Below are 115343 nucleotides of genomic sequence, written 5' to 3' on the forward strand. Positions count from 1 at the left end.
CGCCTACCGCCGCGCCGACCTCGCCCTGCCCGAGGGCAGCGGCTTCCTGGTGCCGCCCGTCGACGGTCGCACCATCAAGGCATCCACCTTCGCCTCGCAGAAGTGGGGCTGGATCGCCGACGAGGACCCGGACGTCGTCGTGCTGCGCACCTCGGTCGGGCGGTACGGCGAGACGGAGGTGCTGGGACGCGCGGACGGCGACCTCGTCGACCTCTCCCGGCACGACCTGCGCGCGGCCACCGGCCTGACCGCCACCCCCGTCGCCACCCGTGTCACCCGCTGGACCGACGGCCTGCCCCAGTACCCCGTCGGCCACCACGCGCGCGTGGCCCGCGTCCGCGAGCACGTCGCCGCGCTCCCCGGCCTGGCGGTCTGCGGCGCCCCGTACGACGGGGTGGGCATCCCCGCCTGCATCGCGAGCGCGTACGCGGCCGTCGACCAGCTGGGCGGTGACCTGACGGCGGTGCGCGAGCTCACCGCCCACCCGGTGCAGAGCCTGCACGGCGGAGCGGGAGAATAAGGACCATGAGTGACGACGCCCCCACCACCGCCGCCGAGCGGATCCCGAACAAGGGCAAGCTGGCCAAGGACCTCAACGAGGTCATCCGCTACACCCTGTGGTCGGTCTTCAAGCTGAAGGACGTACTGCCCGAGGACCGCACGGGCTACGCCGACGAGGTCCAGGAGCTGTTCGACCAGCTCGCGGCCAAGGACGTGACCGTGCGCGGCACCTACGACCTCTCCGGTCTGCGCGCCGACGCCGACCTGATGATCTGGTGGCACGCCGAGGACAGCGACCAGCTCCAGGAGGCGTACAACCTCTTCCGCCGCACGAAGCTCGGCCGCGCCCTCACGCCGGTCTGGTCGAACATGGCGCTGCACCGCCCCGCCGAGTTCAACCGCTCGCACATCCCGGCGTTCCTCGCCGACGAGACGCCGCGCAACTACGTCAGCGTGTACCCGTTCGTGCGCTCGTACGACTGGTACCTGCTGCCCGACGAGGACCGCCGCCGGATGCTCGCGGACCACGGCAAGATGGCCCGCGGCTACCCGGACGTGCGCGCCAACACGGTCGCCTCGTTCTCGCTCGGCGACTACGAGTGGATCCTGGCCTTCGAGGCCGACGAGCTGCACCGCATCGTCGACCTCATGCGCCACCTGCGGGCGTCCGAGGCCCGGATGCACGTCCGCGAGGAGGTCCCGTTCTACACGGGCCGCCGCAAGGACGTCGCGGAACTGGTCGCGGGCCTCGCCTGACGACGCTCAGCGCCGGCCGGCCATGCCCTTCAGGGAGTCCCGCAGCTTCTTCTGCTGGGCCCGGCCGGCCGGCTTCGGCTCCGGGTGCCCCGCGCAGGACGCCCGCCGCTCCGGGAGCCGGCCGTCCAGCAGATAGGCCTCCAGATAGCCGTTGACGCACTTGTTGGGGCCGCCGCCGATGCCGTGGGTGCCCGCGTCCCGCTCGGTCACCAGCACCGAGTCGGCCAGCCGCCGGTTCATCTCCAGCGCGCCCGCGTAGGGCGTGGCCGCGTCCCGCTCCGCCTGCAGGATCAGCGTCGGCGCCAGCTCGCCGGGACCGGTCCGCACGTCCAGGGCCTTCTGCCGGGGCGCCGGCCAGTAGGCGCACGGCAGGTTCATGAAGGCGTTGTCCCAGGTCTCGAACGGCGCCACCCGGGCCAGCCGGGTGTTGTCCCGGTCCCAGGTCCTGAAGTCGGTCGGCCAGGCCGCGTCGTTGCACTCGACGGCCGTGTAGACGGCGTTGCCGTTCTCCGCGGCCGCGGCCGACGCGGGCGTCGGCGCCGCCAGCCTGACCAGCGGCCTGGCGTCCCCCTTCAGGAACTTCGAGAGCGCCTCCGCCCGGCTCGGCCAGTAGTCGTCGTAGTACCCGGCCGACAGGAACGCGCTCTGCAACTGCGCCGGCCCGACCTTCCCGCCGGCCGCCTTCTTGGCCAGCCGCTTGCTCGCCCGGTCGTAGCTCGCCTGCACCTTCGCGGCCGTCTTCCCCAGCCCGTATGCGCCGTCGTGCCGCGCGATCCACGCCCGGAAGTCCGCCCAGCGGCTCTCGAACGCGGCCGACTGCTCCAGGTTGGCGCGGTACCAGATCTGCGCCGGGTCGGGGTTCACCGCCGAGTCCAGCACCATCCGCCGTACGTGCGAGGGGAACAGGGTGGCGTACAGCGCGCCGAAGTAGGTGCCGTAGGAGGCACCCATGAAGGTCAGCCGGTTCTCGCCGAGCCCGGCGCGCAGCACGTCCAGGTCCCGGGCGTTGTTGAGCGAGGTGAAGTACCTCAGCTTGTTCCCGGAGCGCTTGAGGCAGCTGCGCGCGTACGCCTTCGCCTCCGCGACCCGCGCCTTCTTGTACGCGGCCGAGGGGTGCGTCGGCGACGGGGCGGGCGCCTTGAAGAAGCGCTTGGGGTCCACGCAGGACAGCGGCGCCGAACGGTCCACCCCGCGCGGGGCGTAGCCGACCAGGTCGTAGGCGGCGGCGAGGCGCTTCCACTCGGGGAGCACGCCGACCATCGGGAAGTCCATGCCGGAGGCGCCGGGACCGCCCGGGTTGTAGACCAGGGCGCCCTGCCGGGGCACCTTGCGCTTGCTGTTGTGCGGGTCCTTGTGGGTGGCCCGCACCCGGCTGACGGTCAGTCTGATCTGCTTGCCGTCCGGATGCGCGTAGTCCAGCGGGACGCTCAGTGTGCCGCACTGGAAGGAACTCGGGTAGTCCAGCGCGGCGGCGCACGTGCCGAAGTCGATGCCCTCCTCGCGCGCCCGTGCGGCGGCCACTGCGGTACCGCGCAGTTCGGCCGTCGCGTCCGGGACGCGGGGGGCGCTCCCGGCCGGGGCGGCGGCAAGGGTGGTGAGGATCAGGGACCCGGCTGCCGAGTACAGGGCGGGGGCTCTCATGGCGTATCCCTTCGGTGCGGTCGCTGCGTGGCGCGGCAGCAACGGCACCGCAGCGACTGCACGGCAGCAGTAAAAGGGATATTTCGACCGGTTGCCGGCGAAGGCAAGCACCGGCGGCCGGTGTCGGCGCCAATGCCCCTGTACGCCCCCGCTCACTCCCGCGGGAGCTGGTCCCGGTGTGCGAAGGCCGCACGCAGCTCCGGTTCACCGATCGCGCGGATGCCGCGGACGGCGACGGAGGCGAGGAACGAGTGGTCGTCGGCCGCCCGGTTCGTCCGGCGGTGCAGTCCGCCCAGCAGCCGCTGGCCGGCCGGGGAGGCCCAGCGTGCGTAGGGGTGCACCTCGAACCGGGCGATGCCCAGGCAGCTCAGCGTCAGCGTGAGGGGCAGCGCGAACCACACGGCGACCAGGTCGCGGGGCATCTCGGTCGGGGCGGGCAACAGCAGGGCGGCCACCGCCAGGCCGGTCACGGCGACCGCGGCGGCCCGGACCTGACGCACGCCCGACGCGACCGTCGTACGTGCCGCCGCGTCCGGCACCGCGAGCCCGGCCCGCACCAGCCCCTCGCCGAGGCTCCGCACGGCGTCCGCGCCGGCCGCGGCCGACCGCACCGGCGCTATCCGCGACTGCCCCTCGGGCCCGATGGCACCTATCACCGAGCGCTCCATCTCGTCCCGCCCGCGCGGGTCCACGACGGTCGCCCAGCCGGTGTGGGCGAGCAGCAGCCGCTGCTGGCGGGCCATGGACACCAGCGTCAGATCGGCGACCCGCGCGGGCCCGCCGGACAGGAACGCGGCCTCGTACAGCGTCAGGTCGTGGCCTCGGCCCGGGTCCGTGCCGGTGGCCGCGGTGCGTACGGCGGCCAGGCACAGCCGCGTGCAGGCCGTGCCGGCGACGGCCCACGCCAGCAGCAGGAGAAGGACCCAGAACATGACGCGTTTCTATGCCAGGGGCTTGGGAAACGCCATGCCCTTTTCACATTCCGGACCGAGCGTTGTCGGTATGTGACGTTCCACTTTCGTGCAGGTCAGGGGCTGTCGGGCGGCGGGGGACTGGAGGCGGCGGGCGGCAGCGGGTAGGCCGAGGCCGTCTGCGGGCCCGGCACCGGGGACGGTGTGACCGGGATCGCGTCGCCCGGCGCGAAGACCGGCGGTGAGACGGCGGGGGAAGGAGTGGCCGCCAACTGCTGCGCCAGCGCGCCGAAGTCGACGTACCCGGTGGCCTCCAGCATCTTGATGTGGTCCAGGACGGTGGTGTTGGCGTCGTCGGCGAGACCGCGGACCAGGATGTTCTGGGTGTCGGCCCGGACCTGGGCGACGACCGGGAAGACCCGGCCGTGGGCCAGCCGCAGGATGTTCGCGAACTGCCGGTCGAAGTCCTGCCCCTGTGCCCCGGCCAGCGTGGCGAGCCACTGCCGCTGCTGGTCGTTGGGCTGGTTGGGGATCGGTATGCCGAGCACGCCGGCCACGCTGCGCACATGGGCGTCCAGGGTGGTGTGTCCGTCGATGAGGTGCTGCCCGGCGGCCCGGACGGCCTGGGTGGTGCCCTTCTGCTCCGCCATCTCCCCGGCCGGCAGCTCCCAGAGCCCGGCGAGCCGCACCTTGACGACGAGGTCCCGGTCCAGGGCGGACAGCGGGCCGTAGCGGGTCGACACGGTCTGGGCGCTCAGCACGTTCACCGAGCCGGTCGGGTCCGAGCGGTCGGCGTACGACCAGACCGGGAAGACCAGGGCGGCGAGGGTCGCCGCGAGACAGGTGATGATCAACCCGGTGCCGGTGAATAGGCCTCGGCCTCGGACGGGGGGTCGGGGACGCGCGCGCATGATGCCTCCTGCACCGCACGGCTGGGGCTTCGCTGTGCGGGTTTGGCATATTACCGAGGGGGTGGAGCGCGGTCCGGGTCGAGGGGGTGGTGATGGTTTGGGGCCGGATGTCGGGTGCGGCCCGTGGCCGGCCGGTCCCGCCCCCCGCGGCGGCAGCCGCATGTCCCCCGCATCCCCGCGCCCTGGCGATGCGCCGTGTTCACCCCCGCCGCAGCAGTGCCCTTCGCCGGGGCGTGGCGCCCGCCCGGTCCCGCCACCACTTCTCCAGGCGGCGGCGCGAGGCCCAGCCTTCCGTCCGCCCCTCGCGCAGCAACCGCTCCGCGAAGTCCAGCGCGTCCCGCCGGTAGCCGCCGGTCATCGGCCGGACCTGCGCATACGCCAGGAACGCCGGCCGGTAGGCGTCCCCCAGGATCTCCGGCAGCTCCGGCGCCACCTTCGCCACCACGTCCGCCCGCTTGGACGCCAGCGCCCGCGCCTGCACTCCCATCCGCACCCGGTCGAACCCCTCCGGTACCGGGGTCCCCGCGACCAGTGAGGACAGCACAGCCGTCTGACCCAGCCCGACGCGTTGCCGGGCGGCGTCGGTCAGCTCGGGCGCGGCCACGGGCGGCGGGGGAGCGAACCGGCGGCCGGTCTGCGCGCCCCCCGCCGCGACCGCCCCGCGGATCGCCGCCAGCTCCCGCTCCAGCGCGGCCGGTCCGGGGAAGTTCTCGTCCCGCTCCAGCAGCACTCCGGGCGGGGCGACCCGGGAGGCGAGGTCGGTCAGCACGTCCAGGACCTCCGGGGGCACCGGGTGGGCGTGGCTGTCGTGCCAGACACCGTCCCGCTCGAAGCCGCCCGCGACATGGACGTAGGCGATGGCCTCGACGGGGAGTTCGGCGAGCGCCTTGGCCGGGTCCTCACCCCGGTTGACGCGGTTGGTGTGCAGGTTCGCCACATCGATCAGCAGCCGTACCCCGGTGCGGTCGACGAGGTCGTACAGGAACTGCCCCTCGGTCATCTCCTCGCCCGGCCAGCAGATGAGCGCGGCGATGTTCTCGACGGCGAGCGGCACGGGCAGCGCGTCCTGGGCGATCCGGACGTTCTCGCAGAGGACGTCGAGCGCGTCCCGGGTGCGGGGGACCGGGAGAAGGTGTCCCGCCTCCAGCAGCGGTGAGGCCGTCAGCGGCCCGCCCGCGCGGACGAACGCGATGTGCTCGCTGACGAGGGGGGACCCCAGCGCCTCCGCCCGCTCGGCGAGCGCCGTGAGCCGGTGCTCGTCGGGGCGGTCCGCGCCGCCGAGGCCGAGGGAGACACCGTGCGGTACGACCGTCACCCCGCGCTCGCGCAGCCGCCGCAGCGACTCGGGGAGGTGATCGGGGCAGGTGTTCTCGGCGACGACCTCGACCCAGTCGACACCGGGCATGCGCTCCACGGCGTCCGCGATCTCCGGCCGCCAGCCGATGCCCGTTCCCAGCCGCTCCAGGACCATGGTCCTCCCCCTCCTCCGATTGACGGGGGTATGGCCCCGGAGCGCGTCCGCGAACCTCGTTGCCTGCCGCTTCAGAGCAACATTTGAGGTTCGGGTCCGCGCTCCGGGGAGCTGAGCCGGCTATCCGCCGAGCACACCCAGCGAGTCCACCGGGTCCGGGCGTGCCGTGTTCACCGTGCCCGGCGCGCCGGGCGAGGGCCTGGACGTGACCCGCACGTCACCGCCGGCCCGCGCGGCCGGAGCGGAGGGCACCACCACCCCCGGCGCCGGCACCGCCGGGCCGGTCGGACTGGCCGTGGTGGAGTCGGCGACCTCGTTGGCGATCGCGTCGAAGTCGACCTTCCCGGTCTTCTCCAGGATCGTGATGTGGTCCAGCACGGTCTGGTTGGCGTCCGAGGCCAACTGCCGCACCAGGCTGTTGCGGGTGGTGTTCCGTACCGTGCCGATCGCCGGGAAGATCTTGCCGTGTGCGGCGCGCAGCAGGTTCACGAACTTGTACTCGTACTCCGCGCCGGTCGCCGTCGACATCTCCTGGAGCCAGCCCTGCTGCTGTTCGTTGGGCACGTCGGGCAGTTCGACGCCCAGCTGCCCGGCGACGATCCGGACCCGCCGGTCCAGATCGGTGTGGCCGACGATCAGATGGTCCCCGGCCTCCTTGATCTCGGCGCTCGGCGCCCGCTCGATGGCCTGCTGCCCGGCCGGCAGCTCCCAGAGCCCGGCCAGCCGGACCCGCACGATCAGGTCGCGGTCCGAGGCGGTCAGCGGCCCCCACTGGGTGGCCACGGTCCCCGCCGCCAGGTTCGCCTGCCCGGTGCCGGAGCGGTCGGCGTAGGACCACACGGGGTAGGCGAGGGCGCCGAGCGTGGCGGCGAGGACCGCCATGATCATGGCCGTACCGTTGAAACGCCGCAAGGGAGTCCTCCCCGTGTCGCTGGTTCAGTGACCGGACGTACGGGCGGGACGGCGGCGATGTTCAAACAAACGGCAAAGTTCGTCAGGGTAGTCAAAAAAGCCCAGGTCAGCGAAGGGCCGGATGGTCCGCGACGACGGTGCAGCTGCCCGGGGCGATTTCGGTGAACCCGGCATCCCGAACCAACGGCAGTCCGCTGCCGGTCAGTTCACGCCATGCGGCGGGATCGGCGCCGCGCACGGCGAGCGGGAACCCGGCCTCGCGCCAGGCCTCGCGCTCCTCCTCCGGCAGCGCCCACCAGGCCAGTTGGGCCCCGTGCCCGGCCTGAGCCATCGCCTTGCCGGCGGACATCTCCAACTCGGGGTTCAGCCACAGCACGGCCTGCGCCCGGTCGGCTTCGGCGGGCGGCTCGGGGTCGTCCAGCTCCGTCCCGGACACCTGCAACTTCGCCAGCTCCCTGGGCCAGCCGTCCAGGGGAACCGGCGGGAACACCCGCACCTCGGCGGACTTCCCCGCGAGGGTGATCCCGGGCAGCTCCCCGGCCCGCCGCCACTCGGCCCCCCGGGCCCGCCGCACGACCTTGCGGATCCGGGCGTCCTGCCAGTCCCGGATCGCCTGCGCCCATTCGCCGTCCCCGAGCGCCCGCGGGTCACTGAGCATGGTCAGCACGGCCCGGGCGGCGGTCTCCAGGGCGTCGGTGCGGGCGGGCGGAGCCGCTTTCTCGATCCGCACGACGAGCGGCAGCACGAATTGAGGCGCCTCGTCCCGCCTGGTGGGCTCCGGCCGGAAGGGACTGTCGCTGGGGCGCGTGGGAACTTCACTCACACCGGCCAACCTACAAGGGTGCGGGGCGCAGCCGATGCGCGGCCCCGGCGCGCGGGCCCGACCGCCTCGCGCGCCGGCGGACCGCGCACGGCCGGAACCCGCCACCGGGTCCCGCTGTCACCGCTGCCCCTGGCCGCGGCGGCCCTGCTCGCCGCGGCGGCCTTCACCGTGGCGTGCGTCCTCAACGGCCGCCGCTCACCCGGAGCAGGCGCTCCGCCGGGCCTCCTGCCACTCGCGGGCCGGGCACATCGTGATGCCCTCGTACGACTCCGGGTACTCGGCCGGCTCCCGGCACAGCACGCTCCCCCACTCTCGGCTGCGTTCGAGCGGGGGACCCCGTCGCGTACGGCGGACCGTCCGCCGTCGGCGGCTTCGCGGCCCCGGTGATCGTGCAGTAGCCCTCGTCGCTCATCCCTCGGGGGCAGGACGGTCAGCGGTGACCGGGGGTCTCGCCGATCAGCTCGGACACCTTCACGAAGCGGAAGCCCCGGTTGCGCAGTTCCGGTACGACGTGGCGGACCACCTCCTCGGTGGTCGGGGCGGCGCTGCGTGTGCAGTGCATGACGACCACGGACCCGGGCTTGACCCCGTCCAGCACCTGCTGGGTCACGGCGTCGGCGTCGGTCGCGAACGCGTCGCCGCTCACCACGTCCCACTGCACCGCGGTGACCCCGAGCGAGCCGACCGCGCGCAGCGCCTGCTGGTCGTAACAGCCGCCGGGGAAACGGAAGTACGGCATCGGATGCGGTACGCCCGCCCTCAGCAGGGCCGCGTAGGCGCGCTCCACGTCCGACTTCATGTTCGCGGCGGCGACGGTCGGCAGGCCGTAGCAGTCGCCGGTGAACGCGTAGTGGCTGTAGGAGTGGTTGGCGACCTCGAACTGCGGGTCGTGGCCCAGCGAGCGGGCCTGGTCCGGGTACTCGTCGGCCCAGCGGCCGGTCATGAAGACCGTGGCCGGCACCTTCAGCCGGCGCAGGGTCGCGATCAGGGCGGGATTGTCGAAGTGCTCGCCGGAGGCCGCGCGGGGTCCCTGGTCGGCGGTCATGTCGGCGTCGAAGGTCAGGGCGACGGTCTTGCCCAGGGTGCGCGGGCCGTTGGAGAAGACGCGCGCCGGACCGCCCGGGCGCGCGGGGAGCGTGGGTGGCTTGGCGGCCGGAGCGGGCCTGGCGGGGGCCGGGTGGCCGGTGTGGCCGGTGTGGGGAGCCTGGGCGGTGCCGCAGGCGGCGAGCGCGGCGCCCAGGGCGACGCTGGCGACGGTCATACCGGTAAGACGGCGTACTGATCGGATCACCCTATGAACGTAGGTCGGATTGTCCGTTTTTTTGGGGTGGCGCGACGCCGGGACCGCCGCGGTCACCCGGGCGGCGGCGGGCACGGCCGGGGCTGGCCTTCCACCGTGCCTGCCCCGTGCCCCGGAGCAGGTCACGCGGAGCGGGGCCGCTGCCGTCCGTCCACTTCGGGTGCTTCCTCGGCTCGGGCACGCCGTTCGCCGGGGTCGGGTTGCCCGGGTGCGGAGAGGCCGGGAGGGCCGAGCCCGGCGCCGCCGTTCGGCGTGGGCTGCTGGGCCCGCTCCAGGAAGCGCAGCAGCTCCACGGGGAAGGGCAGGACCAGGGTGGAGTTCTTCTCGGCCGCCACCGCCACGATCGTCTGCAGCAGGCGCAGTTGCAGGGCCGCCGGGGTGCTCGCCATCTGCTGGGCCGCCTCGGCCAGCTTCTTCGAGGCCTGGAACTCGGCGTCGGCGTTGATGATCCGGGCCCTGCGCTCCCGGTCGGCCTCGGCCTGGCGGGCCATCGACCGTTTCATCGTGTCCGGCAGCGACACGTCCTTGATCTCGACCCGGTCGACCTGCACGCCCCAGCCCACGGCCGGGCTGTCGATCATCAGCTCCAGGCCCTGGTTGAGCTGCTCGCGGTTGGAGAGCAGGTCGTCGAGGTCGCTCTTGCCGATGATCGACCGCAGCGAGGTCTGGGCCATCTGTGAGACGGCGAACTTGTAGTCCTCGACCTTGACCAGCGCACTCACCGCGTCGACCACCCGGAAGTAGACGACCGCGTCCACGCGCACCGTGACGTTGTCGCGGGTGATGCCCTCCTGCGCGGGGACCGGCAGGGTGACGATCTGCATGTTGACCTTGTACAGCCGGTCCGCGAACGGGATCACCAGATTGAATCCGGGCTGTCGTACGGCACCGGTGACCCGGCCGAGCCGGAACAGGACACCCCGTTCGTACTGCTTGACGACCCGCGCCCCGGCGGCCAGGTACAGCGCGCCCACACACAGCGCCGCCACCACCGAGACCAGCAGCTCCTGAACCATCACGACCTCCAACCAGAGAGGTCCGCTATGTCTGACACTGCAACGATATGCCCGGTGAGTGGTCCGGAGCCACGCCCGCCGGGAGCGGGTCCGGGCCGGGATGCCGAGGGGCGTCGGCGTCCCGGCCCGGGAGCGGCCGCCGGTTCAGACGGCCGTGACCCTCACCGGTTCGGTGCCGGCGTCGCTGTGCCGCTCGGCCCAGCCCTCCAGCGCGGTCCGGCAGGCGTGGTCGAGGTGGTGCAGCCCCGACAGGTCCACCCGGATCGGGCGGTCGTGGGGCAGCGCCTCCAGGCTGTCGAGGATCTTGGGCAGCCGCAGGAACGTCGCGTTGCCGGACAGACTGGCGTCGATCGGGCCGGCGCCCTTGTCGACCACCTCCAGCTTGATGTGCGAGGCCTCCCAGGCGGTCTTGACGATGGACAGGGCCAGCCCGACGAGCACGCCCTCGAACATGCTGACCGCCACGATCGACACCGCGGTGACGACCAGGACCAGTGCCTCGCCCCGGTGCTCGCGCCAGAGCACGGTCAGCGCGCGCACGGGGATCAGCCTGGCACCCGAGTAGACCAGGACCCCGGCCAGCGCCGGGACCGGTATGTATGCGAGGGCTCCTGGCAGCAGTGCGGCGAACAGCAGCAGCCAGAGGCCGTGCAGCACCCGGGACGCCTTGGTCCGGGCGCCCGCCTGCACGTTGGCCGCGCTGCGCACGATCACCGCGGTCATCGGCAGCGCGCCGAGCATCCCGCAGAGCGCGTTGCCCACGCCCTGCGCGATCAGCTCCTGGTTGTACTGGGTGCGCGGACCCTTGTGCAGCCGGTCCACGGCCGCCGCGCTGAACAGCGACTCGGCGGACGCGATCAGCGTGAACGCGACGATCGTGCCGATCACCCCGAGACCCGCCAGTTCGCCGAAGGCGCTCAGCGGCGGCGGCTGCACGGAGTCCAGCAGCCCGTGCACCTCGACGGTGGCGACCGGGAGGGTCAGCAGGAACGCGGCCAGGGTGGCGAGCCCGACGGCGGCCAGGGGGCCCGGAACCGTCCGCGCCTTCGCGGGGAGGTACGTCCACAGCACGAGGACCGCGACGGTGCCCGCACCGAGGGCGAGTGAGGCCAGTGCCCCGCCGTCCCCCAGAGCGTCCGTGAACGCCCCGGGCAGTCCGGCTATCTTGCCGGGTCCCGACTCCGGGGCCTTGGCGGCGAGCGCCGGGTACAGCTGACCGGCGATCAGGACCAGGCCGATTCCGGCCAGCATGCCCTCGACCACGGAGACCGAGATGGCCCGGAACCAGCGGCCGAGCCGCAGCACACCCATGGCGATCTGGAGCACGCCGGTGACCAGCACGATCACCCCGAGCAACGGCAGCCCGAACTCCCGCACCGCCTCGAAGACGAGCACGGTCAGACCGGCGGCCGGCCCCGACACCTGAAGGCTGCTGCCCCGCAGCATGCCGGTGACGAGACCGCCCACGATGCCGGTGACCAGGCCGAGTTCGGCCGGTACACCGGAGGCCACGGCCACGCCCACGCAGAGCGGGAGCGCGACCAGGAAGACGACGAAAGAGGCGGTGAAGTCCTGTTTTAAGTGGGAGAACTTGGTCATCGTGACGCTCACAGGGTTTCGAACGCGTCGGTCTCGGCGCGGTGTTCGCGCACGGCACCGGTGTGGACCTCGTAGTACCAGCCGCGCAGGGTCAGTTCGTCCCGCGCCAGCTTCCTGTCGATGAACGGATAGGAGCGCAGCCGCAGCAGCTGGGCGAGCACGTGGTTCTGCACGCCCTCGGCGACGGCCGGATCCTCGACCGCCCCGGTCGGGCGCGGCTCGGCACGGGCCAGCCAGTCCCGTACGGCGGGTACGGCGGTCAGGTCGTCGCCGCGCACCAGCGCGCCGACGGCGCCGCAGTGCGAGTGTCCGCAGACGACGACGTCGCGGACGCCGAGCACCTCCACGGCGTATTCGATGGTGGCCGCCTCGCTGGTGGGGTGGACCGAGGCGTACGGGGGGACGATGTTGCCCGCAGTGCGCAGCTCGAAGAGCTCGCCCGGGCGGGCGCCGGTGATCAGGGCCGGAACGACCCTGGAGTCGGAGCAGGTGATGAAGAGCACCTGCGGGGACTGGCCTGCGGCGAGCTTGGCGAACTCCTCAGGGCGCTGTCCGAACGTACGGGCGTTGTCGATGAGGGGCTGCATGATCTGTGGACTCCTCCTGGCGCGCCGGAGCGGCGCGTCGGGCTTGCACGACGGTTGTGGGGGGGGCGAGCGGGCGGAGCCCGTCGCTCAGCAGCGGAAGACCTGAAGCGCGGCCGGCGCGTGGGCTCTGGACGCTCTGGGCGTGCGCTGGTGCGCGGTCGCGGGGGCCGGCGGAGCCGGTATCGCCTCGGTGTGCCGGGCGGTGGACGGACGGTCGTCGGCCCAGCCGGCGGTCGCGCTGCGATGGCGGTCGGCGGTCTGCGGCGGGCTGGGGGGTGCCCCGCAGCGGCCGCGGTCGAGGAGGGCGTGCGAGTCGTCGCGCACGAACGCCGCCGAGGGCTTCGGACCGGGTTGGGCCTTGGCCTCGACATGACGGAGTGTGTGCGCGGTTGCGAATGTTGCCGCGGGCGCGAAGAGCTGGACGGCGAGCAGAGCGGCGGCCAGGAGCGAGAATGCGGTCCGGGCCGTCGTACCACGGAACATGTGCCCCCCTCGCAGCAGTTCGCGCCTCTTGTGCGCACCAAACACAGGTCAATGGTTGGTCAAGAAACACGTTAGCCCTGCAGAGCCGTTTGCAGGGTCAACTGGGTGCTGCGAACTGAAGAGAGCGTGAAAAATGCCGGTCGGGTGGCTCGATCGAGCTCTTGACCCGCGATCTTGATCGAATAGCGGGGTCTACTCGGCGGCGACGAGCCCCTTGGCGTCCCGGGCCAGGGCGGTGAGCCGGGATATCGCGCGGAAGTACTTCTTCCGGTAGCCGCCGTTCAGCATCTCCTCGCTGAACAGCCTGTCGAAGGGCAGCCCGGCGGCCAGGACCGGGATCTCCCGGTCGTAGAGCCGGTCCGCGAGGACCACCAGCCGCAGTGCGGTCGACTGGTCCGGCATCGGCCGCACGTCGGTGAGGCAGACCGCCGCCACGCCGTCGGTCAGCGCGCCGTACCGGCTCGGGTGCACCTTCGCCAGGTGGTCCAGGAGCTGCGGGAAGTCGTCGAGCGAGGCGTCCGGGGTGGCGTAGGCCGCCTTGGCCACCTGTTCTTCGGAGAACGGCGCCGGCGCCTCGGGCAGACCGCGGTGGCGGTAGTCCTCGCCGTCGATGCGCAGGGCCCGGAAGCGGGCCGACAGGCCCTGGATCTCGCGCAGGAAGTCGGCCGCCGCGAACCGGCCCTCGCCGAGCTTGCCCGGCAGCGTGTTGGAGGTGGCGGCGAGCGCGACCCCCGCGTCGACCAGGCGGCCCAGCAGCGTCGACACCAGGACCGTGTCGCCGGGGTCGTCCAGCTCGAACTCGTCGATGCACAGCAGACGGTGGCCGGAGAGGGTCTGCACGGTCTGCTGGAAGCCGAGCGCGCCGACCAGGTTCGTCAGCTCCACGAAGGTGCCGAACGCCTTCAGCGCGGGCTCGGCCGGGGTGGCGTGCCAGAGCGAGGCGAGCAGGTGGGTCTTGCCGACGCCGTACCCGCCGTCGAGGTAGACCCCGCGGGGCCCGGCCGGAGCCTTCGGTGCCCTGGCCTTCCCGAGGCCGAAGAAACCCCGCTTGCCGCCGGCCGCCGCGTGCGCTCCGCCGAGACCGGCCGCGAACCCTTCGAGGACGCGTACGGCCGCGGTCTGGCTCGGCTGGTTCGGGTCCGGGATGTACGTGGCGAAGCGGACCGAGTCGAAGCGGGGCGGCGGCACCATCTCGGCGACCAGCCGGTCCGCGGGGACGTGCGGGGAGCGGGCGCACAGCGACAGCGGGGCCGCGTCGGCTATGGGGCTGACCTCGGAGGCGGCGGGAGAAGACGACACGGTCATCCATGGTAGTTGCCGTGCCACACTGCACGACATGCGACGCCTGTTCCCTGTGACCGAAGAGACAGCGGCCCCGGTGTCCGGCGGTCCGGCCGGGGGGGAGTGGAGTCTGGCCGAGCTGGCGCGCGCCTACGGCTATCCCGAGGGGCCTGGGGTGTGGCTGCGGGGCAACATGGTGTCCACGCTCGACGGCGCGGCCCAGCACGACGGACGGTCGCAGCCCATCTCCAGCGCCGCCGACATGCGGATCTTCGGCACCCTGCGGGCCCTCGCCGATGTCGTGGTCGTGGGTGCGGAAACGGTACGTCAGGAGGGGTACCGGCCGGCCCGCGCGCGGGCGGAGTTCGCCGGGGCCCGGGTGGCGGCGGGGCAGGGCCCGGCTCCCGCGGTCGCCGTCGTCACCGCGAGCCTGGACCTCGACTTCACGCTCCCGCTGTTCACCTCGCCGCTGGTGCCCACCCTGATCCTCACCGGTGCGGCGGCCGCACCCGACCGCGTCGCCGCGGCCGAGCAGGCCGGCGCCCGGGTGGTGGTCGCCGGTGACGGCGTCGGCGTCGACCCCGCCCGCGCCGTGAGCGCCCTCGCCGGCCTCGGCCTCACCCGGTTGCTCACCGAGGGCGGACCCCGGCTGCTCGGGCAGTTCATCGCCTCCGACGTCCTGGACGAGCTGTGCCTGACGATGTCCCCGATGCTCACGGCGGGAGGGGCGCAGCGCATTTCCGGGGGCCCCGGTGTCACCGTCCCCAGGCGTTTCGAACTAGTGTCCCTGCTGGAGGAGGCCGGATTCCTGTTCAGCCGCTACCGGCGGTCCTGAATTCGGCGGAGTCCACCGTTCCGCTTAGCTTCCGGCGGGCACACTGAATCCGGCAGTACCCGTGCGATCACGGGGCAGGATGGTTTCCGCAGGGCTGGCTAGGCCCCAGGGAGGACAGAGGGTCCAAGCGGCCCTCTCAGGAGAAGAGGCGCCTCGTGTTCACAAGCGTTCTGATGATCGAGAAGGCCCTGACGTCCGCCGACGTGGAATTCGTCACCACCTTGCACGGGGACGAGCAGGTCACCTTCCACGTACTGCTGCAGCCGCGCGGCGACCAGGCGGACCGCCTGCTGCGGGCCATCGACGACATCGCACTCGGCGAACTGGACGAAGCCGCACGCGAGCGGGAGACGCCGGAGGGCGACGCGGCGAAGGGTCCGGCCGAACAGGCGCTGGACGTGTCCCTGGCGGCCCTGCGGGCGGCGGGGAGCACGGCGCACGGGCGGATGGTCGAGGACCACCCGCTGGACGCGCTCAGATCGGTGGTGGAAGAGGTCGGCGCGGACGAGGTGATCGTGCTGACCGATCCGCACTACGTGGAGGAGTTCTTCCACCGGGACTGGGCGTCCCGGGCGCGGCACAAGGTGGGCGTGCCGGTGCTGAAACTGTTCTCGCACAGCAAGGCGTAAGGGGACGCGCGGGCGCCGTGGAGACGGGTTCGCGGCCGCGCCCGCGCCGTGGCCGACCGGCCGGTTCCCCGTGCCCCCCCGCGGGGTGCCCCTGCTCATGTCCCCTGCACGGCACCCGGTGCTGGTGCGCATAGGCTGGAGACCGCTTTCGCACGTCGACATCTCTGGGAGAAACACATGGCACCCGGCCTTCCTTCCGCCATGGAGCGACCGCACTTCATCGGGATCGGCGGCGCCGGGATGTCCGGGATCGCCAAGATCCTCGCCCAGCGGGGCGCCGAGGTGGCCGGGAGCGACGCCAAGGAGTCGGCCACCGCCGAGGCGCTGCGGGCGCTCGGCGTCACCGTGCACATCGGACACGCGGCCGGGCACCTGGCCGACGACGCCAGCTGTGTCGTCGTCTCGTCGGCGATCCGCGCGGACAACCCCGAGCTGGCGCGCGCGGCCGAGCTGGGCATCCCCGTGGTGCACCGCTCCGACGCCCTCGCCGCCCTGATGGACGGCGCGCGGCCGATCGCCGTCGCGGGCACCCACGGCAAGACCACGACCACCTCGATGCTGGCCGTCTCGCTGACCGAGCTGGGCCGCGAACCGTCGTACGCCATCGGCGGCGACCTGGGCGCCCCCGGTTCCAACGCCCTGCACGGCGAGGGCGAGATCTTCGTCGCCGAGGCGGACGAATCGGACCGCAGCTTCCACAAGTACGCGCCCGAGGTCGCCATCGTCCTCAACGTGGAGCTCGACCACCACGCCAATTACGCCTCCATGGACGAGATCTACGAGTCCTTCGAGACCTTCGCCGGCCGGATCGTGCCCGGTGGCACGCTGGTGATCAACGCGGACCAGGAGGGCGCGCGCGAGCTGACCCGGCGGCTGGGCGGGAAGGTCCGGACGGTGACCTACGGCGCCGCCGCCGACGCCGACGTGCGGGTGCTGTCCGTCGTACCGCAGGGTCTGAAGAGCGAGGTCACCATCGAGATGGAGGGGACCGGGCTGACCTTCACGGTCTCGGTGCCCGGCCGGCACTACGCGCACAACGCCGTCGCCGCGCTCGCCGCGGGCGTGGCCCTCGGGGTCCCCGCCGCCGAGCTGGCGCCCGCTCTCGCCGCGTACACGGGCGTCAAGCGCCGCCTCCAGCTCAAGGGGGAGGCGGCCGGCGTCCAGGTGATCGACTCCTACGCCCACCACCCCACCGAGATGACCGCCGACCTGGAGGCCATGCGCGCCGCCGCCGGCGACGCCCGGATCCTGGTCGTCTTCCAGCCGCACCTGTTCTCCCGCACCCAGGAGCTGGGCAAGGAGATGGGCGAGGCGCTGGCCCTCGCGGACGCCTCGGTGGTCCTGGACATCTACCCGGCGCGCGAGGACCCGGTACCCGGTGTCACCAGCGAGCTGATCATCGAGGCGGCACGGGCCGCGGGCGCCGACGTCACCGCCGTCCACGACAAGGCCGAGGTCCCCTCCGTGCTCGCGGGAATGACGAAGCCCGGTGATCTGGTTCTCACCATGGGCGCGGGCGATGTGACCGACCTGGGCCCGAAGATCCTTGAACGCCTGGCGAAGTAAGGGGCTGAGAGTCATGTCGTACGACGTCGACAAGCCGGACGAGCAGTGGCGGGCGGAGCTGACCCCGGCCGAGTACGCCGTGCTGCGTCAGGCGGCGACCGAGCCGGCCTTCGTCGGTGAGTACACCGACACCAAGACCAAGGGTGTCTACTCCTGTCGTGCCTGCGGTGCGGAGCTGTTCACCTCCACCACGAAGTTCGAGTCCCACTGCGGGTGGCCGAGCTTCTACGATGCACGCAACTCGGATGCGGTGGAACTGGTGTCCGACCGTTCACACGGGATGGTGCGGACCGAGGTGCGGTGTGCGCGGTGTGGGTCGCATTTGGGCCACGTGTTTGAGGGGGAGGGGTATGCGACCCCGACCGACCAGCGGTACTGCATCAACAGCATTTCGCTGCGGCTGACGCCAGACGAGGACTGACAGTCCTTCATCGGCGGCGTACCTCAGGGGGCGAGAGGGATCGGGTCTATGGCACGTCCTCAAAGGGGCCAGAACCCGGCGTATAGCCTGACTCACCTGCCGCAAGCTGCGGTTTTACGTTGGAAAGGGCCTCTGATCTGCTACGGAGGCCCTTTCCGGTCTTTCGCGGGCTTACCCCGTTAGGCGGCGGAAAGTTGCTCGAGGCCTGTAGAACTCCACGTATCCCCCCGCCGTCGCCTTCCCCGCCCCAGCTGTTCAGCAGAGCGCAGACTTCCGGCTTTCAGAAGGCTGGTGCAGGAGTGGTGGCTACACGGCCCCCGACCTGTACCGCCAGACGGCATGTTCCAGTCCGCCTTGGTCGTGCCCGATAAGTGCGGCGGCTTCCTCGTACGCGGCTCGCAGCTCCTCGTAGCAGAGGTGCGGCACGCCGGCATCCGCGGCGAAGGTGCGTGATGTACGTCGACGGCGACCTGCGAACGGCCGACGAGATTGCTGATGTAGTCGACGCTCTTTGGTCCCACCCCTTTCACAGTGCGTAGAGCGGCGCGATTGGCCTGGTGGTCGAGCCATGCGTGGAGATCGTCGCGGGTGTCGACCTCCTTGGCAGCCAGCAGGTCAGTGATGGCGTGGGCTGTCGCGATCTTCTGGGAGTGGTTGAAGTTCATGGCGACGGCGAGGTCTTTTGTGGCGAGTCGTCTCTGGAAGCCGCGGAGTGTGACCGGCTGTTCACGGTGGTGCAGCCGGCGGGCGGCGGCGCGGACGCCGGGGTCGGCGTCGGTGAGGAGCGCGCGGCGCTCGTCGGCGTCGAGGTCCGGTCAGGCCGCGGGGTAGGCGGACCGTCGGACCTGAGACTCGGGGTCGGTGAGGAGGGCGCGGGCCACGGTGACTGGCAGGCCCGTCAGTGCGGCGGCCTCGGCACGGACACGCGGGACGGGATCGGCGGCGAGAGGTTCGTAAGCGGCGGTGGTGAACGTTGCGCCGTAGTCGACGGTGACGCTGACCAGGGCCCAGCGGCGGCGGTCGTTCTCCTCGGAGAGGACGAGGCGGCTCCACTGGCCGGGCGTCAGCTGGTTGGTACCGGTGTCGACCAGGGCGCTGCGCACCTTCCAGTCCGGGTGGAGGAGTAGTTGGTCGATCAGGTCGGCGAGCAGGTCGTGGCCGTAGTATCTCCCGGTGCGTACCACGAGGTCGAGCCGGAGGTCGTCGGGCAGAGAGGCGTTGGTCAGGAGCCCGATCGCCCACCGCTCCCGTGTCTGCTGTGGAATCCGGAGCCTGAACAGCCCGTCCCAGGCCGCTTCCCGCTCCTCCTCGCTCTCCTCCCGCGCCAGTCTCAGGGCCCGTTGTTCCTGGTACGCAGGGACGTCGTCGACCACGATCAGCCGGATCTCGTATTCCTCGGTGGTGACGCCGATCAGCGTCTTCCCGTCCGGGGAGAGCGTCATGAACTCTGGGCAGCGGGGCTGATTCCGCAGGACCTCGGCGAGCCGCCAATCCTTCCCGAGCCGGACCCGGAAACAGCCGCCGTGCCCCAGCGTGACCAGGAAGCCGCCGTCCTCGCCGAACAGCCCGTGCGCGGTGGCCAGCCGGAACCACTCCGCGTCGGTGTCGGCGAACGGATCGGTGGCGTCCAGTTGTACGACAGCGGTCGGTCCACCTGGTGGCCTGATTGGCAACGGGCGGAACAGCTCCGTCGCACAGCCCGACTCGTCCGTCGGTACGGCCCCACCTTGGCGAATGTCCCAGGTGGGGCGGTTTGGCGTTGGGCAGGTTCGATCCCCGGCGGTGCGTGGGTTGGCGCCGGGGCGGCTTTGCTGGCGAGTCGGATCTTGGCGGGTATGCAAGCGGTGCTGCCTGTCCGCCGAGGTGCGGGGCCGTGTTACCGGCCGGGGGCGCAGCGCAGGCGCAGGCCGTGGCCCACGATGCGGAAGTAGTCCCTGCCTCTGGGCGAGACCGGATTGGGTAGTTCGAACAAACGGCGGGACGTGGGGTCCAGGGCTGAGGTCACGAGGAGGATGCGGTAGCGCGTGGTGGAGGCGTGCGCGGTCGCCGCGCGGTGCTCCGAGGCCCCCAGCTCGAACTCGTACTCGCCATCGTCCGGTGATCCCGTCCAGGCGCCGGACAGGGCCTTCACCTCGTAGAACAGCGAGGTCTTGCGCCAGGAGACCTCGAAGTCGTAGCCATGGGCGTCCGAGGCGGCTGCCCTTTCGCCGGGGCTGCCGAGAAGAGCGGCATAGCCCGAACGCCAGTGAACGACCTGGTGTCTGCGGTTCAGCCAGGCGCGCGCCACGACCTCGCCCACCAGGCCGATCGCCTCCCGCTGGTCGTCCGTGGGGCGGGGGACACGCGGGAGACCGAGGCCGGCAGCGGTGGAGCGGGCGCTGTGAAATCGAGCGACCGACGTCATGGGCGTGAGCCGTGTCGTCGCGGGTTGATTCAGCAGGGCTTCGTCGATGCTGCTGTGCGCCAGCTCGGCGATCCGGGCCAACTGGTCGCGGCCGACGGGGATTTCGGTGTTGCCGATGGCAATCGTGGGTGTGGACAGGGTGGCCCCACCGGATCGCCGGCGCGTCGAGGCGGCCAGATCCGCCGGGGACAGACCGAGCCGGGCCGCGTCGGCGGTCAGGGGCATGGCCGGGGGCCAGCCCAGGCTTCGGGAGATGGCCCGCAGCAACTGAACATCGGTGAGGAGGAGCAGGTCGGCCAAGCCGGAGCGGTCAAGGCTGTCCTTGGCGTGCATGAGAGGTGCCTGCAGCCAGGCTGCAGGCACCGGCACCTCGTGGACGCGACACCACGCCTTCACCAGCGGGACGAGGCCGGGGACGAGAGCGTCGAGCCCGGCGGCGTTGGCCGCTCGGAGTTCCCCCACCGGCTTGAGGGCAGGACGGTGCGGGCCGTCCTCGCCCAGCTCGTCCGAAACGCCTTCCTCGCATCCTTGAGCGCGCAGCCACGCGCGGACATGCTCGCGCATGATCGTCGTCGTCGGCACCCTGAACAGGGGCAACCACGACGGGTCGGGGGCCAGTCCTTCGAAGTGACGTGCCCGGGCGTACCCGGACACGTCCTGGCCGTTCGCGGCCAGGGGGGTGTAGTGCTCCCTCAGCCGGTCCAGGATGGTGCCGGCATGGGCGCGCACGAAGTCGTCGAAAGCCCGCTCGTGCAGATCGGGATGGGCCAGGGGGCGGTAGGGCGGGCCGATCGCTTTGAGCGCGGCGTTGAAGGCACGGAAGTCGAGGCCGAGAGCGTCTCGCAGGTCGGCGAGGGAGCGGTGCTCGTGGATGAGGTCCAGCAGTTCGCGGGCGGGGATCCGCGATGTGGCCCGATACCGGTCGATCACATCGAGCAGCGCCTCCTCGGAGCGGCAGCGGCGCAGGTCGTCATCCACGGCGGCAGCCCGGTCGGGGCCCTCCGCGCAGACCAGGACAGGTCGCAACCGACGTACGAGTGTGGTGAGTTCGCCAGTGAGCCCGCGGCGTACCTCCGCGACCTTCTCCTCAGTCGTGTCGAGCGCGAACGCGAGCGTGCGGTCGTCCACGTCCGTGACGTCGTCCGGTGGTGTGCCGCCGAGCTGCTGCTGCACCTTCATCAGAGCCAGTTCGAGCGCGTCCTGCAGGGAGGGGTTGCCGAGAAGCTGGGCCACAGCCGGCGCGCATGCCTGGAGTTCGCTGCGACCGTCGTCACCGGTCCACACCACGACAGTGGGGTGCTCCGGATGCGGCAGGGCCAGGGCGCGTGCTGTTGGCGGGGGCGCCGCAGGGTGGCCGGCGACCAGGATCTCGACCTCCTCGGTTGACGCGACGCGGATGAGGTGGAGCAGGTCCAAGAGGCTGCGGACCCGTTGTTCGCTGCGCCGTGTGAACGCTCCCGACTTCAGTTCCAGCACGAGTGCGACGAGGGTGACCAGCCACTCCCTGTCGTCCGTGAGCAGCGGTCGGCCGCTGGTCGGGGTGATCAACTCGCCGTCTGCGGCGCGGACGTGGAATTCCGTCGTGGAAAGCCTGCGAACGGGGACCCCGCGTCGCTCCAGTAGCCGCGCGATGTCCTTGCCGTGCTCGGGAGCGGCGACGAGAACGGGATGCCCGGCCAGCTCGACCAGGGATTCCTTCAGCGGGGCGACCTCGTCGATGATGTAGACGGCGCGTGCGCCCGAGTCCGCGGGCTCCCCACTCTCCTCGTCGATGTCCGCGTCCGACACCGCGTCCGACACCGCGTGCGCGCGCAGCGCGCTCCCCTGTACCACGGCCAGACGCACGGTCTCCTCGTCGTCCCAGGGCCATGTCCCGGAGGCAGCCGCGTGTTGCCACGCCTGCCGGTAGTGCCTCTTGAATCGGGCGGCGAAACGGCCCGGCACATGGCCGTCGGCCAGGAGTACTCCGAGGTACTGCACCGCCGCAGCCGAGTCGCCGGGCTCGTCCCACAGACGCAGTCCCAGCCTGCGCAGCCGTTCCAGTGTGCGTTTCTCACCGAGCAGACGCCGGACCGGGAGGGGAAGTTGTGGGACGAAGGGCGGAAGCTCGGCGTCGCCGCTGTACCAGGCCCGGCTGGGCGCGACGAAGGAGAGGTGGCCCTCCGCGCTGTCCTCGACCGGCAGCCAGGGCATGTGGCGGAGGAAGGAGGCCACCGGGGTGGGCCAGGTGTGCGGGTCCTGGTAGCTGCTGTGCCGGGCGCTCGGGCGGCGAACGCCTACCGTGAGCGCGCTCTCGGGCCATGTCCGCAGCCCGTGCAGGATCATGTCGGCGAACAGACGGCGGCTCGCGTCGTTGAGCTCCTCCACCGCCTCCAGACCCGGCAGGTGGGACACTCCCCGATCGAAGGCGTAGGGCGTATAGGGGTGGTTGCCTGACGACCATCCCTGCCGTACGTCCCCGTCCCAGGCCTTGGCGACGGCGCCGGAGAGCGGAAAGCGGCGGGCGAGGCGCCACGGCTGCAGTTCCCTGCCTTCGTACGACGGGAACGTGACTTCTGCAAGGGGCAACCCGTCGCGCACGCCGATGTTCAGCAGGAACTCGCGCCACGTCTTGGGAACCGTCACTCGCACGGGCCAGCCGTCGGGGGCGGCTGTCAGACGTTGGCGCAGCGCGGCCAGTTCGGGGACGGCGCTGCCGCCCGCGTCCAGGAAACGCGTGAGCAGTTGGGCGCCCTCGGTGCCCCACTGCGGAGACATCAGGCAGTCGGCCGCCTTGGCCCAACCGCCGTCCCGCACGGGCACCCGGAAACCGATGGCGGCGAGTCGTCCGCGCTGAGCCTGGCCGAGGTGCGGGTACTGACGGTAGGCGAAGACCAGGGCATCTCGGCAGAGCGCGGCGGAAGGCCGGTGGGCGAGCAGGTCACGCAGCGCGTCCAGGATACGCTCGATCTGGTACGGGCGGATCAGGCGATTGCCTTCGAGGAAACCCTGGCCCGACGGACGCCAGGCGATGCCGGGATGCGTGAAGACGACGCGTCGTCGCAGGGCTCGCAGGTCGCTCGGGACGCGGGCAGCCGCGTCCGCGCCGGATCCTTCCGGCGCGAAGAAGACGCTCTCCTCCTTCCTTCCCGAGTCGGGCTCGCCGCCCAAGGTCCTCCGTAGTTCACCGTTGTGGTCGAGGACGATCTTGCGGTTACGCAGCTCGGTGCCGCCTTCCGTCCGGAAGGCCTGAGCCAGGTCGTCGTAGAGGTCGGCCCATTCCAGGCCCACGCGAGCCGCTGTCCCACGGTGCAGATTCGAGGCCAGGTGCTCGGCCCATACGGCCTTGGTGCGCGCCGTCGCCCGCATGAGCTGTCCGTCGAGCAGCTTGGTATGCAGGGCGTCGATCCTCTTCTGGCGTACGGCTCCCACACCTGGGTCCACGATCCGGGCGCCGGTGGCGGCCAGCGCCGTTGCCGTCATGACCTTCCACGGGACGCCGTCGTCGGGCCAGGCGAAGGACTCCCGCAGGGAACCCCACCCGTCCTCGTCGGTGCCGGCGAGGGGAACCACCGTTTCGTCGGCCAACGCGCCGTTCGCGGCGGCGTTGATCCGGTCGAGCCGTGTCCAGGACACTGCATCGGGCACCAGGCGTACAGCGAGGATCCGGGGAGCGTGGGCGCGCAGGTGCCGCGCGGTGTCGAGACAGAGGGCGGCCAGCTCGTCGAAGAGGAAGTCGTTGAGTGCCACCGAGTCATTGAGGTGCAACCGGGCCATCTTCGCGAAGAACGGCGCGTGTGCGTGACCGGGAAAGCGCGAAGGGGTCTCGGTCCCCATGGGCAGGAACGTGTACATCAAGCCGTCATCGAGGTCGCGGTCGAGGCGTAGCGCGATACCCACCCATGTGTCGCCCTGCCAGTTTCGCCACTTCTTGTGGATCTCGTCGCCCGAGATGCTCCGCTCGATGGCCGTGTGCAGCGTGTCGGCGGCGACGCTCCTGCGTGCCAGCAGATAACGGCCGGCCTCGTTCAGATCCACCTCGGTGATCCATCCGCCGTCGGCCACCGCGGTGGCCCAGGACGGCTGCCGCTCGGATCGGGTCAGCACATGACGCTCCGTGTCTGCCTCACCGTCCCGCTGCGTCTCCACGGTCAGGGCGGTGATCCGGTCGAGGAAGAGCAGCAGCGGAGCCTGCGCACGTACCAACCCCACGACTTGGTCGAGCGCCGCGGCGACGGCGTTTTCCGTGTGGAGGGGAAGGCGGACCACCGTCGAGAATCCCTGCGCGGCGAACTCGTCGAGGGCCGGGTCCGTGACGTTGGCGGGCACGGGCAGCGCCAGCGGCGACACCTTGTCGATCACCCATGAGGCAGCCTCGGCGTCTTTCACCAGGGCGTGCACGTCTTTCGGGGTCGCGAAGCGGAAGCAGAAACCGTCGAAGCCGACCGAGCCCTCATCGGACTTGGAGTAGATCTCAGGCCAGTCGGTCAACTGGAGCACGCTGCGAAAACCGAGCCCCTTGTTGCCGATGCCCTCGCCAGGCCCTTTACCGGACAGCCCGAATTCGATGATCTGTCGGAAGTTGTCCTCGGTGAACCCGGTGCCGTCGTTCGCCACGTAGAGCACTCCTCGGTGCTCTACGTCTCCCTCGGGGCCGGGCGTGCCCAGATCGAGCAGGACGCCGATGCGCCCTTGGCCGTCCGGGCCGATGGCATCGTGCCCGTTCTGGATCAGCTCCACCAGGGCGCGCCCCGCGTATTCCTGGGCCATTTCCTCGCTGAGCTCCTTGAGGCTCTCGGAGAATCGCCAGTCGCTGCCCGCCCGTTGGGCCAGCTCGATGCGACGCTGGGTGAGTGCGGTGATGGTGTTGTCGTTGGCGGGCAACGCTTTCCCTTTCGGCCCAGGCCAGCACTGATGACCAGCGCCTGCTTGATGGCTGATTCCTTCTGCGGAGCATCGGTCGCGGATCGGTGAGAGGCGACGGAATCCGGCCAAGCCGCCTCTACTGGGATCCCGCAGGCCAGGGTCGTGCGTGTGCCTGCTCGCACACCGCATCTCGTACGACCAACGCATGCGTGTTGGACCGGGCCGACCGAAAGTTGTTCGACTGCCTCTGCGATTGTCAGCCCCACGTGATACGGGCGTTGCGGTGCCGGCCTACTGCTGCCGCGCGTGCTGGGGGCGCAGCGGCAGCCCACCAGGCGGGCCGATCAGCGGCAGCCTCGCCCCGGTATTCAATGATCGGCATGGTGGGAGCCTACGCTGGCATGTGGTGCCAGTAGTTGGCGAACCTGGGCCTTCAGGCGACGCCCGGCGAAAGTCGATGTGCCGCGTTCGAAGGCGAGACGCCTGGTGGAGCGGGGCTCCCACTCTGTCAGCGATGAGCCCTTGGCCGCAGGTTCGAGTCCCAGGCAGGAGCCGCAATCAAGGGCTGGTCGTGACGCACCCCCTGTGACTTGCAGAGATTCGCTCGTTGTGACTATGTCGATGCATCTGCCGAAAACGCGAGTTGAATGACATGGTGATTACGGCCCCTGCAATTCTCGCACTGCGCAGGTTCGAACCCCCGGCGGGGGACACAGAACATGGGAACGGGGGGGAGCCGGTGGTCGGGAGTGGGCAGCTGGTGATCGAGACGGTTGTCCGGTTGGAGCGGTAGGCGGTCGCGGCTTCACCATAGGTTTTTGGCCGGGGCGGGAGCTGTGGTCAAGGGCGGGGCTGTTGCCCAAGACGTGGCCTTCCGCGCTGGGGCGTTGCTCCGTCTTGCGCGCAAGCAGCCCAGCCCCGTTGCAGACCGGCAGAGGGTCTGCGTCGGAGGTCGGCGAGGAGCCCGACGCGTGCGTTGCGTGGCCGGGATACGCGCCCGTGGCAGCTCAGGTCGCTGCGGCCAGGCTCTGCCCGCCTTGCTGCATCCAGGCGATGACGTCGCATACGCGCAGGACACCGATGTCCTCTCCGATACCCGCCTCGTCGCGAAGATGGACCAGTTGGTCGTAGAAGGCGCCGTTGTCCGCCCGTAGGGCCGCTGCCAGCGAGGCCCAGAAGAAGCGATCGGTCTTCGGCCGCTTGAAGAGTTGCTTGACGCGCCTGTCGTAGACCGGGATCAGGTGGGGGCGCTTGCGGGCCAGGAGCTTGCCCGCGACGACCGGACCGCTGCCGTCGGGCTTGTTCGTTCAGCGTTGAAGATCAAGAGGGACGGCCCGTGGTCAACCCGGGTCCGTGGGGGCGTGGCGTGGTTCTGCCACCCCGTTGGGGGCCGCAAGCCGATGGCGGGGCAGTGGCTATGGTGCGCTGTCATGGACGCTGCTGATCTTGACTACAGGGCCCGGATGTTGTCCGGCTGCATTCCTCCACCACTGGTCTCCAGGCTTCTTGAGCTGGGGCACGGCAAGGAGGTGAAGTTCCAGGCGGGCCGCGGGGAATGGTTCTGTGCGCGGGAGTGGGCGCGGCTGCTCGGTGACCAGGGACGACAGGCGCAGGCGTTGGATGTGCTCGCTCCATACGTTGCCACGGGCTGGTGGCCGGCTGCCCGGACCCAGGCGGAGCTGTTGGAGAGCTGGGGCCGTGCGGCGGAGGCGATCACGCTGAGCCGGCCGTACGCGGCGTTCGGAGGGAACCCGCTGGAGTTCCTTGCGCGCCTGCTGGCCCGGCAGGAAGGCGGCGACGAAGCGGTCACCTTGCTGAGTGCCGGAATCGAGGACTGGGTCCTTGCCACCGCCCTGGTCGACATCACCGAGGGAATGGGCCGCGACGAGGACATCGCCGCGCTGCTGGCCGCCAGGATCCCCGCCGGGCACCGGTGCGACAGCCCGTGGTGCTGCAGCGGCGTCGACCCGGACACGGCCATCGGCCTGCTCGCCAGGGTCCGTGAACGCCAGGGCCGCATCGACGAAGCGATCACCCTGCTGCACCCGGAACATCACCTCCGTCAACAACCACGACCAGCTGGCCGATCTGTTGGCGCGGCACGAGCGGCTCGAGGAACTCCGAGCGTACGCGGCGTCCGACGACCACGGGGACGCCTCACAACGCCTCGCCGAGGTGCTGGAGGAGCACGGTGACATAGAAGGCGCGATCGCCGTGTACCGCCAGACGGACGACTCGCCAGTCCACCACCATCACAGCGCGGTGCAACTGGCTCAGCTTCTGACCCGGCACGGTCGCCGTGACGAGGCGATCGAGGTGATGCGCACGCTCGCGGAATCACCTGGCGGCACGCAGGACTGGATCACCGACACGCTGTGCACCCTGTACGCCGACCACGGCCGCGCCGAGGAGGGCCTGGCCTACCTTGACGCCCTCAAGGCGCGCCATGACGGCGAGGGGGAATGGGAGTTCTTCAGGCCGCGGCCTCACCTCATGGCCGCCTGCGGCCGGCTCGACGAAGCGATCGAACAGGCACAGGCACACCCCCAGGGTGACACCTGGTATGCGGCCTGGACGATTTCCGACCTGCTCGCCGGAGTCGGTCGGACCGAAGAGGCCGTCACCGTACTCGAGCCGTATACCCCAGCCAACAGCCAGGAGCTGGCCCGTCACCTCATCGACCTCGGTCGCGTTGAGGACGCCATATCCCTTCTCCAGCGGCAGTAGGGAACGCTGCCGGGAGACACCTTCGTCACCGCAGAGAGGCGACGGCAGCACAACCGCAGGGAACTCTGCGCGAGACACCCACCCAACCGCTATCGGGAAGAGACACCCCCAGGTTCCGATAGACGGGCTGGACCTATCGCTGGCCGCAGGTTCGAGTCCTGGGCGGGAGCCGCAATCAAGGGCTGGTCGTGACGTACCCGCTGTGAGCTGCGGAGATTCGCTCGTGGTGACCATGTCGGCGCATCTACCGAAGACGCGGGTCGGGTGATGTCCTTTGGCGAGCGCTCTTGAGTCCCCAGTGTGTTCAGGGAGATGGCCGCTCAGCTTGCGGCCGCGAGCCGAGCGGCACATCGGCATGTGGCGCTCTATCGGTCGACGGACGACCAGATGCCGTGGGCGCGCGTTGCTTCTTCCGCAAGTAGAGCGAGCTTGGGGAACTCGTCGTCGACCATGTCCCAGTCGCAGATCGAACAGCCGTCAATGAGGGCCGTCCAGGCCAGGACGAAATGCCCCAAACATTGACGGATGTGTTCCTGATACGTGACGACATGGCGGCCTTGACGCTGCATGCGTTTGGCTTCGATCTCGGCTTGGCCTGCGGGCATGCGTCGTACGAAGGGGGACGGGATTGGATTCGGTCCGTGATCTGGATTGAGGACTCCGGCGCCGCGATTGTGCAGTTCCACGGTCTGGAAGATCAGACTCTCGAAGTCGCGTTTGTGGGCACCTGAGGCCGCCTCCGAGAACTCCCTCACGATCCAGTCCCACTCGTGGGCGCGATCCCGCACGCCATGCCACGGTGTCAACTCCGCGTGCAGCCACCTTACTTTGTCTCCAGTCCGCCGGAGGTGCGCGACATGGGCCTGCCAGTCCGCGACCAGGGACTCTGTGCTTTCACGCTCGTCTTCGTCCTCGTACTCGTGATCAGCTGTCATGATCGATCCTCACCTCGTTCGTCTACTTCGGAACTTACTGGGGGGACGGAGGGGATTGGGACGACAACGAGCGCAGTGAGCGGACCGAGTTCACGACGTGCCACGATGGTGCTCCCCGCTAGGGATGTCGTCCTTGAGGTCCAATGAGGCCAGCTCAGTAGGGTCGCCAGCTCCTTCAATCGGCGGATCCTCCCGCGAGCTGGATGCGGTCGAGTAGCTCGCGGGAGCGCACTGCGGCGGGGTGTTCTGGAGGGAACTCGCGCACAAGGCTTCGCAACAAGTCGGCCGCCTCGCCTGCGCGATGCAACGCCAACAAAAGGTCGGCGATCTTCTGCCGAAGCGCGACCGCCTCGGCGTCCGGGGCGTCTCGCAGCAGGGAGCGATACTCCTCCAGTGCCTGCTCATGCTCGCCGAGTGCTGCCAGGCACAGCGCGATGTGCTGGCGGTATTCACGGAGGTCTCTACCGTCTTTCGCCTCAGCTGCCAAATGCCGGAACGCGTCGAGAGCGCGGCGGAAATCCTCTCCTGCGAGCAGGACGCCCGCGTGGATGCGCCGGGTCTCTGACAAGCGCGGGTCGAGTTGGTCGGCTTGGTCGAGCAACTCCTCCAGTACATGAGCGGCCTGCGTGAAGCGCCCCTCCTCGAACAGTCGCACCGCTTCCTCCTCTCCCTCCTGGAGGAGCGTGTCCGACAGAACGGCGGGCGTTGCGGGGCGCGCCGGTCCAGGGCCGGTGCGTATGGCTGGGCGGCTTTTGGGAGCGAGGGGAGCGCGATAGGGGAGGGTCGGATCCGCCAGGCCGGCCGGGCCTGCCGGTGCGGTACTGGTGCCGGGTGACGGCAGGTGGGGGACGAGTCGGTCATGGACGGCATGCGCATCAGCGGGGCGGTCGTCGGGATTCTTCTCTAGGAGGTCCAGGACGAGCCGCTCCAGCTCAACGGGGATGTCTGCCCGCAGGGAACGCAGCGGTTCGGGGTTGTCGTGGACGTGCCGCAGCGCGGCATCGCCGGTTCCGCGCAACGCTTTGCGCCCGGCGAGCATCTCGTGTAGGACGCAGCCGAGAGCGTAGAGGTCGCTGCGAGGGCTGACGCCGACACCAAGGAACTGCTCGGGAGCCATGTAGTCGCGGGTGCCGACTGGGCGGCCGGTTTCGGTCAGCTGGGCCGTGTCAGTCCCGAAGGCAGAGGCCACACCGAAGTCGAGGACCTTCACAGCCCCGTTGCCGTCGATCATGATGTTGCTCGGCTTCAGATCCCGATGAACGACGGGTACGGCATGCGCGTATGACAGCACGGAGCAGATCTGCGCGGCTACGGCGACCGCCCATTCGACGGGCAGTGGGCCCTGCTGGGCGAGGATGTCCCGTAAGTCCATGCCCCGGATCAGCTGCATTACTACGTACAATTCGGCCGCCTCGTCGGGCGAGTCAGCGGCTTGGTTGATGGCCGCGTCGTAGATCGCGGGCACCCCTGGGTGCTCGATCCGCGCCGTCACACGGGCCTCCCGCCGGAACCGTCCGACCAGCACAGCGAGCTCGGCGGGTGTGCGAGCCTTCTCGACGCGGATCTGCTTAATGGCCACGGGCCGGTCGAGGACGATGTCATATCCCTCCCAGACCAGGCCCATGCCGCCGGGCATCGGCAGCGCGTTCAACTCGTACCGGTCGGCGATGCGTCTGGTCCGACCCGTGGTCATGTGGTGGCGTCCTCCCGACGTCATGGGGCACCCATCTTTCAATGAGAGTACGTCAGGTTCATGCAGAAGTTGGTTGCTGCTCAAGGTGAGTGAATGTGTCGGGCTACGCTGGCCCGGCGCACAATCGGGGTGGCAACGAGGAGCCGGGGGGAAGCGTGAGCGGTACGGGGCGGGGACCGTCGAGGACGACGAGTCAGGAGCTGCACCAGATAGAGGAGGGACTCAAGCGGGGCTATCAGGGACTCATCGACGAGACCGGACTTGAACAGATGTCGGGCCGCGACCGAGAGCGCGCATGGTTGTCACGGGCAGTGGCAGCGACGGCGCTACGCCGTAAGACCGGCCTGGACCACGAGACGTGTGCGAAGGCTGTCATCGATGGGTACGACGACGGCGGGCTCGACGCAGTCGCGGTCACCGATGGAGCCCAGGTGTGGCTCGTCCAGGCGAAGTGGAACGACCGGGGGAACGCAGGCTTCAATCAGTCTGCGGCCCTCGCGCTGGTCGACGGGCTCAGCTTGCTGGAGCAGCGCAAGTTCGACGTGTTCAACGACAAGCTGCAGCCTTTCACCGCGCAACTGGACTCCGCGCTGGCGGATGCCCGCCTGAAGATCCACCTAGTGATCGCACTCGTTGGGGACGACCCGCTCAGCAAGCACGCTACGGACGTTTTAGACCGCACTGTCGAGGACCATCACGGGCACGGCCCCATGCTCGACTACGAGCTCCTGGGCGCGGGTGAGCTGTTGGAGCAGCTCAAGGACGACCGCTCGCCCGCCCCGGTGGACGTCATCGTGCGGATGCAGAAGTGGATCAAGCGCGATACGCCGTTCACCGCTTTCCAGGGCACCGTTGCGGCTGGTGAAGTGGCCGGATGGTATGACGCATACGGTCACCGTCTATTTTCGCAGAACATCCGAAACTCTCTCGGCTTGACCCCGATCAACTCGGGCATCCAGAAGACACTGGCCGAAGAGCCCGATAACTTCTGGTATTTCAATAACGGCATCACGGTGCTGTGCGACAGCATCGAAGAGCGCTGGATCGGCCGACGTCGCCCCGATGAGCCGGTGGACCTGATCTTGGGCAACGTCAGCGTCGTGAATGGCGCCCAGACCGTTACCTCGATACACGAGGCACGGAGCTTGACACCGGACACCGTCGAAGATGCAGATGTCAGCGTCCGGGTGATCGCACTGGGCGACCTCGGTGATGAGCGGGCCACCTACGCGAAACGCATCACACAGACCACCAACACCCAGAACGACGTATCGCTACGGGACTTCATCGCCTTGGACGACACCCAGGCACGCATCCGTGAGGACTTCGACCTGTCCCTTGGTAAGCAGTACGTGTACAAGCGTGGCGAGGCTGATCCAGCGCCAGAAGCAGGCTGCTCGGTGGCAGATGCAGCTGTTGCGCTGGCCTGTGCACACCGCACGCCGGAACTGGCGGTTCGCGCCAAGAGGTCGACGGACCTGCTCTGGGAGAGCGGTCGGCTCGGGAACTACGCGCGGTTGTTCGGTGAGGAGCCGAGCGCCTTGCGTATCTGGCGCTGCGTCCTGGTTCACCGTGAGGTCGGCGAGGCGCTGGAACGGCTGCACGAGCAAGTGCGTGGCCGGGCGGCCGACACGACGCTCCGCGGCGACTTGCTCGTCAGCCATCTGGTCTTCCAACTCCTTGCCCCCGATCTGGAGGACGTCGACGACCCGAAGTTCGACCTCGCGCCCCTCCTCGCTCGCGTCCCGGACCTGGTCAGACCAGTCGTGGACTGGCTCATCCACCAGATCGACACGGTCTACGGACCGCAGTCCTTCCTCACCAGCACCTTCACCAACGAGGACCGCTGCAAGGAACTCGTCGGCCTTGTCCTGCCAATGGTGCGGGCGGGGCAGCCCGTTTCGGAGGTCCCCGAGACCTACCAACCGTCCACCCCGCAGCCGCGCCGCCCACGCCGACCGAACGCGGTACCGACCCTGGTGACCGCCCGGCTCCTGGCAGAGGGCACTCCGGTCCAGTACGTACCACTGAACAGTACGGAGGAGAAAGAGGTACGGGACTGGCTGACCGCCGACCCTCGCAGGGAGCAGGCGAGTTGGACGAACGACCGTTCCAAGCCGCTGGTGTGGGCCTACGACGGCACCTCCTACTCGGCGAGCGGCCTTGTCAACAGGATCTGGGAGCTAGCCGGCTGGGAACAGTCCCCCACTGCTGTGCAAGGGCCGGCACGCTGGGTCGTCGGTGGTAAGAAGTCCCTGTACGACATGGCCATGGAGTGGCTGGCCACCGAGGAAGAGACGGAGGGATGATCGGAAGGTACACGCGGAGGGGGCGTTCGGTGGGCATCTGCTGGCGGTCGCCCCTTCGTCGTACCCACGCAATGGGCTCAGCGGGTGTCGGGGAGGTTGTGGCGGCGCCGGATCAGACGGTATGCGGCCGTGCGGGCCTCCTGGAGGAGCTGCCCCTGGAACTCTGCGTCGGAGAAATAGCGTTCGGTGAACTTGGTGTCCGCCTCGGCCCGTTCGATCATGATGTCACGGAATCTCTTGTTGAAGGGATGCTCGAAGTCGCCCTCGTTCCGGGCGGCAAGGGCGGCATCCTCCAGGTCCGGATCTTCTGCGGCAGCGACGACGCGCTCTTCGTACATCACGCGGTCGGCCTCGCTCAGCCCGAGGCCGTGGCGGACGTTGAACTCCTCGATGAGCTCTGAGAGGAGGACCTTGTCCGGGTCTCGGTGGCTGCCCGTGCCTTCGGCACCGTACGGGCCGAGGTCTTCGACGTCCGCATCAGTGAGGCTGATGTCGTAGTCACCTACCTTCGTGACCCGCATGTGAGTGAGGTCCATCTCCCCTACGTCGAGGGAGGGGTCGTACGGCGGCGGTGGCAAGATGTTGGCGAGATGCTTGCCATAGAGGTAGAGGCGTTCGAGGCCGATGTCGACACGTGGCATGAGCTGGGACAGGAAGCCGTACTGGCGTAGGAAGGCGCGCAGGTCAGCGCGGAACTCCTCGGCGTCGTCACGGGTCTTTTCCTGGTGCTCGACAAAGCGGGCGTAGGCGGCGTCGGTGTGGCGATAGAGCGCCGCGTGGGCCTTCTCCCAGCGGCGGGCGCCCGGCTCACCGACGGTGGCGGACCCGTCGGCCGCTTGTGCCGTGGCCAGGGCCCGGACGAAGGCGTCCATCTCGTCCTCGTACAGCAACTGGTGGGCCATCACCTTGCGCTGGGAACCGTAGAGGAGGTTGACATCGGCGGGCTCGGTGCGAGCCTCCTTGAAGTAAGGGGCGTACTCCTTCTTGATGTCCTCGGGGTCGTTGACGAAGTCCAGGACGAACAGATCCTCCTGGCTCTTACGCGAGTGGGTACGGTTGAGGCGGGAAAGGGTCTGGACGGCGGCGACGTCGGTCAGCGGCTTTTCGATATACATGTGGGTGAGGAGGGGCTGGTCGAAGCCGGTCTGGTACTTCTCCGCGACAACCAGGATGCGGTACTCGGTGCGTAGCGGCGCGCCGCCCGGCTTTCCGGTGCGCAGGGCGGCGTAGCGGTCGTCGGCGCGGGTGTAGGCGAAGGCGTCGGGGAGTTCTTTCTCGGAGACGCCATTGAGCTCGGCTTCGGTGACTTTGACCTTAGTGACGACCCCGTCCATCTCCTTCTCCACCTCCAGCTCACCGGAGAAGGCGACGAGCACGCCGAGGTCCGCGCAATCCAGGTCCTTGGCGGCCTGCACCAGATGCTTGTACATCTTGTAGGCGGCTGGCCGGGACCGGGTGACGACCATCGCCTTGGCCCGCCCGCCGAGCCTGCGGCGCCCGTGCACTGCGAAGTGTTCGACGATGATCTCAGCGTGCTGGGCGAGGGTGGTTGGGTTGAGATAGACGAACTTGGCGAGCTCGCCCTTGGCTTTGTGCTCGTCCACCTCGATCTGCTCGGCACCGTCCTTGGCGACCCGCCAATGGGTCGTATAGCGGGTGTAGTTGCGAAGGGGATCGAGGATGAAGCCCTCCTCGATGGCCTGCTTCATGGAATAGATGTGGAACCCGCGCTTGAGCTTGGTGTCGGGATCGGTGACGCCGAAGAGGTTGAGGGTCTTCTTCTTGGGCGTCGCGGTAAAGGCGAAGTACGACAGCATCGGGTGCATCTGGCGTGCGGCAGCCGAGGAGGTCAGGAACTCCTCCTCGTCCTTGCCGGCCTTCTCCTCTGCTCCGAGTCCGCGCAGTACCTTGCGCATCTTTGGCACAGAGCTGCCGGTCTGGCCGGAGTGAGCCTCGTCCACGATGATTGCGATCCGCTTGTCCTTGAGGCCGGTGACGCCTTCAAGGATGTAGGGGAAGGTCTGCGCCGTGACGATTATGATCTTCGTGCCGGTGTCACCAAGGGCTTGGGCGACCTGCTGAGACTTGGCGCCTTCGGTTCCCTTGACTGGGCGGACCACGCCCGGCGTGTGGTCGAACTGGTAGATGGTGTCCTGAAGCTGGTCGTCCAGGACGGTCCGGTCCGTGACGACCACGATCTTGTGGAAGAGAGGCTTGTCGGCCTCGACACGCCCTTCAGCGACGGCTTTCGGATCGAGCGCGCCTGGCTCGGCGGAGCCGTGCAGCACGGACAGGTGGTGGGCGAGCCAGCCGATGGTGTTGGATTTGCCTGAACCGGCGGAGTGCTCGACGAGATAGTTCTGGCCCGAGCCGTGGTAGGCGGCGTGGGTGGTGAGGCGGCGGACGGCGTCCCACTGGTGGTAACGGGGGAAGATCAGGGTCCGGTCGTGCACGGACACACGACGCGGCCGGCCGCTCTTCGCGGCGCCCTTCTTGTTCCTCGGGTCCTCGACGTGCAAGAACCGCTTGATGATTGCCATCCAGTTGTCCGGCTGCCAGACCTCCTCCCAGAGGTAGGCGGTGCGGTAAGCCGGTCCCTTCTCACGGTCGGGAAGGGGCGGGTTGCCTGCGCCTCCAGGATTGCCGGGCCCCTTCGACCCCTGGTTGAAGGGGAGGAAGAGCGTCTTCTCGCCCTGGAGACGTGTGGTGAGGAAGACGAGCATCTCATCGACCGCGAAGTGCACGAGGGCCCGCTTCGCGAAGATCAGGTCCTTCGGATTGCGGGTGGTGCGGTACTGGCGCTTCGCGTCCTCGACGTTCTGGGGGTTTTGGGACGCCGAGCTCTTGATCTCGGCCGTCGCGAGGGGAAGCCCGTTCAGGAATAGCACCAGGTCGAGTTCACGGGTGTGGTCGGGTGAATAGCGTAGGCGTGGGGTCACCGTCAGGCGGTTGCACCGGTAGTTGTGGAACGCGTTATCGGCGATGGCGTGCGCTGGCAGGAAGTAGGCAAGCTCAATGTGCAGGCCGCGGTCCTTGACGCCATTGCGCAGCACGTCGAGCGTGCCGCGTGCGTCGATCTCGCGGGCGAGCAGCTTGCCGAACTCACGCATGACGACGTCGGTGGCCTCGGGGCTCTCTGTCTCGCCGGTGAACTCTTTGAGCCGCTCCAGGATGGCGGGCTGCGTGGCGTCGAGGAAGGTCCGCAATTGGGCCGTGTCGAGACCGAGCTTGGCGTTGTAGGCGCTCTGCCCTCGCTCGCCCTCGTGCCAGCCGGAGGCGGTGAGGGCCCCGACGATGGTCCGCTCAAAGGCGTACTCGGAGTCGGGGCGTCGTTGTGCGAAGGTGGCGGGGGCGTTGGTGAGGGTCACGGGGCCTCCACTCCTCGGGCGGTGGTGACGTCGAGCTGACCAGTTACCGCTGCGGTGATGACGGCCTGGCGGCGTTCGGCGAGCACATCGAGTTGGCGTTGGAGAAGCGCCTTAGCCTCACGGTCAGTCTGCGCTGCCGCGTCGAGCATCTCAACGAGCTTTCGCTGAATGGCTGGGTCAGGGAACGGAAAGCGCTGCGGGCGGAGTTGCTCACGGGTGAGGTGGGTCATGGTGCTCGCATTGCCTTGCACAGCGAACACGCGGAGCCGCTCGGCCACCAGCAGGCAGTAATACAGCCAGCGTGGAAGATCAGTCCCACGAGGGCGGATGCGGTGCAGCGCCTTCTGGTAGAACATCTCGGGAACCTGTCCGTACCAGATGGCAGCTCGGCCCGGCCAGCTACCACCTTCACACACGAGCACGTCACCCGTGAGCAGGCGATAGCGCCGCCTCTCGTGCGGGGGGAAATTCATATGCGCCAATTCCTCAACGTCCACGTGATCCCATTGCACGTTGGCGACGCGGAGATAAGGGCGCAGATGTTGCCCCATTGCTCGGTCCTCATTGAGCATCTTCCCGAGTTCGACCTCGAAGTGATGCGACACGGCGGCGACTCGCCATGAGGCGGGGACCGTTCCGAGCCAAGGCAGTTTACTGTCCTTGCGGGGGCCGTCCATGGACTGTCCGCGCACGGCGGCATATGCACGTGAAACGGCTGCTTCATCGACCGTGTACATCTGCTGCCTGCGGAGCTCGTGGATCTGGTCCAGATGTGCCACCTCGGTGTCGAGAAAGTCGGCGATGCGTCGCTGTTCGCCCAAGGGCGGCAGTTTTATCGGGAGCGCACGAACCCGTTCAGCGCTGAGGTGGTAGATGTTCGCGCCCGTGGCGATGGATGCGAAGATGCCCGCGCCGAATGCGGATCGAGCCCACCACATCAGGAACCGCCCATCCGTGCCTGACCGAGGTCGGAGGCGTAGAAGAGTGTTTTGGAAGCAGACGGTCGCGTCCAGTTCACCGTTCCACACCGCAGAGGCACCTACGGAATCAAGGCTGCCGCTTCCCTCTGTCACGAGAACGTCTCCTGCACGCAGCTTGAATATACGCTGCTCGCCCGGAGTGAAGTTCATTGACTGGACATCGCTCAGGTCCAGTGCGCCGTCCTTCACATTTGCCGCGCGCAGATAGGGGACCATGTGCTTGCCGGAGGCATGCTGAGGCGCGCGTTGGCGGCCCAGTGCAACCTCGGCCACGGCTCGGAGCGTGGTTGCTTTCGAGCTCACGATGCGGCAACCTCCCTCAAAAGCCCCTGAATCCGCTCCTCCAGCCCCTTCAACTCCGCGTCGATCTCAGCCAGCGGGCGCGGCGGCTCGTACACATAGAAGTAGCGGGTGAACGGGATTTCATAGCCGATCTTCGTCTTCTCGTGGTCGATCCACGCGTCGGGCACGTGCGGGAGCACCTCGTCCTTGAGGTACTGATCTACGTCCTGGTCCAGCGGCACGTTCTCGTAGTCGCGCAGTTCCGGGTCCGGTTCCGACTCACCCTTCTTCATCTGGACCTCGCCCTCCGGGTCGCGCACGCCAATGACCTCGCGTAGCGCCTTCTGGAAGGAGGTGTTGCGGCTCCACGGAATGCTGGCCTCGGCGAGGGCCGCGTTGACCGCCATCCAGGCGGCTTTCTTGCCCGACCATGTCTTCCCGAGAAGCGGCCTCAGGGCGTCCACGAAGTGCTCGATCCCCGCCTCCCCGAAGTGCTTGATCATGCCTGTTGACTCGCGGGCCTCCTCCAGCGTGTCCTCGGTGATCTCGAAGCGCAGCTTCAGGGGGCGTTCAACGGTGATGCGCTGGTAGCCGAAGTCGTCGTTGTCGAAGACCTTGACCTTGTCGTGGAGCTCGTGAGCCTCATCCTTGGCGATCTCCAGTCCTTGGGCGTACAGCTTCATCACATACGTGATCTGCTCCTCACTGATCACCTTTCGCTTGTCCCCGAGGGACTTTCGCATCTTGACCCACTGGTCGCGGGCGTCGACCAGCATGACCTTGCCTTTGTGGGCCGGCGCCTTGCGATTGGTGAGGATCCAGAAGTACGTGGAGATGCCAGTGTTGTAGAAGAGCTGGTCTGGTAGGGCTACGACTGCTTCCAGCCAGTCCTTCGTCAGGATCCAGCGGCGAATCTCGGACTCGCCGGACCCCGCCGCGCCGCTGAAGAGCGGCGAGCCATTGAAGACGATGCCGATGCGACTGCCGCCCTCCTCCGCAGGCCGCATCTTGGAGATCATGTGCTGGAGGAACAGCAGCGAGCCGTCGCTGATGCGCGGGGTACCCGCGCCGAAACGGCCACGGTGTCCCAGGTTGTCTCGCTCGTCCTCTACCTCCTTCTGGACCTTCTTCCATGCCACACCGAACGGCGGGTTGGAGAGCATGTAGTCGAAGCGGAGGTCCTCGAACTTGTCGTCGCTGAGGGTGTTGCCCAGCTGAATGCGCTCGATGTCCTGGTTCTTGATCATCATGTCGGAGCGGCAGATAGCCCAGGACTCGGGGTTGAGTTCCTGCCCGAACACATACACGTCGGCCTTTGTGTTGTGCTCGTGGATCACGTCTTGACCCGAGTTAAGCATGCCGCCCGTGCCGCACGTCGGGTCGTAGATGGTGCGCGTGGGTCTGCCGACCTTGAGTTCACCGAGGTCCGGGGTGATGAGGAGGCGGGTGATGAGCTGGATGACCTCGCGGGGTGTGAAGTGCTCACCGGCGGTTTCGTTGGACTCCTCGGAGAACTTCCTGATGAGTTCCTCGAAGGCGTACCCCATGACGTGGTTGGGGATCGCCTTCGGGTGAAGGTTGTAGCCAGCGAAAGCGGACACGACTTTGTGGAGGAGCTTCGTGTCCACAAGGTGCTGGATCTGCTCCTCGAAGCGAAACTTCAGGAACACGTCGTAGGCATCCGGTGAGAATGCCTGGACGTACTGCGGCAGATTGGCTTTCTCTTCCTCGTGGCCGCTCACGATAGAGGCGAGCGTGAGGCGCGTCGTGTTGTAGAAGGAATGGCCGGACTTGGCCGGCAGGAATGGGTGAGGGTTTCTTCCCAGGGCCGTCAGCCGCCTGAACTCGGAGACTACCTCGTTCCGTGTTGGCGCCAGTACACATTCAAGGCGTCGCAGCACAGTGAAGGGCAGGATCACCTTGCCGTAGTCCGAGCGCTTGTACTCGCCCCGCAACAAGTCCGCCACCTCCCAGATGAGGTTCGCGAGCTTCGTCGCCTGTGCGTACTCCGCGGCTGCCTGGGCCTTCGGATCAGTCACCACGTACGTACGTCCTTACAAATCTTGGGAGTTGGGGTTAGAGGAACTCGTGACACCGGGAGAGCCGGAGGCCCGTGGTGGCAAGAGCGGGGATTCACCGAGCAACGTGGGCCCGTGCACTGGCTGGTGCATCGTGAGCCTCCGCACTGCCCCGGCCGCGCATTGCCTCCGCCACCGCCTCCGTGGCATCCCTGGCCAGATCCTGTCCCATATCGTGCGCCGTGCGCAGGAGGCGGCTGAAGTCGGCCACGGCGCGGAACGCCGCGCCGTACGCGCGCTGCCGGTCAATGGGAAACAGAGGGACACGGACACGGCGCGGGTCCAGGCGAGTGTGGGAGCCGAGACTGCTGGTGGTGGAGGCGGCCTGGTGCGCTCCTTCCACGCTGGAGAGGAAGCCGGCCAGGTACCAGGGATCCAGGATGTCGGTGTTGGCCACGCGGATGTGGTGAAGGGTGGCCGCCGGGTAGGCGTCCGCATCCTCGTCGGTGGCGACGCGGGCTACGACGCTGCGGGCGGTGACGGGTAGCAGGACGTCACCAACGCGCACCGGCTGGTGCTGGACGATGTCGTCGGGGGCCGGACCGATCTCGGACGGCGGCCGACCGGTCACGACGTCTCGCGCGGTGAGGAAGAGAGCCTCCCCGGGGCCAGGGGCGGGGGGCGGAGCAGAGCCGGTCTGTCCACGATGGACATCGGCAAGCGGACGGTGGCGCTCCGTGTGGGTGGGGCGGCGCAGCACCACGACGCCGCTCTTGGCCAACTCGGCGAGGGTGGCGACGCGGACGCCCGCGCGCGCCGCCTCGGTCAGGTCCGGCAGGCCAGGGAGCGCGCCGACGGCGGGCAGCGCGGACCTGAGCGCGCGTAGAGTCTCGTCCACGGCGGTGCGGCCCGCGTCCAGAGTTTCGGCACTCACACCGAGTGTGGCGGACTGGGGTAGATGGCGGCGGGGGGTCAGGTCGACATCGTCGTCGAGGAGATCCATCACGGGGACCAGTCGAGCCACGCCGGGGCGTGCCGGGAACGAGGAGCCATCGTCATCGGCTGCCGCCACGTACCGCGCCCAGAGATCCTGGATCAGCATGCTCGGGTCCTGCTCCTCCCCGCTGTCTGCCAACAGGACGCGGGCAGGCGGAAGTTCACCCGGTTCGGGGCGGCGCAGAACCCAGATCTGCAGGGCGAGTGCGTAGTGGGCCGCGTACCCAGCAGGGAGGGAAATCACCGCGCGTAGTGCTCCGCGGCGCAGCAGTTCTTGGCGGATGCGGCGACCGGACGGGCGGAAGGCGACACCCGGGGGCAGGAGGAGGACCACGGGTGCGCCCGGAGCGGCATGGGCTAGGGCCTGCTGTATCCAAGCCAGTTCCGACTCGCTGCGCGGTGGGATGCCGTACTCCCAGCCCACATGTTCGACGAGTTCTTCGTGACCCCAGTTGCGGTCGGCGAATGGCGGGTGACCGACGACGGCCGCCGCACGCCCGGGGCGGAACGCGGGGCGGCGTAGGGAATCGCCGGTGTGCACGTCGAAGGAGACGGCCGTCGCTACCGGATCGGTGTTGCGGAAAGCCAGGCGGAGGGCGGTGAGGAGGGCGAGGGAGTGGCTGAGCTCCTGGCCCTGGACGCGGGTGGCGCCCCTGTCGGCGGCGGCAAGGAGGAAGGTTCCACTGCCGCAGGAGGCGTCGAGGACCGCGCCGTCGGTGGGCGGCCCAGCGAGGGTGACCATAAGGTCGGCGAGTTCACGGGGGGTGGCCGCCAGGCCGGAGCGTGAGCCCTGGTGCAGGAAACGGGCGCACAGGTCGTCGAAAGTGGTGCGCGCGCCGTCGGCCGTCGCGGCCTCGGCGGCCGTGACCAGGAGGGAGAGCAGCCGGGCGCCGAGCTCGTACTGAAGGGCGCTGAGGAGTTCGCCGAGACTGCCGACCGTGCCGCCGAGCGCCTCGGCAAAGGTGTGCTCGGCTCGCGCCATCAGCTGGACCAGGCCCGCCTTGTCCCGCGGGCTCTGTGCCCCGGGATGGCGGTGGAGGTGGAACAGAAGCAGGCCGGTGAGGGCCAGGGCGTCCTCGGCAGCACTGCCGGCCCTTGCGGATTCAAAGCTCTGCCACAGCCGCTCGGCCACCGCGATATGCCGTGCTTTGCCCTGGCGTCCGAGCCATTCTTCGACCTCGGCGAGGTCGAAGCGGGGACTGCGGTCGGTGCCGCTAACGGGCTGGGGGAAGTCGTCGTGCCGCTTGCGCCAGTTGCTGACGGCGGTCGGTTTCACCTCGGCGAGCCGGGCGATGTCCGCCGCGGTCACCTCCACTCGGCCTGTCGTCATGCTCCTCGGCTCCTCGTCTTCCGGCAGCTCGGGGGGTGGTGCGCGGTCGACCCTACGCGAATTCGTGCGTGAGGAACAGGATCACAGTAGCGCCATCTCTAGATCACAAGTGCTGGTTGGCTATATTCACACTCGCGCGATACGGTCTCACCACGGTCACTCAAGGTGGCCGCAGCGACGGGTGGGGTGTGCCGTGGGCACCGCAGTGGCCGAGGGAGACGGACCGTGCAGGACAGAGGCAGGGACGGGGCAGCGATGCCGGAGTGGCCACCGCCGGAGGGGATGACCGGTAGCGGCGCGCTGATCCGGGTGCAGGCTTCGCACGCGGCTGAAGAGCGGCACACCTGCCTGCGCTTTGCGGAGGGCAAAACCCGGCCGAACGCCTGGCCGGGCCGCCGTGTCGAGCGGCCGAAGCCGTATCTGGAGAACTTCGTCCTTGGCCTCGTTCTGGCCGCCGTGCGGCTCGTCGAGTGCGAGGGTATGGTCCCGCAGGACGCCGTGCGGCAGACCGAGGACTGCGCGCGGCGCTCCCTACACCAGGCCCAGCGCCGTTTCCTGCGGCACGCTGTCGAGCGGTGGCTCGATCGTGATCGGCCCAAGGACGCGCCGCCGGTGATTCCTGCCCCCGGCCCGTGGGTGCGGATGCGGGAGGTGGACGGGCGGACTTGGGAGCTGACGGGCTGGGGGGCCTGCCACCACAACCCGGGAGGGCGGCTGCGCGAGTTCTCCTTCCTCTGCTACGGCAGCGCCGATCCCCGGTCTGTCCCGAAGGACCGGGTCGCGATTGCCGCCCTCGCCGCCGCCTTCGGGGAACCCGCACGGCAGGGTGCCAAGCCCTGGCACCCGTACCAGCTCCTTGGCGCAGAGCCTGTCGACCATGTGCGCGTGGCTCTCACCGGGCTGCATGACGGCTCGTACCGGCTCCTCTTTGAGGGCGGGCCCGAACAGGTCCGCGCCTACTACAAGCAGCATGCCGAAGCGCGCGTCAAGGAGATCGTGGGTGGCGGCCCCGCGACGCCCGGCGGCAGCTGCGCGGGCTGCCGCCGCCTGGAGACCTGTGATGCTCCGGTTCGTCTGCCCGGCCTGCTCGGCATTCCAGCCGGCCGAGGCCCCTTCCCGCTGCGGGAGCTGTCCGCCAGCCATCTGCGCTACCACCGCAAGTGCCCGCAGATGTACTTCTCCTACGCCCAGCACCTTCCCCGCACCCGTGAGTACTCCCCGGAGAACCAGCTCGGCAAGGCCGTCCACGCCCACCTGGAGGCAAACCACAGGAGCGGTCTCCTGACGCCGTGCGGGGGTGCGGACATGCCCTGGGGCGACACCGCCTGGGGTGACGGGGAGCTGCGCATGACTGGCGAGTGGGCGCGCACCGGGTCCCGGATGCTCGCCCAGCACATCGACATGTGCCCGTTACTCAACGACGGTGTCACGGCCGTGGTGCCCGAGCCCCTGCGAGCCTTCTATGACCCGCACGCTCATGTCGTCCTGATCGTGAAACCGGACCTGCTCTACGCGGAGCACGGCTCGTGGGTGTGGCGCGAGACCAAGACCACGCAGAGCGCGGACGCCTGGATGGGCCGGGACCCCTTCACCACCGACCCCCAACTTGCCCTGGCCGTAATCCTTCTAGCTGAAGGAGCCTTCGGCGGCGACCCGGCGGGCTCGCGGGTCGAGCTGGAGGTGCTGCGGCCGGACAGCGGCGACCCCTCATACATCGAGCCGTACAACGAGCCCGAGCGCGTCGAGGCCGCCCGTCGGCTCGTGCGGGAGTACGTCGAGCCCTGGCGCGGCGACGAGGTCTTCACGCCCAGGCCCGGCACCCACTGCCGTACCTGCCCTGTCACCGAGTGGTGCGCGAGCGCCCCCGAGGAGGTGCGTCGTGGCCGCCGTTGAACCCCCGGATGTCGCAGGTGCCGAGTCCGAGCGGCTGCTGAGGCTGGTCGCCACCGCTTTGGTACGGCTGTCTCAGCTGCGCACGCCCGGCGATCCCGTCTACCCCGACGTCGTGCAGGCCGCCTACAACCATCTCGTCCTCGTCTGCCTGCGCACCGGGCGTACGGCCCCCGGCAGCGTGCCGCAGCTCGCCCGGTGGGCGGCTGCGCGCCCACTGGCAGACTGGTGGCCGTTCCCTCTAGAAGACAAGCACATCAGTGACCTGCGGCTGGTCGACACGCACACCGGCGCCCCCGCCCAGGAGTGCCTGGAGTGGGCCGTCTTCGCACCCGATCCGGCCGCCGAGCAGATCGAGAACGCACTGCTCAAAGAGGCGCTCACCCTCTGCCGGGCGGCCAAGGCCCCCGACTCCTACACCGCCTTCCGCAGGCTGCTCATCGAGCGCCCCGTCCTGACGGGTGTCGAACTTGCCCTGCTAAGCGTTGACTTGGACCTGTCGCTACTGCTCGACATAGTGAAGCGGTGCTACGAGCCGGTCACCGCCGCCTATATCAGCCATGGGCGGTGCACGCTGTGCGCCGGTTGCGGATGTCTGCTGGTGCCCTTGCGGGACGACGGATACGCCTGCACGCTCGACCGCTGCCGCAGGAGGCCCGTGGCCGTCGGAGAACGCCTCGACCCCGGGTCCGACGGCGGCCTGTACCTCCTCACCAGGCCGCTTCGCGTCTTCATCACTGGCCCCGGACTGGCTGAGACCGGCCTGGAACGGCGACTCGTGGGACTCGGCCTCGCCGTCGCGATGTGGCCCAACTTCGACGCGTACGACCTCCGTGTCGTCTTTCCCGACGGCCGGGCGTGGGGCATCGACGTCAAGGACCGAGCCAACCCTGCGCTGCTGGGCCGGACCACCACCGCCCTGCGCCGAGAACCGCCCTACGACCGGGGACTGCTCGTCGTGCCCTCCTACAGGTTCAAGGAGCGGGACGGCTACCGCGAAGTCTTCCACCACTATCTGCCCGAGGGAGTCGAAGGCCACGTCAGCCTGCTTACCGATGAGGAGGTCGTGCGACAGGCGAAAAGCACTCTGGCCCGCGCCATGCGGCACACCGAGCCCGGAACCACCCGGCCGGCGCCCCGGACAGCACGGAGGGTAAAGCGAACGACACCAAAACCCCAGGAAGGAGAGCTCGATGCGTGACCGCAGCGGTTGGCACCGCGGGCTGACCGCCCCCTTGAAGGACGCATGGCAGGACGGACCCCGCTCCTTCAGCCCCGGCGATCTCCTTGATGTGGAACTTGGCCTGTACCTACTGGAGTCGGTCATGCCGAACCGGGCCGCCGTCGACACTTGGACACTCATCAGCGGCTACCCGTTCGGGGAGGCGTTCGGCGACATCACCACCGACGCTCAGCGACTGCGCGTCCGACGAGCCCGGCACTACCTGCTGCCCCTGCGCAGGCGCCGGGAATGGCTGCTCGCCCTGGAGTCCTACCTCGCCGTTCCCCAGGAACTGCGCGGATACCATCTCGTATCCGCGGAGTCCGTACCAATGCGGCGCTCGCCCGCGCGGGCCGCACGCCGCTTCGAGCGCTACGAGAAGGTGCTCGGTGAGCCGCCCCCGTACGCGCGACACCGACTGTCCCGCGCCCAGGCCGGAGACTATGTCTTCCCCGTCCGCAACCGCCGGTACGCCGTCACCTTCACCGAGGACCTACTTCCGGACGGACCGGCGGCCGCACATGACCTAGATGCGCCGCTGCCCGGAGAAGGCGAGCCGATCACCGTACGGTGGCGCGAGCTGGAAGCCGCCGCACGCCGCATGGACGTGATCGAGTCACATGCCCCGGACGTCGCACGCGGCCACTGGCTGCAGCGCCTGAAGCGCGTCGAACTGTTCGTACGAGACGAAGGACAAGGCAAGTTCGAGCAGAGCGACACCCTGCGTATCGACCGGCTCCTCCACCTCGTCGGCATGGTCGGCGCTGGCAAGAGCACCCTGCGCGACATCCTCACCTTCTGGGCCGCCACCGAACTCGGGCTGCGGATCACCATTGTCGTCGGCGATGTCGCCGAAGCTCTGTCCGTCACCGGACTCCTGGACCGCCTGGGCGTGCCGACCGCACCCGTACTCGGCCACTCCACGCGTGAACGCCACATCCAGCGACTTCACCGGCGTATCGCGTCGAATGGAGCCCCAAGCCTGCTCACCCACTGGCACGACGGCTTCAACCACGTCAACAGCGCCTGCCCACTCGACGCCCTGCGCGGCACGGAGGCGGAGCGACCACTGCGCGTCGGCGAGGCGCCGTGCGGAAGCCTGTACGAGGCGCGCCGGGCATCCACAGAGGAGGCGGACCTGCGAGAAGGGCTGTTCGGCAAGGAGAGTTCCGAGACAGACCCCGATGGCGATGGTGAGGCTCTCGATGGAGCAGCGGCCGCTGACTCCGCTGCGAGTGCCGCCTCCACGGACGACGAACGGCCGCGGCGTCACAGCTGCCCCCTGTGGTCCAGATGCCCCCGCCATCACGCGGCCCGTCAACTAGTCGACGCCCGGGTGTGGGTGGCCACCCCCGCGAGTCTCGTCCACACGGCCGTGCCCGAACAGCTTCAGCAGCAGCGGCTGCGTTACCTCGAACTCGCATGCCGAATGAGCGACTTTGTCATCGTGGACGAGGCAGACCGGGTGCAAATGCAGCTCGACACGGCGTTCGCCCCAGCCACCACTCTCGCCGGCCGCGCCCCTAACTCGTGGATCGACGAGGTCGCTGCACACGCCCTTGCGGAACTCGCCGGTCAGGCGCGACTCCAGCTCTCGGCACGGGACATCGACGACTGGACGAACGCCACCCACACCGTGCGCCACGCCACCGACCGGCTGTACTCACGCCTCATTCAGAACCGCGCGCTGCGCCACTGGATCACCCAGGACTACTTCAGCGCGGTCACCCTCCACCAGTGGCTCATCAACGCATGGTTCCCCGACCTCAAAGACATCGACGAGACTGTTGTGTCCGAGGGCACTCCAGAGGCCCGGCGTCTTGCGCAGCGCGAGCGGATCGACGGCGTACTCAACCGCTTCCGTGACGACCCGCTCCAGCCCCGTACGGTGGGCACCGAACCTGAGACGGATCCGGCGGAGACCGCGCTCGTCAACGAGCTCATCCATCTCACGCTCGGTCTGCTGCACGCCCCTCACGGCTCTGACACCCGCACCCAGGTGCGGCCCGTGTTGGAGCGGCTCCTCAACGGAGCCGTACGACTCGACGACGGCCCCGACCCTCACGTGCCCCGGTTCGAACTCACCTTGGTCCTCGCCGCCCTGCACCACCGGCTCAACTTCATGACTGGGCTATGGCAGCGCGTTGAGGCGGTCCTCAACCTGGAGTCCGCCTCCAACGTGCTTTCCCGTCGCCCACCCCGCGACTACGAGCCCGCGATGCCCGAGTCACCCATGGGCAACGTCCTCGGCTTCCAGTTCCAGTTGGACGAGCGGAGGAAAGACGGCGAGCAGAGCGGCGAACTGCGCTTTTTTCGCTGTAACGGCGTTGGACGCGAACTACTGCTTGGCCTGCCCGACCTGCCAGCCGTCGACGGCAGGCCCGGCCCGCACCTGATGCTGATGTCCGCCACCAGCTGGGCCGGCACCTCCAGCCGCTACCACGTGCACGCCGACGTCGATGCGGTGCTGCGCCCGCACCAGGAGGAGGTGCGAGCCATCCTCGACACCGAGTTCCGTAAGGAGTTTCTGTACTGGCCCGGAAGTACAAGACCGCTGCGGCTGTCCGGCTGCGACCCAGAGGAACGCCCGGCCGCCCTCGTCCAGATGCTGCACCAGCTCGCCGAGCCCGACCGCAGCCTCACCGGTTCGGTAAGCGCCCTCCAGCAAGAACTCGACGACATCGAAGACCCCGAGAGACGCCGCCTGCTGCTCCTTGTCGGCAGCTACGAGGAGGCCCGCAGGGCCGCCGCGTACCTCAACTCGATCCCGGAATGGGCCGGTCGGATCTCCCGACTTGTCTCCGACGACGCCGACCTTGACACGGCCTGGAGCGCCTTGCCGCGTACCGCCGAGGCGAAGGCTCTGCGCCGGGGCGACGTAGCGGGCTGGGCGAGCGGCGGCCAGGCCGACGGGGAACTCCTCGTCGCCCCGCTCCTCGCTGTCGAACGCGGCCACAACATCGTTGTCCCCGGAGGCAAGGCCGCTATCGGCACGGTCTACTTCCTGGCCCGCCCGCACCCTCGTCCCGACGACATCGCACTTGCCGTACAGGCCGTCAACGACTGGGCGGTACGGCAGATCCGTGGCCCAGGTAACGGCTTGCGGCATCTCGCTCGTCGGGAAGGCACACCCGACCGGGCTGGGCTCGCCTTCCGGCGCGACGCCCGCCGTGCCTGGAACCGTTTCCTGACCCGCCGACTGTCGTGGACCAGCCTCCCGAAGACTGAGAAGGAGGCGTTCACCTGGGACCAGCTGGTCGTAATGTGGCAGGTCATCGGCCGCCTCGTGCGGGGCGGAGTGCCCGCTCGCGTCGTATTCGTCGACGCCGCCTTCTCACCCCGCGAGGCGGGCCTCGCGGCCACCGACACCCCCGCCACTAGCCTGCTGGAGAGCATGCGCGCACTCCTCGCTCCCTATTTCAGTACCGAATCCGCCGTACCCACGATCGACAAGTCCCTGGTCGAGGCTTTGTACGAGCCGTTGTACAAGGCATTGGCCGACATGGACTGACGTCCCACTGTCCCTCCCGCGCCGGCGCATTGATGCACTCTCACGCATCGCAGGGACGCTCACTGACGCTTCTGACCGACCCGAACGGAGACCCACCCCGTCATGGCGTATGACCAAATTCAGCCTGCTGCCTTCATCCCGACGCGGGGAAGCGATCCATTCCTCGTGCCCCAATACGGACTAGCCTTCCCCCGAGCCTGGCGGGCTCCTCTCAAGGACCACTGGCAGCATGGCAAGCCCGAGCGGCGTGACCGCAGCAAGGTGTCGGTGCCCATCAAGCGGCTCAACCAGGTGATCGCCGCCGTTGCCCCCGACTTGGTGTCCGTGGCCAAGAAGGCACCACTCGACGATGGCCGGCCCTGGCTGTACGCGAATGCCCCCTATCCCAAGGCGGTGATGAGCACCTTCATCCATGCCTGGCTGCGCGATCTACAGCCGGGACCGGAGGGACATGCGAAGGTCAAGGAAACCGCCTCCTTGCTGAACATCGACAGCCTGGAGTGGGACCTCCTCGGCGTGGACATGCTGGAGCAGACGGTTAGCGATGGTGGCACCGCCGTGCCTGCGGATCACCTGTGGCGGCTTCTTCCCGAGATCCTCGCCGCCCGCATCGCTCGACAGGAGCCAGCCTACGAGCACTTCGGCGAACGGCTCACGTTCCGGCAGGTCGCGATGGATGCGGGAGCCCCTGGGGCGGAACTCGTCTCCTGGCCTCCGCTGGAGCACTTCAGTGGCCGTGGTGCGAAATCCCAGGTGTGGAACTACTCCGCGTACATCCGAGTTTGTCTCCGTACCGTTCCCTTCGACTCGACTCCCCGCATCCACCTATCCACGGGTGTACGCCGGTGGGTACGCGGCCCCGTTTGGTTGCCGGAGCGGGGAAGCGCCTCCGTCTACCTGCTGGCGGACCAGAGCCTTGTGCCTGACGGGCCCGACCCGGAACGGTTCGCGGTTGGTGGACTGCGCTGGGTACCTCAGACCGGGGGGTACGCCTGGGTTCAGGGAGGGCCAGAAGGGATGCTGAACCAGATCTCCGCCTTCCCCCGCTTCCCCTCACCCGACCTCATGGCCAAGGAGCCGGAGACTTGGCTCGCTGGCCGGGACGGCGTCACTGCAGCTGTGGTGCACCACACGATGATGGGACGACACGGAGTGCAGGCCGGAATCGCACCACAAGAACGGCGGCGGCTGACGGAGTGGGCTGCGGCATCGCTGTCCCCAGAGTTCACATGCGTCGGCACATCCCGACGCAGCGGGATCCGGCGCCAGACTCCGCACAACGTGCTGGAGGCCGCCGTATCCGTGCCGAAGAAAGCCACCGAAGAGGAAAAAACGAGGATCAACCGGGAGAACGCCGGGCGACGGGCACGCAACGCCGCCCGTCGGCGGCCCCTGCTCGCGCGCGCCGTTGGCCCCGCAGGTCTCACTGCCGTACTGCTGCACCAGACCGACACCATGCGCGATCACCTGGTCGCCGCAGCCGAGGAGAGCCTCGGGCTTGCGCAATACCGCACGACCAGTGGCCCCGAGCTGTGGCAGTGGGACCATCCCGACCTGACCGTGCGTTTCCACGTCAGGCAAGCCGGGGAACTCGTCGGCCCATTGGGTGAGGGCAGCGCCATGCGCCGAGGCGAGGAGTGGGACGCCGCCATGGATGCGCGACGACGGGCGGTGCGCGACGAACTGCGCGTGTGGACGGCAGAGCTGGGCACGTGCCCCCAGCTGGCGTTCGTCGAGCTGGAAGGCAAGGACGGTTTCCGACGCCGCACCAGCGACCCCAAGGCAGCGCTGCGCGTGGGACTCGCTGACGCTGGCCTGGTCAGCCAGTTCCTGGACCTCCCGGACCCGGTCGCCACCAAGCCAGAGGCTGTTTCGGACCCGCACAGGGCCAAGGCTGCCTGGAATGACGGTCTGCGACAGCTCGGCATGCGGTGCCTGCCCGAGCATTCACTCGGTGCGGCCATCCCCGAGGACCTGAACCAGCTCGCCTTCTGGCTCGTCAAGCGCAACGTCAGCCGCGACAACAAATATCCGCAGTTCACCCCGATCGCCGTACTCATCCGTCCCGGCCAAGACTGTGTGCTTGGCCGCACGGCGGACACATCGGACTGGGTGCCGTACCCCGAGCTGTTGCGCAGTCTCACAGGAAGGATCCGCAGCAAAGACCTCAGGACGAGGAAGCAGCAGGAGGACGCAACCGCCCTGTTCGTCAAGCAGACGCTGTATAAGTTGCGCGGCGAGCCGACCCTCGTCCTTACCCACGCCCAGAACACCCGCCAGCGCTGGCCGTGGCTGACCAACCCGGGGCTGGCCGTCGACCGTGTGAGCCTGGGAGCTGGACCACTTCAGCGGCTCGCCGCGCACGGCCGCCGCCTGCGGCTCGTTCGTGTCGCGAGCAACGACCGGGAGGAAACACCGCAGTGGTGGGCACCCGACGGGGACGAGGGCGCCGGCGTGGCCAAGGGGCTGTGGGTGCCCGATGACGCGCGGCAGGGCAATCGCGTCTTCCAGAGCACCTCGGACAAGGCAAGCCAGCACGGACACCCCCGTGACATGAGCAAATTCACCGAGCACCGCAACGCAGCTGGACGGTCCCTACGCATGCCAGGCACGTCGGCATGGAACCCCGAGATCCTCGATCTCTGTATGGCAGCACTTCAACCGGCTGACGATGCGGAACAGTGGGCCATGTACGTCCACCAGCAGCGTTTTCCGGACGACTACGACAACGCGCTGCAGCTTCCACTCGCCCTGCACCTCGCTCGGCTCGCCGCGAAGTATGCCGAACCCATGGAAGACACGGAGCGGGCCGAGCCGGGGACGGCCTCGATCGGGGCTACGCCCGAGCAGGGAGACGAGTATGAGTTGGAGGGCGAGGCGTAGGCAGTGCCTGCCGATCAACTCGTCCGCGACCTCGGATACGGGTTGCCGCCACGGCCGGAGCCCTGACCACACGGTATGGGCGCCCGGTCTTGTCATGCCTGCGGGGTGGGGGTGGCCAGGCCTACGGCTGGCCGTCCTTCTACGACCCGAAGGACACCGACGCGGTCGAACTGGTCGAGGACCGCACCCACGGGATGGTGCGCACCGAGGTGCGCTGCGCGCGGTGCGGCTCGCACCTCGGGCACGTCTTCGAGGGCGAGGGCTACGGGACGCCGACCGACCAGCGGTACTGCATCAACTCGATCTCGCTGCGGCTGGCCCCCGACGAGAGCTGAGACCGCGGCGGGTCAGGGGAGCCGGACCGGGCTGGGCAGGAGTGCCCGGGCCGGTGCCGGCCGCCACCGGACGGCCCCGGACGCGTCCCGTACGGCGCGGCCGAAGGCCTGGTCGCCGAAGTGGAACGCGAAGGCGTACGTGCGGGGTGCCAGCAACTGCTCCAGCAGGGTCCTGCGGGCCTTCAGCACGCCTTCGACGTCCACGTCCGGGCCGGAGGGCCACTCGGGGTGGGTCAGCTGCGCGGGCGTGTGGAAGGCGTCCCCGAGGACCAGGATCCGGCGGCCGCGCGACGCCGAGACCACGTAGGTGGTGTGCCCCGGGCTGTGGCCCGGGGTGATCAGGGCGGTGACGCCCGGCCACACCTCGTCGCCGTTCCCGAACTGCCGCAGCACGCGGGACATCGGCACCATGAAGCCGTCCCAGGACGGCGCCCCCACCGTGATCTCGCCCCGCCAGAACGGACCCCATTCGGCCGCCGCCACCAGGTAGTCGGCGCCCGGGAACGCCTTGTGCAGCTCCTGGTGCCGGTCCGGGACGAAGCCGACCCCGGTGTGGTCGGTGTGCAGGTGGGTGAAGGCCACCGTACCCACGGACTCCGGGGCCACCCGGAGCCCCCGCAGCGTCTTCAGCAGGGCGCCGCCGCGGGAGACGCCGAGCGCGGGCGACAGGACGTTGCCGCCGAGACCCACGTCGATCAGCAGCCTGTGCCGCCCGCGCTCGACGAGCACACCGCCGGCCGAGGCGGCGATCCGCCCGGAGCGGGTGAGCGCCTCGGGATGTCGCCGCCAGTACCCGGCGGGGACGGCCGGGAGGAAGCCCACCGGGTCCAGCTCCATCGCCGCGTCCACGACGTAGGTGAGCCGGACGTCCCCCAAGGTGAGGGAACGCACCGCGGACTGGTCGCTCAGTCTGCCGGTCCGGGGGCGGGCGACGAGCGCGGGCGTGGACTCCAGCAGCGGGGCGGACAGCGCCGCCGCCGTTGTCGCGAGCGCGGTGCGCAGCACCCCGCGGCGCGGGAGGCCGGGATCGTCGGGCACGGGAACTCCTGTGGTGGAAGGGGGAATCACCGGGTCAGGGCGCCAGCAGCGCCGCGGGGTTGACCGAGCTGACGGATCGGAACTGATCGGACGTCAACTCCGCTTCACCGAACCAGCGTCGGCTCGTGGCCAGCCAGCCCGCGGGATCCGGCTGGTCCGGCTGTCCGAGGTCGGAGCTGAACACCACCCGGGGATGGGCCCGTACCACCTCGGCCAGGTGCCGGGTGTCACGGTGGCCCAACAGGAGCGTCAGGGCGGTGAGTTCGACGTAGAGTCCGCGGACCGGGGCCAGTTGGGCCAGGTCGGCCGGGGTGAGGCCGGACATGGGGTGGGTCGCGTGGGTCAGCAGCAGCCGGGGGAGTTCCAGGCGTACCGCTTCGTCGACCACGCGTAGCGTCTCGTCCCGGTCGCAGTGTCCGGTGGCGAGGACCACGGGCAGGTCGCGGGCGGCCCGGAGCACCTCGCGCACCGGCTCGCGGAGCCGGCCGGCGCCGTCCAGGACCCGGGAGGCACGCCAGTGTTCGGGGTCGAGCCGGGGGTGGAACGGCTCCCGGCGCAGCGCCGACCGGTGCCCGGGGCCCACCAGGGTGGGCAGGTGCACGACCAGCCGGGCAGGGCTGTCCGGGCCATGGGCGTAGACGGCCTGCTCGACGACCCGGGGGCGGACCCCGCCGGCCAGGTCGTTGAGGACGACCGCGCCGGAGACGGGCAGTCCCTCCTGCCGGGCCTCCCAGGCGCTCGCCGCCGTCGACCCCAGGTGGCTCTTGATCACCGCCCAGCCGTCGACCTCCGCGTAGGCCCGCCCGGCACCGGCGGTGGTCAGCCGGCGCCGGTACAGGTCGGGCCCCGCGTGGTAGTGGACGTCCACCACCCGCCGGACCAGGTCACGCGTCATGGGACTCGGGGGCGGCGGCGCCCTCCCACGGCCTGGCGTAGCCGAACCGGCGGCGGGCCTCGTCCAGTCGCAGGCCGTCGCCGACCGCCCCGGCGATGGCCGCCTCGGTCCCCTCGACGCGCTCCGCGCGGTCCGCGACCTCGGCGGCCCGTTCGGCGGGTACGACGAGGACGCCGTTGTCGTCGGCGACGATCACGTCACCGGGGCGCACGGTGACCTCGCCGATCGTGATCCGCCCTCCGGTGGCGGCGAGTTCCACCCGGTTCTTGCCGCTCACCATCGTGACGCCGGTGCTGAAGAGCGGGTATCCGGCGGCGCGGATCTCGGCGAGGTCGCGGGCCGAGCCGTGCAGGGCGGTGCCGCGCACCCCGCGGCTCCGGGCCACCGCGGTGAGCAGCGAGCCCCAGTTGGTGCAGGCGGTGGAGCCGCCGTTGTCGACCACGACGAAGGACCCGGCGGGCACGTCGTCCAGGTAGTTCGCCGCGTTGCGGAACCCCTGGCCCGGGCGGTGGTCCACCGGCTGGTAGGTGACGGTGTACGCCAGGCCCGCGGTACGGGCACCGGGCACCCGCGCGCCGATCCCGGCGAGCACCCCGGGGATGCCGAGGCTGTCCAGGGCGTCGGAGACGGAGGCGGTGTCGAGCGCGGCCAGCCGGTCCACCACCTCCGCGGGCACGACGGGCACCTTGTCCTCGGCGACGGCCGACCCGGCCTCGCCGCCCGGCAGTTCGGCGGCGACGGCCTCGGCGACCTCGCGGGTGCCCGCCTCGCCGCCCAGGTCGTAGGTGACCGTCGTACGGGCGCGGGCCACGGCACGGACGGCCTCGCGCAGTTCCGCACCGGGTACGGACATGCCGAGATGGTCCAGCATCTGGGCGACGGTGAGCAGCATCGCCATCGGGTTGGCCCGGTCCCGGCCCGCCATGGCGGGGGCGCTGCCGTGCACCGGCTCGAAATAGCTGCCGTGGTCACCGATGTTGCCGCTCGGCGCGAGTCCGAGCCCGCCCATGACGCCGGCGCCGAGGTCGGAGAGGATGTCCCCGAACATGTTCTCGGCGACGAGCACTCCGAACCGCTCCGGCCTGCGGACCATCCACAGGGCGACGGCGTCGACGTTGAGGATCTCGGTCTCGATGTCCGGGTGGTCCCGGGAGATCAGATCGAGGCGCTCGCGCAGATGGTTGCCGCTCTGCCGCAGCACCATCGGCTTGTCCACGACGGTGAGCAGCCGCCGCCCGTGGGCCTCGGCGTGCGCGAAGCCGAAGCGCAGCAGCCGGTCGATGCCGAACCGGGTCTGCAGCCGGAGCGTGACGCTGCTCTCCTGGGGGCCGGAGGCCTCGGCGTTGGGGTGCTCGCGCACCGCGTTCCACAGCGCCTCGTCGAGGCCGTGGACGTCGAACCCGGCGTACAGGCCCTCGGTGTTCTCGCGGATGACGGTGAAGTCGAACCGGCCGTGGTCCAGGTCGGTGACCGGGCGGATGTTGGCGTACAGGCCGAGCCGCTGGCGCAGTTGGATGACCGGGGAGACGAACGTCCGTCCGGTGCCGCGCAGCGACGGCCCCAGTTCGGCCTCCGCCTCGCGCAGCGGCTTGCTGGTGATGGCGCCCAGCAGGCAGGTGTCGGTCTCCTCCAGGAGCTTCCAGGTGCGCTGGGGGACCGGGTCGCCCTCCTGGCGCCAGCACTCCCAGCCGATCTCCCCGAACCGGAAGTCCAGCGGGAGATCGAGCCGTTCGACGGCGTCGAGGGCGGCGGCGACGACCTCAGGGCCGATGCCGTCGCCGGGCAGGACGGCGACGCTCTTCCTCGGGGCGTTCCTCGGCGCGGACTTCATCGGAGTCCCTTCTCCCGCAGGTAGGCCTCGATCAACGTGGCGACCCTGGCGGGCTGTTCGGCGTGGGGGCGCATGCCGGCCCCCGGGGCGACGTGCACCCTGTGGTGCGGTGCGGCGGCGGTGTGCCGCCGGGTGACGAGTTGGGAGTGGCTGCCCACGATCTGGAGCAGCGGGCCCGGGTGGCCGCGTACGGCGGCGGTGACGTCGAGTCCGCACAGCAGCCGCATCCCGGCGGCCAGCCTGCGTCCCGCGGCCGCGTCGGCGTCCGCGGTGGTGACGGCGTCCGCGCGGGCGGTGGCGTCCGAAGGGGCGGTGGCGTTCGCGGGGGCGGCGCCGGGTGCGCCGAGCGGCAGGACGCGCCGGTTGAGCAGGGCGAGCGCGGCGCCGGGGCGGCCGGCCGCGGCCAGGCCGGCGATCCGGGTGAGCCGTTCCTCCAGGACCGGGTCGGTGCGGGCGGGGCCCGAGACGAGCAGCGCGGCGGTGCCGGGGCCGCAGTCCGGGAGCAGGGCCTGGGCCACCGCGCCGCCCAGCGCGTTCCCGCAGAGCAGGTCGACGCGTCCGAAGTCCGGCAGCAGCGCACGCCAGCGGGCGACGAAGGCGGTCATCGAGTCCGCCTCCTCGTCCCACAGGGAGAGCGTGTCCACCACGGTCACCCGGAGCCCGGAGCGGGCCAGGGTCCGGATGACCGGGGCGAAGAACGCCCCCTCGTCCCAGCGCGGGGTGACCGGGGCGAGGACGAGCGCGTGGGGCGCGCCGGCGGCGGTCTCCGGTCCGAAGACCGCCGTCGGCACGACCGGTCCGGCGTGGGTCACCGGACGCCGGCGAGGGTCCGCGCGGTCGCGATCGCCTCGCCGTGCTCGCCGAGCAGGTCCTTGCGGTGCTCCACCGGCAGGTCGTAGCGGCCCAGGACCAGGTCCGGCAGCGGCAGCGAGGGCCTGCCCTCGGGAACGTTGGCGAGCAGCAGATCGGCCAGTTCCAGGACCGGGGCCAGGGTGAGCCGCGCGGCGGCCTCCGGGTCGGTCCGGTCGAGGTGGGCCAGCCACTGCTCGGCGATGAGGTTGCCGGGGCCCTTGCCCATGCCCTGGACCGAGGAGTCCATCCAGGTCGCACCGGCCGCGACGGCGCTGATCGCGTTGGCCAGGGCGAGGCCGAGGTTGTTGTGGGCGTGCAGCCCGACCGGGCCGCCGGTGACGGACCTGGTCAGGGTGGTCAGGTCGGTCGTGTCGACGGGGGAGAGGCTGCCGTTGGAGTCGGCGAGGTAGACGAACTCGGCGCCGGCGTCGGTCGCGGCGGTTGCGACCTCGACCACGTCCCGGCCCGGCCACTGGCTGATCCGGGCGAAGTTGACGCCGACCGTGAAGCCGGTGTCCCTGGCCTGGCGGATGTAGTCCAGACCGGCCTCGTATCCCTTGGCGGGCAGGATGATCCGGACCAGGCGTGCCCCCGCCGCGTACATGGCGGGCAGATCGGCGCGCGAGATGTTCTTCGGGTGCAGGATCATCGCGACCCGCTCCGGGCCGATCTCCTCGGCCATGGCGGTGATGAACTCGTCGTCGCCGCGGCCGGTGAGTCCGAGGTCGGGGATCGCGGCGAAGGAGCCCTTGCGGTAGGCGATCTCGATCCAGTCGAAGCCCGCCTCGACACTCAGCCGCGCGTGCTTGAGGGCGTACTCCACCGGGAAGGCGAAGCCGTTGCGGTAGCCGCCGTCGCGGAGGGTGACGTCGATGTTGACGATACTCATGGTGTCTCCAGAAGCTGCTGACGTGGGGTGGGGTCAGGCGGTCTGCCGGGCGGCCGCGTGGTGCGCGGCGAGCCGTCCGAAGATGAGCGAGCGCAGGACCGAGGTGGCCGGCGGGTAGGCGTGGTAGAAGAGGCCGGTGGCCTCGCCGGCGGCGTACAGACCGGGGATGGCGGTGCCGGACGGGGTGACGACACGGGCGTCGAGGTCGGTGCGGACCCCGCCGTAGGTGAAGCAGATCGCGGCGGTCACCGGGACGCCGATGAAGGGCGCGGTGTCGAGCGGGGTGGCCCAGTTGGACTTCGGCGGGGTGATGCCGACGGTGTGCTTGCCGTCCAGGCGGGTCGGGTCGAACTCGCCGGGGGCCACGGCCGCGTTGAACTCGGCGACGGTCTTCTCCAGCCCCTCCGCGTCGATCCCCAGCTTCCCGGCGAGTTCCTCCAGGGTGTCCGCCTGCTCCGGCGGCACGTCGCTGAGCAGGGAGTTCATGATGCCGGGGATGGCCAGGGTCTTGGCGTCGGCGATCCAGTACGCCTCCTGGTCCTGGTTCTTCCAGATCTCGTGGCCGATGTGCTCGAAGGTGTTGTCCCAGGTGTCGCGGCCCTCGTCGAAGAAGCGTTCCAGACGGCCGTTGACGAAGATGCCGGCCGGGAACCCGTAGAGCACCGAGTCGGCCTTGGTGGTACGGCGGTCGACCGGTTCGGCGTGGATGCCGTCGAACTGCCCGGCCGTGTCCGCGCCGAGGTCCAGCGCCATGCGCAGCGCGTCACCGCGGTTGTGGGCGATGCCGGGGGCGATCAGCGGCAGGTCGCAGGCGCGGTCGCCGAGGTAGCGGGTGAGCATCTCGGCGTTGCCCTCGAAGCCGCCGCAGGCGAGGACCACCGCGCGGCCGGACAGCCGGCGGGTGCGGCCGTCGGAGCCGCGGACCACGACGCCGTCCACGGAGCCGTCCTCGGCGGTGGTCAGGCGCAGCGCCTCCGTCTCGTAGTGGATCTCGACGCGGGGGTCGCTCTCCAGGGCGGCGCCCAGGTGCTCGACGATCGAGGCGCCGCCGCCGCGGGGGCTGGCCGGCGGGGTCATGGACGGGGTGCCGGCCTCGAAGGTGTGGGGGAGCGGGAAGTCCGCGAAGGCGATCTCGACGCCGTGCTTCTCGACGAAGGCCAGGGTCTGCGGTGCCTCCCGCTCGACGGTGCGGCAGTAGTCGACGTCGGCCAGGCCGCCGGAGACCCGGCCGACGTGCTCGGCCCAGTCGGTGTCCAACCGCCGGTCCTGGTCGATCCGCAGGAAGGCGCCGGTCCACCGGGTGGCGCCGCCGCGGTCCTGCCGGGCCGCGCGTTCGAGCACCGCTATCCGCGCGGGCCGTTCGCGGCCTTCGGTGGCCTCCGCGAAGGACAGCGCGGCGGACAGGCCTGCGGCGCCGAACCCGACGACGACGAGGTCGTACCCGGCGGGCGTGGACGAGGTGGGCATGCTCTCTCCTCTGGGTGGGACGTGCTGGTGGACTGAGGAAGGGCCGGTCAGCGGTTCGGGGTGATGACCCGGCTGGTCCGGTACAGGCGGTACTTGGCACCGGTCGTGGTCCTCGCGAAGGCCTCGTAGCGGCGCATGAACTCGGGGTCCTCGAAGATGGCGTTGAACCTCTTCTCGTCGGTCCAGGCCGCGAAGTTGACCATGGCGTCACCGTCGACGCTGGTCAGCAGGCGGGAGCCGCGGAAGCCGTCGGCGGTGGCGGCGACGTGGTCCACGGCCGAGGCGAGGGCGTCGACCGAGGCGGGCGCGTCGTCGGTGGTGGCCACGTTGATGAGCAGCACGCTCTCGTCGGGAACGGCCGTGGTGACCACACCGGGACTCGCGTTGCGCCCCTCGAAGGCGACCGTCTCGTACGACGCGACGCCGAGCCGGGTCCAGGGATCGCTCGCCACCATCTCGCGCACGGTGGCCTCGTCGAGGTCGGCCGTGACGATGACGGCGCCGCCGTCCGGCCGCGGCCCGCTCAGCAGGATCCGTCCCCGGTCGGCGTGGTCGCGCAGCCAGGCCTTGTGCTCCGCCATGTGGGCGGTGACGGTGTCGCGGGGGACGAGGTAGGTGAGGGTGAGGATGTGGATCACGTGCCAACTCCGTTTTCGCAAGGGCCCGTCCGGCGTTCGGGGACGGGGCCGTTCAGGCCGGGACGAGGGTCCGGGCGGCGCCCGGTGGTGTTCAGCGCGCGGACGTGACCCGCCCGGCAAGGTCACGCAGGATCGTTTCGGCGTCCGCGACGGTGTCCCGCACCACGCTCCCGGCAGACCGCACCTCGCCGACGAGGTCGAGCACCTCACCGGCGAACAGCGCCCGCTGTCCCGTGTCGTCGCGGGCGACCGCCGCCGTCCACTCGGGCTCGATCTGGGCCCGTCGCGCGGCCAGTTCCGCGTCCCGGCCGGTCCAGGCCCGGGTGAAGGCGTTGCTCACCGACCGGGCCGTGTACATCTCGTCCCACGGGATGCCGCGCACGACGTCGAAGGAGCGGGTGTCGACGAGATCGGCGGTGGCGCCGGACACCAGGGCGGCCTTGAAGCCCGCCGTGCCCATGGACTCCTCGGTGAGGGCGAACCGGGTGCCCATCATGACGCCGTCGGCGCCGAGGGCGAGCGCGGCCGCGAGGCCCCGTCCGTCCGCGAAACCGCCGGCCGCGACCACCGGGACCGCGCCCCGCGTGAGGTCGAGGACGGCCGGGACCAGCGGCAGCGTCGCCCGGGTCTTGTGGTGGCCGCCCGCCTCGGCGCCCTGGGCCACCAGCGCCGAGGCGCCGGCCCGCAGCGCGACCGCGGCCTGTTCGGTGTCGTGCACCTGCACCACCACCCGCGCCCCGCTCTCGGCGGCGGAGCCCACGTACCGGCGTACCTGGTCGGCGTCGCCGAAGGAGAGGGCGATCACCGGCGGCGCGTAGCCGAGCACCTTGTCCCACAGGCCGGGGCGCTCGTCGAAGGTGAACATCACACAGCCGACACCCCAGACACCGCCCTGTTCGGCGGTCGCGGCCACGTGCTCGTCGATGAAGGCGGCGTCGCCGTAGCTGACGCCCACCAGGCCCAGTCCGCCGGCGCGGGTGACGGCGGTGGCGAGCCGTGCGCCGGACACGCCGCCCATCGGGGCGCTGACGACCGGATGGGCGATTCCCAGCAGCTCGGTCAGCTTGGTCGATATCACGCTTCTCCTCTGTTTCCCGGTGCGGCCGGTGAACGGATCGGTAAAGGACGGATCCGCGACGGGCGGATCGGCAATTGAGTGAAACCACGGGCCCTCGACATGATTTCCAAGGCCACTGGTTTCGTGTTTCAAAGACTAGGTACCGGTCTTCCGCGGTGTCCAAGACGGAAAGCGCGTGGTGGTCATAGGGCCGGACCTATGGGCGTGCCGCAATTCACTCCCGGACCCCCGGAATTAAACGTTCCGGTCGTTGTCCGGCGACGTCCGGCACACAGCGACGGCCCGGAGCGGTGAGGCTCCGGGCCGTCGGGGGGTCGGGCAGCAGCGGTCAGGTGAGGAACGGCCATCCGCGCCGGACGGCCACCGCGCGCAGGCGGCGGGCCGAGCGGCCGTCGGCGAGCGCGGTGACGGCCAGCCGCTCTCGGGGTGCCGACGTGGTGGGCAGTGGCCGCCAGACGAGCTGGGGGTCGCCCTGGACGGCGAGCCTCGGCCGCAGCGCCACCACGTCGCCGGCGGTCTGCAGCGCGTGGACGAACAAGGCCTGCTGGTCCTGGTCGACGGGGTGCAGCACGGCGTGCCAGCCGAGCGCCGCGAGCTGGGCCGGCACGGTGTCCGCATAGCCGGGGGCGCACCCCTCGTCGTACCAGAGGAGCCGTTGGGCCGTGAGGTCCGCCCAGGTCGGACGGGGGTTGCCGGCGAGTGGGTGGCCCGCGTCCATGACCACGCCGAGCGGCTCGTCCCAGACCACGGCCCGGACCAGGCCGGGCGCGGGAACCGGCAGCCGTACGATGCCGAACGCGATCTCGCCGTGGTGCAGCAGCTCCGGCTGGTCGGCCGCGCTGACCGAGCGCATCCGCAGCAGCGGCTCGGCAGGGCCCCCGGCGCGGTCGGTGTGCTGCCCGGTGAGGCCGTGCTGCACCTCCGCGAGCACCTCGGCGGGTACGCCGCCGCACACGCCCACCGGCCAGATCAGCGGGGAGGGCGCGGCCGCCGCGATGGCGGACCGCAGCTGGCCGGGAATGCTCTGGATTTCCCGCAGGAACGCCCGCCCGCCCGTGGTCAATTCGACACCGCGTGAACTGCGGATGAAAAGTGGGGCACCTATCCGCTGTTCCAGCCTTTTGATCTGCTGACTCAGGCTCGGCTGGGATATCCGCAATTCCTGGGCGGCGCCGGACACGGTGCCCGCCCGGACCACCGTCAGGAAATACCGAAGATGTCGCATGTCGAAGTCGTCGACATGTTCGGCATGGGTGACGGCGCGCCGTACCCCCTCGTTGGACAGGGCGCCGAGGACGTCACCGGTGCCGGTGCGGCCGAGTGGGAACGGCCCGACCCGTTCGTCCAGCACAGTCATTCGTTTTCCCCCTTCGCGTGTCGAGCCCTCACAGGTCGTGTCGTGACTGCAGCATCGCAGAAACATCCCTTCGGGAAGGTATTTTTAACGCCTCCGCAACGCACTGCTCATCGGGTGTGCGCGCCTCCTTCGGCCTCCTGCTCGCCCGACAGCGCCCGCAGATCGCCGGCGAGCACGTCGAGGAGCAGCCGCCACACCGCCTCCCAGGCCGAGGCGTCGGTGCACCCCTTCGGTCCGAACGACACATGCAGCGCTCCGTGCATCGCCGTCAGCAGCAACTGGGTGACGAGCTCGGGGGGATGCGGAGGCATGCCGCCCTCCTGCTGCGCGCGCCGGACGAGTTCGACCAGGTCGCGCCGTACACCCTGGGAGACGTCCGGCAGTTCGCGGGTCAGGCTCGGGCAGTCGGTGGCCAGTCGCATGGCCGCGCGGAGCCGGACGTCCGCCTTGAGGCGACGGGCGAGGTCCAGGACCAGGGACTCCAGTGCCGTCCGGGCGGTGACGCCGGGGGTGTTCCGGGTCAGCAGCATCTCCTCCCACACCTCGTGGGACTGGGTCAGCAGGGCGCCGGCGAGGACCTCCTTGGACGCGAAGTGCCCGTAGAGGGCGCCCTTCGTCATCCCCGTCCGCGCGGCCACCGCGTTGAGGGTGGCCCTGCTGTAGCCCTGGACGGCGAATTCCTCGGCGGCGGCGTCCAGGACCTTCTCCCGGGTGCGCCGCGCTCTTTCCTGCTTGACCATGCGGGGGCCCTCCAGTCTCGGCGAAGGCATAAACATACCCTCGCGAAGGAATGTTTTGAGGAGGGTGAAACCGGCCGGTCATCGGCTGTTCCCCGAGGTGACGACGGACCGCGCGGCGCACGGAACAGCCCGGCGCGGTCCGCTGTCACCGCCGAGCACGGCCCAGCCGGCCCGCCCGGCCTCCACCGCCAGCGCGGGTGCGCCGCCGACCACCACCGGGTGCCCCACCGACCGGAGCATGGCGAGGTCGCTCACGTGGTCGCCGTACGCCCAGCAGTCCTCGGCCCGCACCCCGCGCTCGCCGACGACGGCCGTCACCGCGTCGGCCTTGGCCTGCCCGATCATCGGCGGCCCCACCTCACCGGTGAGCACTCCGCCGGCCGTCACGCCCTGCTCGGTGCACCACACCTGCGCGGCGCCGAAGTCCCGCGCCACCGCCTCCAGGAGCGGGCGCAGCGAACCGGAGACCAGCACCACCTCGTGCCCGCGGGCCCGGTGCCGTGCGACGGCCTCGACCGCGGCCGTCACGAACGCCCGCGGGCCCCGGCGGTGGGCGTCGTACCAACGGCACGCCATCGACGTCAGTGTTCTCGCGGGCACCCCGGCGAACCGGCGGTAGTACTCCCGGTTCAGGGTGTCGCGGTCCTCGCCCGCCGCCGCACGCGCTCTGAGGTCGGGCACGCGGGCGGGGAGCGGCCAGACACCCGAGGCGGCCCAGTAGTCCCAGAAGTCGAGCATGGTCTTCGTGGCCAGCAGCGTCTCGTCCACGTCGAAGAAGGCGACGGGCGGCTGCTGGCGCCCCCGGTTCACGGCGGACCGTCCTTCTCCGGCGCCAGCACCACGGCCGCGTACGCCCGGGCCGCCGCGTCGGGATCGAGGGTGGCGTGGCCCGCCGCGGCCGTCGCGTCCCGCCAGGCCCGCTGCACGGGGTGGTCAAGTGCCTGGGCCCGCAGCCCGCTGGCGCGGAACAGACCGTCCACCGCCTCCCGGCACAGCACGGCCGCGGCCGTCGCGTCCCTGCGGTTCTCGGCCACGGCGAGCGGGGTGACCTCCGCGTGGTCGGCGCGCTCCGCCGCCCTGCCGAGAAGCAGCCCCGCGGAGTGGATCCGGGTGGCGGCCTCGGTCAGCACGGTGTGCGTCGCCGGGTGCGGGGACGCGGCCCGGGACCGTTCGCCGGTCCAGACGTGCAGCGCGCCCCGGGCGATACCGAGCAGGGGAGCGGCGAAGACCAGGGCGGCGACCATCGGGTACGGCACGGTGTGGCAACGGGCGGCGCCGGGCCGTGGGCGCAGCAGCGCCTCCAGGGTGACGGAACGGTGCGCCGGGACCAGGACCCCGTCGGCCGTCACCGTGTTGCTTCCCGTGCCGCGCAGCCCCGAGGTGTGCCAGGTGTCCCGCACGGTCAGTTCCGTGCGCGGCACGGCGAAGATCCGGTGCTCCCGGCCGGCCGCGCCGGGCGTCCAGGAGGCCAGCAGGACCCAGTCGGCGTGGTCCACGCCGCTGGCGGGCCGCCACTCGCCGTCCAGCCGCCAGCCGCCGTCCACCGCCGGCGCACTGCCCTGGGGCGGTACGACCGCGGCGGCGATCCGGGCGTCGGGGCCCCGCTCCCACAGCTCACGCTGTCCCTCGGCGGGAAGGTAGGCGGCCAGGCGGCCGTGGGCGGCGAACAGCGCGGCGCACCACGCCGCGGAACCGCAGGCCTCCCCGACCTCCGCCACGCCGGTCAGCAGCGCCTCGAATCCGCCCTCCGCGCCGCCCCAGCGGGCCGGCACGAAGTGGCGCGGGAAGCCGGCGGCGCCGATGGCGGCCGCGACCTCGGGCGCCAGCCCGCGCGACTCGTCCGTCCGGGGCGCCTCGCGGCGGGCGAGGTCCGTCAGACCGGCCGGTCCCGGGGTCGGCCGGACCGTGGTGCCGTTCGTCGTGGGCACGGTCAGCATGTCGCTCCGGCGAGGTGACGGTCGGCGCACGGCAGCGCGCACTCCACGCGGGCGGAGGCCAGCTCGCGGCCGGCCTGTTCCGCCCGCAGGAGGAGGGTGCCCGACCGTCCGGGACCGGCCGGGCCGGCCGGGTGCTCCGCGGTGATCGACACCGGCTGGTCCAGCTCGCCGAAGGAGGTGAACCGGGCGGCCAGCGACCGTACGTACCGCGCCGCGTCCGTGGCGGTGACGAGGGCGACCTGCCGGAACGCGGCCATCAGCGCCATGCCCGGGACGTGGTCCGACGGGTGGTCGAACAGGACGGGGTGCTCCACGTCCAGCCGCAGCCACCACCGGTGGCGCCGCGCCGGGTCGGCCGATATGAGGACGTCACGGTCCTGACGCTGACCGACCCGGGCCGGCGGCAGGGGGACGGCCCTGACGGGCTCCGGTGCGCCATCCGTACCGGGGGCCGCCGCGCCGCGCTTCCTGAGCAGCGCGTAGCGGCGCGGCTCCAGCGCCTCCCAGCGCACCCGGGCCCGTCCCAGCCGCCGGTGCTCGGTGCGGGCCTCCGCGGTCAGCTCCAGCCTGGTCCGGCGCGACTGCCGCTCGGTGCGCGCGCAGTGCGTGTCGAGGGCGAGGGCGAGCGGCGCGGCAGGGCCCGGCGCGGGAAGCGGTCCGTCGAGATCGACGGCGAGCTCGCTGAGGACGAAGCGGTGGCCGTGGGGCACCTCGTGGAAGCGGTGCGAGAGGTGGATGGCCGCCTGCCGCGCTGCCTCGGCCAGCAGGACCGGGTCGGACGTCGGGCCGCCCTGGTCGTCCAGGAAGTGGTCGCGGTGCCACGCGCAGGCGATGGCGAACCGTTCCGCGTCCAGGCGTGCCGCACCGGTGAGCAGGACTTCGGCGGTGGCGTCCTTGTGCACGGTCTCGCGTGGCACCGGACGGTCGAAACCGAGACTTTTCCAGGGTTCCCGGAAGCCGCGGGGTTCCGACGGCAGGGTCAGTGGTGGTACGAAATGCATGTTCTGCTTCCTCCCCAAGTTGCGGCAGCGGTACGGGGACCGCCGCCGTCCCGCCCCCGCGGGAAGCGACCCGAAGAAAGATACCTTCTGGAAGGTTTCTTGTGGAGGACGTTTTTGGCCAGCCTGGCCGGACAGGACCGTCCGCCGGGCCGTACACGTCATGCCCGCACGTCATGTCCGCACGTCATGTCCGCATCCGTGGAAGCCGGGCCAGACCGGTGGAAACCGTCATACGCAGAGGAACAGAGCCATGGTGGAGCCGCAGTCGGCGTATTCCTCGTTCGCCCACAAGAAGATCGTCACCAGAAGGGGGCCCGATCCCAAACAGGACCGGTCCGCACGCACCCGGCAGCTGGTGCTGACCGCGGCCTCGGAGCTGTTCGCACAGCACGGATTCCGGCATACCTCGGTCAAGGACGTGGCCGACCGGGTGGAGATGACCAAGGGAGCGGTGTATTTCCACTACCCGACCAAGGAGGCCCTCGCGATCGCCGTGGTGGAGGAGCACTACGCCCGTTGGCCGGCGCTGCTGGAGCAGGTCGTCACCGAGGGGCACGGGCCGCTCGGCACCGCCGCCCGGCTGCTGGAGCGGGCGGCCCTGGCCTTCCGCGACGACGTGATCGTGCAGGCGGGGGCACGGCTGCAGATCGAGCGCCCGCACATCGACGCGGAACTGCCGACGCCGTACGTGGACTGGACGGAGCTGCTGGAGTCCCTGCTGGTCGCCGCCGCCGACGCGGACGAGCTGCGGGAGGGGGTCTCGCCGCAGGCGGCCGCACGGGTGCTGGTCTCCGCCTTCTTCGGCACGCAGCACATCTCGGACGTGCTGCACGGCCGGACGGACGTGGTGGACCGGTGGGCCGAGTCGGGCGAGCTGCTGTTCCGTGCGATCCGTGCGGTCCGTGACTGACAGCCCGTCGCCGGCACGGCGGCGCACCGCGGCCGTTGCCGCGGTGCGCCGGGGGTGGGGGAGTGCCGGGGCCGGCCGGTCACACGGGCTCGGCCACCCGGCGCCGGGAGGCGAGGACCACCAGGCCGCCGATGACGGCGAGGGCCGACAGGACGACGGCGAACACGGTGGCGCCGTCGGTCAGCCCGATCGCGTCGCTGAGGTAGCCGGCCGAGACCGGCAGCAGGCCCGCCGGGACGTAACCGCCCACGTTGAGCGCCGCGTTGGCCTCGGCGAGCCGCTGCGCCGGAACGCTGTGGTTGAGCAGCGAGAGCCCGCCGAGCTGTCCCATGCCCTGGCCGGCGCCGGCCAGCAGTGCGGAGGCGATCAGTACGGCGACCGACGAGGTGTGCACCGCGGTGGCGAGCGCGACCATGCTGAGCGTGGTGCTGACGGCGCCGGCGGTCAGGATGGTGCGCCGGGGCAGCTTCTGCACCGCGAACTGCACACCGGTGGCGGCCAGGAACATCGCGAACGCCATGGCTCCGGCGACGATCCGGCTGGTGGTGCCGAGCAGGCCGGACAGCAGCGAGGGACCGAGCGAGAGCACGAAGGACGTGGCGGTGATGCCGGGCGCGAACACCGCGATACCGAGGACGAGTTGCAGGCCGCTGCCGTGCGGGACGCCGGGCACCCGGATCCACGCGCCCCGGGCGGGCGCGACAGGGCGGCGCACCGGCATGCGCAGCACGGCCAGGACGGCGGTGGCCAGCAGTGCCATCTCCACCACGAAGACGGTGACGGTGGGGCCGGGCAGGGTCTCGGACAGGATGCCCGCGAGGAGCGGGCCGAGGCCGGCCCCGAAGACCATCGCGCAGGAGGCGAGCAGGGCCGCGAGCCGCTTGCGGGCGGGCCCGGCCACGTCCGTCACGGCGGCCATGCCGGCGGAGACCACCGCGCCGACGGCGATGCCGGTGAACAGCCGGGCCACGATCAGCGCGGCCACGCCGGCCGCGGTCGCGAAGACGACACAGGCGGCCAGTGCCAGTCCCAGGGCGGGCAGCAGCACCGTCTTGCGGCCGAGCCGGTCGGAGACGACGCCGGAGACGAGCAGCGACCCGAGCAGGCCCACGATGTAGAAGGCGAAGATCACGGTCAGGGTCCCCTTGGAGAACCCGATCTCGCGCTGCCACATCACGTACAGCGGCGTGGCCGCGTTGGACAGGATGAAGACCGCCGTCACCGGCCAGGCGGCCAGCCATACCCACCAGGTGGGAGTGGGGGAGGCGGCCGGCCCCGAGGACTCGCCGGCCGCCGCCTCCCGCTCACCCGTCACCCTCGCGGGCGCGGTTCGACTCTCCGACATGCCAGGTACCTCCTGCTAGTGCAGTACGAGTTTTCTCGAACATAGCATGCAGTACGATTGGAGTCGTACATAGGATTCGGTCATGAGGAGTTGCCCATGCCTGCCACGGCGAGTCCGGCGTCCGGACGGGTGCCGGACTTCAAGGTGCTGCCGCTCCCCGCGGACCTGCCCGAACCGCTGCCCGAGCCGGCGGTGGCGGACCTGCGCCTGGAGACGGTGCTGGGGGCGCTGAGCGACCCGCTGCGGCTGCGGATCGTGCAGAAACTGCTGCTGGAATCGGAGCGGTACGACCACACCTGCGGGTGGTTCGGCTTCGACCGCCCCAAGTCCTCGCTGACCCATCACTTCAAGGCCCTGCGCGAGGCCGGTGTCACCCGGCAGCGCCAGTACGGCCTGGAGCGCCGCAGCCACGTCCGCGTCGACGACCTGAACGCGCGTTTCCCCGGCCTGCTCGACCTGGTCGCGGCCTGGACGCCCGCCGAGGTCTGAGCCCCTGCGGTTCTCCGCCTCGCCCGCCGCGGCCTGCCGTTCGGGTGTGCGTGAGGATGCGGCCGGTTCCCCGCTGTGGCGCCGCCGTGGTGTCGCGCGCGGTTCCCCGTGCCCCTGAAAGGGCGCGGTGGGCCCCCTCGCGGCGCACGGGCCGACCGCGTGGGGAGGGACCGTGACGCGGCCGGATGGTGCCTGGTCCGGCGCTGTTTGAGATTCTGTGAGGGTGTTGGGTGTCGCGCGATGGTTCCAGTCCCGCAGGGGGCCCGCGTCCGCCGACGGCCCGGGGTCAGTGGACGGGTCCACCACAGGCGCCGAGACCGGCGCGCCCCTCAGATTGCTGCGGACGGCCGCGGCCGGCATCGGCACCACCCTCGACGAGGCCACGACCTGCACGGAACTGACCCGGGCGGCGGTACGGCTGACCGGCGGCGGGGCCGCCGTGATGCGTCGGGTGGGCGAGACCGTCTCCGGCTACGAGTCGATCACCGGCGACGCCGACGTGCTGCCCGACGCCCGCTGGGTCACCGCGGTGGCCCGGGACGCGTGCTCCACGGCGGCCGACCACTGGGTGGACCCCTGGCTGTCCCGCCCGGCCGGCAGCCGCACCCGTCCGGCCGTGTGCGTGCCCCTGAACAGCGGCTCCGACCAGTACGGCGTCCTGGTCTGCGCCCGTGAGGGCATGGCCTTCATCCGGGCGGAGGCCGAACTGCTCGCCCTCCTGGCCGAACGCGCCGCCTCCCACATCCGGCACGCCCGCGAGTACGAGCACGTCAACCGCACCGCCGGTGACCTGCAACGCGCCCTGCTGTCCGAGCCCGGCCGACCGCATCCCAACCTGGACGTGGCGATCCGCTACCTCCCGGCAGGCGGCCGGGTGCTGGTCGGTGGGGACTGGTGCGAGACGGTGCGACTGCACTTCGGCCGCTCCCTGCTCGTCGTCGGCGACGTGATGGGCCACGGCCTCGAGGCCGCCGTCGACATGAACGCCTACCGCTCCTCACTCCGCTACATCGCCTCGTCCGAACTGCCCCCGCACCGGGTGCTGCGCCAGATGGACGCCATCGCCGCCAACGAGGCGGACCGCAGACCCGCCACCTGTCTGCTGGTGCGCGTCGACCCGAGCCGCCGTCAGATCACCCTGTCCAGCGCCGGCCACCTCCCACCGGCCCTGATCACCGGGGAGGGCCGGACCTCCCTCGTGCCGGTCCCGGTGGGTCCGCCGCTCGGGACCGGCTTCGGGGGCTACGAATCGGCCACCCACCAGTTCGACCCCGACCACGCGCTGGTCCTCTTCACGGACGGCCTGGTGGAACACCGTGACGAGGACATCGACCGCTCCCTGAACCGCCTCGCCGACCTGCGCTTCCCCCCGGCCGCCGGCGTGGACGCCCTCCTCGAGTCGATCGTCACCCGCCTGGACGCACGCAACGCCGAGGACGACGTCGCCGTGCTCGCGGCCCGCCCGCATCCGCGGCAGGGCGGCTTCACCTCCGACGCGGAGGAGGAACGGACACCGGGCCTGTGAGGCCGCCGGCCGGTTCCCCGGGCAGCGTCAGCGTGAACGTGGTCGTGCCGTCCTGGCCGGCGCCCAGCCCGATGGTGCCGCCGTGAGCCTGCACCAGGGCCCGGGCCACCGACAGCCCGAGCCCGCTGCCGCCGCGGTCGCGGTCGCGGCTGCGGGCCTTGTCGGCACGGTGGAAGCGGTCGAAGACCCGGACGCGGTCGGCGGCCGGAATGCCGGGACCGAGATGGGCGACGGTGACGTCGCCGATCCGGGGGCCGTGGAGACCGTCACCGCGAGCGGCGTGCCGGCGGGCGTGTGGAAGGCCGCGTTGGTCAGCAGGTTGTCCAGCACCTGGCGGACACGGACCGGGTCCAGGCGCAGCGGGACCGGGTCCGGACCGGCGGTCACCGTCAGCGGACGGCCGGCGTGCGCCGCCCGGAACGCGTCCGCGGCCTCCCGCACCAGCTCCGTCAGGCCGGTGTTCTCCAGCCGCGGCGGCGCCTCCACCTCGGCCGCGTCCAGACGGGCCAGGATCAGCAGGTCGTCCAGGAGGACGCCCGTCCGGGCGGCCTCGGCGCGCAGCCGGGCCAGGTGCTTGTCGCGTTCTGATCCGGCTCGTGCCGGACCTCGCGGACCGGGAGGTCTTTCTGCGCGGGCCGCCGCCGATCATGAACGCGGTCCTGCGCACCCTGGGCGACCTGGGCGTGCCCGAGCCGCAGATCCACTTCGAGCGATTCAGCCTGGCGGGATGAGAGGGACACCGTGAAGCGGGCCGTACCCGTCGTCGCCCTGAGCATCGCCGGCCTGATCCCCGTCTGGCGCTGCGAGCCGGCCACCGGCGGTACGACGACCTCCACCGCCCTTCCCGCGCCGAGTTCTTCGGCCACCACCGCCACGGACACCGTCGTCCAGGGCGCGACGATCGACACCGAGAAGGGCCCCGTCCAGGTCCAGGTGACCTTCGACGGCGACCGGATCACCGCGGTGCGGATGCTCCGGCAGCCGGACCGTCCGCAGACGACGGCGGCCGTGCCGGTCCTGATCTCGGAGACGCTGAAGGCGCAGAGCGCCGACGTCGACACCGTGTCCGGTGCGACGGTCACCAGTGACGGCTACAAGGAGTCCCTGCAGGCCGCGATCGACGCGAAGGGCTGACCGTGCACCGCGCCGAACACGTCATGGGCTTCCCGGTCTTCCTGCGGATCGACGACCACCACGTCCCAAGGAGCGCGGCGGACGCCGTGTTCTCGTGGCTGCGCGCGGTCGACGAGCGGTTCAGGCCGTTCAGGCCGGACAGCGAGGTCTCCCGGCTCGACCGGGGCGAACTCCCCGAGTCCGAGGTGAGCCCGGACCTCGCCGAGGTGCTCGCGCTGTGCGAGGAGTACCGGCCGGCGAGCGGCGGCGCGTCCGACGTACGGCTGCCGGGCCGGGGCCTCGACCCGTGCGCGGCGGTCAAGGGCTGGTCGGTGCAGCGGGCGGCGGAGCCGCTGTCGGCCGCCGGGGCACGGCGGTTCGTGCTGGGCGCCGGCGGGCCCTGGCGTGTCGGGGCGCGGCACCCGAGGACGCCGACCGCCTGTGCACGGTCCTCCAACTCACCGGCGGGGCCGCGGCCGTGTCCGCCCGCTACGAGCGCGGCGACCACATCGCCGACGGCCGCACGGGGCGTCCGGCGGCCGGACCGCGCAGCCTGACGGTCGTGGCCGCCTCGCTGACCGAGGCGGACGCCGTGGCCCACGGCCGCGTTCGCGATGGGCGCCGAGGGCGTCGGGCGGGCCGCGGCTCGTCCGGGCCGCGAGGTCCTCGCCGTGGACGCGGGCCGGCAGGTACTGCGGACGGCGGGTTTCCCGGGCACCGTGTGATCCTGGGCCCAGCCGGCTTCCGCCCGGCGAACGCCGGCCGGGGGCCGGAAGCGGCCCGGACGGGTGGCAGGTCACAGAGTGAAGACGACAAGTCAGCCGCCAAAGTGCTGAAACACTGGCGGTCTAGACTCTCCCCGCAACGGTCTGCGCCACGGCGACCGTGGTCGAAACCGGGCAGCCTCAGCCAAACCCGAAGGGCATTCGGCGTTTTGATACGGATAGATTCAGTCACCAAGCGGTACCCGGACGGTACGGTCGCCGTCGACCGGCTCTCCCTGGAGATACCGGATCGCTCGATCACCGTCTTCGTCGGCCCCTCGGGCTGCGGCAAGACCACGACCCTGCGGATGATCAACCGGATGATCGAGCCCAGCGACGGCCGGATCCTCCTCGACGGCGCCGACATCCAGGCACAGCCGGTCAACACCCTGCGCCGGTCGATGGGTTACGTCATCCAGAACGCCGGTCTCTTCCAGCACCGCACGATCGTCGACAACATCGCCACCGTGCCCCGGCTGCTGGGGTGGAGCAAGCAGAAGGCGCGGGCCCGCGCGGCCGAGCTGATGGCGCGGGTGGGCCTGGACTCGGCCCTCGCCAAGCGCTACCCGTACCAGCTCTCCGGGGGCCAGCAGCAGCGCGTCGGCGTGGCCCGGGCGCTCGCCGCCGACCCGCCCGTGCTGCTGATGGACGAGCCGTTCTCCGCCGTGGACCCGGTGGTCCGCAAGGGCCTCCAGGACGAACTCCTGCGCATCCAGGACGAGCTGGGCAAGACCATCGTCTTCGTCACCCATGACATCGACGAGGCGATCAAGCTCGGCACGACGGTCGCCGTGATGCGTACCGGTGGCCACCTCGCCCAGTTCGCCCCGCCCGCCGAACTGCTCACCGACCCCGCCGACGCCTTCGTCGAGGACTTCCTCGGCGCCGACCGGGGCATCCGCCGGCTCTCCTTCTTCCCGTCCGCCGGGCTGGAGCTGCAGCGGGCCCCGATCGTGCCGGTCGACGCCGACGCCGCCAAGCTCGACGCCCGGACCTCGACGGACGCCCCGTACCTCCTCGTGACGGACCTGGACGGCAGGCCGCTCGGCTGGGGCGAGCCGCACACCCTGACCGCCGGTTCGATCGACCCGGCCCGACTGCTGTCGTTCGGGCTGCCGTTCGTGCCCGGCCGGGACTCGCTGCGCGCCGCCCTCGACGGCTCCGTGCTCTCGCCGACCGGCTGGGCGGTGGCCGTGGACGGTGAGGGGCGCGCCGTCGGCGTCGTCTCCCAGCAGGTCATCGGCGCCGCGATCCGGGCCGCCCACGCCGAGGGCCGCGACGACGCGAAGGCCGGGGGATGAGCGGCTTCTTCGACATCCCCAGCGACCTCCAGAACACCTACTTCGGGCTGATCGGCCTCCACCTGCGCGAGGCCCTCATCCCGGTGCTGGCGGGGCTGGTGGTCTCCCTTCCGATCGCCCAGCTCTGTGTGCGCTTCCGCTGGCTGTACCCGCCGGTCCTGGGCGTGACCACGATCCTGTACGCCATCCCCTCCCTGGCCTTCTTCGTGGTCCTCATCGACTACACCGGCCAGACCGAGACCACGGTGATGATCCCGCTCGCGGTGTACAGCCTGGTGGTCCTGGTCCCGGCGATCGTGGACGGCGTCCGCTCGGTCCCGGCCGAGACCCTCGCCGCCGCCACCGCCATGGGTCTCGGCCCGGTACGCCGTTACTTCCAGGTGCAGTTGCCGATCGCTGTCCCTGCCATCATCGCGGGCCTGCGGGTGGCCACCGTCTCCAGCATCTCGCTGGTCAGCGTCGGCATGCTGATCGGCAACCAGGGCGCCCTCGGCAACCTGCTCAACGACGCCAACATCTACCACCGTCCCGAGCTGGCGGTGAACTCGGTGGTGACGACGGCCGTGCTGGCGATCCTGGCGGACGCCCTCCTCGTCCTCGTGCGCCGTGTGCTGACGCCCTGGATGCCGAAGGAGAGCACCCGGTGAACGTCCTCAACTTCATCCACGCCTTCTTCAGCGACAGTGCGCACTGGCACGGCTACGACGGCATCCCCACCCGCCTGTGGGAGCACATCCAGTACTCGCTGCAGGCGCTCGCCTACGCCGCCGTCATCGGCCTGCCCATCGGCCTGGTCACCGGCCACTTCGGCCGTGGCGGCAACACCCTGGCCCTGATCGCGACGGCCGGCCGGGCGCTGCCCAGCTTCGGCCTGCTGGTCCTGATGTTCATCTGGCTCGGCTTCGGCATGCTGCCGGTGATGATCCCGCTGGTGATCCTCGCGGTGCCGCCGATCCTGGTCACCACGTACGAGGCGATGCGCTCGGTCGATCCGTCCCCGGTGGACGCGGCGCGCGGCATGGGCATGGCGGAGGCACGCGTCCTGTTCCAGGTGGAACTCCCGGTCGCCCTCCCGCTGATCCTCAGCGGCCTGCGCTCGGCGGCCATCCAGATCGTCTCGACGGCGACCATCGCGGCCTACGTCAGCCTGGGCGGCCTCGGCCGCTACATCATCGACGGCCTCTACCAGAAGAACTACGAGAAGGTGGTGGGCGGTGCGACGCTGGTCGCGGCGATGGCCCTGGCCACGCTGGGCATCTTCTGGGTGGTCGCGCGGCTGACGGTCTCTCCCGGCGTACGCAGGAGCGTCTGACCTCAGGTGCGGGGGACCGCATCGGCATGCGGACCGCCGCGTGGGCGCGACCGGCCCCACGCGGCGGACGCGTCCCCGTCCGCCGCACTTACCCCTCGCGCCGCGCCAGCGCCAGTTCCAGGACGACGAGCAGCGCGTCCCGCACCGAACCCCGTTCCCGCGCGTCGAAGACGACCAGCGGAGTCCCCTCCGCCACGTCCAGCGCCCAGCGCACCTCGTCCAGCGTGTGCTCGACCTGTCCGTCGAACGCGTTGATGGCGATGGCGAACGGAATCCCGCGGTGCTCGAAGTAGTCGACCGCCGCGTAGCAGTCGTCGAGCCGCCGCGTGTCCACGATCACCAGCCCGCCGAGCGCCCCCTCGACGATGTCGTCCCACATGAAGCCGAACCGTTCCTGCCCGGGTGTCCCGAACAGGTACAGCTTCAGCGTCGGGTCGATGGTGATGCAGCCGAAGTCCATCGCCACGGTCGTGGTCGTCTTGCGCGGAGTGAGCGTCAGGTCGTCCACGCCCGCCGCGACCTCGGTGATGGACGCCTCGGTGGTCAGTGGCTCGATCTCCGAGATCGAGCCGACGGCGGTGGTCTTGCCCACGCCGAAACCGCCCGCGATGACCATCTTCACCGGCAGCGGCGGCCGTACGGCCGTACGCCCGGGGCCCCGGGTCAGCGAGTCAGTCGGTGTCACGGAGTACCCCTCGGGAGTCTGGGATGGCCCGCAGGCCGTCGATAACCCTGCGCAGGACGGACGAGTCGTGGGTGGCTTCGAAGTCGGGCACGTGCACAGTCAGCTGCCCGGCCTCACGCAGGTCTTCGGCGAGCACCCGGACCACGTTCAGGTGCAGTCGCAGCCGTGCCGCCAGTTCCGCCAGCGACTGCGGGATCCGGCACGCGGCGATGATGTCGTGCTGCTCGAAGGAGAGCCGGGCGAGGGCGTCGAGCCCGGCGGTGGTCGCCACCACCTGGGTCTCGACCGGCATCGCCGGTCCGGAGGCGCTGTCCGCCACCCGGCCGGCGGTCACCAGGAACGGCCGTACGGCGGAAGCCGGACCTACCGGGTCGGGGCCCGGGGGCGGGAAGCCGTCCGCCATGGCTGTGTCTTCCTCTCTCGACCGGCTCCGCCGGTCAGCGCGTCTGTGGGACGCCGACGCTGTTCTTCAGCTCCAGGACCAGCTGCGGACTGAGAGCGGTACCCGCCCGGTTGGCGAACAGGGTCATCTCGTAGGCGATGTTGCCGAGCTTGGCCTCGTTGTCCGCGACGACGCCGAGCACGGCGCCGCTGCCGATCGCCGAGACGATGACATGGCCGCCCTCCAGGTCGATGATGACCTTGTTGAGGCCGCCCAGGCCGTAGTTGCCGGACGCGCCGGCGGCCAGGCTGGTGATGCCGGAGACGATCGCCGCGAGGCGTTCGGAGTGCGCGCGTTCACGCAGCTCCGACACGGCGATCAGCAGGCCGTCGGAGGAGACGGCGATCGCGTCCACCACCCCCGCCGTCTCGGTCGCGAAGCGGTTCAGCAGCCAGGTGAAGTCGGCTGCGGCCGCCTGCAGGTCGGTCGGCGTGGCGGCGCCGCCCGTCGGGGTGTCACCTGTCGACGTGCTCACTGCTCGGCTCCTTCCGGAAGGTGGATCTGGTGGTGCGACGGGTTGGTCTCGGAGGGCGGCGCGGGCCGCTCGTGGCTTGCGGTGTCGCTCTCGCGCCGGGCGCGTTCCACCGCGGCCTCGAACTCCTCCAGCGCGTCCCGCTCGGCGTCGGCGTCGCGGTTGCGTGCCGGCTGGGCGAGGGTCTGGGCGGCACCGGCGGTGGTGCGCAGGGTCGCGCCGCGTACCCGGCGGCGCAGCGGCCGCGACCCGTCGGGAGAGTCGGCGGGGGGTTCGCCGGTGCGGGCGGCCGGGATCAGCGGGGCCGGTGCGGCCTCCGGCCCGGTGGCCGGATCACGGCGCGGCACCCGCCGGGGGAGCGGGCTCTCGGGCTCGGCGGCGGCCGGGACGGAGGCGGCCGGGGTCGGTCCGGTCGGCTCGGCGGAGGCCGCCGCTTCCGGAGCGAGCGGGGTGCCGGAGGCGGTCGTCACCGCGCTCATCGTCAGCAGCAGCCGCGAGGGCAGCGTCACTTCGGCGGTGACACCGCCGCCCGGGGTCCGGGTCAGCTCGACGCCGATCTCCCAGCGGCGCGCCAGCGCACCCACCACGAACAGGCCGAGCACCTTGGTCGGCATGAGGTCCAGTCGCGCACGGCGGATCAGCCGGGCGTTCTCCTCGGCCAGCCGCTCGGCGCTCATGCCCAGGCCGTGGTCGGTGACGACGATGTGCGCGCCGTGGTCGCCGGTGCGGACGGTCACCTCCACGGGGCTGCCCTCCGGCGAGAAGGACACCGCGTTCTCCAGGAGTTCGGCCACCATCAGGGTGAGGTCGCCGATGATGTCCGGCTCGATCATGGCGTCCGTGCCGGCGTACAGCCGCACCCGCTGGTAGCCCTCGATCTGGCCGAGCGCGGCCCGGACCACGTTGGACAGCGGGGTGGGACCGGAGGAGAGCACCGTCTCGCGGATGCCGGCCAGCAGCATCAGGCTGTCGGCGTTGCGGCGCAGGCGGACGGCGATGTGGTCGATGGAGTAGAGGCGTTCCAGCAGGCCCGGGTCGGTCTCGGCGCGTTCCACCGCGTCGATGAAGGCCAGCTGGCGGGTGGTCAGGTTGCTGACCCGGCGGCCGACGTTGCCGAACATCTCGGCGGTGTTGCGGCGGCTGAGCACCTGGCGTTCGAGGAGCGCCGCGGCCGTGGTCTGCACCTGGTTGAACGCCTCGGCCAGGTCGCCGATCTCGTCGCGGGCGGTGACCGGCATGTCCCGCAGCCGGGGCGGGCCGGCGTCCTCGGCGTCGTCGTCGGCGACCCGGGCGAGTTCACGGCCGGCCACCTCGGCGACCTCGTGCGCGACTCCGGTCAGGGCCTGCACCGGGCGGATCACCGAGCGGCGCACCAGCGCGGCGAGCGCGATCCACAGGACGAAGCCGAGCAGGGTGGCGGTGAGCAGGTAGACGGCGCGCCACTTGGCCGAGTCGGCGGTGGCGTCGGCCCGGTCGGCGATCTGACCGATGAGCGAGGCGGTGATGTTCAGCCGGGCGGTGGCCTGGTCCAGGTAGTCCGGGTAGTCGGCCAGCGCGTCCTTGACCGCCTTGCGGATGGCGGCCTGGCTGCCGGCCTGAAGCCGGCTCGGGTCGATCTGCAGCCCGGCGTAGGACTCCGCGATCTCGCCCTGTGCCTTGGTGTGCTCGACGGAGGCCAGCTGGGCCGCCTGCCCCTCGGTGGCGAACCGGGCGAAGCGGTCGGCCTGGTGCTGGTACTGGTCGAAGGCGCCGACGGCGTTGGTGAACTCGATCAGCGCGTTGGTGTCCCCGGTGGTGGCCGCGAGCACGTTGGTCTCGAAGGCGCCGTGGGCGGCGTCCGCGCGCAGCAGCGAGTCCAGCAGGTTGCCGGTGAAGGTGGCGGCGAGGTCGGCGTTGCGGTCCAGACCGAGGCCGTCGATCAGGTCGTTGGCCGCGTTGGAGTACGCCGGGTCGATGTTGTCCGCGGGCAGGTACGACTGCTCGACGGTACCGCGCAGGCTGCTCAGACCCTCGACCTGCCGCAGCGCGTCCGACTCGGTGCCCGGCAGCCGGTCGCCGAAGGTGTCACGGACCGTCTGCACCTGGGCGGTGACCGCTTCCTGGGCCGCCTGGTAGGCGGCCGGGGAGGGGGCGCTGTCTCCGGACTCGTACCGTGCCGAGAGCAGGATCGCCTGCTGGTGCTCCGCCTCGACCTTGTCCACCAGGCGTGCCACCTGGGTGCTGTCCCGGACCAGCTGCGCCGCGTCGTCCGCGCTGGTGGACTGCTGCACCAGGTCGGTGAAGACATAGGCGAGGAGTACGGCGATGACGGCGAGCGGCACACCGACCAGCAGGTTGAGCTTGCGCCGGAAGGGCCAGCGGTCGGCGAAACCCCGTATCCCGGCGCGCTCCGGGGCGGGCCGGACGGGCGCGTCCACCTGGTTCGTGGACACCGGGCCTCCTTCATGAAGGTGTCTCGACTGTGGGGGCGTCTTCACCCCGAGCTGTTGTGGAACGACACCGAGTAGCGGGCCCCGTGCACCGCTGTGACCGATATCAACTGCCGTGAGACTACAGCGTTATTGAAGCTCGATTCCGCTTGCTCTTTATCAAGAATCCGTTACAAAGAGACCGCTCTCCGTCCACAAGTGGCCACGGATTGAAGCCAATCGGTGACCCGGAGGCACTTGACTGACCGAGAACCGGCTGGATTGGATCGTGTGGAGTGGTTCGCAACAACCCCACGTGGTTCGCGACACCCCCACCCTTCTGTCCACAGCTCCCGGAACGGCAACCGTGACTTCCAACACCCTTACCAGCAGGTCAATCCGGACATACCGAGGTGCGGCGGCCGTCGCGCTCGCCGCGACGACGGCCCTGCTGGCGGGCTGTTCCTCCTCCGACGACAGCAAGTCCGACCCGCTGTCCGACAGCAAGGCGAGCGGCGACACCGTCGTCGTCGGCTCGAACAACTTCGCCGAGAGCATCCTGATCGCGGACATCTACGGCGAAGCGCTCAAGGCCAAGGGCGTCAAGGTCACTTACAAGTCGAACATCGGCAGCCGCGAAACCACCTACGGTCTGCTCAAGAACGGTTCGATCTCGGTCCTGCCCGAGTACAACGGCGCCCTGCTCGCCTACCTCGACCCCAAGGCCGCCCCGAAGACCGTCGAGGAGACCACCAAGGCCATCGAGGCCAAGCTCGACTCCAAGCTGACGCTGCTGGACCCGGCGGAGGCGCAGGACAAGGACACGGTGACGGTCAACGCGACGACCGCGTCCAAGTACAACCTCACGGAGAAGTCCTCCATAGCGGACCTCAAGACCATCGCCAAGGACCTGGTCATCGGCGCCTCGCCGGAGTTCCAGACCCGCCAGCAGGGCCTGGTCGGCCTGAAGTCCGTGTACGGTCTGGAGTTCAAGTCCTTCAAGGCCCTGGACGCGGGCGGCCCGCTCACCGAGGCGGCCCTGACGAAGAACGCCGTGCAGGCCGGCGACATCTTCAGCACGGACCCGACCATCTCCAAGGAGAAGTTCGTCGTCCTCCAGGACCCGGAGAACCTCTTCGGCTTCGAGAACGTCCAGCCCCTGGTCTTCAAGAGCGCCCTGAACCAGACGGCCACCGACGCCCTCAACGCGGTCTCCGCCAAGCTCGACACCGCGACCCTGCTCGACCTCGACACCCAGGTCCAGTCCGACAACAAGGACCCGCTGGACGTGGCCCAGGCCTGGCTGAAGAAGGCCGGCCTCAGCAGCTGACCCGCACGCGGCCCCGTGCCGTGCTCGACGGCGACGGCCTCGGCCTGTCCGGACTCGTCCGGCTCGCCGGCCGTCGCCGACCCGGTCGTGCCGCGCGGCCGTTGGTGCCCGGTCCTCTCCCACGGCCTGGAGGGAAGCAACGGGTGAGGGCGCGACCGAGGTGCCGAGCGCGCCCCACCCCTCACCCCCGGCGGCCGGTCAGAGGTCGAACTCGTGCGGCGGCAGGTCGAGCGTGAAGCAGGCCTCGCGGACCACGGCCTGCTCGGTCTTGTCGAAGTCGCCGTCAGCGCCGCCGATCACGATGCCGATCTGGATCACGGCACGCGCCTCGGCCGGCTTCTTCTTCGCCTTGGCGACCTCCTGGAGCACACTCACCTTGCCGAAGGCGAAATCGGCGGTCAGCTTGTTCAGATTCTCCTCGAAGCGCCGGCGCAGGTCGTCGGCCGGGAAGTTCTGGAGCACCTCGTTGGTGGCGATGAGCTGGGCGACCCGCTGGCGCTCGGACGGGTCGATGGAGCCGTCGGCGGCCGCCACGAGCGCGCACATCGCCATGCTCGCGTCGCGGAACGCACCGCTCTTCAAGTCGTTCTTCTTCGCCACGAGCTGGGTCTGCATCTGATTCGCGGAGTCCTTGATGCGGTCCCACAGAGCCATGCGCACTCACTCCTCGGTCGGTATGTGCTCGCCAGGAGTCCTGCTTGCCAAGAGTCCTGGGTGTCAGGAATTTACTTCTACAACAACGTAGAAACTGACACGGTCGCCCAGAAGTTCCCGCGTCCTAGACTGTTCCCTCCGATCCGGCACGGATGCCCTCGACGCGGTGGACAGGAGGAGTACGACAGTGGCGCCAGCGCCCGCCAGCGGCTACGACGACCCCTCCGCGGACGTGCTCACGGAGGCCGCCGCGGCCTTCGGACTGCTCGCCTCGCCCGCCCGGCTGCACATCGTCTGGGCACTGGCCCAGGGCGAGAGCGACGTCACGGGCCTCGCCGAGCGGGTGGGTGGCGCGTTGCCCGCCGTCAGCCAGCACCTGACCAAGCTGAAGCTCGCCGGTCTGGTCCGCTCCCGCCGGGAGGGCCGCCGCCAGGTGTACCTGGTGGACGACCCGGACGTGGTCGAGGTCGCACGCCTCCTCGTCGGCCGCCTCACCGCACGCGCCACCGCCGCCGAACTCCCGGCCCCCCGCCTCCGTGGCCTGTGAGGGCGAGGCCGCCACCGCACTGCAGGTGCTGCGCGGGCTGGACACCGGACCGCGCGGGCTGACCGAGGCCGAGGCAGCGGCCCGGCTCGCCGGCGTCGGCGAGCACACCCCGCCCCTCCCGCACTCCGACTCCTGGCCGCTGCGCTGTGCCCGCGCCCTGCGCGACCCCTTCACCGCCGTGCTGCTCACCCTCGGCCTGGTCTCGGCCCTCGTCGCCTCCTGGGGCACGGCCGTGGTGATCCTCGCCCTGGTCGCGGTCAGTTGCGGGCTGCGCGCCGCCGGCGAACACCGCGCCGACCGCTCCCTGGCCGCCCTGCGCGAACTCGTCGCCGGCACCGCCACCGTGCTACGCCGCACCGGGGACACGACGCCACCGCGGGTCCGGGAGGTCCCGGTCTCCGATCTGGTCCCGGGCGACGTCGTACGGCTCGGCCCCGGCGACCTGGTCCCGGCCGACGTACGGCTCCTGCGCGCCCGCGGGCTGAGCGTGCACCAGGCCGTGCTCACCGGCGAGTCGGCGCCCGTCGCCAAGGCCGCCGTCGAGGTCCCCGGCGCGGCCGACCCGGGTCCCTTCCGGGAGCCTCACCTCTGTTTCCAGGGCAGCTGGGTCGCCTCGGGCAGTGCCACGGCGGTGGTCGTGGCGACGGGGGAGCGGACCCGGTTCGCCGCCGCGCACAGCGCGCGGGCCGGGCGGCGGGAGGCGAGCGCCTTCGACCGGTCCGTGCACGGCATCTCCTCGGTACTGATCCGGTTCATGCTGCTCACCCCGCCGCTGGTCCTCATGGCCAACACCGCCCTGCGCGGCCGGGGTCTGGAGACGCTGCCCTTCGCGGTCGCGGTCGCCGTCGGGCTCACGCCCGAGATGCTCCCGGTGATCGTCACCACCTGTCTGGCCCGGGCCGCCGCCCTGCTCGCCCGCACCCACCGGGTCGTCGTACGGCGGCTGCCCGCGCTGCACGACCTCGGCGCGGTCGATGTCCTCTGCCTCGACAAGACCGGCACACTCACCAAGGACCGGCCCGTGGTCGAAGGCGCCCTCGGCCCCGACGGGCACCCCGACCCGGACGTGTTGCACTGGGCGGCCGTCGGCGCCTGGTGGACGCTCCAGCTCGCCGAACTGCCCGCCGCCGATGCCCTGGACGAGGCCCTGCTCACGGCCGCCGGACCGGTGGGGGAGGAGTACGAGGGGATCGGCGCGGTGCCCTTCGACCCGGGGCGGCGCACCGCCACCGCCGTCGTCGCGGGCGGTCTCGGCACCCATGTCCTGGTCACCAAGGGTGCCGCCGAGGCCGTACTGGCCCGCTGCGGCCTCGACCCCGCCGAACACGAACGCCTGCTCGCCCTCGCCGCCCGCGAGGCCGGCGCCGGGCTGCGCGTCCTCGCCGTCGCCACCGCCGAAGGCCCCGCCCGCACCCGCCCCTGTCCGGACGCCGACGAACACGGCCTCACCTTCCGGGGTCTGGTCACCTTCCGGGACGCCCTCGCCCCCGGCGCCGCCGAGGCCCTGCGCACCCTCACCGGCCTGGGCGTCGGCGTCCGCGTGCTCACCGGCGACCATCCCGCCACTGCCGCCCGCGCCTGCCGGGACCTCGGCCTGGAGGCGGGGCGGGTGGCCGTGCCCGGTGATCCCCTCGAGCTCGAAGCGGACGTCGTCGCCCGCTGCACCCCCGAGGACAAGGCCCGGATCGTCAGCGGGCTGCGCGCGGCCGGGCACACCGTCGGCTTCCTCGGCGACGGCGTCAACGACATCCCCGCCCTGCGCGCGGCCGACGTCGGCATCGCGCCCCGCGTCGCGGTGGACCTCGCCCGCGAGACCGCCGACGTGGTGCTCGCCGAGAAGGACCTCGGCGCGATCGGGCACGCCGTCACCGCCGGCCGGCACAGCAGCGCCAACATCGCCTCCTATCTACGGGTCACCCTCTCCTCCAACCTCGGCAACGTCATCGCGATGCTCCTGGCCGGCCTGCTGCTCCCCTTCCTGCCGATGCTCCCTGTCCAGGTGCTGGTCCAGAACCTCTGCTTCGACGCCGCCCAGCTCGCCTTCGCGTACGACCGCCCCGGCCCGGCGGCCCTGCGCCGCCCGACCGTGCTGCGGCCGCGCGCCTTCCTGCGGTTCATCACCGGCTTCGGGGTACTGAACGCGGTCGCCGACCTCGCCACCTTCGGCGTCCTGGCGCTCGCCCTGCGCGGTCCCGACGTCCTCGACGACCAGGCCGTCTTCCACTCCGCCTGGTTCACCGAGAACCTGCTCACCCAGGCCCTGGCGATGTTCCTGCTGCGCGGCGGCACCCGGCCGGGACCCGTCGGGCGGGCCGCCGCCGCGCTCGCCGCCGTCGGTCTGCTGCTTCCGGCCGGCCCCCTGGGCGGGGCCCTGGGCATGACCGGGCTGCCGCCCGCCTGCCCGCTGCTGCTCGCTGCCGTCCTGGGGCTGTACGCGCCGGCCCTGAGGGCGGTACGGGCGCGTCACGACCGGCGGCCGTAGCGATCGCGCGGCCGGGGCGGGGGAGTCTTCCCGAGCCAGGGTTGTACAGTTGCGCAATGTGGCAATCGTCGCTGTCCGGCGGGGCGCGGAAAGCACCCCTCGCCGGCACGGAACAACGTGAGAAAGGGAGGGGGCGGTCATGCTCCGTAACGGACTCGAACCCTGGCACCTGCTGGTCGTCGCGATCGTCTTCATCGTGCTCTTCGGCTCCCGGAAGCTGCCCGACACCGCCCGGGCCCTGGGCAAGTCGATGCGCATCCTCAGGAGCGAGGCGAAGGCGATGAGGGCGGACGACCCGGCCGCACCCGTAGCCCCGACGTCGGTGCAGATGGCGGCGGAGCCGACCGCGGCCCCCGTGCAGCCGGAAGCCGGGAAGACCGCCGAGCCGACCGTCGCCGCGGGCTGACGGGCCCGCTAGGCCTCGTCCCCCTCGAAGAAGTCCCCGATCTCGTCCACCACCTCGGCCGCCACCATTCCGCCGACCACGCCCAGCGCCAGCCCCGCCGCACCGGCGGCGACCGCCGTGCCGAGGCCCGGTCCGGATCGGTGGGGGCCGTCGTGCTGTCCGCCGTGGTGTCCCTCGTGGCCGTACGCCGTATGGGTGCCGTAGGCCGCTCGGTGCGTGATCAACTGGCGGATCCAGCCGTCCACCTCGCTGTTCCAGTCCAGCGTGTGGGCGTCCTCGTGGCGCACCGTGAAACGGGTCAGCGTGTCGTGCCCGGAGGAGAACGGGCCGCCGCGCTTGTCGGCCTCCAGCACGACCTCCAGACCGGTGGGTGAGGCGAGGAAGGTCAGCTCGATCTCGCTGACCGCGTGCGCGTACCGGGGCGCCGGGATCAGCTCGACCTCCTGGTAGAAGGGCAGTCGCTGGCCCGTACCGCCGATGCGGCCGTACTCCAGATCCGCCGAGCGCAAGCCGCACCCCAGTTGTCCGAGCGCCTCCAGCACCGCCTCCTGGGCGGGCAGCGGACGCACCGTCAGCGGGTCCAGGTCGCCCGTGTCCCGGGCGCCGGCCACCCCGACCTCCGTGCGCACCCCGAGCACGATCCCGAGCGGCTGCCCGTACAGCTCGGTGACCGGTGTCTCCCACGGCAGCGGCACGCCGAACGGCACGTCCCGCTCCTCTTCCGCACCGAGCCGGAACCCTCCGCCCACGGTGAACCGCTCGAAGACGACCGCGCCCTCGCTCTCCCCCTGCTCGTGCTCCGCCTCGACCCGCGCGAGCAGGTCGAGCCCGATGTGCCCGACCTCCACCGCCGTCGAGCCGCCTCTCAGCAGCACCCGCCCCGACAACACCCCGCCGGGCACCACCGCGGCACCGTCCAGCACCGTGTCCACCGAGGGGCCGCCGACCCCGATCGCGCCCAGCAGCCGTTTGAACACCATGAAGCCGCCGCTCCTTCGCCGCACTCGTCACTCACGCCCGGGCGGACCACATGCCACCCGGCTGCCCGATGAACTGACGGCGACGGCAAAGAAGTTCCCAAGTCACCTGTTCGGAGGACACGCGGCGGCCCGTGCCCCTCGACACGGAAAAGAGGCGGACCGGGAACCACCGGCCCGCCTCTCGACCCGCTTCACACCGGTTCCGTTCCCTCTCCCCACCCCCGCGCGGCAGCCCGCGCGGTCCTGCGCCGCCTGCGCCGGCCGACGCGCGGCTCCTGGTCCGGCAGCCAGCCGAAGATCAGGCAGCTGCCGACGGCCCCGAGGGCCAGGCCGACGAAGAAGCCGCCCAGGTTGGAGGTGACCCAGGAACCCAGGGAGCACAGGATGCCCACGATGGAGTAGAAGAGGCGCTGCGAGGGGCTGAAGAGGGCGAGCAGGCCGCACACGACCATCACCAGCGGCAGCAGATAGCCCGCCAGGCCCTGCATGCCGACATGGATGACGACCTTGAACGCGGCCTTCTCGGTGAGCAGGATCCACCCGCCGCCCAGGGTCAGCAGCAGCCCGCCCCAGAACGGCCGACGGGCGCGCCAACCGCGGAAGGCGGGCCGCCACCCCTGGCGTGGAGTGTCTGAGCCGGACATCAGCAACCCGTGTCGCTGAAGCTGAGTTTCAGGCCGGGGAGCTTGAAGACCGCAGCCGTGGTCGCGTAGTTGGTCTGCCGCAGGTTGTCGATGTGCACGGTGTCGGCCTGCTGGCTGAAGACGCCCGCGGGACCCTTGACCCCGGCCTTGTCGAGGGTGCTCGCGTCGTTGCCGATCTCGATGTTGTCGAAGGACGCGTTGCCCGACAGCTCGGTCGAGTCGGTGGTCAGATCGGTCGCCTCCACCTTCGAGGAGCCGCTGCCCGCCTTGATGAGCAGGTTGATGCCGCCGAGGTCGACGCTCTGGCACAGGCTGTCCAGGGTCGCCTTCTTGATCGCGGAGGTCACGATCAGCACCTGGCCGCCGGTGTCGCCCTCGTTCGGGCTGTCCTTGATCATGTTGTCGAGCCCGCCGAACTGCTCGAAACCGGTGCCGTCGAGCGACTTGGCGGTGACCGTGAAGGGCATGCCGGAGATGGCGAACTGGACGCCGAGCACGCCCTGCGCGGTGAAGACCGCGAGGCCGGCGACGGCCAGGGTGGCCGGCACCGCCATCACCGCGGCCCGACGCGCGCGGACCCGCCCCCGTCTGTGCGGCCCTCCGGTCGCGCCGGTGGTGTCTGGTATGTCGGAAGGAGAACCGCTTCCCGGGTTCTCAGGCGTGTTGTCGGCGGACGGAACGTCCGGGGACGAGGCCATGTCTGCTCCCATGCATTAGTCATGCGGGTTGGGCTTCAGTGGCACGTTGTCCTGGCGCGGACAGCGGCTGCCACGCACGCCTCCTCGCAACTCCCGGCGGACGCAAGGGCTTTCTCGTTACGCAGCAGTAGCCACGCCGCAAGTTACCGGCGGTTACTTTAATGGGTCAAGGCAGTTGTGAAAAAAGGGTGTTGAATTCGCGTCAGTTCCGTTCCGGCCTCGCATTTCCTTGATCGAATGCTCAACTCCCTTGTCGAGCCTTGACGTTGACGGTTGATCAGGTCTACAAATCTCCCTGGTTTCCTTCGGATCCGTGGCGCCGGATCCGCCGAGCGGCATCGGCCGTTTCCCGGCCTCTTCGACCACCGCTCCGCTCACGGCGTAGGCACGGCCGCTTCCCCCCGGGGGCCGTGCCCGAACGCCCGCAACCGGCCCGGCCGGAGGCCTGCCCCCCCAGGCCTTCGGCCGGTGTCCGGCTCGACTGCCGTTGTCGGTCCGTCACGTACGGAGAAGGCGTCACGGGCCGGCAACGGCCGGCGGCGCAGCCGCGCCCGCCCTGAACCCCCCACCTCTCCTCACCTCAGGCAAGTCCCCCCAAGGAAAGAGGCACCCGCATGCGTACGCGATCCCTGCTCGCCCTCGCCGGTACCGTTGTCGCCCTCTCGGTCGCCGCCACCGTTCCCGCCTCCGCCGACGGCGCGGTGCTCACCACCGGCAGTGCCGGCGGCACCGCCGTCGCCGTCGGCGACGTCCTCAGCGCCCCGCTGGCCACCGGCACCAGCGCCACCCTCTACTCCAGCGCCACCGGCACCAGCGGCGTGAAGTGCACGTCCTCGGTCTTCACGGCCACGGTCACCGACAACCCGGCCGCCCCCGGCACCGCCACCGAGTCGGTCAGCGGGCACACCTTCGACGCCAGCAGCTGCAGCAGCAACGTCCTCGGTGTCACCGGCGTCACCAGCATCACCGTCGACAACCTGCCGTACACCACCACGGTCGCCTCGGACGGCACCCTCACGGTCACGCCGGCGAGCGGTTCCACGATCCAGACCACCGTCAAGCTGAAGACCCTGCTGGGCAGCATCACCTGTGTCTACCAGGCGCCGAGCCTGACCGGTACGGCCAGCAACACCGACAACAGCATCAGCTTCACCAACCAGGCGTTCACGAAGACCTCCGGCTCCTCGCTCTGCTTCGCGGCCGGATACTTCACCGCCAAGTACGCCCCGGTCACCGACAACGGGGCGACCGTCTTCGTCAACTGACCCGCGCACAAAGGCGGTCAGCGTCGACGCAGACGCAACGCCAGGGCGGCGCCCCCGGTGAGCACCAGCACCGCGGCGGCGCCGCCCGCCATGAGCGGCGCCGACGGGCCCGTGCCCGAGTTCGTGTCGGAGGCCACGGGAGTGCTGTCGGCGGCGGCGGTCGTGGCGCTCGGGGAGACCGGTGCCGCCGTCGCCGTCCGCCGTGTCGGGGCGGCGGCACTCCGCGAGGCCGAAGGAGCCGGCTTCGCGGAGGCGTTCGGAACCGGCGTGGCGCTCGCCCGCGCGCTCGCCGCCGCGGCCCCGGCGTTCCTGTTCGCCGGGAACACCACGTCGGAACACGAGTAGTAGGTGTCCGACGTGCTGCTGTTCTGCCAGATCGTGTACAGCATCTGACGGCCCGTCCGGTCGGCCGGCAGCGCCGCGGTGAAGTGGTACGCACCGTTCGACAGCGCCGGGTCCTTGAACTCGGCGAAGGGCTGCGCGGGCAGATCGGACCACTTCAGCGGCTTCTCCGGGTCGTACCCCTGTTTCGTCAGGTACAGCCTGAACGTGCCGGCGTGCGCGATCGTCGAGGCGTACGTCATCGTCATCCGGGCGCCCGGGGCCAGTCGGGTCGCGGGCCAGTCCGTGCGCGCCAGGTCCAGCCCCCGGTACGCCGGCAGGTTGCCGCTGCACAGTCTGCCGTCCGGAATCACCTGCCGGTCGCGGCCGTCGACCCCCGCCACCCGCAGGTTGTCCCACGCCACGAAGTTCTGCCCGCTCGCCGCGATCGCCGCCTTGCAGGCAGCCGTCCCCGCGCTGCCGCCGCCGGGGGAGCAGGCGTAGACCCGGCTGACGGGGTCGGTGGGCGCGCCGTGCGCCTGGGCGGACCCCGCCGCACACGACAGGAGCAGCAGCGGGGCCGCGACGGCGGCTCCCGTCACACGGGCGGTCGTCCGGGTCATCGGGACGTTCTCCTCGGCAGGCACGGGTACGAAGTCTGCCGAGGAGATACGGAATTCGGGCGCGCGCCGTTCAGCGCGGTCGAGGGCAGGACGGGGTGGCGCGCGGGCGCCGACCGGGGCGTCCGTTTTGCGGACCGCGCAGGCGTCATTGAGAACCGACCGTCCGGCTCGTATTGTTGTGATCGCCGATGCGCGTCCGGCCGCCGCATCGCCTCCGTGGACCGGCGTGCTCACAAGGGAGTGGCGCGCCCCGGTCTCGTGCGTTCGCGCAGTGTGACCCCCGATCGCCGGGTCGCGCCCGCCACTTGCGTGTGTCCGTCACCAGGTCCGCACAGTCGCCTCCCGTTGGCGCACGGTGAGCTATCGTGTGCACGGGGTAAGAAACAAACCGCATGCCCCGTCGGTTTGGAGCCGTGAGGAGTGTTGAGTCGATGGCGAGGCAGTTACGCGCGGAGCAGACCCGCGCCACGATCATCACGGCCGCCGCCGACCTCTTCGACCGGCGTGGCTATGAATCCACCAGTCTGAGTGAGATCGTCGAACACGCGAAGGTCACCAAGGGGGCGCTCTACTTCCACTTCGCCGCCAAGGAGGATCTGGCGCACGCCATCATGGAGCTCCAGTCCCGTACCTCCAGCCAGTTGGTGAGGGAGCTGGACAGCCGTGGGTACTCCTCGCTGGAGGCCCTGATGCGCATCACGTTCGCGATCGCCCGGCTCTCCGTCGACGGCCCGATCCCGCGCGCCGGACTGCGGCTCGCCACCGCGGACGTCAGCGTGCGGCCGCCGCTGAGGCACCCGTTCACCGAGGGCCTGGAGTTCGCCACGCGCAAACTCCAGGGCGCGGTCAAGGAGTCCGACGTCCACCCGGACATGGACATCGGCGCGGTGGCGCACTCCCTGGTCTGCTGCTTCGTCGGCACCCGGGTGGCCGGCCGCAACCTGGAACCGGTGGGACGACTGCCGCGTCGCGTCGCGGAGATGTGGTACCTGATGATCCGAGGCCTGGTCCCGGTGCACCGGCGGGCCCGCTACATGACCCTCGCCACCCAGCTGGAGCGCGAGATCAGAACGGCGTGACAGGCGCCGTCGGTTCGGCGGAGCCGGGCACCCCGCGCGATAGCGTGGCGGTCATGCCCGACTCCGCCGCCGCACCCGTGATCCTCGGCACCACCGGCCCCTTCCCGCACCGTGTGCTGGCCGAACGGCACCCCGCGATCATCCGCCAGGTGCGGGACGCCTTCCCCTACGGCCCCGCACACCACCGCGACCTGGACACGCTGCTGCACAACTGCACCGAGGGCGTGATCGAACCGCTGCCCGGCGACGACCGGTGGCACGGCTGGGGCCTGGACGATTACCTCGGACTGTCCTGGTTCGACGTGCCGTGGCTGTGGTCGGAGAGCTACTTCTACCGCCGGCTCCTGGACGCCGTCGGCTACTTCGGCCCCGGCCCCTGGCAGGGCATCGACCCTTTCCGCCCCTTCAAGCTCGCCGAACTCGACGCCAAGGAGACCGACGAGGAACTGGCCGCACTCGACGCCCTCGGCGACGACCCGGACCGCGCCCTGCTGCACGGCTCCCTCTGGGGCAACCGCGCCGACCTGGGGTTCCGCCTCTCCGCCGAGTCGGGCGAGGCCGTCTCCGCCCTGGTCGCGGACGACAGCGCCGGACTGTGGCGACTCCTGCGCGGCGGCACCCTGTGCCTCGTCGCCGACAACGCGGGCCGCGAACTCGTCCCCGATCTGCTGCTGATCGCCCACCTCCTGGACACCGGGCGTATCGCGGACGCGGTCCTGCACATCAAGCCGTACCCCTACTACGTCTCCGACGCCACGACCGCCGACGTGCTCGACGCCCTGCGCCGGCTCACCGCCGCACCCGGTGCGGCCGCCGCCTACGGCCGCACCCTCTGGTCGGCGCTGTCGGACGGTCGGCTGACCGTGCGCGCCCACCCCTTCTCCTGCGCCCCGCTGCCCTACGCCGAGATGCCCCAGGACCTGCGCGCCGAGTTCGCCTCCGCCGACCTCACCCTCTTCAAGGGCGACCTCAACTACCGCCGCCTGGTGGGCGATCGGCTCTGGCCGCCGACCATCCCCTTCGCCGATGTCACCACCTGGTTCCCGGGCCCGGTGGCCGCGTTGCGCACCCTCAAGTCCGATGTGATCACCGGCCTGGCGCCGGACACCGAGGCGGCCCTGGACAGGGCCGAGGGGCAGCGCTGGCGCACCGCCGGCACTCACGCCCTGATCCAGGTCAACCCACGGACACCGGCAGCGACTTGAGGCCGTTGATGAAGTTGGAGACCAGCCGTTCGGCGGGCCCGGCCGGCTCCAGGGCGGGCGCCTGTGCGTAGAGGGTACGCAGCTGGAGCCGCGCGAAGTGGGCGCCGAGACAGACGTGCGGCCCGTCACCGAAGGAGACGTGCGGGTTCGGCGTCCGGCCCAGGTCGAGCCGGTCGGGGGCGGCGAAGGCCCGCTCGTCACGGTTGGCCGACGCGTGCAGGACGACCACCTTGTCCCCCGCCCGGATCCGCCGGCCGGCCAGCTCGGTGTCCCGGGCGGCGGTCCGCCGGAAGGTCAGTACCGGGGGGTGCCAGCGCAGCAACTCGTCCACGGCGGCGTCGGCCCGCACCTTCCCTGCCCGCAACAGGGCGTACTCGTCGCGGTGTCCGGCCAGCGCCAGCAGCCCGCCGGGGGCGGCCGACCGCACGGTGTCGTTGCCCGCGATCGTGAGCAGGAAGAAGAACATCTCCAGCTCACCCTCGGCCGGGTCGGGGTCCCGGGCCAGCGCCGTCATGATGTCGTCGGCGGGGTTTCGGCGCTTGTACGCGGCGAGCTGACGGGCGTACTCGAACATGTCCCGCAGCAGCGCGGGTGACCGTGGGTCGACCGGCCTGCCCGAGCCGTCGCGCACCCGGGGGCCTGCCTCGTCCGGGTCCTGGTAGCCGATCACCCGTTGCGTCCAGTGCAGCAGCAGGCCCCGGTCGGCGTCCGGTACGCCCAGCAGGTCGGCGAGGTTGAGCAGCGCGTACTCGTCGGTGACGGCGGCGACCAGGTCGACCGTGCCGTCCCCTTCCCGGGCCGTCTGCAGCGCCCCGGCGAACAGGGTGCGCGCCCGCTGCCGTACCACCGCCTCGAACCGGCCGATCCGGCCCGGTGTGAAGGCCCGGCTCACCAGGCGCCGCAGCCTGCCGTGGTCCGGGGGATCCTGATTGAGCATCATGCGCCGGATGAACGGCAGGTCCGCCGGGTCCGGATCCCGGATCTGGGTCGCGCCCAGGCGCGACGAGTACGTCAGCGGGTCCTTCAGCACCCGCACGACGTCCGCGTGCCGGGCCACCGCCCAGAACCCCGGCCCGGCCGGCCACCCCAGCACCTCCGGCTCCCGCTGCCAGGACACCGGGTGGTGGTCGCGCAGGACGCGGTAGTCGTCGTACGGCACGGCGGTGGCGTACCGGCGCGGATCGAAGACGTCGGGCACGGACGGACCCTCGCCGCCGGCAGAGGTGGTCATACACCCACGGTGACCCGCCCCGCGGGACCCGGCAAGAGGACAGGTGCCGGGCCCTGTGCCGGATGGCCGGTCCGTCGTCGGGACGGCGGCGACGGCGACGCGCGGGGCGGACGCCACAAAGACCGCCCGAAGTCTCCCGGATTCCGTCCCGGTTCACGCGATGGTGTGATCATGTGTGCCCCGGCGGATGGCCGTTGGAGCCCCCGGGTAGGGCCCGGCCATGACGCAGCCGTTCGAACTCCCGCACTTCTACATGCCGTTTCCCGCGCGGCTCAACCCGCACCTGGAGGAGGCCCGCACCCATTCCGCCGAGTGGGCCCGGGGGATGGGCATGCTGGAGGGTTCCGGGATCTGGACCGAGGCCGACCTGGAGGCACACGACTACGGCCTGCTGTGCAGCTACACCCACCCCGACTGCGACGGCCCCGCCCTGTCGTTGATCACCGACTGGTACGTGTGGGTGTTCTTCTTCGACGACCACTTCCTCGACATGTACAAGCGGACCCAGGACCGCGCCGCCGGCAAGGCCCATCTCGACCGGCTCCCGCTGTTCATGCCGCTCGACCCGGCGACGCCGGTGCCGGAGCCGCGGAACCCGGTCGAGGCCGGCCTCGCCGACCTGTGGGCACGCACGGTGCCGTCGATGTCGGTCGACTGGCGCCGCCGTTTCTCGGTCGCCACCGAGCATCTCCTGAACGAGTCGATGTGGGAGCTGGCCAACATCAACGAGGGGCGGATCGCCAACCCCGTCGAGTACATCGAGATGCGCCGCAAGGTCGGCGGCGCCCCCTGGTCGGCGGGGCTCGTCGAGTACGCGACGGCCGAGGTGCCCGCGCCCGCCGCCGGGACGCGGCCGCTGCGGGTGCTGATGGAGACCTTCGCCGACGCCGTCCACCTGCGCAACGACCTGTTCTCCTACCAGCGTGAGGTGGAGGACGAGGGCGAGAACAGCAACGGCGTGCTGGTCCTGGAGACCTTCTTCGACTGCACCACCCAGGAGGCCGCCGACACGGTCAACGACATCCTCACCTCCCGCCTCCACCAGTTCGAGCACACCGCCCTCACCGAGGTCCCCGCCCTCGCCGCGGAGAAGGGCCTCACACCCGGCCAGGCCGGCGCGATCGCCGCCTACACCAAGGGCCTGCAGGACTGGCAGTCCGGCGGCCACGAGTGGCACCTGCGCTCCAGCCGTTACATGAACCAGGGCGCCAGCCGGTCCTCCTCCTGGCAGCACCTCACCGGCCCCGGCACCTCCGCCGCCGCCGTCGGCGCCCTGCTCGCGTCCGCCGCGGCCGAGCGGCTGCGGGCCTACTCCCATGTGCCCTTCCAGCAGGTCGGTCCCTCCTTGCTGCCCGCCTTCCACATGCCCTACGAAGTCGAGCTCAGCCCGCACCTCGACGCCGCCAGGCCCCGGCTCACCGCCTGGATGCACGGCACCGGCATGCTCGCCGAGGGCGTCTGGGACGAGAACAAGCTGGCCGCCTCCGACCTGGTGCTCTGCGCCGCCGGCCTCGACCCGGACGCCACCCCGGAGGAACTCGACCTCAGCGCCCACTGGCTGGCCTGGGGCACCTACGCCGACGACTACTACCCCCTGGTCTTCGGCACCCGGCGCGACCTGGCCGGCGCCCGGCTCGCCACGGCCCGTCTCTCCGCCTGCATGCCCCTCGGCGACGAGCCCGTCCCCGTGCCGGCCAGCGGCATGGAGCACGGCCTGATCGACCTGTGGGCCCGCACGACCGCCGACGCGAGCCCCGAGGACCGGCTCGCACTCAGGCAGTCCGTCGACCGGATGACCGAGAGCTGGCTCTGGGAGCTGTCCAACCACCTCCAGCACCGCGTCCCCGACCCCGTCGACTACCTGGAGATGCGCCGGGCCACCTTCGGTTCCGACCTCACACTGAGCCTGGCCCGCCGTGGTCTGGGCCCCGCGATCCCCGCGGAGGTCCACCGCAGCGGCCCGGTCCGCTCGCTGGAGAACGCCGCCATCGACTACGGCATGCTCATCAACGACGTCTTCTCCTACCAGAAGGAGATCCAGTACGAGGGCGAGTTCCACAACGCGATCCTGGTCGTCCAGAACTTCTTCGGCGTCGACTACCCGACCGCGCTCCGCGTCGTGCACGACCTGATGACCCAGCGGATGCAGCAGTTCGAGCATGTCGTCGGCAATGAACTCCCGCTCGTGTACGACGACTTCGAGCTGTCGCCGCAGGCGCGCGAGGCCATGGACGGCTATGTCCGCGACCTGCAGAACTGGATGGCCGGGATCCTGAACTGGCATCAGCGGGTGGACCGCTACAAGCCGGACCACCTCGCCCGCCGGGCCCACGGCTTCCTGCCGGACCGGCCCCCGCTCGCCCCGGCGCTCCCCGCCGGCTGACCACACCCGGCGCCACCGGCGCGGACCGTTCCCGGAGGGTCCGCGCCGGCCCTGCACCGCGTGGCGGCCTACCGGAGGGCGGTGTGCAGCCCCCGGGCGCGCTCGGCCTGCGGCAGGTCGCCGAGCCGCTCGAACTCCTCGGCCAGCCGGAGCAACGGTGACAGGTCGAGGTCCCTTCTGCTGCCCGGCCGCAGCAGCCGGCTCTGGTCCATGTACAGGTCGTCCAGCCGGCGGATCAGCGCCACCCGGGCGGCCTCGGTCATCCCCTGCTCGGCCGCCAGCCGGGTCCAGGTCCACAGCGGCTCGGCGGCCGGATCGCCGGGGACCTCGTGCCGTACCCGCTCCCACAGGGGCGGCCGGGGGTGCGGGTCGAGCAGGTCGTAGGCGCAGCCCTCCTCCGCGTTCAGCAGGAGGAAGTCGGGCTCCGTGCGCAGCAGCGCCGCATGCAGCATGCCGAGCAGGTCGACGGGGGAGCGGTCGGGCAGGCCCAGGGCGGCGCGGAGTTCGGCGCGCTCGGCGTCGATGCCGTGGTACTCCCGGATCTCCTGCTCGGTCTCGGCCACGTGCGCGAGGATCCTCTCCTCGCCGTCCGCCGGAGTCAGGCCCAGGCAGTCGCGCCAGCCGGGCAGGCCGATCACGGTCTCCAGGGCCTCGTCGACGGACGCCCCTATGATTCCGGCCGAGCCCTCCGAGTCCGCGTAGAGCAGCGAGCCGTCCGCGCAGACGAAGTACGTGCCGCCGGTGTCGGATCCCGCCACCGCCTCCAGGGTGCCACCGGAGGCGAGACGGACCGGCTCGGCATGGCCGTCGACGGCACGGTCCAGGTCGAAGTCGAAGGGGAACGCCGCCAGTTCGGCCAGGGGGCGGTGGAGCCGGAGCAGCCGCAGACAATGATCGGTCATGTCACAGAACGTAACAGTGGCCCCTGACAACGGACTCCGGCTGCGGCACACCGGCTCGCGCCCGGCCCGGGGCGGGACCCACCGGCCCCGGGCGCGGGCCGCCCGCGGCGTCAGTCTCACTCGTTCGTGTCTCGTCGCGCCCGTGTGCGCCGGGTAGAGCTGCGGGTGGAGGCGAACCATGGAACAGACCGCACTGCGTCCCAAGCCGATCCCGGGTCAGGAACGCCGGGACGACCCCGACCCCGAACCCGAACCCGCCCCCGGACCGTCCCGGCGCCCGCACGCCGCACGGCGGCGCGGCCGACGGGTCAGGTCCCTGCTGTTCGGCCTGCTGGTCGGCTCGGTCCTGGTGCTGACCGGGGTCGGACTCGGCACGGCCGGTGCCACGGTGATCGGCCTGAGCAGACTGGCGGAACTGCGGCAGCAGGCCCCGCCGCCGGCACCGGTCCCCGCACACCCGGCCAGCCCGGCGCCCTCGCCGACGGCCGCCGCGACCCTCGGCGTGGAGGCCGTGGACGCCGAGAAGGCGGGTGCGCTGGTGGTGGGCGTCCACGTGCCGGGGCCGGGCTACACGGCGGGCCTGGTGCGCGGCGACGTGCTCCTCCAGCTCGGCGACCGGAGGATCGACAGCGCCGCGGACCTGACGCGCGCGGTCGCCGAGGCGCACCCGGGGAAGGAGGCCAGGCTCACGGTGCGGCACGAGAGCGGGGGGTACCAGCAGCTGACGGTGGTTCCCGGCGTCCTGACCTGATCCGTCCAGGGCCGCGGGGCCGCATACCGGTGCGGCTCTGCGCGAATCGGCTCGCGCGGCCCCGCCGCACCCGGCAGGATGCTCCCGGAGGCAACCTCACCCCGTGCACGGAGGCCCGATGACCGGCACCACCCCCGCCGTCCCCTTCACCGCCGACGACTACAGGTCCCGCATGACGCGCGCGGCGCACACCGCGGCGGACGCCGGCCTCGCCGGCCTCCTGATCGCCCCGGGCCCCGACATGGTGTGGCTCACCGGGTACACCCCCACCGCGATCACCGAACGCCTCACCCTCCTCGTCCTGACCCCCGGCAGGGACCCCGTGCTGATCGTCCCCACCCTGGAGGCCCCCGACGCCGCGAAGGCCGACGGCGCGGCCGTGCTGAGCCTGCGGGACTGGACCGACGGCACGGACCCCTACGCCGTGACCGCCGGCCTGCTCGCCGGGGACGGCCGCTTCGGCATCAGTGACAACGCCTGGGCCATGCATCTGCTGGGCCTGCAGAAGACACTCCCCGACACCTCCTACGCCTCCCTCACCGACGCGCTGCCCATGCTCCGCGCCGTGAAGGACGCGGCCGAACTCGAACTCCTCGCCGCCGCCGGAGCGGCTGCCGACGCGACGTTCGAGGAGATCCGCAAGGTTCCCTTCGCCGGCCGCCGCGAGTCCGACGTCGGGCACGACCTCGCCGACCTGCTGCGCCGCTTCGGCCACGAGCAGGTCGACTTCACCATCGTCGGCTCCGGCCCCAACGGCGCCAACCCGCACCACGAGGTGGGCGACCGGGTCATCCAGGACGGCGACATGGTCGTCCTCGACTTCGGCGGTCTCAAGGACGGCTACGGCTCCGACACCACCCGAACGGTGCACGTGGGCGCGCCGACCGCCGAGGAACGCGAGGTGCACGACATCGTGCGCGCCGCCCAGGAGGCCGGCTGCCGTGCCGTACGCCCCGGTGCCGCCTGCCAGGAGGTCGACCGGGCCGCCCGCGCGGTCATCGACGAGGCCGGGTACGGCGAGTTCTTCATCCACCGCACCGGCCACGGCATCGGCGTCACCACGCACGAGCCGCCGTACATGATCGAGGGCGAGGAACAGCCGCTCGTGCCGGGGATGTGCTTCTCCGTGGAACCCGGCATCTACCTGCCCGGCCGCTTCGGGGTCCGGATCGAGGACATCGTCACGGTGACCGAGGAGGGCGGGCGTCGTTTCAACAACACCACCCGCGAGATGGTCACCGTGGGCTGACCGGCCCGGCTCCGGCACACCGTCTCGCCCCACCCCACCCCGAACGGCAACGGCGCGATCCATGACCCAGGCACCGACACCCACCGCGGACACCGTCCGCCGACTGGTCCGTTCACTGCTCAAGGAGGGCGCGGCCGGCACCCCGGGCCTTGACGTCCGGCCCGTGACGGCGGCCGGTGAACACTCCACCTGGTGGGTCGGCACCCGTTACGTGCTGCGTCTGGCACCCGACCGCGAGGCCTCCGCGCGCCAGCGCCGCGAACTGCGCCTGCGCGACCTGGTACGCCCGTACCTGCCCGTCGCCGTCCCGGCCGGCGTCGCGCACGGCGAGTGGGCGCCGGGGCTGACCTACACGCTGGACACCGCGATCCCCGGAGGTACGGCCGAGGAGCACGACGTCTCCGCGGTGGGCGAGACCGACCTGGCCGGGCTGCTCACCGGGCTGCGTGAGGTACCGGTACGGCAGGCTGAGACGCTCGGCGTGCCGCGCACCCCGCCGCGTTCCCTGGAGGCGCTGCGCAGGATGGCCGTGCCCGCCGCCGAACGCCTCGCCGTCGCCGACGAGTTCGACCCCTCACCCCTGCTCCACTTCACCTCGCCGGGCGCCGCCCAGCTCACCGCCCAGCCCGGTACGGCCGTGCTGGCCCACCACGACCTCAAGGGCGAGCACCTGGTGGTCAGTGCCGACGGCAGGGTGCGCGGCGTCCTCGACTGGACCGACGCGGCGGTGGGCGACCCCGCCGAGGACATCGCCGGGCTCGCCCTCGCGGTCGGCTCCGGCGCCGCCGTCCGCGCGGCCACCCTCGCCGGCTACGGCGTCCGGCCCTGCCTGCGCGGCCTGTGGCTCGCCCGCTGCGACACGGTCATCCGTCTCACCGACCGCCTCGAAGGCCGCGACGACAGCCCCCTGCCCCTGCTGCGCACCCAACTCCGGCGCGCCTGGGAGGCGATCATGCTGGAGCGCGTGTCGGACCTGCGCGAGGACGACACGGACGAGGAGCCGTGACGCGCACGCCACCGCTCCTCGGCAGGGGCGCTCACGCCTGGGTCAGGACCACGCACGATTCGCCCGGCACCCGCAGCAGCCCGTACCCGTCCGGCGCCGTCACGGTGTCCCACGCGGCCAGGACCTCCACCCGCGCGGTGCCCAGCGGGATCGCCGCCGGCTCCCTGCCCAGGTTGACGGCGACCCGCACGTCACCGCGCCGGAACGCCAGCCAGCGCGCCTCCTCGTCGTAGGCCACCTTGGTGTCGGCGAGGTCGGGGTCGGTGAGGTCCGGCCGCTCGTGCCGCAGGGCGATCAGCCGGCGGTACCAGGCCAGTACGCGCGCGTGCGGATCCCGTTCCGGCTCCGCCCAGTCCAGGCAGGACCGGTCCCGGGTCGCCGGGTCCTGCGGATCGGGGACGTCCTCCTCGGCCCATCCGTGGGCCGCGAACTCCCGTCGCCTGCCGCGCCGTACGGCCTCCGCCAGCTCCGGGTCCGTGTGGTCGGTGAAGAACTGCCAGGGGGTGCCCGCCGCCCACTCCTCGCCCATGAACAGCATCGGCGTGAAGGGTGCCGTCAGCGTCAGCGTGGCCGCGCACGCCAGCAGGCCGGGGGAGAGGGTGGCCGAGAGCCGGTCGCCCTGGGCGCGGTTGCCGACCTGGTCGTGGGTCTGGGTGTAGCCGAGCAGCCGGTGCCCCGCCACCCGGGCCCGGTCCAGCGGGCGGCCGTGGTGACGGCCCCGGAAGCTGGAGTAGGTGCCGTCGTGGAAGTAGCCGCCGGTGAGCGTCTTGGCGACGGCGGCCAGCGGGGCGCGCGCGAAGTCGGCGTAGTAGCCCTGGGACTCCCCGGTCAGCGCGGTGTGCAGGGCGTGGTGGAAGTCGTCGTTCCACTGCGCGTCCAGGCCGAGCCCGTGCTCCGCGCGGGCGGTGATGACCCGGGGGTCGTTCAGGTCGGACTCGCCGACCAGGAACAGCGGCCGGCCCGACTCGGCCGCCAGACCGGCCACGGCCGACGACAGTTCCTCCAGGAAGTGGCACGCGCGCGTGTCGCACAGCGCGTGCACCGCGTCCAGGCGCAGCCCGTCGATCCGGTAGTCGCGCAGCCAGGCCAGCGCGCTGCCCACCAGGTAGGCACGCACCTCGTCGGAACCGGGCGCGTCCAGGTTGACCGCCGCGCCCCAGGGCGTGTGGTGGGTCTCCGTGAAGTACGGCCCGAACGCCGGCAGGTGATTGCCCGACGGGCCCAGGTGGTTGTGGACCACGTCCAGGACGACCCCGAGCCCGAGACCGTGCGCCCGGTCGACAAATCGCTTCAGCGCCCCGGGTCCGCCGTAGGGCTCGTGCACCGCCCACAGCGAGACCCCCTCGTACCCCCAGCCGTGCCGGCCCGGGAACGGACACAGCGGCATCAACTCCACGTGGGTGACGCCCAGTTCCCGCAGGTGCTCCAGCCGGTCGGCGGCCGCGTCCAGGGTGCCCTCGGGGGTGTACGTGCCCACGTGCAGCTCGTAGAGCACCGCGCCCGGCAGCGCGCGTCCCGGCCATGCGGTACGCCACTCGTACCCTGCGTGGTCGACGACCGCGCTGAGTCCGTCGGGTCCGTCCGGCTGGCGGCGCGAGCGCGGGTCGGGCAGTACGGGGCCGTCGTCCGGCGCGAAGCCGTACCGGGTGCCGTCCTCGGCGTCCGCCTCCCCGGCCCACCAGCCCGGCCGCCGCGGATCACGCTCCAACGCGCGTACGGCGCCGTCGCAATGGAGCGTCACACGGTCTGCCTGCGGTGCCCACACCTCGAACTGCACGGACGGTTCCCCTTCGTCTGGCTCATCGTGAGGTAGTCCGTCCATCGTGCCGTGAAAAGAGATCAATCCGCTTTGAATCCCGGCTTTGCCGACGGGTGTCGCCCTACGTACGCGCGCGTGACGGCCGTTTCCCCGTTTTCTGGACACTCGGGGTTCACTGACCCAGAATCGGCAGCGTGACGTCGTCCTTCGAGTTCAACACCTTTCCCGCGCGGCTGTCCGACGCGGAGCGCGAGAAGGCGCTGAGTGTGCTGCGCGACGGCGTCGCCGTGGGACGGCTGTCGCACGACACGTTCGTGCGCCGTATGGAGCTGGCGCTGACCGCCCGGCGTGCGGACGAACTCGCCGTGCTCACCGCCGACCTGCAACAGGAGAACCGCTTCGCGCGCGTGCTCTTCGGCACCGTCGAGGCGGTCTCCGGGTTCACGGCGCGGCTGCGCCGGGCCTGGCAGTCCGAGCGGCTGCCCAAACTGCTGCTGCCGAACCCCGGCACCGGACACCCGCTGCGCATCGGCCGCGACCCGGCCAACGGGCTGCGGCTCAACCACGAGACGGTCTCCAGGGTGCACGCCGAACTCCGCCGCCAGGGCGGCCTGTGGGTCCTCAGGGATCTCGGTTCCACCAACGGCACGACCGTCAACGGCCGCCGGGTGACCGGCGCCGCCGTCGTCCGCGAGGGCGACCAGATCGGCTTCGGCCGGGTGTGCTTCCGGCTCTCCGCGCACTGAGTTCGCGCCTTGTCTTGAGTGGCTGAAAAACGTATGTCCGCCGCGGTGTTGACGTACCCCCCAAGTCGTGACTGACTGTGCGTACTCCATGTACATCATGTGACTCGACGGCGCAGCATCGTGGAGGTGTGCCCTGCCGCCCCTCCACCGCTTTTTGTCTGTGGACGAGCTGTCCGCGCGGGCCGCCGCACTGGTCGCCGACCATCCCCGGGACGCTCGGCTGCGCCGGATCGGGACCTCCCGTGCGGGCACTCCGCTGTGGCTGCTTTCGATCGGTCACGGCAGCAGGCACACCCTCGTGGTGGCCGGCCCGCACGCCAACGAACCCGTCGGCGGCGCCACCGTGCTCCGCCTCGCCGACCGGGTCCTGGCCGGCCCCCGGCTGACCGAGGACGCCGACGCCACCTGGAACCTGCTGCTGTGTCTGGACCCGGACGGCGCGCGCCGCAACGAGGGCTGGCTGGCGGGCCCGTACACCCTCGGCCACTACTTCCGGAACTTCTTCCGGCCCGGCTTCCTGGAGCAGCCCGAATGGCTGCCCGACGGGGCCGACGCCGTCGCGCTGCCCGAGACCCGGGCCCTGCTGGAGCTCCAGGACGAACTGCGGCCCATCCTCCAGTGCTCGCTGCACGGCGTCGACGTGGGCGGCGGCTTCGTCGAGCTGACCGACGACCTGCCGGGCCTCGCCCCGCGGCTCGCCCACACCGCGAGCCGGCTCGGCATCCCCCGCGAACTCGGCGCCTACGACACCCTGTACTGGCCCTCCCTGGGCCCGGCCGTCTACCGGGTACCGCCGCCCCGGCGGGGCGGTCTGCCCGCGGCCATCACCGAGGCGGCCGTCGAGTCCACCTGGTTCCGTCCGCACCGGCACGGCACCGTCACCGCCATCGTCGAGGCGCCCATGTGGGGTGTGGCCGCCGTCCAGGACGGCGCACCGCTCGCCGACCGGGACAACGCGCTGCGCGCCGTCAGCCGGACCCTGCGGCACGACGCCCACCTCCTGGAGGGCGTCCTGGCCCGGATCCGGCCCCAGCTGTCCGCCGCGCCGGAAGCGGCCCGGCTGCTCGCGCCGGTGGACGACTACCTGCTGGTCTGGCCGGGCCTCGCCGACGCGTGGGACCCCGGTGCCGACGCCGGCAGCGCCCGCCCGCTGCCCCCGCTGGGCACCGCCCATCTGGCCGCCCTGCGGATCGCCGGACGCCGGCTGGTCCTGCGTACCGCCGGGCTGCTGCACCGCCTGCTGCGCTTCACCGGGCACGACCCCACCGGCGCCCTGCCCGACCTGGACCGGCTGATCGACACCTGGTGCGCGGACTACCAGCAGGCCTTCGGCGCTCGCTGGATCCCGGTCGCCCGACAGGCCGAGTACCAGACGCGGGTGGTCCTGAGCGCCTTCGAGCTGGCGCACCGCCACGCGCGCGTGCATGCCCGTTCGGGTGAGCCGGGCTGGGGCGCCGAGCCCGCCGTGCCGATGCACAGGGAATGACTCATCTGATCAGAGCGACCGCGGCCGGCGGTGCCCTGCTGGCGGCCGCCGCCCTCCTCGCCGCCGGCCCGGCCCAGGCCGCGCCCGGCGCCGCCCGCGACGGCGGCTACCTGTACCTGACCGTCACCAGCGGCGACAGCGGGTCCGGCGACACCCGCGGCACGTTCCTGCTGTGCGACCCGCCCCAGGGGCATGCCCGCGCCGCCGAGGCCTGCGCCGAACTCGACGCGGTGGGCGGGGACATCGACCGCCTCACCCCGCTCAAGGACGCCGTGTGCCCGATGATCTACGCCCCCGTGACCGCGCAGGCACGCGGGCAGTGGAACGGCCGGCCGATCGAGTACCGCGAGACGTTCCCGAACTCCTGCGGGCTGGCGGCCCGCACCGGACCGGTCTTCGCCCTCGACCGCTGAACCCGCCGGCGGCGTGCGGCTCCCGGGGCACCGGCCCGGCCCCGGAGCCTCACGCCGCCCGCTCACGGGCGTGCTGCGCGGCCGCGAGCACCGTCCTGGACTGGTGCTCCACCTGGCGCTCCAACGGCACCCAGCGGGCTTGGAAGCGCTCCCCGTACGCGTCGCACCAGCCGGACACCAGTTCCTCCAGCCGGGGCGCCGTACGGTCGTCCGCCTCCCGCAGCACCCGCAGCAGCATCGACGCGGCCCGCAACGGCAGCCGCCGTCCGAAGGCGTCCACGCTGCCCACGTACGCCCTCGTGGTGTCGATCGGCGGCCGGTGGATCCAGTCCTCGGCGAGCCCGGGGATCAGCTCCAGCGCCCAGCGGGCCGCCCGCAGCAGCGGACCGTCCAGGAGGCCGTCCAGCCGGGGCAGCGCCTCGGCCAGCATCCGCTCCACCTCCCGCGAGTCCCGCAGCAGCCGGCCCGCCAGCCGCCGCATCGCCGCGGCCGGCGCCGGATGCGGCGTCGGGTCGTCGACCAGGTCGCTCGCCCACATCGGCACCTCGACCACGGCCGTCAGCCCGCCGTAGCGGTGCGCGTGGTACCAGGTGCTGTGCCGTGCGTCGTCCGGCAGGCTCGGGTAGGCGACCCCCGACCCCGGATCCGGCATCACTCGCACCCCGGGACCGGAGGCCGGCCAGCCGGCGGCGTCCGAGGCGCCCGTCTCCACCGGGATGTGCAGCTCCGCCGCGGACTTGGCGAACGGTTCGGCGAGCCCCGGCACGTCCTTCGTCAACTGCACCCAGCTGCCCCCCAGATCGGTGCCGTGCAGGGTCACCTGGAGGTAGGGCCGCACCTCGTCGATCACGCCGAGCAGGGCCAGTGTCTCGGGCGGCAGCCGGTCCGGGGGCAGCACCGAGGGCGACCACTCGGGCTGTTCGGGCCCCGCCGGGCGGTAGAAGCCGTGGTGGTAGTCGAGCAGGCTGCGCGGTGCCGGGGTGACGTGCAGGCTCGCCCCGTCCGGGTCCGCGCACAGCAGGAAGTGCCAGGAGGTCTCCGCCCGCAGGTCCCGCTGCTTCAGCACCCGTTCGGCGAGCACCTGGAGGGTGCCGCCGCCGGCCGGCTCGTTGGCGTGGGCGCCCGCGACCACCAGCACCGCCCGCCGGGCGTGCCCGACGGACAGCAGGTGCAGCGGTCTGCCCGCGCGGGAGACGCCGATCTGCCGCAACGTGCACAGGCCGGGCCGGTGAGCGGCCAGCGCCCGGGCGGTCACGACGAGTTCGGGAACACTGGGGTAACGCAGCTCCGGCAGGAGACTCACCCCCGACTTGTCCGCCCGGCTTCGCATTCCCCAGTCCCGCACGGCATAGGTGAACTGTCAAGAACCTCCCGGGGGAGGCTCCAGGGGGCGCCCAGGTGCATGCGCCGTCGGCCGACGGGAGGGCTGGCGCCGGCGGGGGTGCGAAGCCGTTACGGGGCGCGGAACGGCTCCGCGCACCTTTACCGACGCGGCCGGGTGGCCGCCGGGTTTCGGCAACCCCGCGACCCGGCCTCATATTCACCCGTTCGAGTGAATGTGAGGCCGGCGGGACCCTCAGCGCCCGTCGCCGTCGCCGTCGCCGTCGCCTTCGCCGTCGACTCGCTCGAGGAGTGCCACCGGCAGCGCCCCGAAGAGCTCGGCCACGCGCGCGTGCCCCGTGAACTCGCGCTCCGGTGCCAGCACGTCCGCCCAGCGCCCCGGCGGCAGCGGCAGGACGGTGTCGCCCCAGCCGCCCGCCCCGGCCAGCCGCAGCGACAGCCGGGTCACCGCGGTGACGACCTCCCCGGAGCGCGTGAACGCCAGACAGTGCGCGGCGGCCGCACCCTCGGCCGGCAGCGGAGCGTACGTCGCCGTGACGCCGAAGGCGCCCGGGCGGCGGACCCGCAGGCGGAGCGCCGCCGCCGTCACCGCGTCCTTCTCACCCGGGTGCTCGGGCGGGAAGGAGGCCGGCCGCCGGTTGTCCGGGTCCACCAGCGCCCGGAACTCGCCCTCCGTGCCCTGGTAGACGTCCGGCACACCCGGCATCGTCAGATGGACCAGGGCCGTGCCGAGGACGTTCGCCCGGACGTGCGGGGCCACCGAAGCCCGGAAGGCCGCCACGCGCTCTCCTGGCGGCCCGCACGGCCCCGCCGCGACGAACGAGGCCACCGCCTCCTCGTACGGCGGCTCCTGCTCCGTCCAGCTCGTGAACAGGCCCGCCTCCCGCACATGCTTCAGCAGCGCCCCCTGTACCCGCTCGGGGGCGGCCGGACCGAGCCCGAACACCGTCTGCCAGGCCGCCCAGGCCAGCTGCGCGTCCGGTACGCCCGCACCGTCCCCGGTCACCTCGGTCAGCACGTCCGCCCACCGCTCCGGGCACTCCGTCAGCACGGCCAGCGCCGCCCGCACGTCGGCGCTGCGCTTGGTGTCGTGCGTCGTCACCACCGTCCCGGTGAGCGGCCAGTCCCGCTGCACGCGCGCGCAGTACGCGTGGAAGTCGCCGGGGCGGACGCCCGGGCTGCCGGGAGATCCGCCCACCTCGGTCGCGGCCAGCAGCGGCACGTAGCGGTAGAACGCCGTGTCCTCCACGGACTTGGCCCGCAGGGCCGAGGAGGTCTGCGCGAACCGCGTGCGGAACTCCGCGGGCACGGGCCCGTCGTCCCCCGACAGCAGCAGCCCGCGCACCACGTCCACCGCCCCGCCCTCCTCGGGCACCATGAAGGCCGACCGGGCCTCCTCGGCCGCCTGCCCGGTGACCACCTCGGCCGCGTCACCGGAGGCGTAGGGACGGTACACCCGCATCCGCACCAGCAGTTCCTCGAGCGCGATACGCAGCGCCCAGGGCGCCCGGTCGCGCAGCGCGGGGTCCGGCGACGTCGTGCACGCGCGCGCGGCGACCCGGGTCAGCCGGTCCGTCTCGGCCGCCAGCTCGTGGGTGAGGACCTTGTACGCGGCCCGCCGCACGGTCGCCGCCCAGTCGCCGCCCCGGTCCGTCTGGGGCGCCGCGAACCGCCGGTAGCCGGCGAGCAGATCACCGGCACCGGCGGGATCCGTGAACAGACCGTCCACCTGGCGCAGCGCGTCGTACCCGGTGGTCCCCGCGACCGGCCAGCCGCCCGGCAGCCGCTCGCCGTCGGCCAGGATCTTCTCCACGACCGTCCAGCGTCCGCCGGCCGCCTCGTGCAGCCGGGCGAGGTAACCGTCGGGGTCGGCCAGCCCGTCGGGGTGGTCGACGCGCAGCCCGTCCACCACCCCCTCGCGCAGCAGCTGGAGGATCTTGGCATGGGTGGCCTCGAAGACCTCCGGGTCCTCCACCCGCACCCCGATCAGCTCCGAGATGCTGAAGAACCTCCGGTAGTTCAGTTCGGTCCGGGCCAGCCGCCACCACACCGGGCGGTACCACTGGGCGTCCAGGAGTTCCGGCAGCGGCAGGTCCGAGGTGCCCTCCCGGAGCGGGAGGACGTGCTCGTGATAGCGCAGCACGTCGCCGTCGACGGTGAGCTGTTCCAGCACCTCGCCGACCGGGCCGCCGAGCACCGGCACCAGCAGTCGCCCGCCCTGCGCCTCCCAGTCGATGTCGAACCAGCGCGCGTACGGAGACTTGGGGCCCTCCCGCAGCACCTCCCACAGGGCGTGGTTGTGCCGGGGGGACATGGCCATGTGGTTCGGCACGATGTCGAGGACGAGACCGAGACCGTGCGCCCGCGCGGTCCGCGCGAGCGCACGCAGCCCCTCCTCGCCGCCGAGCTCCTCCCGCACGCGCGCGTGGTCGACGACGTCGTAGCCGTGCGTCGAGCCCGGGACGGCCTCCAGGACGGGGGACAGGTGCAGGTGGGAGATGCCGAGCGAGGAGAGATAGGGCACGGCGGCCTCGGCGGCCGAGAAGGGGAAGCCGGGCTGGAGCTGGAGGCGGTAGGTGGAGGTGGGCGTGGCGGCGGGGATCGGCTCGGCTGTCATGGAGAGCTACGTACCCGCGCTGTGGACGTTTGTGTCACAGCGCGGGTCCGGTGGGGCGGGTCGCGCAGTTCTCCGCGTCCCTGAAGGGGCGCTCTACGCCGGCCTCTGCAGAACGGTCAGGCTCCGGCCCACCAACCTCAGGCGGGTGCCGCCGTCCACCTTCGGCCCGGGTGGCACCGGCTCCGCGCGTGCCGTGTCGACCACCACCTCCCACTGCCGGCCGTGGTTGATCGGCACCAGGAACTCCAGCGGCTCCGGTGACGCGTTGAACATCAGCAGGAAGGAGTCGTCGGCGATCCGCTCCCCGCGGGTGCCCGGTTCCGAGATCGCGTTGCCGTTGAGGAACACCGTCAGGGCCGACGCCTGTGCCGACCCCCAGTCCTGCTGGGCCATCTCGTGGCCCTCCGGGGTGAACCACGCGATGTCGGAGAGCTCGTCGTGGGTGCCCTCCACCGGGCGGCCGTGGAAGAAGCGGCGGCGCCGGAACACCGGGTGCTCCTTGCGCAGCCGCGCCATCGCGCGCGTGAAGGCCAGCAGACCGCTCTCGTCCTCGGGACCCGGCCAGTCCACCCAGGACACCTCGTTGTCCTGGCAGTACGCGTTGTTGTTGCCCTGCTGCGTGCGCGCGAACTCGTCGCCGTGCCCGATCATCGGCACGCCCTGGGACAGCATCAGCGTGGCGATGAAGTTGCGCATCTGCCGTTCGCGCAGTTCGAGGACCCCGGGGTCGTCGGTGTGTCCCTCCGCCCCGCAGTTCCACGAGCGGTTGTGGCTCTCGCCGTCCCGGTTGTCCTCGCCGTTGGCCGCGTTGTGCTTCTCGTTGTACGACACCAGGTCGTGCAGGGTGAACCCGTCGTGGCAGGTCACGAAGTTGATGGAGGCCAGCGGGCGGCGGCCGTCGTCCTGGTAGAGGTCGGAGGAGCCGGTCAGCCGGGACGCGAACTCCGCGAGCGCGCGCGGCTCGCCGCGCCACAGGTCCCGCACGGTGTCGCGGTACTTGCCGTTCCACTCGGTCCACAGCGGCGGGAAGTTGCCCACCTGGTAGCCGCCCTCGCCCACGTCCCAGGGCTCGGCGATCAGCTTCACCTGGGAGACCACCGGGTCCTGCTGCACCAGGTCGAAGAAGGACGACAGCCGGTCCACCTCGTGGAACTGCCGGGCCAGCGTGGCCGCCAGGTCGAAACGGAAGCCGTCGACGTGCATCTCGGTGACCCAGTACCGCAGCGAGTCCATGATCATCTGGAGCACGTGCGGGGACCGCATCAGCAGGGAGTTCCCGGTGCCGGTGGTGTCCATGTAGTAGCGGGGGTCGTCGGTCAGCCGGTAGTACGACGGATTGTCCAGGCCCCGGAATGACAGCGTCGGGCCCAGGTGGTTGCCCTCGGCGGTGTGGTTGTAGACGACGTCCAGGATCACCTCGATACCGGCCTCGTGCAGCGCCCGGACCGCCGACTTGAACTCCAGGACCTGCTGGCCGCGGTCGCCCCAGGAGGCGTACGTGTTGTGCGGGGCGAAGAAACCGATCGTGTTGTAGCCCCAGTAGTTGTTCAGGCCCATGTCGACCAGCCGGTGGTCGTTGACGAACTGGTGGACCGGCATCAGCTCCAGCGCCGTGACGCCCAGCTCCGTCAGGTGCTCGATGACGGCCGGGTGCGCGAGACCCGCATAGGTGCCGCGCAGCTCCTCGGGCAGGCCCGGATGGCGCATGGTCAGGCCCTTGACATGGGCCTCGTAGATCACCGTGTGGTGGTACTCGGTGCGCGGCCGCCGGTCGTCGCCCCAGTCGAAGTACGGGTTGATCACCACCGAGGTCATGGTGTGCGGGGCCGAGTCCAGGTCGTTGCGCTTGTCGGGGTCGCCGAAGTGGTAGCCGTACACCTCCTCGCCCCAGCGCACCGACCCGCTGACCGCCTTCGCGTAGGGGTCGAGCAGCAGCTTCGCCGAGTTGCAGCGCAGCCCGCGTCCCGGGTCGTACGGACCGTGCACCCGGAAGCCGTAACGCTGCCCGGGCATCACCCCCGGCAGGTACGCGTGGCGCACGAAGGCGTCGCTCTCGCGCAGTTCCACCGCCGTCTCGGAGCCGTCGTCGTGCAGCAGACACAGCTCCACTCGGTCCGCGGTCTCCGTGAACACCGCGAAGTTGGTCCCGGCGCCGTCGTACGTGGCGCCGAGCGGATATGCCTCTCCAGGCCAGACCTGCATGAAGTCGACTCTTCCAGGTGTGCATGGCGCGCGGGGGCGCCTTGGTCATGAGTCTGCCCGAAAGTAATGGAACCCCAGGTGACTTACGTCCCTCTTACCCCGCGACCAGTGCACACAGCGCCCCCGGGGCGAAGTGTGCCGAACCAGTGGGGCAGACACGTACTCCCTGTGACCAAGGGGGAGTAGGGGGAAGATGTGCGCAAGATAGTGCACCGCCATCTGGGCAAAGTGGTGGCCGGTGCGGGCTTGGCGGTTGCGGGGACCGCCGTGATGGTCGGGATAACCCTGCCGGGTACGGCCGGGGCTGACGACTCGGGAGGGAGCGACGGGACCGGTTCGGTCGTCGCCCAGCAGGCGGGGCAGGGCACGGCCGCCGTCGAGCCGGGCGTGGTGGAACGGGCGCCGGCCGAGGGGAAGAAGGGCACGGGCAGTGACCCGCTGACCGACGACGAGACCAAGCGTGTCGAACAACTCGCCCTGACCAAGCAGATGTTCAACGCCGGGGAGAACGTCGAGGGCCGGCGCGGCCCGCAGCGGATCAGCATCGACCTGGCCGAGCCGGACGCGAGCGAACTGGACGCCACGAACGCGCCACGGCGCGCCGACGTGACGTTCTACGACTACCGGGACGACAGCCTCGTCACCCGGACCGTCAACCTCGACACCGGGAAGGTCGAGCGGACCACCACCCGGCAGGGTGTCCAGCCGCCGCTCAGCCACGACGAGAACGTCGAGGCGCTCCAGCTGCTCGTCGCCGACCCGCTCGGCGCCGGACTGAGGGCGGACTTCAAGGACGCCACGGGCGCGGACCTCACCTCCCCGGAGCAGCAGCTGCTGCTCAACAGCGCGGTCTACCGCGCAACTGAGGGCGCCCAGCCGGCCGCGCTCGACAAGTGCGGCGAACACCGCTGCGTGCGGCTCTTCCCGAAGGTCAAGAACGGACCCTGGATCGACGCCCGTTCCCTGATCGTCGACCTGAGCGCGCGCAAGGTCGTGAAGCTCGCCCGCTGAACCGGCCGGGCCCGCCCGTCCTCACTCCTTTCTCGACTGCATCTCCCGCACGAGGAGTCACTTCGTCATGCAACCGAACAGAATCCGTCGCGCCCGCCGGACGGCCGCCGTGGGCCTGTCCGCAGCGGCGCTGGCCGCCGGCGCGACCACCGCGGCCGGCCCCGCGGCCGCCCAGCCGAAGCGGGCCGCCGCGGCCGCCGCCGACTGCTCCGCCGCCTACCGGATCGAGCAGAAGCTCTCCACCGGTACCACCTGGCGGATGTGCTGGCGCTACGACAGCAAGGCCGGGCTGGTCCTGGAGCACATCTCCTACCAGCCCAAGGGCGAGTCCGCCCCGATCAAGGTCCTCTCCAGCGCCCGCCTCGGTCAGATCGACGTCCCCTACGACGACGGCAGCGTCGAGTACGACGACCTGACCGGCTTCGGGTTCGCCCAGGGCCTGGTCCCGCTCGCCTCGGCCGAGTGCCCCGGCGGCACCATCAGGACCGTCAAGGTCCCCGACGCCTGGGACCCGGCCCACCCGAACGTCAACGGCCTGTGCACCACGACCCGTTCGCGCGGACACGCGTACCGGATGCAGGCCGACACCGGCAACCGGGTGTACCAGCAGCAGGGCAAGGACCTGCTGGTCTACACCGTCAACAAGGTCGGCTGGTACGAGTACATGACCGAGTGGCGGTTCCAGGACGACGGCACGATCAACATGAACGTCGGTGCCACCGGCAGCCTTTCGCCGGGCGACTACGACGCCGGTGACGGCCGTGGCTGGCCGATCGGCAAGGGCGCCCACGCCTATGCCACCAGCCACAGCCACAACGTCTTCTGGAAGCTGGACTTCGACCTCGACGGCTCCTCCAAGAGCCGCGTCGAGCAGTACGACTCGGTGGTCAGCGCGCCCGTGCACGGTCAGGAGGCGCCCACCAACAAGACCACCCGCACCAATGTCACCAAGGAACTCGCCGGCGACTCCAAGAACATGCGCTGGTGGCGCGTGGTCAGCACGGCGGGCAAGAACAAGGACGGGCACGCCCGTTCGTACGAGATCGTCCAGGGCGCCACCAACAAGTACCCGGGTCACGGTTTCACCAAGCACGACGTCTACTTCACCCAGTACGACAAGTGCGAGCTGTTCGCCAGCAACAACCCGGGCTGCGCCAACGGTCACCCGAGGACGGTCGACCAGTGGGTGAACGGGCAGACCCTCACCAACCCCGTGGTCTGGGTGAACGTCGGTTTCCACCACATCGCGCGCGACGAGGACCAGCAGCCGATGCCGGTCCACTGGCAGGGCTTCTCCATCGCCCCGCGGGACGTCACCGCTATGAATCCGCTCACTCCGGCCGCTCTGGCTGATCAGAACGGACGGCCCGGAAACGGTAGTTGAGAAACGACCTGTCCATCCTGCTGCACCGCCTACCGCTCCCGGAGTACCCTTCCTTGATCGTTGGCACGGGGTAGTTTCGGGGGAGCGGAAGGCGGTGCACGGGTGGGCTCGGGAGGCCTGGAGCTGCCCCCTGGTGACGAGGGTCACGAGGGGAACTCCACAGACGTCCCGCCCGGCGCGGTGTCCCTGGCCCGGCCGATGGACGCCTCGGGCTCCATCGGTCCGGAGCTGGAGTGGGACGCCGACGCCTGGCTGGAGGTGCGTACGCGCGCCCAGCGGGCCGGCCGTGCCTACATCTGGCTGAACCTCGTCGAACAGCGGCTGCGTACGGTCGTGGCCGCCGTGCTGCGGCCCATCTACGAACCCGTCCACGGCGACGAGTGGGTGGTCGCCGCGGCCGGGCCCGCCGGTCAGGAATGGGTCCAGCGGGCGGTCGCGGTCCGCGAGGTCAGCCGCCGCAAGGGCTACCTGCTGGATCCGGCCGACGACAACGTGATCAGCTTCCTGACGCTCCCGCAGCTGCGCGAGCTGATGGTGCAGCACTGGCCGTGCTTCGAGCCGTACTTCGACGAACGCCGCGACGTCGAACTCGCCCTCGACGAGCTGGAGGTGACCCGCAACGTCGTCTCCCGCAACCGGGCGCTCTCCGAGGCCGTCCTGGGCCAGGCCGAACGGGCCTCCGCCCGGCTCCTGGAGATGCTCGGCACCGGCGGTGACGTGCCCTCCGCGCGCCGGCTGCCGGTGGACGCGGTGGAGGACCTGGTGGGCGACCGCTACGCGGACGTCGTCGCCGTCCACCCCGACCGGGTCCGCCTCATGCGCCAGTTTCCGGCCGAGGACCTCTTCGGCGGTGCCCGCCGGCTGGACGCCGTCGGCATCGGCCTCAACCTGCTGGTGCAGAACTTCTCCGGCCGCCGCCTGGTGCGGCTCGCCGAGACCGGCTGCCGGGTCCGGCTGCTCTTCCTCAACCCCGCCTCCAGCGCCATCAAGCGCCGCGAGCGCGAGCTCGGGATGAAGCGCGGCGAACTCTCCCGTTCGGTCGAGATGAACATCCTCCACATGCGCCGGGTCCGCTCCAGGCTGCGCGACCCGGGAGCCTTCGAGATCCAGGTCTACGACGACACCCCCCGCTTCTCCGCCTACCTGGTGGACGGCGACGGCGCCGACGGCGTCGCGATCGTCCAGTCCTATCTGCGCGGTGCGCGGGGCATGGAGTCGCCGGTCCTCGTGCTGCGCAACGGCGACAAGGTGGTCAAGTCGGACGACGCCCTGGAAGCGGGACTCTTCCCGACATACCGTGAGGAGTTCGAAATGGCCTGGGCGGATTCGCGCCCTGTCTCCTGAGGCGGGCGCCACGGTAAGCGGAACGCGGTCCCCTGATTGTCAGTGGCGCATGCGAGGGTGGACACCACTGGGGGAAAGCACCACCAAGAAGGGGGACCGCCCATGGGCTGGCACCAGGAACTCCTGATCGGCTTCGATCTGGAGACGACGGGTACGGATCCGCGCGAGGCGCGCATCGTCACGGGCGCCGTGATCGAGGTCAGGGCCGGGCAGGAGCTGGGCCGCCGCGAGTGGCTGGCGGACCCGGGCGTGGAGATCCCGGCCGACGCGGTGGCCGTGCACGGCATCAGCAACGAGCGGGCCACCGCCGAGGGCCGCCCGGCCGACCAGGTCGCCGACGCCCTCGCGGACGTCCTCACCGGATACTGGAAGACGGGCGTCCCGGTGGTCGCGTACAACGCGACCTTCGACCTCACCCTGCTCTCGGCGGAACTGCGCCGGCACGGCCTGCCGTCGCTCTCCGACCGCCTCGGCGGCCTCGACCCGGCGCCGGTCATCGACCCGTACACCATCGACCGCTGGGTCGACCGCTACCGCCGGGGCAAGCGCAACCTCGAAGCGGTCTGCGCCGAGTACGGTGTCACCCTCGCCGCCGCCCACAACGCGTCGGCCGACGCGGTGGCCGCGGCCCGGCTGGCCGGGGCGATAGCCGACCGTCATCCGAAGATCGCGGCCCTGGGCCCGGCCGAACTCCACCGGCGTCAGGTGGAGTGGTACGCGCAATGGGCGGCGGACTTCGAGCAGTTCCTGCGGCGCAAGGGAGAGGCCGACGCCGTGGTGGACGGGGCGTGGCCGCTGCGGGAGCTGGCCGAAGCGGTCTGAGTGCCGGGCCGGTCACCTGATTCGTCCGGCGCGGGCCGGTGGGGGCCGGTCGCGCCCACGCGGAGGTAGCCGCACATCCGACACGGCCCCGCGGGCCTTCGGGGAGGGCGCTGCTCAGCGTCCGCGGCTCAGAAGGGATACCAGCGCACCGACTCGTCGCCGTCCCGGAGCGACGCCACCCGGCGTTCGAACTCGGCGTGCGCCTTCGGGTTGCTCGGCGCGTGCTGGGCGACCCACGCGCAGCTCGCCGTCTCCCGGGCCCCGCGCAGCACGCCGCACCCCTCCCACTCCCGCACGTCCCACCCGTAGGCGGCGACGAAGGAATCGTAGGCATCGGCCGGCAGCCCGTACCGGTCCCGGGACAGCGCCATGACCACCAGGTCGTGCTCGCGCAGGTCGGACGAGAAGGTCTCCAGGTCGACCAGGACCGGCCCGTCCGGTCCGACGTGCACATTGCGGGGCAGTGCGTCCCCGTGGATCGGCCCCGGAGCCAGTCGCGGCGTCAGCGCGGCCGCGGCCGCCGCGAATCCGTCCCGGCGCGCGCGCAGATACGCCGCGTCGGCGGGGTCGATCGCATCGCCCGCGAGCCGCAGCCAGCGCTCCACACCGCCCAGCAGCTCGCGGGGCGGCAACACGAAGGAAGGGGCCGGCAGCGCGTGCACGATCCGCAGCAGTCCGGCCAGATCACCCGGCTCGGCCGGCCGCACCGGGTTTGCCAGCCGGTGCCACACGGTCACCGGGTGGCCCTCCACGAGCCGCGCCTTCGGCTCGGCGGCCCGCACGGCCGGGACGCCCGCCTCCGCCAGCCACCCGGCGATCTCCAGCTCGCGCCGGGCCCGGTCGAGGAGTTCGGCGTCCCGGCCGACCTTCACCACCAGGTCCCCGGCGCCGAACACCGCGTTCTCGCCCAGGGCGAGGAGCGCGGCGCCGGCCCCCGCGCCGGGCAGTACGCCCGCCGCGGCCAGTACGTCCCGCGCCGTTGCCTCGTCCATCGTCCGCCTCCGAGTCCGTTTTCCCGGCGCCCACGCGCCCACCGCTGTGCGGGTGCACACGGCACCGTCTGCGCGCCGTCCGCCGGCCAGTCTCGCATCCACGGAGGTCGCGCCATGTGCGCGGTGCCTTGACGGGAGCACCTGCCTTCACGACCATGACGGGGCCCGACCGGGCCGCGCAAAGGGGGATGACGTGGCATTGGCGACGAACGTGGCCACCGTGCGGCGACCGGCCGCCGCACGCCTGACCGGCCACGGCGCCTGGTTCCTGGTCCTGCCCGCATTGATCCCGATCCTCGTCCTGAGTGTCGGCCCGCTGCTCTACGGGATCCTGCTGGCCTTCACCGACGCGCAGTCCGGCCGCACGGCCGCCACCCGGTGGATCGGCGGCCTCAACTTCCAGGACCTCCTGCACGACACGCTCTTCTGGGAGTCGTTCCGGATCGGCCTGGTGTGGGCCTTCGGGGTGACCGTCCCCCAGTTCCTGCTCGCCCTCGGTCTCGCCCTCCTCCTCGACCAGGAGTTACGGCTGCGCTGGCTGGCCCGCGCCCTGGCCGTCGTGCCCTGGGCGATGCCCGAGGTCGTGGTCGGCGTCATGTGGCGGCTGGTCTACAACCCGGACGCGGGGATCCTCAACGAGACCCTGCGCGACCTCGGTCTCGGCGACGGCCGGGACTGGCTCAGCGGCCTCGGCACCGCGCTGCCCGCCGTGATCGTGGTCGGCGTCTGGGCCGGCCTGCCGCAGACCACGGTCGCCCTGCTCGCCGGAGTGCAGAACACCCCGCGCGAACTGCACGAGGCGGCGGCCGTGGACGGCGCGGGCGCCTGGCGCCGTTTCCGGACGGTCACCTGGCCCGCCCTCAGACCCGTCGCCCTGGCGGTCACCGCGCTGAACCTCATCTGGAACTTCAACTCCTTCGCCCTGGTCTACGTCCTGACCAGCGGAGGTCCCGGCGGCAAGACAAGGCTGCCCATGCTGTTCGCCTACGAAGAGGCCTTCCGCTACGGGCAGTTCGGCTACGCGGCGGCAATGGGCTGTGTGATGGTCGCGGTGATCGCCATGGTGCTGGCCGTCTTCCTGGTGGGCCGGCTGCGGGGAGGCGAGGAGGCGTGAGGACCCGCACCGGCGCTCGTGTCGCCCAGTACGCGGCCCTCCTCGGCTACCTCGTCTTCCTGGCCTTCCCGCTGCTGTGGCTGCTCTCCACGGCCTTCAAGTCCCCGACCGAGCTGGGCAGTCTGCACCCCACCTGGATCCCCCGGCACCCGACCCTGGCCAACTTCCGGCAGGCCTTCGACGAACAGCCCCTGCTGCGCGCCGGCCTCAACTCGCTGCTCGCCGCGCTCGCCGCCGCGGTGATCGCCGTACTGCTCGCGACGCCGATGGCGTACGTCATGGCCCGGCGGCGCGGGGCGCTGTCGAGGGCGGCCACCGGGTGGGTGGTGGTCAGCCAGGCCTTCCCGTTCGTGCTGGTGATCATCCCGCTGTTCCTGGTGCTGAAGAACCTGCGGCTGATCGACTCCCTCTTCGGGCTGGTGATGGTGTACGTGGTGTGGTCGCTGCCGTTCGCGCTGTGGATGCTCGGCGGCTACGTCCGGGCGGTCCCCGTCGA

General features: G+C 71.1%; 90 protein-coding genes and 6 pseudogenes (2 of these 96 running past the window's edge). 43 read left to right on the top strand and 53 right to left on the bottom strand.

What is annotated here, in order from left to right:
- Positions 1 to 520 carry the final stretch of a protoporphyrinogen oxidase gene (gene hemG, locus ACZ4O3_RS01445; RefSeq protein WP_467720758.1) on the top strand. Its footprint begins 980 nt before the window's first position, so 520 of the gene's 1500 nt are visible here — the last part of the coding sequence; its start codon lies beyond the left edge, outside the window; it ends in the stop codon at positions 518 to 520.
- Between the two features lie 5 nt (positions 521 to 525).
- Entirely contained in the window at positions 526 to 1257 is a 732-nt protein-coding gene (hemQ, locus tag ACZ4O3_RS01450) for a hydrogen peroxide-dependent heme synthase (RefSeq protein WP_467720759.1), read from the top strand.
- A 6-nt stretch (positions 1258 to 1263) separates the two neighbouring features.
- Here hemQ and ACZ4O3_RS01455 read toward each other — a convergent pair whose 3' ends face one another.
- The 13 genes and pseudogenes from ACZ4O3_RS01455 to zapE form a co-directional block, all read right to left on the bottom strand.
- Positions 1264 to 2898 carry an alpha/beta hydrolase gene (locus tag ACZ4O3_RS01455; RefSeq protein ID WP_467720760.1) on the bottom strand — a complete coding sequence of 545 codons (1635 nt, stop codon included), beginning with the start codon at positions 2896 to 2898 and terminating at the stop codon, positions 1264 to 1266.
- A gap of 152 nt (positions 2899 to 3050) precedes the next feature.
- Positions 3051 to 3830: a TIGR04222 domain-containing membrane protein gene (locus ACZ4O3_RS01460; RefSeq protein ID WP_384997021.1), complete on the bottom strand. Its 780-nt coding sequence runs from the start codon at positions 3828 to 3830 to the stop codon at positions 3051 to 3053.
- 95 nt (positions 3831 to 3925) lie between these two features.
- Positions 3926 to 4720, bottom strand: a complete 795-nt coding sequence (locus tag ACZ4O3_RS01465) for a DUF4142 domain-containing protein (protein WP_467720761.1) — start codon at positions 4718 to 4720, stop codon at positions 3926 to 3928.
- 199 nt (positions 4721 to 4919) lie between these two features.
- Positions 4920 to 6185, bottom strand: a complete 1266-nt coding sequence (locus ACZ4O3_RS01470; RefSeq protein ID WP_467720999.1) for an MbnB/TglH/ChrH family RiPP precursor modification enzyme — start codon at positions 6183 to 6185, stop codon at positions 4920 to 4922.
- Positions 6186 to 6311: 126 nt separating this feature from the next.
- Complete coding sequence (locus ACZ4O3_RS01475; RefSeq protein WP_467720762.1) at positions 6312 to 7103, bottom strand: DUF4142 domain-containing protein; 792 nt, start codon at positions 7101 to 7103, stop codon at positions 6312 to 6314.
- 106 nt (positions 7104 to 7209) lie between these two features.
- The gene (locus ACZ4O3_RS01480; protein WP_467720763.1) at positions 7210 to 7926 is read right to left on the bottom strand and encodes a peptidyl-tRNA hydrolase; all 717 of its coding nucleotides are present in this window, start codon (positions 7924 to 7926) and stop codon (positions 7210 to 7212) included.
- Positions 7927 to 8121: 195 nt separating this feature from the next.
- Positions 8122 to 8338: pseudogene (locus ACZ4O3_RS01485) on the bottom strand (hypothetical protein).
- An 18-nt stretch (positions 8339 to 8356) separates the two neighbouring features.
- A complete protein-coding gene (locus tag ACZ4O3_RS01490) occupies positions 8357 to 9187 on the bottom strand; it encodes a polysaccharide deacetylase family protein (protein WP_362723654.1) in 831 nt (276 codons plus the stop codon).
- A 161-nt stretch (positions 9188 to 9348) separates the two neighbouring features.
- Entirely contained in the window at positions 9349 to 10242 is an 894-nt protein-coding gene (locus tag ACZ4O3_RS01495) for a slipin family protein (RefSeq protein ID WP_467720764.1), read from the bottom strand.
- Positions 10243 to 10386: 144 nt separating this feature from the next.
- Positions 10387 to 11841 carry a SulP family inorganic anion transporter gene (locus ACZ4O3_RS01500; RefSeq protein WP_362723648.1) on the bottom strand — a complete coding sequence of 485 codons (1455 nt, stop codon included), beginning with the start codon at positions 11839 to 11841 and terminating at the stop codon, positions 10387 to 10389.
- Between the two features lie 8 nt (positions 11842 to 11849).
- Positions 11850 to 12428, bottom strand: a complete 579-nt coding sequence (locus tag ACZ4O3_RS01505; protein ID WP_362723645.1) for a carbonic anhydrase — start codon at positions 12426 to 12428, stop codon at positions 11850 to 11852.
- A gap of 87 nt (positions 12429 to 12515) precedes the next feature.
- Positions 12516 to 12911: a hypothetical protein gene (locus ACZ4O3_RS01510; RefSeq protein ID WP_467720765.1), complete on the bottom strand. Its 396-nt coding sequence runs from the start codon at positions 12909 to 12911 to the stop codon at positions 12516 to 12518.
- 192 nt (positions 12912 to 13103) lie between these two features.
- A complete protein-coding gene (zapE, locus tag ACZ4O3_RS01515; protein ID WP_467720766.1) occupies positions 13104 to 14210 on the bottom strand; it encodes a cell division protein ZapE in 1107 nt (368 codons plus the stop codon).
- Between the two features lie 37 nt (positions 14211 to 14247).
- On the opposite strand from zapE, the gene ACZ4O3_RS01520 reads away from it, so the two are divergent.
- The 4 genes from ACZ4O3_RS01520 (at position 14248) to msrB (ending at position 17643) form a co-directional block, all read left to right on the top strand.
- Positions 14248 to 15027, top strand: a complete 780-nt coding sequence (locus ACZ4O3_RS01520) for a pyrimidine reductase family protein (RefSeq protein WP_467720767.1) — start codon at positions 14248 to 14250, stop codon at positions 15025 to 15027.
- A gap of 155 nt (positions 15028 to 15182) precedes the next feature.
- Entirely contained in the window at positions 15183 to 15656 is a 474-nt protein-coding gene (locus tag ACZ4O3_RS01525) for an indole-3-glycerol phosphate synthase (RefSeq protein WP_362717553.1), read from the top strand.
- A 177-nt stretch (positions 15657 to 15833) separates the two neighbouring features.
- A complete protein-coding gene (gene murC / locus ACZ4O3_RS01530) occupies positions 15834 to 17222 on the top strand; it encodes a UDP-N-acetylmuramate--L-alanine ligase (RefSeq protein ID WP_384997043.1) in 1389 nt (462 codons plus the stop codon).
- 13 nt (positions 17223 to 17235) lie between these two features.
- Positions 17236 to 17643, top strand: a complete 408-nt coding sequence (gene msrB / locus ACZ4O3_RS01535) for a peptide-methionine (R)-S-oxide reductase MsrB (RefSeq protein WP_467720768.1) — start codon at positions 17236 to 17238, stop codon at positions 17641 to 17643.
- An 815-nt stretch (positions 17644 to 18458) separates the two neighbouring features.
- Here the strand turns inward: msrB and ACZ4O3_RS01540 are convergent.
- The 3 genes and pseudogenes from ACZ4O3_RS01540 to ACZ4O3_RS01550 all read right to left on the bottom strand — a co-directional run.
- Positions 18459 to 19316, bottom strand: a complete 858-nt coding sequence (locus tag ACZ4O3_RS01540) for a hypothetical protein (protein WP_467720769.1) — start codon at positions 19314 to 19316, stop codon at positions 18459 to 18461.
- 203 nt (positions 19317 to 19519) lie between these two features.
- Complete coding sequence (locus tag ACZ4O3_RS01545) at positions 19520 to 24910, bottom strand: sacsin N-terminal ATP-binding-like domain-containing protein (RefSeq protein WP_467720770.1); 5391 nt, start codon at positions 24908 to 24910, stop codon at positions 19520 to 19522.
- Positions 24911 to 25899: 989 nt separating this feature from the next.
- Positions 25900 to 26178 (bottom strand): annotated as a pseudogene (locus ACZ4O3_RS01550) (DUF6308 family protein); the annotation flags it as partial.
- A 144-nt stretch (positions 26179 to 26322) separates the two neighbouring features.
- Between ACZ4O3_RS01550 and ACZ4O3_RS01555 the strand changes: the two are divergent.
- Together ACZ4O3_RS01555 and ACZ4O3_RS01560 are read left to right on the top strand one after the other, a co-directional pair.
- Positions 26323 to 27087: a hypothetical protein gene (locus ACZ4O3_RS01555; RefSeq protein ID WP_467720771.1), complete on the top strand. Its 765-nt coding sequence runs from the start codon at positions 26323 to 26325 to the stop codon at positions 27085 to 27087.
- Positions 27068 to 27619, top strand: coding sequence for a hypothetical protein (locus tag ACZ4O3_RS01560; RefSeq protein ID WP_467720772.1), 552 nt, complete (start codon positions 27068 to 27070; stop codon positions 27617 to 27619). The genes ACZ4O3_RS01555 and ACZ4O3_RS01560 overlap by 20 nt, the downstream gene beginning before the upstream one ends.
- A gap of 365 nt (positions 27620 to 27984) precedes the next feature.
- Here the strand turns inward: ACZ4O3_RS01560 and ACZ4O3_RS01565 are convergent, their stop codons facing one another.
- On the bottom strand, positions 27985 to 28554 hold the full coding sequence (locus tag ACZ4O3_RS01565; protein WP_467720773.1) for a hypothetical protein: 570 nt from the start codon (positions 28552 to 28554) through the stop codon (positions 27985 to 27987).
- Positions 28555 to 28729: 175 nt separating this feature from the next.
- On the bottom strand, positions 28730 to 30247 hold the full coding sequence (locus ACZ4O3_RS01570) for a protein kinase domain-containing protein (protein ID WP_467720774.1): 1518 nt from the start codon (positions 30245 to 30247) through the stop codon (positions 28730 to 28732).
- A 155-nt stretch (positions 30248 to 30402) separates the two neighbouring features.
- Here ACZ4O3_RS01570 and ACZ4O3_RS01575 point away from each other — a divergent pair, with 155 nt between their 5' ends.
- Positions 30403 to 32556 (top strand): AIPR family protein, encoded by a 2154-nt coding sequence (locus ACZ4O3_RS01575; RefSeq protein ID WP_467720775.1) that lies wholly within the window; start codon positions 30403 to 30405, stop codon positions 32554 to 32556.
- Positions 32557 to 32633: 77 nt separating this feature from the next.
- Here the strand turns inward: ACZ4O3_RS01575 and ACZ4O3_RS01580 are convergent, their stop codons facing one another.
- The 4 genes from ACZ4O3_RS01580 to ACZ4O3_RS01595 all read right to left on the bottom strand — a co-directional run bounded on the left by ACZ4O3_RS01580 (position 32634) and on the right by ACZ4O3_RS01595 (position 41530).
- Positions 32634 to 35924, bottom strand: coding sequence for a type I restriction endonuclease subunit R (locus ACZ4O3_RS01580; RefSeq protein ID WP_467720776.1), 3291 nt, complete (start codon positions 35922 to 35924; stop codon positions 32634 to 32636).
- Positions 35921 to 37177, bottom strand: a complete 1257-nt coding sequence (locus ACZ4O3_RS01585) for a restriction endonuclease subunit S (protein ID WP_467720777.1) — start codon at positions 37175 to 37177, stop codon at positions 35921 to 35923. Before ACZ4O3_RS01585 ends, ACZ4O3_RS01580 begins: the two co-directional genes overlap by 4 nt.
- Positions 37178 to 37203: 26 nt before the next feature.
- Positions 37204 to 39228, bottom strand: coding sequence for a type I restriction-modification system subunit M (locus tag ACZ4O3_RS01590; RefSeq protein ID WP_467720778.1), 2025 nt, complete (start codon positions 39226 to 39228; stop codon positions 37204 to 37206).
- A 91-nt stretch (positions 39229 to 39319) separates the two neighbouring features.
- Positions 39320 to 41530 (bottom strand): N-6 DNA methylase, encoded by a 2211-nt coding sequence (locus tag ACZ4O3_RS01595; protein ID WP_467720779.1) that lies wholly within the window; start codon positions 41528 to 41530, stop codon positions 39320 to 39322.
- 282 nt (positions 41531 to 41812) lie between these two features.
- Here ACZ4O3_RS01595 and ACZ4O3_RS01600 point away from each other — a divergent pair, with 282 nt between their 5' ends.
- The 5 genes and pseudogenes from ACZ4O3_RS01600 to ACZ4O3_RS01620 form a co-directional block, all read left to right on the top strand.
- The gene (locus ACZ4O3_RS01600; RefSeq protein ID WP_467720780.1) at positions 41813 to 43423 is read left to right on the top strand and encodes a PD-(D/E)XK nuclease family protein; all 1611 of its coding nucleotides are present in this window, start codon (positions 41813 to 41815) and stop codon (positions 43421 to 43423) included.
- The gene (locus ACZ4O3_RS01605; RefSeq protein WP_467720781.1) at positions 43410 to 44621 is read left to right on the top strand and encodes a pPIWI_RE_Y domain-containing protein; all 1212 of its coding nucleotides are present in this window, start codon (positions 43410 to 43412) and stop codon (positions 44619 to 44621) included. Before ACZ4O3_RS01600 ends, ACZ4O3_RS01605 begins: the two co-directional genes overlap by 14 nt.
- Positions 44614 to 48153 (top strand): pPIWI_RE_Z domain-containing protein, encoded by a 3540-nt coding sequence (locus ACZ4O3_RS01610; RefSeq protein WP_467720782.1) that lies wholly within the window; start codon positions 44614 to 44616, stop codon positions 48151 to 48153. The genes ACZ4O3_RS01605 and ACZ4O3_RS01610 overlap by 8 nt, the downstream gene beginning before the upstream one ends.
- 102 nt (positions 48154 to 48255) lie before the next feature.
- Positions 48256 to 51036: a pPIWI_RE module domain-containing protein gene (locus tag ACZ4O3_RS01615; RefSeq protein WP_467720783.1), complete on the top strand. Its 2781-nt coding sequence runs from the start codon at positions 48256 to 48258 to the stop codon at positions 51034 to 51036.
- Between the two features lie 125 nt (positions 51037 to 51161).
- A pseudogene (locus ACZ4O3_RS01620) lies at positions 51162 to 51371 on the top strand (peptide-methionine (R)-S-oxide reductase); the annotation flags it as partial.
- Positions 51372 to 51383: 12 nt separating this feature from the next.
- On the opposite strand, the gene ACZ4O3_RS01625 reads toward ACZ4O3_RS01620, so the two are convergent.
- From ACZ4O3_RS01625 to ACZ4O3_RS01685, 13 genes are all read right to left on the bottom strand, one after another.
- Complete coding sequence (locus ACZ4O3_RS01625) at positions 51384 to 52409, bottom strand: MBL fold metallo-hydrolase (protein ID WP_467720784.1); 1026 nt, start codon at positions 52407 to 52409, stop codon at positions 51384 to 51386.
- Positions 52410 to 52443: 34 nt separating this feature from the next.
- Entirely contained in the window at positions 52444 to 53304 is an 861-nt protein-coding gene (locus ACZ4O3_RS01630; protein ID WP_467720785.1) for a DUF6282 family protein, read from the bottom strand.
- The gene (locus ACZ4O3_RS01635; RefSeq protein ID WP_467720786.1) at positions 53294 to 55135 is read right to left on the bottom strand and encodes an isocitrate/isopropylmalate family dehydrogenase; all 1842 of its coding nucleotides are present in this window, start codon (positions 55133 to 55135) and stop codon (positions 53294 to 53296) included. The genes ACZ4O3_RS01630 and ACZ4O3_RS01635 overlap by 11 nt, the downstream gene beginning before the upstream one ends.
- Entirely contained in the window at positions 55132 to 55947 is an 816-nt protein-coding gene (locus tag ACZ4O3_RS01640) for an alpha/beta fold hydrolase (RefSeq protein ID WP_467720787.1), read from the bottom strand. Before ACZ4O3_RS01640 ends, ACZ4O3_RS01635 begins: the two co-directional genes overlap by 4 nt.
- Positions 55944 to 56876, bottom strand: coding sequence for a beta/alpha barrel domain-containing protein (locus tag ACZ4O3_RS01645; RefSeq protein WP_362731898.1), 933 nt, complete (start codon positions 56874 to 56876; stop codon positions 55944 to 55946). The genes ACZ4O3_RS01640 and ACZ4O3_RS01645 overlap by 4 nt, the downstream gene beginning before the upstream one ends.
- Positions 56877 to 56909: 33 nt before the next feature.
- Positions 56910 to 58343, bottom strand: coding sequence for an FAD-binding protein (locus ACZ4O3_RS01650; RefSeq protein ID WP_467720788.1), 1434 nt, complete (start codon positions 58341 to 58343; stop codon positions 56910 to 56912).
- Between the two features lie 47 nt (positions 58344 to 58390).
- Positions 58391 to 58981, bottom strand: coding sequence for a YciI family protein (locus ACZ4O3_RS01655; RefSeq protein ID WP_362732254.1), 591 nt, complete (start codon positions 58979 to 58981; stop codon positions 58391 to 58393).
- A gap of 91 nt (positions 58982 to 59072) precedes the next feature.
- Positions 59073 to 60059 carry an NAD(P)H-dependent flavin oxidoreductase gene (locus ACZ4O3_RS01660; RefSeq protein WP_467720789.1) on the bottom strand — a complete coding sequence of 329 codons (987 nt, stop codon included), beginning with the start codon at positions 60057 to 60059 and terminating at the stop codon, positions 59073 to 59075.
- Positions 60060 to 60387: 328 nt separating this feature from the next.
- Positions 60388 to 61416, bottom strand: a complete 1029-nt coding sequence (locus ACZ4O3_RS01665; protein WP_467720790.1) for a LysR family transcriptional regulator — start codon at positions 61414 to 61416, stop codon at positions 60388 to 60390.
- Between the two features lie 107 nt (positions 61417 to 61523).
- Entirely contained in the window at positions 61524 to 62186 is a 663-nt protein-coding gene (locus tag ACZ4O3_RS01670) for a TetR family transcriptional regulator (protein WP_467720791.1), read from the bottom strand.
- Positions 62187 to 62234: 48 nt separating this feature from the next.
- Positions 62235 to 62966 carry an HAD family hydrolase gene (locus ACZ4O3_RS01675; protein ID WP_467720792.1) on the bottom strand — a complete coding sequence of 244 codons (732 nt, stop codon included), beginning with the start codon at positions 62964 to 62966 and terminating at the stop codon, positions 62235 to 62237.
- Positions 62963 to 64093, bottom strand: a complete 1131-nt coding sequence (locus ACZ4O3_RS01680; protein WP_467720793.1) for an acyl-CoA dehydrogenase family protein — start codon at positions 64091 to 64093, stop codon at positions 62963 to 62965. Before ACZ4O3_RS01680 ends, ACZ4O3_RS01675 begins: the two co-directional genes overlap by 4 nt.
- On the bottom strand, positions 64087 to 65094 hold the full coding sequence (locus tag ACZ4O3_RS01685; RefSeq protein ID WP_467720794.1) for a ScbA/BarX family gamma-butyrolactone biosynthesis protein: 1008 nt from the start codon (positions 65092 to 65094) through the stop codon (positions 64087 to 64089). Before ACZ4O3_RS01685 ends, ACZ4O3_RS01680 begins: the two co-directional genes overlap by 7 nt.
- A 250-nt stretch (positions 65095 to 65344) precedes the next feature.
- Here ACZ4O3_RS01685 and ACZ4O3_RS01690 point away from each other — a divergent pair, with 250 nt between their 5' ends.
- A complete protein-coding gene (locus ACZ4O3_RS01690) occupies positions 65345 to 66004 on the top strand; it encodes a ScbR family autoregulator-binding transcription factor (protein WP_362727181.1) in 660 nt (219 codons plus the stop codon).
- A gap of 79 nt (positions 66005 to 66083) precedes the next feature.
- Here ACZ4O3_RS01690 and ACZ4O3_RS01695 read toward each other — a convergent pair whose 3' ends face one another.
- A complete protein-coding gene (locus tag ACZ4O3_RS01695) occupies positions 66084 to 67349 on the bottom strand; it encodes an MFS transporter (RefSeq protein ID WP_362727179.1) in 1266 nt (421 codons plus the stop codon).
- 96 nt (positions 67350 to 67445) lie between these two features.
- Between ACZ4O3_RS01695 and ACZ4O3_RS01700 the strand changes: the two genes are divergently transcribed.
- Both ACZ4O3_RS01700 and ACZ4O3_RS01705 read left to right on the top strand, forming a co-directional pair.
- Positions 67446 to 67838 carry an ArsR/SmtB family transcription factor gene (locus ACZ4O3_RS01700; protein ID WP_467720795.1) on the top strand — a complete coding sequence of 131 codons (393 nt, stop codon included), beginning with the start codon at positions 67446 to 67448 and terminating at the stop codon, positions 67836 to 67838.
- A 289-nt stretch (positions 67839 to 68127) separates the two neighbouring features.
- Complete coding sequence (locus ACZ4O3_RS01705) at positions 68128 to 69363, top strand: PP2C family protein-serine/threonine phosphatase (RefSeq protein WP_467720796.1); 1236 nt, start codon at positions 68128 to 68130, stop codon at positions 69361 to 69363.
- On the opposite strand, the pseudogene ACZ4O3_RS01710 reads toward ACZ4O3_RS01705, so the two are convergent.
- Positions 69323 to 69963 (bottom strand): annotated as a pseudogene (locus ACZ4O3_RS01710) (sensor histidine kinase); the annotation flags it as partial. The gene ACZ4O3_RS01705 and the pseudogene ACZ4O3_RS01710 overlap by 41 nt on opposite strands.
- Between ACZ4O3_RS01710 and ACZ4O3_RS01715 the strand changes: the two are divergent.
- The 6 genes and pseudogenes from ACZ4O3_RS01715 to ACZ4O3_RS01740 form a co-directional block, all read left to right on the top strand.
- Positions 69948 to 70094: pseudogene (locus ACZ4O3_RS01715) on the top strand (oxidoreductase); the annotation flags it as partial. The pseudogenes ACZ4O3_RS01710 and ACZ4O3_RS01715 sit on opposite strands and share 16 nt — an antisense overlap.
- A gap of 10 nt (positions 70095 to 70104) precedes the next feature.
- A complete protein-coding gene (locus ACZ4O3_RS01720) occupies positions 70105 to 70497 on the top strand; it encodes an FMN-binding protein (RefSeq protein WP_467720797.1) in 393 nt (130 codons plus the stop codon).
- A 23-nt stretch (positions 70498 to 70520) separates the two neighbouring features.
- Positions 70521 to 71201 (top strand): annotated as a pseudogene (locus ACZ4O3_RS01725) (FAD:protein FMN transferase).
- A gap of 209 nt (positions 71202 to 71410) precedes the next feature.
- The gene (locus ACZ4O3_RS01730; protein ID WP_362730005.1) at positions 71411 to 72541 is read left to right on the top strand and encodes an ABC transporter ATP-binding protein; all 1131 of its coding nucleotides are present in this window, start codon (positions 71411 to 71413) and stop codon (positions 72539 to 72541) included.
- Positions 72538 to 73188: an ABC transporter permease gene (locus ACZ4O3_RS01735; RefSeq protein WP_384993271.1), complete on the top strand. Its 651-nt coding sequence runs from the start codon at positions 72538 to 72540 to the stop codon at positions 73186 to 73188. Before ACZ4O3_RS01730 ends, ACZ4O3_RS01735 begins: the two co-directional genes overlap by 4 nt.
- A complete protein-coding gene (locus tag ACZ4O3_RS01740) occupies positions 73185 to 73853 on the top strand; it encodes an ABC transporter permease (protein WP_362729999.1) in 669 nt (222 codons plus the stop codon). Before ACZ4O3_RS01735 ends, ACZ4O3_RS01740 begins: the two co-directional genes overlap by 4 nt.
- An 88-nt stretch (positions 73854 to 73941) precedes the next feature.
- On the opposite strand, the gene ACZ4O3_RS01745 is transcribed toward ACZ4O3_RS01740, so the two are convergent.
- The 4 genes from ACZ4O3_RS01745 to ACZ4O3_RS01760 are packed head-to-tail and all read right to left on the bottom strand — an operon-like array spanning position 73942 to position 77884.
- The gene (locus ACZ4O3_RS01745) at positions 73942 to 74538 is read right to left on the bottom strand and encodes a GTP-binding protein (RefSeq protein ID WP_362731916.1); all 597 of its coding nucleotides are present in this window, start codon (positions 74536 to 74538) and stop codon (positions 73942 to 73944) included.
- Positions 74525 to 74941 carry a DUF742 domain-containing protein gene (locus ACZ4O3_RS01750; protein WP_362731918.1) on the bottom strand — a complete coding sequence of 139 codons (417 nt, stop codon included), beginning with the start codon at positions 74939 to 74941 and terminating at the stop codon, positions 74525 to 74527. Before ACZ4O3_RS01750 ends, ACZ4O3_RS01745 begins: the two co-directional genes overlap by 14 nt.
- A 34-nt stretch (positions 74942 to 74975) precedes the next feature.
- Positions 74976 to 75455, bottom strand: coding sequence for a roadblock/LC7 domain-containing protein (locus tag ACZ4O3_RS01755; protein ID WP_362731920.1), 480 nt, complete (start codon positions 75453 to 75455; stop codon positions 74976 to 74978).
- Positions 75452 to 77884, bottom strand: a complete 2433-nt coding sequence (locus ACZ4O3_RS01760) for a sensor histidine kinase (RefSeq protein ID WP_467720798.1) — start codon at positions 77882 to 77884, stop codon at positions 75452 to 75454. The genes ACZ4O3_RS01755 and ACZ4O3_RS01760 overlap by 4 nt, the downstream gene beginning before the upstream one ends.
- 343 nt (positions 77885 to 78227) lie before the next feature.
- Between ACZ4O3_RS01760 and ACZ4O3_RS01765 the strand changes: the two genes are divergently transcribed.
- Positions 78228 to 79190: an ABC transporter substrate-binding protein gene (locus ACZ4O3_RS01765; RefSeq protein ID WP_362726594.1), complete on the top strand. Its 963-nt coding sequence runs from the start codon at positions 78228 to 78230 to the stop codon at positions 79188 to 79190.
- Positions 79191 to 79388: 198 nt separating this feature from the next.
- Here ACZ4O3_RS01765 and ACZ4O3_RS01770 read toward each other — a convergent pair whose 3' ends face one another.
- Positions 79389 to 79844 carry a tellurite resistance TerB family protein gene (locus ACZ4O3_RS01770; protein WP_362726591.1) on the bottom strand — a complete coding sequence of 152 codons (456 nt, stop codon included), beginning with the start codon at positions 79842 to 79844 and terminating at the stop codon, positions 79389 to 79391.
- Between the two features lie 187 nt (positions 79845 to 80031).
- Here ACZ4O3_RS01770 and ACZ4O3_RS01775 point away from each other — a divergent pair, with 187 nt between their 5' ends.
- The 3 genes from ACZ4O3_RS01775 to tatA all read left to right on the top strand — a co-directional run bounded on the left by ACZ4O3_RS01775 (position 80032) and on the right by tatA (position 83279).
- The gene (locus tag ACZ4O3_RS01775) at positions 80032 to 80391 is read left to right on the top strand and encodes an ArsR/SmtB family transcription factor (RefSeq protein WP_467720799.1); all 360 of its coding nucleotides are present in this window, start codon (positions 80032 to 80034) and stop codon (positions 80389 to 80391) included.
- Positions 80381 to 82873 carry a magnesium-translocating P-type ATPase gene (mgtA, locus tag ACZ4O3_RS01780; protein WP_467720800.1) on the top strand — a complete coding sequence of 831 codons (2493 nt, stop codon included), beginning with the start codon at positions 80381 to 80383 and terminating at the stop codon, positions 82871 to 82873. Before ACZ4O3_RS01775 ends, mgtA begins: the two co-directional genes overlap by 11 nt.
- A gap of 139 nt (positions 82874 to 83012) precedes the next feature.
- Positions 83013 to 83279 (top strand): Sec-independent protein translocase subunit TatA, encoded by a 267-nt coding sequence (gene tatA / locus ACZ4O3_RS01785; protein WP_362732453.1) that lies wholly within the window; start codon positions 83013 to 83015, stop codon positions 83277 to 83279.
- 8 nt (positions 83280 to 83287) lie between these two features.
- Here the strand turns inward: tatA and ACZ4O3_RS01790 are convergent, their stop codons facing one another.
- From ACZ4O3_RS01790 to ACZ4O3_RS01800, 3 genes are all read right to left on the bottom strand, one after another.
- On the bottom strand, positions 83288 to 84259 hold the full coding sequence (locus ACZ4O3_RS01790) for a sporulation protein (protein ID WP_467720801.1): 972 nt from the start codon (positions 84257 to 84259) through the stop codon (positions 83288 to 83290).
- A 191-nt stretch (positions 84260 to 84450) separates the two neighbouring features.
- Entirely contained in the window at positions 84451 to 84903 is a 453-nt protein-coding gene (locus tag ACZ4O3_RS01795; RefSeq protein WP_384993297.1) for a DUF6114 domain-containing protein, read from the bottom strand.
- Positions 84903 to 85601, bottom strand: a complete 699-nt coding sequence (locus ACZ4O3_RS01800) for a DUF6230 family protein (protein ID WP_362728106.1) — start codon at positions 85599 to 85601, stop codon at positions 84903 to 84905. The genes ACZ4O3_RS01795 and ACZ4O3_RS01800 overlap by 1 nt, the downstream gene beginning before the upstream one ends.
- A gap of 614 nt (positions 85602 to 86215) precedes the next feature.
- Here ACZ4O3_RS01800 and ACZ4O3_RS01805 point away from each other — a divergent pair.
- Positions 86216 to 86866 carry a Tat pathway signal sequence domain protein gene (locus ACZ4O3_RS01805; protein ID WP_467720802.1) on the top strand — a complete coding sequence of 217 codons (651 nt, stop codon included), beginning with the start codon at positions 86216 to 86218 and terminating at the stop codon, positions 86864 to 86866.
- A 17-nt stretch (positions 86867 to 86883) separates the two neighbouring features.
- On the opposite strand, the gene ACZ4O3_RS01810 is transcribed toward ACZ4O3_RS01805, so the two are convergent.
- Positions 86884 to 87810 carry a lytic polysaccharide monooxygenase auxiliary activity family 9 protein gene (locus ACZ4O3_RS01810; protein WP_467720803.1) on the bottom strand — a complete coding sequence of 309 codons (927 nt, stop codon included), beginning with the start codon at positions 87808 to 87810 and terminating at the stop codon, positions 86884 to 86886.
- Positions 87811 to 88241: 431 nt separating this feature from the next.
- On the opposite strand from ACZ4O3_RS01810, the gene ACZ4O3_RS01815 reads away from it, so the two are divergent.
- Positions 88242 to 88889, top strand: a complete 648-nt coding sequence (locus ACZ4O3_RS01815) for a ScbR family autoregulator-binding transcription factor (protein ID WP_467720804.1) — start codon at positions 88242 to 88244, stop codon at positions 88887 to 88889.
- A 53-nt stretch (positions 88890 to 88942) separates the two neighbouring features.
- Positions 88943 to 90094, top strand: coding sequence for a damage-control phosphatase ARMT1 family protein (locus ACZ4O3_RS01820; protein ID WP_467720805.1), 1152 nt, complete (start codon positions 88943 to 88945; stop codon positions 90092 to 90094).
- Here the strand turns inward: ACZ4O3_RS01820 and ACZ4O3_RS01825 are convergent.
- Positions 90066 to 91325 carry a cytochrome P450 gene (locus ACZ4O3_RS01825; RefSeq protein ID WP_362724095.1) on the bottom strand — a complete coding sequence of 420 codons (1260 nt, stop codon included), beginning with the start codon at positions 91323 to 91325 and terminating at the stop codon, positions 90066 to 90068. The two genes, ACZ4O3_RS01820 and ACZ4O3_RS01825, sit on opposite strands and share 29 nt — an antisense overlap.
- 220 nt (positions 91326 to 91545) lie before the next feature.
- On the opposite strand from ACZ4O3_RS01825, the gene cyc2 reads away from it, so the two are divergent.
- Positions 91546 to 93708, top strand: coding sequence for a germacradienol/geosmin synthase Cyc2 (gene cyc2 / locus ACZ4O3_RS01830; RefSeq protein ID WP_467720806.1), 2163 nt, complete (start codon positions 91546 to 91548; stop codon positions 93706 to 93708).
- 68 nt (positions 93709 to 93776) lie between these two features.
- Here the strand turns inward: cyc2 and ACZ4O3_RS01835 are convergent, their stop codons facing one another.
- Positions 93777 to 94610, bottom strand: coding sequence for a hypothetical protein (locus tag ACZ4O3_RS01835; protein WP_467720807.1), 834 nt, complete (start codon positions 94608 to 94610; stop codon positions 93777 to 93779).
- A 178-nt stretch (positions 94611 to 94788) separates the two neighbouring features.
- Here ACZ4O3_RS01835 and ACZ4O3_RS01840 point away from each other — a divergent pair, with 178 nt between their 5' ends.
- The 3 genes from ACZ4O3_RS01840 to ACZ4O3_RS01850 all read left to right on the top strand — a co-directional run bounded on the left by ACZ4O3_RS01840 (position 94789) and on the right by ACZ4O3_RS01850 (position 97616).
- A complete protein-coding gene (locus ACZ4O3_RS01840) occupies positions 94789 to 95361 on the top strand; it encodes a PDZ domain-containing protein (RefSeq protein WP_362731018.1) in 573 nt (190 codons plus the stop codon).
- Positions 95362 to 95479: 118 nt separating this feature from the next.
- On the top strand, positions 95480 to 96610 hold the full coding sequence (locus tag ACZ4O3_RS01845; RefSeq protein ID WP_362731016.1) for an aminopeptidase P family protein: 1131 nt from the start codon (positions 95480 to 95482) through the stop codon (positions 96608 to 96610).
- 61 nt (positions 96611 to 96671) lie between these two features.
- A complete protein-coding gene (locus tag ACZ4O3_RS01850) occupies positions 96672 to 97616 on the top strand; it encodes a phosphotransferase (RefSeq protein WP_467720808.1) in 945 nt (314 codons plus the stop codon).
- 31 nt (positions 97617 to 97647) lie between these two features.
- Here ACZ4O3_RS01850 and treZ read toward each other — a convergent pair whose 3' ends face one another.
- Positions 97648 to 99393 (bottom strand): malto-oligosyltrehalose trehalohydrolase, encoded by a 1746-nt coding sequence (gene treZ, locus ACZ4O3_RS01855; RefSeq protein WP_362727807.1) that lies wholly within the window; start codon positions 99391 to 99393, stop codon positions 97648 to 97650.
- Between the two features lie 176 nt (positions 99394 to 99569).
- Between treZ and ACZ4O3_RS01860 the strand changes: the two genes are divergently transcribed.
- From ACZ4O3_RS01860 to ACZ4O3_RS01870, 3 genes are all read left to right on the top strand, one after another.
- Positions 99570 to 100121, top strand: coding sequence for an FHA domain-containing protein (locus ACZ4O3_RS01860; RefSeq protein WP_467720809.1), 552 nt, complete (start codon positions 99570 to 99572; stop codon positions 100119 to 100121).
- A 160-nt stretch (positions 100122 to 100281) separates the two neighbouring features.
- A complete protein-coding gene (locus ACZ4O3_RS01865) occupies positions 100282 to 101607 on the top strand; it encodes a M14 family zinc carboxypeptidase (protein ID WP_467720810.1) in 1326 nt (441 codons plus the stop codon).
- On the top strand, positions 101604 to 102020 hold the full coding sequence (locus ACZ4O3_RS01870; RefSeq protein WP_467720811.1) for an SSI family serine proteinase inhibitor: 417 nt from the start codon (positions 101604 to 101606) through the stop codon (positions 102018 to 102020). The genes ACZ4O3_RS01865 and ACZ4O3_RS01870 overlap by 4 nt, the downstream gene beginning before the upstream one ends.
- Positions 102021 to 102069: 49 nt before the next feature.
- Here ACZ4O3_RS01870 and ACZ4O3_RS01875 read toward each other — a convergent pair whose 3' ends face one another.
- From ACZ4O3_RS01875 to glgX, 3 genes are all read right to left on the bottom strand, one after another.
- On the bottom strand, positions 102070 to 103323 hold the full coding sequence (locus tag ACZ4O3_RS01875; RefSeq protein WP_467720812.1) for a M14 family zinc carboxypeptidase: 1254 nt from the start codon (positions 103321 to 103323) through the stop codon (positions 102070 to 102072).
- Between the two features lie 273 nt (positions 103324 to 103596).
- Positions 103597 to 105978, bottom strand: coding sequence for a malto-oligosyltrehalose synthase (treY, locus tag ACZ4O3_RS01880; RefSeq protein ID WP_467720813.1), 2382 nt, complete (start codon positions 105976 to 105978; stop codon positions 103597 to 103599).
- Positions 105979 to 106071: 93 nt separating this feature from the next.
- Positions 106072 to 108180, bottom strand: coding sequence for a glycogen debranching protein GlgX (glgX, locus tag ACZ4O3_RS01885; RefSeq protein ID WP_467720814.1), 2109 nt, complete (start codon positions 108178 to 108180; stop codon positions 106072 to 106074).
- A 195-nt stretch (positions 108181 to 108375) separates the two neighbouring features.
- Here glgX and ACZ4O3_RS01890 point away from each other — a divergent pair, with 195 nt between their 5' ends.
- The 4 genes from ACZ4O3_RS01890 to ACZ4O3_RS01905 all read left to right on the top strand — a co-directional run bounded on the left by ACZ4O3_RS01890 (position 108376) and on the right by ACZ4O3_RS01905 (position 112741).
- Positions 108376 to 109191, top strand: a complete 816-nt coding sequence (locus tag ACZ4O3_RS01890) for a Tat pathway signal sequence domain protein (protein WP_362727220.1) — start codon at positions 108376 to 108378, stop codon at positions 109189 to 109191.
- Between the two features lie 67 nt (positions 109192 to 109258).
- Positions 109259 to 110575, top strand: coding sequence for a copper amine oxidase (locus ACZ4O3_RS01895; RefSeq protein ID WP_467720815.1), 1317 nt, complete (start codon positions 109259 to 109261; stop codon positions 110573 to 110575).
- A 102-nt stretch (positions 110576 to 110677) separates the two neighbouring features.
- Entirely contained in the window at positions 110678 to 111919 is a 1242-nt protein-coding gene (locus ACZ4O3_RS01900) for an SAV2148 family HEPN domain-containing protein (protein WP_362729727.1), read from the top strand.
- 102 nt (positions 111920 to 112021) lie between these two features.
- The gene (locus ACZ4O3_RS01905; RefSeq protein ID WP_467720816.1) at positions 112022 to 112741 is read left to right on the top strand and encodes an exonuclease domain-containing protein; all 720 of its coding nucleotides are present in this window, start codon (positions 112022 to 112024) and stop codon (positions 112739 to 112741) included.
- A gap of 128 nt (positions 112742 to 112869) precedes the next feature.
- Here the strand turns inward: ACZ4O3_RS01905 and ACZ4O3_RS01910 are convergent, their stop codons facing one another.
- The gene (locus ACZ4O3_RS01910) at positions 112870 to 113733 is read right to left on the bottom strand and encodes a phosphotransferase (RefSeq protein ID WP_467720817.1); all 864 of its coding nucleotides are present in this window, start codon (positions 113731 to 113733) and stop codon (positions 112870 to 112872) included.
- Positions 113734 to 113932: 199 nt separating this feature from the next.
- Between ACZ4O3_RS01910 and ACZ4O3_RS01915 the strand changes: the two genes are divergently transcribed.
- Together ACZ4O3_RS01915 and ACZ4O3_RS01920 are read left to right on the top strand one after the other, a co-directional pair.
- A complete protein-coding gene (locus tag ACZ4O3_RS01915; RefSeq protein ID WP_467721000.1) occupies positions 113933 to 114847 on the top strand; it encodes a carbohydrate ABC transporter permease in 915 nt (304 codons plus the stop codon).
- On the top strand, positions 114844 to 115343 hold the 5' portion of the coding sequence (locus tag ACZ4O3_RS01920; RefSeq protein WP_362723152.1) for a carbohydrate ABC transporter permease. The gene runs 334 nt beyond the window's last position; only the first 500 of its 834 coding nucleotides appear in the window; its start codon is at positions 114844 to 114846; its stop codon lies beyond the right edge, outside the window. Before ACZ4O3_RS01915 ends, ACZ4O3_RS01920 begins: the two co-directional genes overlap by 4 nt.

It is taken from the genome of Streptomyces sp. NPDC026515 (assembly GCF_055567595.1).

Bases quoted from the DNA above. Each gene is read 5' to 3' on its own strand.
- hemQ (WP_467720759.1), top strand. From the start codon at position 526: ATGAGTGACGACGCCCCCACCACCGCCGCCGAGCGGATCCCGAACAAG.
- ACZ4O3_RS01455 (WP_467720760.1), bottom strand. From the start codon at position 2,898: ATGAGAGCCCCCGCCCTGTACTCGGCAGCCGGGTCCCTGATCCTCACC.
- ACZ4O3_RS01460 (WP_384997021.1), bottom strand. From the start codon at position 3,830: ATGTTCTGGGTCCTTCTCCTGCTGCTGGCGTGGGCCGTCGCCGGCACG.
- ACZ4O3_RS01465 (WP_467720761.1), bottom strand. From the start codon at position 4,720: ATGCGCGCGCGTCCCCGACCCCCCGTCCGAGGCCGAGGCCTATTCACC.
- ACZ4O3_RS01490 (WP_362723654.1), bottom strand. From the start codon at position 9,187: ATGACCGTCGCCAGCGTCGCCCTGGGCGCCGCGCTCGCCGCCTGCGGC.
- ACZ4O3_RS01495 (WP_467720764.1), bottom strand. From the start codon at position 10,242: ATGGTTCAGGAGCTGCTGGTCTCGGTGGTGGCGGCGCTGTGTGTGGGC.
- ACZ4O3_RS01500 (WP_362723648.1), bottom strand. From the start codon at position 11,841: ATGACCAAGTTCTCCCACTTAAAACAGGACTTCACCGCCTCTTTCGTC.
- ACZ4O3_RS01505 (WP_362723645.1), bottom strand. From the start codon at position 12,428: ATGCAGCCCCTCATCGACAACGCCCGTACGTTCGGACAGCGCCCTGAG.
- ACZ4O3_RS01510 (WP_467720765.1), bottom strand. From the start codon at position 12,911: ATGTTCCGTGGTACGACGGCCCGGACCGCATTCTCGCTCCTGGCCGCC.
- ACZ4O3_RS01520 (WP_467720767.1), top strand. From the start codon at position 14,248: ATGCGACGCCTGTTCCCTGTGACCGAAGAGACAGCGGCCCCGGTGTCC.
- murC (WP_384997043.1), top strand. From the start codon at position 15,834: ATGGCACCCGGCCTTCCTTCCGCCATGGAGCGACCGCACTTCATCGGG.
- msrB (WP_467720768.1), top strand. From the start codon at position 17,236: ATGTCGTACGACGTCGACAAGCCGGACGAGCAGTGGCGGGCGGAGCTG.
- ACZ4O3_RS01555 (WP_467720771.1), top strand. From the start codon at position 26,323: ATGGACGCTGCTGATCTTGACTACAGGGCCCGGATGTTGTCCGGCTGC.
- ACZ4O3_RS01565 (WP_467720773.1), bottom strand. From the start codon at position 28,554: ATGACAGCTGATCACGAGTACGAGGACGAAGACGAGCGTGAAAGCACA.
- ACZ4O3_RS01570 (WP_467720774.1), bottom strand. From the start codon at position 30,247: ATGACCACGGGTCGGACCAGACGCATCGCCGACCGGTACGAGTTGAAC.
- ACZ4O3_RS01595 (WP_467720779.1), bottom strand. From the start codon at position 41,530: ATGACGACAGGCCGAGTGGAGGTGACCGCGGCGGACATCGCCCGGCTC.
- ACZ4O3_RS01600 (WP_467720780.1), top strand. From the start codon at position 41,813: ATGACCGGTAGCGGCGCGCTGATCCGGGTGCAGGCTTCGCACGCGGCT.
- ACZ4O3_RS01610 (WP_467720782.1), top strand. From the start codon at position 44,614: ATGCGTGACCGCAGCGGTTGGCACCGCGGGCTGACCGCCCCCTTGAAG.
- ACZ4O3_RS01615 (WP_467720783.1), top strand. From the start codon at position 48,256: ATGGCGTATGACCAAATTCAGCCTGCTGCCTTCATCCCGACGCGGGGA.
- ACZ4O3_RS01630 (WP_467720785.1), bottom strand. From the start codon at position 53,304: ATGACGCGTGACCTGGTCCGGCGGGTGGTGGACGTCCACTACCACGCG.
- ACZ4O3_RS01635 (WP_467720786.1), bottom strand. From the start codon at position 55,135: ATGAAGTCCGCGCCGAGGAACGCCCCGAGGAAGAGCGTCGCCGTCCTG.
- ACZ4O3_RS01645 (WP_362731898.1), bottom strand. From the start codon at position 56,876: ATGAGTATCGTCAACATCGACGTCACCCTCCGCGACGGCGGCTACCGC.
- ACZ4O3_RS01650 (WP_467720788.1), bottom strand. From the start codon at position 58,343: ATGCCCACCTCGTCCACGCCCGCCGGGTACGACCTCGTCGTCGTCGGG.
- ACZ4O3_RS01665 (WP_467720790.1), bottom strand. From the start codon at position 61,416: ATGACTGTGCTGGACGAACGGGTCGGGCCGTTCCCACTCGGCCGCACC.
- ACZ4O3_RS01670 (WP_467720791.1), bottom strand. From the start codon at position 62,186: ATGCCTTCGCCGAGACTGGAGGGCCCCCGCATGGTCAAGCAGGAAAGA.
- ACZ4O3_RS01680 (WP_467720793.1), bottom strand. From the start codon at position 64,093: ATGCTGACCGTGCCCACGACGAACGGCACCACGGTCCGGCCGACCCCG.
- ACZ4O3_RS01685 (WP_467720794.1), bottom strand. From the start codon at position 65,094: ATGCATTTCGTACCACCACTGACCCTGCCGTCGGAACCCCGCGGCTTC.
- ACZ4O3_RS01690 (WP_362727181.1), top strand. From the start codon at position 65,345: ATGGTGGAGCCGCAGTCGGCGTATTCCTCGTTCGCCCACAAGAAGATC.
- ACZ4O3_RS01695 (WP_362727179.1), bottom strand. From the start codon at position 67,349: ATGTCGGAGAGTCGAACCGCGCCCGCGAGGGTGACGGGTGAGCGGGAG.
- ACZ4O3_RS01700 (WP_467720795.1), top strand. From the start codon at position 67,446: ATGCCTGCCACGGCGAGTCCGGCGTCCGGACGGGTGCCGGACTTCAAG.
- ACZ4O3_RS01735 (WP_384993271.1), top strand. From the start codon at position 72,538: ATGAGCGGCTTCTTCGACATCCCCAGCGACCTCCAGAACACCTACTTC.
- ACZ4O3_RS01750 (WP_362731918.1), bottom strand. From the start codon at position 74,941: ATGGCGGACGGCTTCCCGCCCCCGGGCCCCGACCCGGTAGGTCCGGCT.
- ACZ4O3_RS01770 (WP_362726591.1), bottom strand. From the start codon at position 79,844: ATGGCTCTGTGGGACCGCATCAAGGACTCCGCGAATCAGATGCAGACC.
- tatA (WP_362732453.1), top strand. From the start codon at position 83,013: ATGCTCCGTAACGGACTCGAACCCTGGCACCTGCTGGTCGTCGCGATC.
- ACZ4O3_RS01790 (WP_467720801.1), bottom strand. From the start codon at position 84,259: ATGGTGTTCAAACGGCTGCTGGGCGCGATCGGGGTCGGCGGCCCCTCG.
- ACZ4O3_RS01795 (WP_384993297.1), bottom strand. From the start codon at position 84,903: ATGTCCGGCTCAGACACTCCACGCCAGGGGTGGCGGCCCGCCTTCCGC.
- ACZ4O3_RS01800 (WP_362728106.1), bottom strand. From the start codon at position 85,601: ATGGCCTCGTCCCCGGACGTTCCGTCCGCCGACAACACGCCTGAGAAC.
- ACZ4O3_RS01805 (WP_467720802.1), top strand. From the start codon at position 86,216: ATGCGTACGCGATCCCTGCTCGCCCTCGCCGGTACCGTTGTCGCCCTC.
- ACZ4O3_RS01810 (WP_467720803.1), bottom strand. From the start codon at position 87,810: ATGACCCGGACGACCGCCCGTGTGACGGGAGCCGCCGTCGCGGCCCCG.
- ACZ4O3_RS01815 (WP_467720804.1), top strand. From the start codon at position 88,242: ATGGCGAGGCAGTTACGCGCGGAGCAGACCCGCGCCACGATCATCACG.
- ACZ4O3_RS01820 (WP_467720805.1), top strand. From the start codon at position 88,943: ATGCCCGACTCCGCCGCCGCACCCGTGATCCTCGGCACCACCGGCCCC.
- ACZ4O3_RS01825 (WP_362724095.1), bottom strand. From the start codon at position 91,325: ATGACCACCTCTGCCGGCGGCGAGGGTCCGTCCGTGCCCGACGTCTTC.
- cyc2 (WP_467720806.1), top strand. From the start codon at position 91,546: ATGACGCAGCCGTTCGAACTCCCGCACTTCTACATGCCGTTTCCCGCG.
- ACZ4O3_RS01835 (WP_467720807.1), bottom strand. From the start codon at position 94,610: ATGACCGATCATTGTCTGCGGCTGCTCCGGCTCCACCGCCCCCTGGCC.
- ACZ4O3_RS01840 (WP_362731018.1), top strand. From the start codon at position 94,789: ATGGAACAGACCGCACTGCGTCCCAAGCCGATCCCGGGTCAGGAACGC.
- ACZ4O3_RS01845 (WP_362731016.1), top strand. From the start codon at position 95,480: ATGACCGGCACCACCCCCGCCGTCCCCTTCACCGCCGACGACTACAGG.
- ACZ4O3_RS01850 (WP_467720808.1), top strand. From the start codon at position 96,672: ATGACCCAGGCACCGACACCCACCGCGGACACCGTCCGCCGACTGGTC.
- ACZ4O3_RS01870 (WP_467720811.1), top strand. From the start codon at position 101,604: ATGACTCATCTGATCAGAGCGACCGCGGCCGGCGGTGCCCTGCTGGCG.
- treY (WP_467720813.1), bottom strand. From the start codon at position 105,978: ATGACAGCCGAGCCGATCCCCGCCGCCACGCCCACCTCCACCTACCGC.
- glgX (WP_467720814.1), bottom strand. From the start codon at position 108,180: ATGCAGGTCTGGCCTGGAGAGGCATATCCGCTCGGCGCCACGTACGAC.
- ACZ4O3_RS01895 (WP_467720815.1), top strand. From the start codon at position 109,259: ATGCAACCGAACAGAATCCGTCGCGCCCGCCGGACGGCCGCCGTGGGC.
- ACZ4O3_RS01905 (WP_467720816.1), top strand. From the start codon at position 112,022: ATGGGCTGGCACCAGGAACTCCTGATCGGCTTCGATCTGGAGACGACG.
- ACZ4O3_RS01910 (WP_467720817.1), bottom strand. From the start codon at position 113,733: ATGGACGAGGCAACGGCGCGGGACGTACTGGCCGCGGCGGGCGTACTG.